Raw genomic sequence first — 113,779 nt, forward strand, 5'->3', positions numbered from 1 at the left:
GATGAGCTTCTCCATCCGGGCCTGGTCGACCCGGCTGACGATCTGGGTGACCTCCTGGCGGTCGCGCACCACCTTGGCGAGGGTGAAGGCCGAGGTCGTCAGGTACAGGACGGCGATCCCCAGGAAGGCGCGCACCCAGCCGGTCGCCTCCAGGTTGTAGATCCCCAGGGCCACCGCGCCGATGGCGATGCCGAAGGAGGCGACGGCCTGGCCGTAGTAGGCCCCCGTGTTCTGCTGCTTGACCGGTGTCTCGTTCATGGATCCAGAGTGGGCCCGGCGCGGCGGGCGCACATGGGCGCGGGTACCCATGTACGTACTCAACCCGTCGAAATGCCCGCGTGGCGTCCGGCCCTTCGGGCGTCTCAGAACGCGGAGACCCCGGTGCGGGCGCGGCCGATCAGCAGCTTCTGGATCTGACTGGTGCCCTCGTAGAGGGTCATCACGCGGGCGTCGCGCAGCAGCTTCCCGGCCGGGTACTCGTCGATGTAGCCGTAACCGCCGTGCACCTGGAGGGCGTTGCTCGCGGCGCGCACGGCGGCTTCGGAGGCGAAGAGCTTGGCGGTGGAGGACTCGGTGGCGAAGGGCTTCCCCCGGTCGATGAGGTCCGCGACCCGCCAGGTCAGGAGCCGGGCCGCGTCCACGTCCACCGAGATGTCGGCGATCAGCTCCTGGACGAGTTGGTGGTGGGCGATGGGCTTGCCGAACTGCTCGCGCTGGGCCGCGTAGGAGACCGCCGCGTCGAGCGCCGCCTGGGCGATGCCCACGCAGCCGGCGGCCACGGACATGCGTCCCTTGGCCAGGGCCGACATGGCCACGGAGAAGCCCTTCCCCTCGGGGCCGAGCATGGCGGAGGCGGGGACGCGGACCGCGTCGAGGGTGAGTTCGGCGGTGGCCTGGCCGCGCAGCCCGAGCTTGCCGTGGACCTCGCGGTGAGTGAGCCCGGGGCTGTCGGTGGGGACGAGGAAGGCGGAGATGCCCCGGTGGCCGGGCTCGTCGTTGGTCCGGGCGAAGAGGAGCACGACCTCGGCCCAGGTGCCGTTGGTGATGAACATCTTGCTTCCGCTGACGACGTACGCGTCCCCGTCGGGCGTGGCACGCGTGGTGAGGGCGCCGGCGTCGGAGCCGGTCTCGGGCTCGGTCAGACCGAAGCAGCCGAGCGCCTCCCCGGAGCACAGGCGGGGCAGCCAGGCGCGCTTCTGCTCCTCGGTCCCCCAGGCGGCGACGGTCTTGGCGACCAGGCCGAGGGAGACGGAGACGATGCCGCGCACCGCGGAGTCCCCGCGCCCGAGCTCCTCGGTGACCAGGACGTACGCGAGGTGGTCGCCCCCGGAGCCGCCGTACTCCTCGGAAACGGTGAGCCCGAGGAAGCCGACCTCGCCCAGCTTCTTCACGATGGACCGGTCCACGCTCTCGGCGCGGTCCCAGGCGGCGGCGTACGGGGTGATCTCACGCTCGGTGAAGGTACGAGCAAGGTCGCGGACGGCCTCCTGCTCCTCGCTGAGCTCCAGGTTCACGGGGTCCTCCGGTTTAACTAGCGTCGGTAGTTTATGGCGGGCGGGCCCTACTATGTGGCGCATGGCCAGACCGCGCAAGCCCCTCCTCAGCAGAGACCGCATCGTCGAGGCAGCGGGCACGCTGGTGGACGCGGAGGGCCTGGAGGCGGTGTCGACGCGGCGGCTGGCGGCCGCGCTGGGCGTGAGCGGGCCCTCGCTCTACAACCACTTCCGCACCAAGGACGCCATCCTGGAGGCGGTCGCGGACGCGGTGAGCGCGCGGGTCGACCTGTCGATGTTCGACGGGTCCCGGGACTGGCGGGCGGCCCTGCACGACTGGGCGCACTCCTACCGGGACGCCCTGGCCGACCACCCGAACATCGTCCCGCTCCTGGCCCGGGGCCCGGGTCGGCGCCCGGCGGGACTGCGACTGGCGGACGCGGTGTTCGGAGCCATGACGGCGGCGGGCTGGCCCCCGGCCCACGCGACCCGGATCGGCGCGCTGATGCGGTACTTCATCCTCGGCTCGGCGGTGGCGTCGTTCGCCGGAGGTTTCGTCGACGACGAGACCGCGTACGACCCGGCGGACTACCCGCACCTCGGCCAGGCCCACCTCTTGGCGGAGCGGCGCCGCGAGGTGGACGAGGGCGCCTTCGAAGCCGGGCTGACGGCCCTCCTGGACGGCCTGACCCTCCAGTTCGAGGGCGTCCAGGGGGCCGCCGGGGGCGTCGAGGACGGCCGGGGTGGCGAGGACGGCCGGGGTGGCAAGGACGTCCAGGGCGGGCTTCGCGGGTCCGCCTAGAACACGACCAGCGAACGGCCGCCCTTGCCCGCGAGCATCGCTTCGAACGCGGCGGGAATGCCGTCCAGGGTGATGCGGTCGGTGACGAGGGCCCCGAGGTCCAGTCGGCCGGCCCGGACGTGGTCGGCGATCACCGGGAGGTCGCGGGCCGGGTCACTGTTGCCGTAGACGCAGCCGGTGAGGGTGCGGGCGAAGTGGAAGATCTCCAGGGCGTGGAAGGTGATCTGCTGCTCCTTGCCGCCGATCCCGACCACCGTGGTGCGCCCGCCCCGACGGGTGGAGTCCCACGCAGCCCGGATGGTCTCCGCGCGGCCGACGCACTCGACGGCTACGTCCGCCCCCCGCCCCGAGGTCAGGGCGCGGACCTGCTTGGCCGTGCTCTCGGAGGCGAGGACGAACTCGTCGGCCCCGGCCGCGCGGGCCAGTTCCTCCTTGGCCGGTGAGGCGTCGACGGCGACGATCGGGCCGGCTCCGGCGATCCGCGCCGCCTGGAGGGCGGACAGGCCGACCCCGCCGACTCCGAACACCACCACCGACTCGCCGGGGCGGACCTGGGCGCTGTGGTGGACGGCCCCGTAGCCGGTGAGGACGGCGCAGCCGAGCAGCGCGGCCTCGGCGAGGGGGATCCCGTCGGGCGCGCGCAGCACGCAGTTCGCCGCGACGACGGTCTCCTCGGCGAACGCGGCCACGTTGAGCCCGGGGTGCAGTTCCGTGCCCTGGGCGTCATGGGCGTGGACGGCGCCCACCCCGGCCAGGGCCTTGGCGCAGAGCCACACCTCACCGATCCGGCAGTGGTGGCACTCCCCGCAGGAGGGCGCCCAGTTGAGCACCACCCCGTCTTCCGGGGCGACATGGGTGACGCCTTCGCCGACGGCCAGGACCGTGCCGGCGCCCTCGTGGCCCAAGACGGCGGGGACCGGCACCCGCATGGTGCCGTTGGTGAGGGAGAGGTCCGAGTGACAGACCCCGGCTGCGGCGAGCCGGACCCGGACCTGTCCGGGACCTGGTTCGGGGAGCACGATGTCCCGGATCTCCAGCGGGGCTCCGACGGCGGGCAGGATGGCGGCGCGGACCATGGTCGTCGTCTCCGTGTCTGAGGGGGCGGGGCGGGGGTGTGGGGGGGGTGGCGGGGTTGGGGTGGGGCGAGGTTGGGATGCGCCCGCTCAGAACTGCATGGACTTGGTCTGGAGGTACTCCCCCAGGCCGTGCGGACCCAACTCGCGACCCACGCCGGACTGCTTGTACCCACCGAAGGGCGCGAGCACGTTGAACCGGCCCCCGTTGATGTCCACCTGCCCGGTGTCCATGCGGCGGGCGAACGCCACGGCCGTCTCCTCGTCGGCGGCCCAGACCGCGCCGCCCAGGCCGTAGACGGTGCCGTTGGCGATGCGCAGGGCGTCGTCCTGGTCCTCGTAGGAAAGGATCGCCAGCACGGGGCCGAAGATCTCCTCTTGGGCGATGGTCATGTCGGGCGTGACGTCGGCGAAGACGGTCGGCGCGATGAAGTACCCGCGCTCACGCGGCGCTTCGATGCCACCCGCCACGAGGCGCGCGCCTTCCTCCACGCCCTTGGCGATGTACGCGCGCACCCGGTCGCGTTGGGTGGCGTTGACGACCGGTCCGAGGCGGGTCGCCGGGTCGAGGGGGTCGCCCGCCACGTACTTGGCCGCGGCGGCGGCCGCGAGGGTGACGGCCTCCTCGTACTGGTCACGCTGCACGAGCATGCGGGTGAGCGCGTTGCAGCTCTGACCGGTGTTGTTCATGACGTGTCCGACGCCCACCGCGACGGCCTTGGCCAGATCGGCGCCGGGGAGGATGACGTTCGCCGACTTGCCGCCCAGTTCGAGGGCGACGCGCTTGACGGCGGCGCCGGCGATGGCGCCGATCTTCCGGCCGACGGCGGTCGAGCCGGTGAAGGAGATCAGGTCGACCCCCTCGTGTTCGGCCAGCGCCTGGCCGGCGACGGGGCCGGTGCCGGTCACGAGGTTGAAGACCCCGGCCGGGATGCCCGCCTCGTGCACGGCTTCGGCGAAGAGCTGTGCGGTCAGCGGGGTGTCCTCGGCGGGCTTGAGGACGACGGTGCAGCCGGCGGTGAGAGCGGGTGCCACCTTGGCAACGACCTGGTGCAGCGGATAGTTCCAGGGGGTGATCGCCCCGACCACTCCGACGGGCTCCAGCAGCACGGTGGAATTCCCGATCCGCTCCTCGAAGGCGTACGTGGCCCCGAGTTCGGCGTACGAGGCGGACACCGCGATGGGCGAACCGACGTGGACCGCCTCCGCGAAGCCGAGCGGGGAGCCCAGTTCGGCGGTGACGGTCTCGGCGATCTCGCTCTTGCGGGCGGCCAGCACCGCGCTCAGGGCGCCGACCAGGGCGGCCCGCTCGGCCGGAGCCGTGGCCGCCCAGCCGGGGAAGGCCGCGCGGGCGGCCCGTACGGCCGTGTCCACGTCCTCGGCCGTACCGGCCGGGACCGAGGCGATGACCTGCTCGTCGGCCGGGTTGACCACCTCGATCCGGCCGGTCCCGGCGGCGGGCCGCCATTCCCCACCGATGTACATCCCGTCATGAGCCTTCATCGCATTCCTCCCGAGCACGTACGAGCACGTGGACCTGACCTCGCCGACACCCTACAAACTAGCGTCGGTAGTTTTATGTGCGCCAGGGGCCACGGGGATCAGATGATGCCGAAAAGCATCGCCGCCGCGAGTACCACGAGGGAGGTCAGGACCGCCCACTTCACGGTGAAACGGGTGTGGTCGCCGAACTCGACCTTGGCCATGCCGACGAGGACGTAGACGGCCGGAACGAGCGGGCTGGACATGTGCAGGGGCTGGCCGACCAGCGAGGCGCGCGCGATCTCCAACGGGGACACCCCGTGGGCCGCCCCTGCTTCTGCCAGCACGGGCAGGACGCCGAAGTAGAAGCCGTCGTTCGACATGAAGTACGTCAGGGGCAGGCTCAGCAGGCCCGTGACCAGGGCCATGTGGGGTCCCATGCCCTCGGGGATGGCGCCGACCAGCCAGTCGGCCATGTGCTTCACCATGCCGGTGCCGGTGAGGACACCGGTGAAGACGGCCGCGGCGAAGACCATGCCCGCGACGTTGAGGACGTTGTCCGCGTGGGCGGCGATGCGGGCCCTCTGATCGGGCATGTGGGGGAAGTTCACCGTGAGGGCGAGGGCCGCGCCCAGGAGGAAGAGGACCGGAATCGGCAGCAGCTCCATGATCATCGCGGTGAGCAGGGCGACGGTGAGGCCGGCGTTGAACCAGTAGAGGCGGGGGCGCAGGGTGGCGCGGTGCGGGTCGAGTCCCTGGAACCCGTCACCGTCGCCACCCTCGGAGCCGCCACCGACACTCCCGTCGGCCGCGCCGGGGGCCGGGGCCTTCCCGCCCTCGCCGACGGCCCCGTCGGGACCGAAATCGGATACGGAACCGGAACCGGCAACTGCTTCGACGCCGGCGCCGACCCCCGTACCGCTGCCGGATCCCGCACCGGCGACCGCGCCACCGCCGGCCGCGACCAGGGTCTCCTGCTCGATCCGCTCGCCGGGGACGACCAGGGAGCCGACCCGGCGGCGCTCCCTGATGCCGAGCACGTAGGCCAGGACGAAGACGCAGAGCAGGCCTGCGGCCAGGGCGGGGATCATCGGGACGAAGACATCGGCCGCGTCGAGCTTGAGGGCGGTCGCGGCGCGGGCCGTGGGACCGCCCCAGGGCAGGGTGTTCATGACGCCGTTGGCGGTCGCGGCGACGCCCGTCATCACCACCAGACTCAGGCCGAGCCGCTTGTACAGCGGGTACATGGCCGAGACGGTGATCATGAAGGTGGTCGAGCCGTCCCCGTCGAGGGAGACGATGGCGGCGAGGACGGCCGTGCCGACGACGATCCGCATGGGGTCGGCCTTGCAGAAGCGCAGGATGCCCCGGACGATCGGATCGAAGAGACCGACGTCGATCATCACGCCGAAGTAGACGATGGCGAACATCAGCATGGCGGCGGTCGGTGCGAGCTTGCCGACGCCGTCGATGACGTAGTCCCCCAGGTGCGCGCCCTTGCCGGCGAACACGCAGAAGAGCGCGGGGATGAGGACGAGCGCCGCGATGGGCGACATTTTCTTCAGCATGATCAGGACCAGGAAGGTCGCGATCATGGCGAAGCCGAGGAAGGTCAGCATGCAGGGAACGTAGGTGCCGTCTCCAGGGGCCAACAAGACGTCAACGCGTGAGCAATACGAGCAAAACCCCAGCTCAGGAGAGGGGTGCCAGTTCGACGGGGAAGCCGTTAAGCACCGCGGTGCCCGACAGCGGGTCGAGGCGGGTGCCGTCGAGGAGCTGGTTGACGTTCGCGCCGGGGTCCGTGGCGGCCACCGACAGTCGGGTGCCGGCCCGGTCGTGGCCCCAGCCGTGGGGGAGGCTGACGACGCCCGTACGAATGGTGTCGGTGACCTCCACCGGTACGTCGAGGCTGCCGCCGTCCGCGGTGATCCGGGCCCGCCCTCCGTCGGCGAGGCCGAGGCGCGCGGCGTCCTCGGGGTGGACCTGGAGCGTGCAGCGGTTGGAACCTCCGACCAGGGCGGGGACGTTGTGCAACCAGCTGTTGTTGGACCGCAGGTGGCGGCGGCCCACGAGCACCAGGGCGGCGGGGCGTTCGGCGAGCGCCGCGCGCAGCCTGGGGAGCTCGGCCGCGATCGGTTCCGGAAGCAGCTCGATCCTGCCGCTGCGGGTCCGCAGCACGCCCGGGAGCCGGGGCCGCAGCGGGCCCAGGTCGATGCCGTGCGGGTGCGCGAGGAGCCGTTCCAGGCCGAGGCCGGCTTCCACCCCTCCCCCGGCCGGGGCTTCGGCCTGTCCGAGCACGCCGAAGTGGTCGCCGTACGGACCGAGTCGGAGCATCAGGTCGAGGCGGCGCTCGGGGCCGTTCTCACCGAAGAGGAGCGACGCGAGACGGACCGGGTCGGCTCCGTGCAGCGGGGAGTTCCGATCGGCGGTCTCCTTGGCGAGGGTGGCGCGGATGGCCTTGTCGTCCACCGCGGGCGGCTCGGCGGTCGCATGCGCGGCGGAGACCGCGAGCACGAGACGGGCGTGGATCTCGCACTCGTCCATCCGACCCTCTTCCAGGGGGACGGCCGCGCGGGTGTAGCGGACCTGGTTGCGGACGGCCAGGCCGTTGAGGGCGAAGTCGTGGTGTGCGCTCTGGGAGGGCGGCGGCGGAGGCAGCACGACGTGCGCGTGGCGGGAGGTCTCGTTGAGGTAGGGGTCGACGCTGACCATGAAGTCGAGCCCGGCGAGCGCGGCGTCGAGCCGGCGGCCGTCGGGGGCGGAGAGCACGGGGTTGGCGGCGATGGCGATCAGGGCACGGACGCGCCCCTCGCCCGGGGTGTCGATCTCTTCGGCCAAGGAGACCATGGGCAGTTCGCTCTTGGCCTCGGGGTGTCCGCCGACCCGGCTGTGCCAGCGGCCCAGGGCGAATCCCTTTCCGGGCCCGGCGGGGCGAGGGCGCGGGCCGGCGGCCGGGAGCGGGAAGAGGGCCCCGCCGGGGCGGTCGAGGTTGCCGGTGAGGATGTTCAGTACGTCCACCAGCCAGCTGGCGAGCGTCCCGTACTCGACGGTGCAGCTGCCGATGCGCCCGTAGACGGCGGCCGTGGGCGCGGCCGCGAGTTCGCGGGCCAGGCTGCGGATCTCGGCGGCGGTGAGGTCGCAGGCGGGGGCGACGGCCTCAGGAGTGAAACGGGCGAGGGCCTCGGTGAGTTCCCCGAGTCCTTCGAGGTGTTCGGTGAGGGCTCCGGGGTCCGTGAGCCGCTCCGCGACCAGGGTGTGGGCGAGGGCGGCCAGCAGCAGGGCGTCACTGCCGGGGCGCGGGGCGAGGTGACGGTCCGCCAGGCGGGCGGTGCGCGTACGGCGCGGGTCGACGACGACGAGCGTGCCGCCCCTGGCCCGCAGGGCCTTGAGCCGGCCGGGGAAGTCGGGGGCGGTACAGAGGGAGCCGTTGGATTCCAACGGGTTGGCGCCGAGCAACAGCAGGAAGTCGGTGCGGTCCAGGTCCGGCACGGGGATGGCGAAGGGGTCGCCGAACAGCAGCCCGCTGGAGACGTGTTTGGGCATCTGGTCGAGGGTGCTGGCGGTGAAGAGGTTGCGGGTGCCGAGGGCCTGGACGAGCAGCGGCGGGTAGAGGGCGCCGGCCATGGTGTGGACGTTGGGGTTGCCGAGCACGACGGCGACGGACTGGGCTCCGTGCTCTTGGACGAGGGCGGGTACGGCGGCGGCGATGGTGTCGTAGGCCTCCTCCCAGCCGGCCTCCCGCAGACGCCCGTCGCGGCGGACGAGGGGGGCCCGCAGCCGGTCGGGATCGGAGTCGAGGGCTCCGAAGGCCGCGCCCTTGGGGCAGACGAAGCCGCGGCTGAACACGTCGTCGCGGTCGCCCCGGGCGCCGGTGACGGTGGTGCCCTCGATGGTGAGGGTGAGGCCACAGGTGGCTTCGCAGAGCGGGCAGATGCGCGGGGCGGTGCGGGGCATGGGCGCTCCTGGGGGGCGGCGGCGCGGACCTGACGGCCCGCTCGCGCGGGGTGGCGCGGCGCGGGCACGCGGGAGCGCCGAGCATACCGACCGGTAGGCACGTCGGGGAGGGGGCGGCGGGCCCGAATCCCCTTGCCGGTACGGGAGACCGGGCCGAAGCCGGGGGGAGGACGGGGCAGGGGCGGGTCCGGGGCAGGGGCGGGGACCGGCCCTCGGTAGGTCAGTCGAGCACGCGGGCGAGGTAGGCGTGCATCATGGCGCGGGTCTCGGCGACGATGTCCGGATCCCCGGCCGGCGCGGCCCGGAAGGCCAGCTGGATCAGGGCGTCGGTGGCCTCGACCGCGACCAGGACCGCCCTGCCCAGGGTGGGGTCGGGTTCGAGGCCGAGGTGGGTGCGGAGCAGCTCCGTCAGGCGTACGGCGACCAGGTGGTTGGGGTCGGCGGCGGGCCCCTCGGGGGGCGGGGCGGGGATGCCGAAGTCGACGAGGGCGAAGCCGGGGACGGTCCGCTTCATGGCCAGGTATTCGTCGAGGACCGCGTCCACCACGGGTCGCCAGTGGGTGGTGGGGAGACTAGCGAGCCGTTCCTCGATGCCGGCGGCGTACCGGTCGAGGTTGCGGTGGGCCAGGGCGACGGCCATGGCCCGCTTGTTGCCGAAGAAGCGGTACACCGAGCCGATGGGCACTTCGGCGCGCACGGCGACGGCGCGGGTGCTGAGGTTCTCGTAGCCGGTCTCGTCGAGGAGTTCGGCGCAGGCGTCGAGGATCCGGGCGAGGCGGTCGGCGCTGCGCTGCTGGACCGGCGTCCGGCGCATGGGGTGGGCGGGAGGCACGGGGTCCATCATGCCGCTCCTGGTGCTTCGGTCCAGCGGTGCGGTCCGAGGTTCCTCAGTTGAGGAGCAGGGTGAGCCCCCCGAGGGTGTACGTGATCATCAGCGCGAGCAGGGGGAGCTGTCCGGCGACGGCCTTCGCGGGCGGGAAAAGTCGTACGGAACGATCGTGGGCGGCGATCACTCCTAGTACGTGTCCGGCGACGACAGCGATCACTTGGAGAGCGGCGAGGCCACCGGGATCCAAGGGAGGGCTGGGCTCGGGGGCACTGTCAGCGCCGAGCGCCATGATTACTGTGCGTGGTCCTGTGGTGGCGAGGAGGGAGAAGTAGTGAGCGATGAGATAGCCGAGCGCGATCGGCACGAGTGAGTGCGCGAAGGCGGTCAACGGGCCGGGGTGCGGGCCGCTGACGAGGCGGGTGGCCGCCGCGCACAGGCAGTAGAGGGCGGCGACGAGGGCGATGGAAACAAGCAGTCCGAGGGTGGCCGTGGGGGTGCGGCCCAGGGGGGAGGTCTGAAGGGTGTTGATCCAGGCAGGGCTGTCGGAGTAGCCGTCGTAGGCGGTGGAGCCGAGCAGGACGCAGACGGTGGCGACGAGTCCGGGCCGCTCGGGCGTCGCGTCGAGTCCGTGGAGGGGGTTGCGGAGCACGAGCCGGCCGTCGTGGCGGCGACCGAGCGGGGAGAGCCGGGCCAGGAGGTCGGAGTAGGCCTCGAAGGCGTCGGCGTGGGAGAACCAGCTCTCGCCGTAGCGGGCGGCGAGCAGCAGGTGGACGGCGGCGTAGACGGTGAGGGCGATCAGGAGGGAGGTGCTGGACGCGGGATCGGGAGAGGCCAGTTCGAGCCAGGTGAAGCCGAACAACCCGGCGGCGGCGGGCCATTGGCCCATCCGGTTCGGCAGGGGGCGGCCGGTCCCTACCGGATCGGGTGGGCGGCGGCGAAGTCCGCGGAGCAGGCGGTGCAGGGCGCGCAGCGGGTTGAGGAGGCGCCAGACGGGGCCGAGGAGGAGGGAGGCGGGTACGAGTCCGACCCACAGCAGGACGTAGACGGCGCCGGGGGCGGGGTTGCGGGCCGGGTCGTCGGGACCGAGGAGGAGGTGGAGGAGTACGGCGAGGGCTGCGGCGAGACCGAGTCCGCGCAGGGCGGTGCGGGTGGCCGGCGCGTCGGCCACCCGCTGGATCCCGGCGGGCAGGGCGATGCCGGAGCGGTCGCCGCGGAAGCGGGAGGCCGACCAGAGCAGGCCGAGGGCGAGGAAGGAGACGAAGAGCGCGGTGAAGGCGCCGGCGAAGGCGTAGAAGGGAGAGATCGGCAGGTCGTGCTGGGATCCGATGCCGTGGGCGAGCAGGGTCGAGGGGTCGGCCGGGTGAAGGACCACGCCCTGGCCGGACCCCGACCCGGGGCCCGTTCCCGGCGGTGGGGTCGGCAGCCTCAGGGATACGGGCGCCTCTCCCGGCGCCGACCACGCGCTCGGGCCCGGCGCGGGGCGGCTTCCGGGGAGCGCCGGCCGGCTCAGGGCCGCCGCCACGAGGCCGGACGTCATCGGACGAGGAGTTGGGTCAGGACGAGGCCGGACTGGTGGGTCTCGACCTCGAAGAGGCCCGTGCGGTCGACCGTCAGGACCAGGGTGGCCTCCTGGCCCGCGGTGAGGGCGAGTCCCTTGTCGTAGCCGTGGACGTGCAGGGTGTCGGCGCGGTCACTGGTGACGCGCAGGGCCAGGCGCTCGCCGCGCTTGAGCTCGGTGCGGCCGACGGCGGGGACCACCTTGCCGTCCTTGACCGCGAGGGTGACGGTGCGGTCGGCCTGCGGGGTCCCGGTGGGTGCGGGAGATCCGCTCGCGGTGGGGGTGTCGTGGCTGTGGGTGGTCTGGCCGGCGGGCACCGCGGTCAGGGGGACGGCGGCTTCGACCGGCTTGCCGGCGACGGCCCAGGCGGTGTGGTCGTCGGCGTAGAGGCGGACGGTCAGGGTGTGGGTTCCTTCGGGGACCTGGGCGGCGGGCAGGTGGAACCAGGGGCCGTAGATCCGGGCCAGCTTGCGCCCGTCGAGGTACAGGTGTGCGTGGCCGGCGCCCGGGAGGGCGGCGCCGCCGGTGCTGTCGGGGGTGAAGCGGAAGGCGTTCACGGCCAGTTGGAGGTTCCAGCCGTCCTCGGAGTCGGGGCGGGCGGTCAGCTTCACCTCCGGCGCGCCTTTCGCCGAGACCTCGCGCAGGTGGTGGCCGCCGCCGTCCTGGGCGTCGAGCAGGGTGCCCACGTTGCCGGAGGCCTGCTCGTGGGTGGTGCCGGGTTTGTGGTGGGTGGTGGCCCGGCCGCCGCAGGCCGTCGCCGCACCGCCCACGAGGAGGAGCAGGAGGGCCACCAGCGCCGCCGTGCGGGTGGCACGGCGGACCTTGAGGGCGGGGGGCAGGCAGGCGTCGCACCGGACGCGGTCCTCCGGGGGGACGTTCACGACCGACCTCCGATGCGGGTGCGGGTGCGGGTGCGGGTGCCCATGCGAGTGCGGGTGCGGGTCGCCGCAGGGCGGGGACGGCCGGTCATGCGGCGTCGTCCGGACGGGCGGGCTCAGGAGTGGCGGCCGTCGCGCTCAGGGCCGGGGCGGGCCCTGCCGGGACGGGGGCCCGGTCGCCGGCCGGATCCCCGCCGGGGCCCGCCGAGCTCGCCGGGGCGCCGCCCGGCCGGGCGGAGGCGATGACCGCCCACAGCACCCACACCACCGCGACCAGGGCCCGCGCCCAGGCGGGGCTGAGCGGGATCCAGGGGACCATCAGCACGGCCTTGTCGAAGGCGTCCAGCAAGGTCAGCGCCCCCAGGAGCAGGGTCAGCCGGGCCAACCAGGGGCGTTGCGGTCGCAGGGCCACGCCGGTCCCCGTCCACCACAGCCCGAGCAGCAGCAGCGCGAGCGCCGGTACGAAGGTGTCCGTGAGCGGCATCGTGGATCCGGCCACGTCCAGGGCCAGACCCGCCAGGCCGAGCAGTGCGGCCACCGTGCCCAGCCGCGCCCCTCTCAGCCGGCGCGCCCACAGCACCCCGCCCACCAGCAGGAGCACGGCCGCCACCGCCAGCGCGGCCTGCGTCTCGACCCGCTCCAGGCCCCGCGCCCCGTACCAGTCACAGCCGGCCGGGAGTTTGCGGGCCTGCACGTTGTAGTCGGCGCAGACGAGGAGTTGGGCCAGCTTGACCGGTTCGCCGACCAGCCGGGCGGAAGCTCCGCTGATCTCGCCCCGCGCCTTCCCGCACTGGGGCAGGGTGCCGGGCGTGGACCCGTCGGGGCCGTCCTGCCAGCAGTTACCGCCGCCCTGGCCGTCCCACCACACGTCGGCGCCGTTGGGCCGGGAGGCCCCGGACCTGTCCTTGCCGAGGACGTTGCCGGCGTACCGGTTGTGGTGGGAGGTGTCGGTCTGCTTGGACCACGCCTCCTCGCCCCGGATGAAGGCGGGGACGGCGCTGAGGAAGAAGCCCGCGCGCTCGTGCCCGTAGACCCAGTTGTTCTCGTAGAGGTTCCAGTTGCCGCCGGCGGTGATGATCCCGGTGCCCGGGGGCATGGAGATCTGCGGGCAGACGACGCCCTGCTCGTAGCCGCGCTCCACGGACGGCTTGGCGCAGGTGCCGTCGGCGACGTTCGGGTAGTAGTCGGCGTTGTTGTCGTGGATCAGGTTCCGTTCGAACTTCGCGTGGTTCTGCGGGAGCCCGGGGTGGCCGGGGAAGGCGCTGTCCATCGAGGCGCCGCCCATGTTCTGGTCGAACTCGTTGTCGTGCACCCAGACCGAGTCCCCGGCGGTGCCGGAGTAGCCGACCATGTTGTGGTGGCTGCGGCAGCCGGTGACCTCGATGGAGTAGCGGGGCACGTCGTAGCCCCGCCCGTCGTTGATGTTGGAGGCACTGCCGGGGTAGATGCCGGAGTCCCCGTTGCCGTAGGACTCGCAGTTCTTGTACAGCCCGTGGTCGCTGGCGAAGGTCAGGAAGCCGTACTCGTCGTTCCAGCGGGTCAGGACGTCGTCGATCACGAAGCCGTCGCCGGCGAGGACGTACAGCGAGTTGAAGGTGGTGCGCTGGGCGGTGAAGTTGCGGAAGTAGATGCCGTCGGACTTGTCGGCACGGATGGCGTTCAGCTTCTGGTACTTGGCGTCGACGACCACGTCCAGGCGCGAGGCGCCGGTTCCCTCGATCTGTAGGTCCGTCTTGCCGAGGATCGCCACGAGGTTCTGGTTGTGGCGGCAGGCCACCTGCTGTTCGTAGGACAGGATCTGGTAGCCGAGCGCGGAGTCGGGGGCCTTGAGGCGGGCGCACTCCCCGGTGGGCTTGGGGAGGGAGGGCTCCTCCTCGTAGAGGCCGGGGAGGATCGCGATGTTCATGCCGGGGCGGTCCACGGCGTCCACGGCTTCCTGGAGATGGCGGTAGCCGCTCTTCTCACAGCGCTCGTAGAGGGCCAGGTTGCGCTGTCTCAGCTCGTCCGGGAAGGCGGATATCCGGCGTTCGAAGGCGGGTCGGTCCGTCTTGCAGACCAGCAGGTCGGGCTCGCCTGCCCGGTACCTCGGTACGGATCCGGAGCCGTCGGGGAGGGTGACGGGGCGCTCCTCGTGCGCGCGGGCGGCGGGCGCGGCGACGAGGAGGGACAGGAGGGCGAGAAGGGCGGCGAGGAGCGCCGCCGGCACGGCAGGGAACCTGCGGGTCCACGACATGCGCGAGAGAGTAGAGCAATGTTCATCTTTTGGGAGCCCCCCGTGCGTGAATCCGGCCGAGGGGCGGGGGTGAGGCCGAGGGGCCGAAGGGCTGCCCCGCCGGTCACATCGCCCGTCACACCAACGGCCGCGCCACGCCTCCGAGGAATCGGCCAGGCGGCCGTAAGCCGCCGTTGACGGGCGGGCTCCGGAATCCTACTGTCAACCATAGGATTCCATCGACGGAGCGGGAGCAGTCATGAGCGAGCAGGCCAGGAAGACGGCGGAGGCGCTGGAGTACCTCACCGGCTTCGGCAACGAGCACAGCTCGGAGGCCGTGCCCGGCGCTCTCCCCCACGGCCGCAACTCGCCCCAGCGCGCCCCCCTCGGCCTCTACGCGGAGCAGCTCAGCGGCAGCGCCTTCACCGAGCCCCGCCGTCACAACCACCGCTCCTGGCTCTACCGGATCCGGCCCTCGGCCGCCCACCCGGCCTTCACCCGCACCGAAAACGGCGCCCTGCGCACCGCACCGTTCACCGAGGCCGTCCCGGACCCCAACCGGCTCCGCTGGAACCCGCTGCCCGACCCGGCGCCCGGCACGGACTTCCTGGACAGCCTCTGGACCCTGGGCGGCAACGGCGACGCCGCCCAGCGCACCGGCATGGCCATCCACCTCTACGCCGCCAACGCACCCATGACGGACCGGGTGTTCAGCAGCTCGGACGGCGAGCTGCTGATCGTCCCCGAGCGCGGCCGGCTGCTGCTGCGCACCGAGCTCGGCCTGCTCTCCGCCGGCCCCGGCGAGGTGGCCCTGATCCCGCGCGGCGTCCGCTTCCGCGTCGAGCCGCTGGACGTCGACACGGACCCCGACACGGACCCCGGCACCGGCACCGGCACCGGCACCGGCACCAGGGCCGGGACCGGGGCCGCCGGCGTCGCCGCCCGTGGCTATGTCTGCGAGAACTACGGCCGCCCCTTCGAGCTGCCCGACCTCGGCCCCATCGGCGCCAACGGCCTCGCCGCCGCCCGCGACTTCCGGGCGCCCGTGGCCGCGTACGAGGACGTCGACCGCCCGACCGAGGTGATCAACAAGTTCTGCGGCAACCTCTGGACCGCGACCTACGACCACTCCCCGCTCGACGTCGTGGCCTGGCACGGCACGCACGTCCCGTACGTCTACGACCTGCGTCGCTTCAACGTCATCGGGTCCATCAGCCACGACCACCCCGACCCGTCGATCTTCACGGTGCTGACCTCGCCCTCCGACACCCCGGGGCTGGCCGGAGTGGACTTCGTGGTGTTCGCCCCGCGCTGGCTCGTCGGCGAGGACACCTTCCGCCCGCCCTACTTCCACCGCAACGTGATGAGCGAGTACATGGGCCTCATCGAGGGGGCCTACGACGCCAAGGCCGAGGGCTTCGTCCCCGGCGGCGGCTCGCTGCACAACATGATGTCGGCGCACGGCCCCGACCGCGAGACCTTCGACAAGGCGAGCGCCGCCGAGCTGAAGCCGCAGAAGATCGACGACGGTCTGGCCTTCATGTTCGAGACCCGTTGGCCGATCACCGCCACCCCCCAGGCGGCCGGAGCGGACCACCTCCAGAGCGGATACGACGACGTATGGAAGGGTCTCCAGCGCCACTTCCGTGCCTAACATGCGCTGGGCCGCGCCGCACCACCCGGACGGCGCGGCCCAGCGCCCGCGCGGGGGTGCGGCACCGCGCCGCTCCACCTGAAGTCCTGCCATCCGTACGGAGAACCACCCGTGACCGCCTTCGCTCCCGACTCCCTGGTACTGAACCGGAAGCTGCCCCTCTGGTACCAGGTGTCCCAGTCGCTGCGCGCCTCGATACTCGGGCGCACCCCCGACGCCTCGTTGCGGCTGCCGACCGAGGAGCAGCTCGCCGAGCACTACGGCGTCAGCGTGTTGACCATGCGCCAGGCCCTCAAGGAGCTGGAGACCGAGGGGCTGATCAGTCGGCACCGGCGGCGCGGCACCTTCATCGAGCCGGGGGCCCGGCGCGGCGCGCCCGTGCGGCTGCTGGGTTCGGTGGACGCGATCGTGGCGCAGCAGTCGGGCGAGCGCACGACGATCCTGGGCCGCGAGCGCACCCCCGTCTCCGGGGAGTTGCTGGAGCACTTCCCGGACGTCGCCGAGGTGGTCACCTACCGCAGGCTGCGTCACGACGAGGAGAGCGGCGAGCCCACCAACTGGGCGGAGAACGCGGTGCGCCCGGAGCTGGCCTGCTCCGTGGACCTTGCCGATCTGGTGCGCTGGCCGATGACGAAGGTGCTGCGGGACGTGGTCGGCGTCCGCATCAGCCGGATCACGGACACCGTCGAGGCGCGCCTCGCCGATCCGGTCACGGCGGAGCTGTTGCAGGTGCCGCTACTGAGCCCGATCCTGCACTACACGGGCGTGACGTACGACGAGGACGGGCGCGTGGTGGACGTGGCCCGGATCCGCTACCGGGGCGACCGGTTCTCCTTCACGGTGACCGTCGACGCGCCCTGAGCCCCGTCTCCGCCCCGGCGCCCCGCCCTCCTCCGCTACTTCCCGTCCTCCTCCGCCCCCCGCTCGCCCTCCGCCTGGGAGGGCGTGGTGCGCTGCGTCTGCGCGTGGCGCTGCTTCCTCTGGGCCTCGTCCATGTCCTCGTCGAGCCGCTCGCCCTCGGCCTGCGAGGGCGTCGAGTACTCGTCGTACTGGCTCATGGTCGGCTCCTCGTTCTCGACGACTCGGTCTCCGGCAAACCACCAGAGATCAGCTCATAAGGAGCGTAACGCTTCGGCCTGGACGCGGCCCGGCCGCAGCGGCCCGTCGCTACCATCTGCCGGGTGAGCGATGACGTACCGCTGCTGGACGATCTGATGCCCTGGGCCGTCGGCGGCCTGCGCCTGGGCCGGGACTGGGTGGCCGCTCCCGATCCGGCGACCCTGCGTACCCGCTGGACCGCCCTGACCGGCGCCGAAGGCCCCGAGCGGGAGCGCCTGTTCCGCCCGACCCGAACCCGTACGCCCTCCTCGGGGGCGGCCGCGCTGCCGGGGCAACGCTCGGTGACGGCCCGGTTCGCGGACGTGCCCGGCCCCTTCCCCGACCCCGTACGGGTGCTGCGCGCACCCTTCGACGAGCAGTGGCTGCTGCCCGACCAACGGCTCATCGACGCCGCCCGCCCCGAGCTGTGGCGGGTCCGCGACGCGCAGCAGCTGTTCCTGGTCGGGGTTCCGGAACCACTGGTCAGCGCCCACCTCCCGGCCGGGCGCCTGGGCCGGATCCGCCCGTTGCACCGCCGCCCCGGCGGGGCCGAGCCGAACCTCGCGCCGGGCCTGCTGCCGCTGCTGGGGGCCCGCTACGGGGGCTGGGTCACCCCGGAGGACGTCCTGTGCTGGATCCTCGCGGCCGGGCGGCCCGGACCCCGGGGGTACGAGGTCCCGCTGACGGCCGATCCGGAGCGCTGGCGGGCCGGGCTGGAGCTGGGTCACCGCCTGCTGACCGTCCAGCTGCGCGGGGCGCGCGGCGGGGAGCCTCCCCGGCTGCCGGGCGGGCGGCGACCGTACGTCCGGGCGGCCGTGACGGCCTGGCCCCAGGGGCTCGACCACGACGCGGAGACCGAGACGCTGACCTTGGGGGACGGGGTGATCTCCCCGGTCCCGACCGGGGCCTGGGAGTACGAGGCCCAGGGCGCCCGGGTGCTGGAGACCTGGTTCGCCGCCCGGAGCGCGCACCGGGATCCGGCCGCGCCGGGTTTGGCGGCCCTGGGGCCGGCGCGGTGGCCGCAGGCCTGGACCTCCGAGCTGCTCGCCCTGGTGACCACCCTGGCGTTGCTGGCCGATCTGGCCCCGGAGCGGGCCGCGTTCACCCCCGGACCGCTGCTCCCTGCGGCCGAACCGGCGGCTGCCGGGGTGCTCCCCCCGCCCCGCTGGTCCCGCCGGCCCGCCTCGGTGCTGGACCACCGGGAGGAGGGCCCGGGCGGCCAGTTCGCGCTGCTCTGACGGTGGTTGCGGAGGGGAGGCCGCTCACGTGGCCTCCCTCCCGGAAGCCCCACGCCTACGCCCCCGCACCTACGCCTACGCCTACGCCTACGCCTACGCCACCCAGGCTTACGTCCCCCAGGCCTACGTCCCCCACGCTCCGAGCAGGCGGGACAGCGACCGGTCGAACACCGCGTCCATGTCGACGGTCGGCGCCCCGTCCGCCCCCACCGGCGCCCCGTCCCCGCCCGCCGCCGGACCGTCCGCCGTGAGCGCCGCCGCGAGGTGCGGGTAGTGGCCCGTGGCGAGCCGGGAGCCCAGCCAGGCCGTCCGTGCGCGCCGCTCGTCGGCCTCGCTCCAGGGCAGGGAGCGGGCCCGCTCCGCCAGGGCCAGTTCGCTCGCCACGAAGGCACCGACCGTGCCGTTGACGGCGGCCACCAGCTCCAGCTTCTCGCCGCCGGTCGCGTCGAGGGGCTCCAGGCAGCCGAGGCTGTGCTCCAGGTAGGCCAGGGCGTGCGGGCTGAAACCGTGGACCGGGCTCAGCAGCCGGGGCAACCAGGGGTGCCGGTGCATCAGGGCCCGGGTCTGGCGGGCCAGTGCCAGCAGGTCGGCCCGCCAGTCACCCCCGGGCGGGGTCAGGTCGTACTCCGCGCTGACGGCGTCGACCATCAGCTCGTAGAGGTCCTCCTTGCGGGGGACGTAGTTGTAGAGGGACATCGTCCCCGACCCGATCCCCGAGGCGACGCGCCGCATGGAGACGGCCTCGATCCCCTCCGCGTCGGCGATGCGCACCGCTTCGGCCGCGATCGAGTCGCGGCTGTGCGCGGGGCGCGGCCCGCGCCCCGCGCGCGGCGGACGGCTCCAGATCACTTCGGGTTCAGCGGGGCGCCCGTCGGCTGCCATCGGCATCGGTCACATCACCTCGTCGTCTCGACACCATCTTAGTTACGTACGCCGTACGTAGTGCGATAGGGTGCGACACATGACAACTGCGTACGCCGTACTTAGTGAAGGTCTGGAGAAGCACTACGGGGAGGTGCGCGCCCTGCGCGGCCTCGATCTGGCCGTTCCCGAGGGGGCCGTCTGCGGGCTGCTCGGCCCCAACGGCGCGGGAAAGACGACCGCCGTGCGCATCCTCACCACGCTCACCACACCCACCGCCGGGCGCGCCCTGGTCGCCGGGATCGACGTCACCCGAAACCCGGCCGCCGTCCGCCGCGCCATCGGGGTCACCGGCCAGTACGCCCGCGTCGACGACGACCTGACGGGCCGGGAGAACCTGCGCCTCTTCGCCCGCCTCTGCGGACTGCGCGGTCGCGCGGGCCGCGCCCGCGCCGACGAACTGCTGGAGCGCTTCGGTCTCGACGAGGCCGCCGACCGGGTCGCCTCCACCTGGTCGGGCGGGATGCGGCGACGGCTCGACCTGGCCGCTGGGCTGCTCGCGCGCCCCCGGGTGCTGTTCCTCGACGAACCCACCACCGGCCTGGATCCGGCGGCCCGCGAGCAGATCTGGACGGCGGTACGCGCGCTCGCCGACGAGGGCACCACCGTGTTGCTCACCACCCAGTACCTGGAGGAGGCCGACCGGCTCGCCGAGGACGTCGTGGTCGTCGACCGGGGGCGGGCGGTCGCCGGGGGCAGCCCGACCGCGCTCAAGGCCCGCCTCGGCTCCCACGCCGAGGTCACCCTCGCCGCAGCCACCGACCTGCCCGGCGCGGCCGCCGTCCTGGACCGGCTGACCGGCGGCCGACCCCGGCCGGACGCGGAGCGGCTCACGGTCGGCGTAAGCGTCGCGGACGCCTCGATCACCCTGCCCGCCATCGTCCGCGCCCTCGACGCGGCCGGGATCGCGGTGACCGACGCGAGCCTGCGCCCGCCCACCCTCGACGAGGTGTTCCTGCGGCTGACCGGAAGCGGAGCCAACACCCTGCCCCACCCGAACACCGAGCCCCACCCGACCAATCCGACCCACCCGACCCACCCCACCGCCCCGCGGAGCCCCTCCGGGGGCCTCCCCGGCCCCGGCGCCACGAAGGAGAACGCCGCGTGACCTCCCTCCTCGCGGACGGCTCGGCCGTCCTCACCCGTCAGATGCAGAAGGCCCGCCACTCCCCGGGCCTGCTGATCCTGACCCAGACCATGCCGGTGACGATGCTGCTGTTCTTCGGCTACGTCTTCGGGAGCGCGCTCGCCGTGCCCGGCGCCGAGTACCGGGAGTTCCTGGTGCCCGGCCTGCTCGCCGCCACCGCCGCGAACGGGCTGATGGCCGGGATGTTCGCGGCCTCGCAGGACGCCCACCGCGGCGTGACGGATCGTTTCCGCACCCTGCCGATGAGCCGGGCCGCCGTCCCCCTGGGGCAGACGGCCGCCGATCTGCTGACCACGGCGGCGGCCATGGTGCCGCTGGTGCTGGTGGGGCTCGCGATGGGGTGGCGGGTCGAGAACGGACTGCCCGGCGCGCTCGGGGCCTTCGGGGTGCTGCTGTTGTTCCGCTTCGCCACCGCCTGGGTGGGCACGTACCTCGGCCTGCTGAGCGGCAGCGAGGAGGCCGCCGGCCAGGTGGCGGGCGCCACCTTCGTACTGCCGATGCTCTCCAGCGCCTACCTGCCGACGGACGGCCTGCCCGGGTGGCTGCGCGCCGTCGCCGAGTGGAACCCGATCAGCGCCGTCGCCGGGGCCGTACGCCGGCTGTTCGGCAACGCGGGCGGTACGGCCGCCCCGGACGCGGCCTGGCCGGCGGTCCATCCGGTGGCGGGAGCGGTGCTGTGGTCGCTGCTCCTCCTGGCCGTGTTCGCGCCGCTCGCCACCCGGCGCTTCGCGCGCGGCCGGGACTGATCCGGTCGCCGGCCTCGGGGCGGGTCACCGGGGGACGGAGAGGGGGGTGACAGACCGGGGTCCGGCGGGATAGGGATCGGTGTCATGGACAACCGCGCCCCCGGCACCCCCGAGACCCCCGACAGCGCGGACGGCCCGGGCGAGCCCGGCCGTTCGTACGCCGAGCCGCTGCCCCTCCCCCTCGCCGGTCTCACCGTCGTCGCCGTCGAACAGGCCGTCTCGGCCCCCTTCGCCACCCGTCAGCTCGCCGACCTCGGCGCCCGGGTGATCAAGGTCGAGCGGCCCGACGGCGGCGATTTCGCGCGCGGCTACGACACCGCCGCCGGGGGCATGGCCTCGCACTTCGTGTGGGCCAACCGGGGCAAGGAGTCCCTCGCCCTCGACCTGAAGGACCCGCGCGGGCGCGAGGTGCTGCACGGCCTCCTCGCGGACGCGGACGTCTTCGTGCAGAACCTCACCCAAGGGGCCGCCGCCCGGCTCGGGCTGGACGCGGCGGCGCTGTGCGCCCGCTACCCCCGGCTGGTCGCCGTGGACATCTCCGGCTACGGCCCCGAGGGCCCGTACGCCCACAAGCGCGCCTACGACATGCTCGTGCAGTGCGAGGCGGGCCTGGTCTCCGTCACCGGGACACCGGAGCGGCCGGTGAAGGCGGGCATTCCGGCCGCCGACATCGCCGCCGCCATGTACGCCTTCTCCGGGGTGCTCGCCGCCCTGCTGCGGCGCGGGACGACCGGGCGCGGCGGCCCGGTGGAGGTCTCGATGCTGGACGCGCTCGCCGAGTGGATGGGGCATCCCCTGCACCACACGATGCACGGCGGGGAGCAGCCCGTACGGACCGGCCTCGCGCACGCCGTGATCGCGCCGTACGACGCCTACGCGACGGCCGACGGGGACCGGGTGCTGCTGTCGGTGCAGAACGACCGGGAGTGGCGGCGCCTCGCGCTGATGGTGCTGGAGCGGCCCGACCTGGCCGAGGACCCGGCGTACGCGACGAACGCGGCCCGCACGCGGGGTCGGGAGAAGACGGACGCGGTGGTGGCCGAGGCACTGGGGCGGCTCGGCGCGGACGAGGCGATCGGGCGGTTGGAGGCGGCGGGGATCGCCTGCGCCCGGCTGAACTCGGTGGCGAGGCTGGCGGCGCACCCGCAGCTGGAGGCCCGCGACCGCTGGCGGGAGGTGGCTTCGCCCGTGGGACCGCTAAGGGCGCTGCTGCCGCCCATCGTCCTGCCGGGCGGCCCGCAGCCGTGCATGGGAGCGGTGCCGGGGCTCGGCGAGCACACCGATGCCCTGCTGCGAGCCCTGGGGATGACGGACGCGCAGGTCTCGGCACTGCGCCGGGACGGTGTGATCGCCTGAGGGCGGGGTGCCACGCGGGGTGCGTGAGCCAACGAGACGGGTGCGTGCGCTGACGCGAGGGCGGCGCGCGGTGGCGCCGTTCTCACGCCGCGCTCACGCCGTCGTGGCGCCGTCCAGGGCACCGCCGCGACGGGGGACGGCGGGCCTGGGGCGGCGGACCGGGAAGGGGTGCCGGGGTGCAGCCGGACCGGGCCGGCTGCGCTACGGATCGACGACGGGTACGGATCGGAGGTGGGAGAGGGGCAGTTACGAGCGGCGGCTGCCGAAGAGGGTGCGCCGCAGCCTGCGCAGCGGGGCGAAGAGGGCGACGCGCGCGCTCCGGCTCCGCTGGACGTGCGTGTGGTCGCGAGCGGTGAGTTCGCGCATCAGCAGGGTCGCCTCGGCCGACTCGTGGTGCGGGACGGCTGGGCCGCCCAACACGGCGAGATGGCGGTCGAGGCGCGAGCTGGTCGCGTTGCTACCGCAGGTGATGGCAGGCACGCGAGGCGGCCTGCTGCGCATTGCTATCTGTTCCATGATCTCTCCCCACCCGTACGAGGGCACCCGGCCCGGGCAGGTTAACCCTATCGCCCTCGCGTCACCCTCGGGTATCCCGGTGGCGTGAATTACCCCTATGGGTATGGATAGTTGACGATTACTCAGCGCAGTTGCCCATTACTCTCCGCACATCCGGGCCGACGTGGGAACCCCTCGGTGACGACTCCGTCACGACAGGGGTCACGGAGCACACCCTGCGCTAACTTGGAGTGATCACCCGGTGACGCATGGGGGGTTCGCGTGAGTGGGAACGACGACGGGCGACACGCCGGGGAAGTCGGTGACGCCGCGCGTGTCGTGGCGGGTCGTTACCGACTGCTCGGCCCGCTGGGCCGCGGCGGCATGGGCATCGTGTGGCGGGCCCGGGACGAAGTGCTGGGGCGCGAGGTGGCCGTCAAGGAGGTACGGGCTCCCGCCGGCATGGATACGGCCGAGATCGAACGCATGTACCGACGCCTGGAGCGGGAGGCATGGGCCGCGGCCCGGGTCTCGCACCGGGGGGTCGTGACCGTCTACGACGTGGCGAGCGAGGACGGCCGGCCCTGGATCGTGATGGAGCTGGTGCGCGGGCTCTCGCTGGCCGAGGTCCTGGAGGCCGAGGGCCCGATGAGCCCGCAGCGGGCCGCGCACATCGGCGAGCAGGTCCTCGCCGCACTGCGTTCCGCGCACGAGTCGGGGGTCCTGCACCGGGACGTGAAGCCCGCCAACGTGATGATCGCCAACGATGGGCGGGTGGTGCTGAGCGACTTCGGGATCGCGAGCCTGACCGGCTCCTCGTCGATCACCATGACGGGCGAGATGGTCGGCTCCCCCGAGTTCCTCGCTCCCGAGCGCGCGTTGGGACGTGAGCCCGGACCGGAGTCGGACCTGTGGTCGCTCGGGGTGCTGCTCTACGCCACCGTGGAGGGAGTCTCCCCCTTCCGTCGGGACAGCGCGCTGTCCACCCTGCAGGCCGTCGTGGAGCGGGAGTTGCCGCCGTCGGAGCGGGCGGGGCCGCTGACCCCGGTGCTGGAGGGGCTGCTGCGCAAGGATCCCGCGACCAGGCTGTCCGCCGCGGAGGCGACCCGGATGTTGCGGATCATCGGCGCGGGCGGGACCGTACGGGATCCGGACGGGCCGCTGTCGCAGGCCCGGGCGGGGGCGACGGCGACGGCGACGACGGTCCCGAACGGGGACCGGTACGGGGCGACCCCGCCGATGCCGATGCCCGTACCCGTACCGCCGCGCGACCCCGCGCCGGGTCCCTCCCTGGCCGCCGCCCAGGCGCAGGGGTCGGCCGGGGTCGTGCTGACCGTCGGGATCGTGTTGCTGCTGCTGGCGCTGGCCGCGCTGGGGTGGCTGCTGCTGCGGGACCGCCCGGCGGGCGGCCCGACGGGCCCGGCGCCCTCCGACTCCGCCCCGACGAGCCCGTCGCCCACCGCTTCGGCCTCGACCTCCGCGTCGGCGTCCGCCTCGTCGACCGCGGGCCCGGCACAGTCCGTCACCGTCTACGTCCACACCCTGCGCGGCGCGTACAGCGGGACCTGCCCGCCGCCCGAGTACGCGGCGCCGGCGTTCACCGGGACCCTGGAGGTGGCCCGCGTCCCGGCGTTGGTCGAGTACCGCTGGGTGGCGCGCGGCGGGAGCGCCGCAGACACCCCGTGGCAGAGCCTCGCGTACGAGGCGGACGGGGCCCGCACCCGCCAGCTCAACCACTCCGAGCCGGGCGGCCTGCCGGGGACGACGGTGAACGACGCGGTACGGCTGGAGGTGCGCGGGCCGGTCGAGGCGGCCTCGCCGTGGCTGGAGTACTCGGTGGCGTGCTCGGCGCCGACCCCGTCGGGCGGCGCCTCGTCCCCGGCCCCCTCGGACTCGACCGGGCCTGAGCCCACCCCGACGCCGACCCCCTCGGCGACCCCGAGCGCGACGCCGACGCCGTCGACGGAGACGGATACCGGTGCCTGACGGTCGGGCGCGGACACCGGTGCCTGAAGGTCGGGCCCGGACTCCGGTCCCTGACGTGCGGGACCGGCGCCCAGGTCCGACCGTTCTCAGGCCTTGCCGCTGAAGGCGGGGAGGTAGCCACCGGACTGTCCGGCGGCCGTGGGGTGGTAGGACTCGCCGATGTTGGTCCAGTTGACGCTGTGCAGCCAGGCGTCACCGGAGCAGATCTCGTGCCCGGTGAAGGTCCCGGCGACGGAGGCGAAGGCGTAGCCGTGGTCGGCGGCGCGCTTGGCGAGGGCCGTGTTCAGGTGGTCGGCGGCGCCGTTGATGGCGGAACGTTCTCCTTCGGTGAGTCCGGCGACGCAGTTCCCGCCCAGCTTGTAGAAGCGGGGGTAGCCGACGACGACCACCTTCGCGCCGGGGGCCCTGCTGTGAATGGCGTCGTAGACCTGGTCCAGTTGACCCGGAAGGGTGGAGTCCACGTACGCCTTGGCCTGGTTGACGCGGCTGACGCAGGTGGACTCCGACTGGAGCACACAGGTCGTCATGACGTCGGAGAATCCGGCGTCGTTGCCGCCGATGGTGATGCTGACGAGGTCGGTGCCCGAGTTGAGCGGGGCGAGCTGGTTGGCGAGCACGTCACCCGTACGGGCGCCCGAGCAGGCCGTGAAGGAGAAGGTCTGCGGGGAGTGCGCGGCGGCCCAGAGGGCGGGGTAGGCCCGGGTCGTGCGCTTGCAGTTGCCGCTCGCACCGTCGTAGTTCCCGGCGCCGACTCCGGAGGAGTAGGAGTCTCCGAGGGCGACGTAGCCGAAGTCGGCCTGGGCTGCGGTGGCCTGGCCGGCGCCGAACAGGGCGGCGCCGGTGGCGAGTACGAGGGAGGAGGTGAGGGCGGCGAAGCGCGACAGGGTCCTGCTCATGTGTGCGGCTCCTTGTGGGGAAAGGACCGGAGGGTTACTCCTGAGTCCGTGGTACAAGCAGCCGGGGCTTGTTGGAAGTGTCCATGCCAAGAATTTTCGGAGTGGACCTGTCACCCGAACCTTCACTCCCCTCGCGTTTGAAGAGGCGACCCGGACACCCGATCCGGCGAAACACGGGTGCGTGGGGCAGGTTCGTGCCGGATCATGGGCGCCATGCCTGCAGACCCGCATGACGTGCTGCCGATCCGGCTCAACGTGGACGACAGTGACTCACCGTCGGATGTCGTCGACGCGCTGTTCCTCGGGCGGTTCGCGACGGGGGAACAGCCGTACGCCCAGAGCGTGACGATCGAACGAGTGAAGGCGGAGGCGACGTTGTTGCCGCCGGCGGCGAAGGTTCTCCGCTCGGCGCGCGACACCGACCGCAGCGCGACCCTGGCCGAGGGCGAGGGGTGGACGGTCCTCGTCTCCCGCTGGAGCCGGGGCGCGGACGTGACCGTGACGGCGACCACCGAGGACCTCGCCACGACGGTGCTCGGGGCGGCCACGGAAGGGGCGCAGGACGAGCCCGAACCGCAGCCCGACAACGTCACGATGGGCTTCTGGTACGTCTCCCCGCGCCGCGGGCCCTACCGCACGACCCGTCAGATCTCGGCGGGCACCTGGCCGGAGGTGCGGCCGAACTACACGGCGCCGGTGGCGGAGGCCATGGACCGGCTGATGAAGGTGACCCCGGACGACATCGCGGGACGGCTGCTCCTGCTGCACGGGCCGCCCGGCACCGGGAAGACCTCGGCACTGCGCACGCTGGCCCGCTCGTGGCGGGACTGGTGCCAGGTGGACTGCGTTCTGGACCCGGAGCGGCTGTTCAACGACGTCGGCTACCTGATGGACATCGCCATCGGCGAGGACGAGGGCACCGCCAAGGGGCGTTGGCGGCTGCTCCTGCTGGAGGACTGCGACGAGCTGATCCGGGGCGAGGCCCGGCACACCGCCGGACAGGCGCTGTCACGGCTGCTGAACCTGACGGACGGTCTGCTGGGCCAGGGCCGCAACGTGTTGGTCGGCGTCACCACCAACGAGGACCTGGAGCGCCTGCACCCGGCCGTCGTGCGGCCGGGCCGCTGCCTGGCCCGCATCGAGGTGGGCAGGCTGACCCACCGGGAGTCCGTGGACTGGCTCGGCGCGAGCGAGGGCGTCCCCCGCGAGGGCGCGACCCTGGCCGAACTCTTCGCCCTGCGCCGCGGCACGGGCCCGGCGGCCGTGCTCCCGCTCCAGCCCCACACCTCCGAGGCCGGGCTCTACCTCTAGGGCGCCGCCGGCCTAGCGCGGACCGTAGCGGGCGCGGAGGGCGGTGGTGGCCGCCGAGAGGGCTTCGGCCTCCGTCAGGCCCAGGCGCTGCGCCCGTTCCGCGTACGCCTGCGCCGCCGCGGCGGCCTCCCGCGAGGAGCCTTCCGGGGCCGCGACGAAGGTCCCGTTGCGCCCCCGGGTCTCGATCACCCCGTCGGCCTCCAGGGCCCGGTACGCCTTGGCGACGGTGTTCGCGGCCAGCCCGAGTTCCTCCGCGAGCCCGCGCACGGTGGGGAGTTTGAAGCCCGCCGGCAGCTTCCCCGTCCGGGCCCGGTCCGCGATCCGCGCGCGCACCTGTTCGTACGGGGCGGCCGCGCCGGCAGATGCGTCGATGGCGATCTTCAGGGGTGTCGAGGTCACGTGGCCGATTCTCCCCCATGCCCGCTCAATGGGCGGCGCCGCCGGTTAATGGGAGGCGCCGCCGGGGGCCCAGCCCGTACGGTCGCGGACATGACCGGTACGAAGACGCTGATCCGCGACGTGCGCCCCGACGACCCGCGTGACGCGGGAGCCGTCGCACGGGTGCGGCGCGTCGCGCTCCCCTTCATGGTGAACACCCCGGCGGGCGTGGCGTACGAGGTCGCCCGCGCCCACCCCGGGAGCCACCTGCGGGTCCTGATCGCCGAGGACCGGGACGGACTCGCCCTCGGCACCGCCCGGGTGGGGATCGCCCACGACAGCCCCGAGCCCGGCCAGGGCTTCGTCAACGCCTACGTCGACCCCGCGCACCGCGGGCTCGGCGTGGGGACGGCCCTGCTGCGGGTGGCCGAGGAGCACCTCGTGGCGCGGGGCGCGGTGGACTCGTACGCCTGGGTCCTGGACGAGCCGGCCCACCGGGCCTTCGCCGAGCGCCACGGCTACCGGCCCAGCCGCTCCGCGCACTTCCTCGGCCTCGACCTGGCGTCGGCCGTCCTGCCGCCCCGCCCGGAGGCCGCGTCACTGCCGGCCGGGGTGGAGCTGCGTCCGGGCTCGGCCTTCGCCGCCGACCCGCGTCCGCTGTTCGAGGCGGACGCCGAGGTGAGCGCCGACGAGCCGAGCGACCTGCCGGTGGAGCTGGACGACTACGCGGACTGGTTGGACGGCGTCTGGAACGATCCGACCCTGGACCACGAACTGACCACGGTGGCCCTCGTGGACGGCGTCGTGGCCGCCTTCTCGGCGGCCCGCACCGACGGCGTCGACCGCTACTCCTCGGCGATGACCGGCACCCGGCGGGCCTTCCGGGGCCGCGGTCTGGCCAAGCTCGCCAAGACCGACTCGCTCCACCGGGCCCGCGAGGCCGGCTACACGCTGGCCTTCACCGGGAACGACACGGGCAACGGGCCGATGCTTGCGATCAACAGGTGGCTCGGGTACGAGATCCGCGCGACCGAGATCCGCCACGCCAAGACATCGGGAGCCGTGCGATGACCATCGGATGGACCGTCACCCTCACCAAGGCCGGACGCACCAAGATCAGCTATCCGGCGACTCCGGTCGCCGACGACGGCGACCGGATCACGGTGCGCGCACCCTGGGCGGCGGACGGCGTACGGGACTTCGGGTTCGTCCGCTTCGAGCCGGGCGACGTGTTCGTGGAGCACTTCTGGCGCACGCGCTGGTACGCGGTCAAGGAGGTGTGGAGCGGCGAGGGCGTCCTCAAGGGCTGGTACTGCGACATCACCCGACCGGTCGTGATCCGCGGCGCAGAGATCCTGGTCGACGACCTGGACCTGGACCTGTGGGTGTCGGCGGACGGCGCGTCCGTGCTGCGCCTGGACGAGGACGAGTTCGCGGCGAGCGGCCTGACGCGCACCGACCCCGAGGCGGCCGCCCGCGCGGTGCGCGCCCTGGACGACCTGGACGACCGGGCCCGCGCCCCGGGGGGCCTGCCGGCGCTGCTCGGCTGACGGCCGGGTCACCCGGCGGGGTCCGGGTCGCCGCGCTCGACGCCGGCGGGCCGCAACCGCAGCTCCTGGACCTGGTAGCAGTCCGAGTGGAGGGTGGCCACGACGGCGCCGCAGGCGCAGACCAGGTTGGGGCCCCATTCGCCGTCCATCCCGCAGCAGTGGCCGCGCCGCATCGCGGGGTCCGGGTGTTCCCGGAGGCCGGCGCCGTCGGCGGGGTTGAGGACGACCGTGCGGCGGGGTCCGGACTCCAGCAGCAGGCCGGACGCCTCGTCCCACGCGTAGGGCGGACCGGACGACTCGGGGTCGACGGCGAACGTCCCCGGGGCATCCGGACGATCGGTGCGTCGGTGTGCCCGCGCGCGTCCGCCGGCGCGGCCTGCGGCCGGTGCCACCCTTCGTCCGTGTCCGGGTCCGGCAGGGGCCGTTCGGTGACGGGCCGCGTCACCGGCAGCCGGCAGCCACGGCAGTGGAAGACCGTCATCGGGGCACCTGATGTCTCTGCTCGTGGGCCGTGCGGGGCCCGTTCCTGAGGGGCCTCTTACCCCGACCTTAACGGGACCCTAAGGATGCGGCCCAGGGCCCCGGACAAGGCCGGAGGGGGCTTCGGGCGGGCTAGCTTGGCGGTGCCAGGGAGGGCCGGCCGCGGCGCCGGGGCCCCGATTCGGGGAACGGCGCCGCACTGCCCGGACCCGTTCCACTGGCGCACCCCCGCCTTGCGCCCGAAGGAGATCCACCCATGCCCGCACCCCGTCGCCGTACCGCCCTTCGCATCGCCGCCGTCGGCTTCGCCCCGCTCGCGGTGGCCGCGTACGCCGCCGTTCCCGCGGCCGCCCACGGATCGATGACGGACCCGGTCAGCCGGGTGGCGGCGTGCTACGCGGAGGGTCCGGAGGCCCCGAAGTCGGCCGCCTGCAAGGCGGCCGTCGCGGCGAGCGGAGCCCAGGCCTTCTACGACTGGAACGCCGTGAACATCGCCAACGCGGCCGGCCAGAGCAAGAAGCTGATCCCGGACGGGCAGCTCTGCTCGGCGGGCAACAGCAAGTACAAGGGGCTGGACCTGGCCCGCGCCGACTGGCCGGCCGGCCCGATGACGTCCGGCGCCCACACCTTCCGCTACAAGGGCACGGCCCCGCACAAGGGGTCCTTCGAGCTGTACGTGACGAAGGACGGCTACGACCCGACGAAGCCCCTGAAGTGGTCCGACCTGGAGCCCGCGCCCTTCGCGAAGGCCACCGACCCGGGCATGCAGAACGGCGACTACGTCTTCTCCGGCACCGTCCCGAAGAAGAGCGGCCGCCACCTGATCTACAGCGTCTGGCAGCGCTCGGACAGCCCGGAGGCCTTCTACTCCTGCTCGGACGTGGTCTTCGGCGCCGACAACGGCGGCACGGGCGGCACCGGCACCGGCACCGGCGGTACGGGCACCACCCCGAGCGGGAAGCCCACCACCGGCCCCACGACCGGGGGGTCCGGCGGACGGCCGAGCGGGAAGCCCACCACGCAGCCCTCCGGCAAGCCCGGCACGGGAGTCCCCGGTACGGACGAGGACTGCCCGCTCGCCAAGCCGCCGACGGACCGGCAGATCGCCGACGGCGCCTCCAAGTCCTCGGTGGAGCACCACGGCCACGGGGACAACGACCCGAAGACCAACGGCGTGGCCGGTGCCTCCCCGATCGCCGTCGCCCCCGCCTCCGACTCCTCGCCCTCGCCGTTGGGCGGGCGCGACGAGAACCTCGCCGAGACGGGCGGCAGCAGCGCCACCCCGATGATCGCGATCTCCGGGGCCGGCGCCCTGGCCGCGGGCGCGGCCGTGCTGTTCGCGATGGCCCGCCGCCGGGCGACGACGGGCCGCCACGGCCGCTAGGTCGTCGCCTACGGGTTCTGGTTGGGCCCGGCCCGACCGATCGGACCGCCCGTGCCTCAGTCGAAGACCGAGGCGCAGGTGGTCCGTTCGGCGTGCGCGGGGTCGAGCGCGTTGAGCGCCTCGTGCCAGGCGATCCGGTCGGTCAGGCCGATGGCCACGTGCTCGGAGAGGTCGACCGCGCACAGGTCCTGGAGCAGGACGTTGCGGACGTTCGGCCCGTCGAGGAACTGGGTCCGGTACGGGGTGACCACCTCGTCGTAGCGGGTCGAGATGACGGTGTACTTCACCCCGGGGACGGTGTCGCCGCCCGCGTTGAGCTTGTTCTGGAAGGGGGAACCGGCGATCTGGTCCGCAAGGCCCGGGGTGGCGGTGCTGATCAGGTCCTCGGCGCCGGGGAAGTAGGGCAGCAGTTGGGTGAGGCCCAGCAGGGTGGTGCCGTGGTTGTCGGGGGCGAGGCCGACGAGGGCGTTGACCTTCCGGTCGCCGCCGAGGAACTTCAGGTAGTAGCGCGGCATCATGCCGCCCTGGGAGTGTCCGACGAGGTCGGCCTTGGGGGCGCCGGTGGAGGCCAGCACCCGGTCGACGAAGACGTCGAGCTGTCCGGCGGACTTGTCGATGGGTCCGAGGCCGTTGAAGAGGGGCACGCCCGGCAGTTGGCCGTAGTCGAGGGAGTAGACGCAGTACCCGCGGTGGACGAGGTACGGGGCGAAGCCGAGCCAGTTGTCCACGGAGTTCCCGAAGGTGCCGTGGACGAGGACGACCGGGCGGGGGTGCGCGGCGGAGGGCTTGCAGGACCAGTTGTTCCAGCCGCTGCTGGGAGCGGACGCGGCCTGCGCCGCGCCCGTGGGGGCGAGGAGTGCGGCGGCGGCGAGGGAAAGGACGACCAGCGGGCGGAGCAGGCGTCTCCAGGGCAGCATCGTGTGATCTCCTTGCGGGTCAAGGGGAATGGGTGGGGGGTGCGTCCCGTGATCCGGATCACAAGGGGAGCTGCTGCCGCCAAATTACGGGCGAGTAGCAAGACAGGGAAGTTACGCGTCGGTAAAAACTCGCGTGTCGAGCCCGGCTCCGGTCCCGCTCCGGCTCCGCTCCGCGACAATGGGCGGCCCCGGGAGGCGACTTGAGGTGATCACAGGCATGTGGAACGAGGCTCCCGGCGCCGGTACCGCGCTGGCCACCCCGTCGGCCCTGGCCGGGGACCCGTTGGTCGCCGCCGTCACCGAGACCGCCGTACGGATCCTGCGGCCCGAGGCGGAGCGCACCGCCGGGGCCGGGGTTCCCCGGTCGCACCTGGAGGCGCTCGCCCGCTGCGGCGCGTACGGGCTGACCGTGTACGAACCCGGTCCGGCGAGCGGGCTCACGGCCCGTCAGGTGGTACGGGAGGTGCACGAGGTGCTGGCGGCGGTGGACCCGTCGACCTGGTTCGTGTGGACGCAGCACGCCGCGTCGGTGAAGGCGGTCCTGAAGGCGGTCGGCCCCGAGGGGGACGCGCTGCGCACGCGGTGGCTGGCGGCGCTGACCGGCGGGGAGCACCTGGCCACGGCCGGGTTCGCCGTCCTGCGCCATCCGCGGCCGCCGGTCACCGCGGAGCGGGCGCCGGGCGGGTGGCGGCTGTCCGGGCGGCTGCCGTGGGTGACGGGCTGGGGCGCGGCCGACACGCTGTACGTGGGCGCGGTCACGGCGGCCGACGAGGCCCTCTTCGCCCTGGTCGACTGCGCCCCGGGCGGCGGGCTGGAGAGCGTGGCGTCGGATCCGTTGTGGGCGATGGCCGGTACGCACACGGCCGCCGTCGAACTGCGCGGGGTGTACGTGCCCGACGCGCGCGTGACGGGCCTGGAGCCGCGCGCCGACTGGATCCGGGCCTACGACCTGGACAACGCCGACGCCCAGCCGGCCGTCTTCGGGCAGCTGCGGGCCACCGTCGACTTCCTGCTCCGGTCGCCGCCGTTCGAGGAGCTGGGCCTGCGCCTCGCGCGGAAGGCGGCCGAGCTGCGGGCGCGGGCCTACGCCCTGCGGGACGAACTCCCGCCGGGCGAGGCCGCCGAGACCCGGCTGGCCCTGCGGGCCGCCGCCCTGGACCTGGCCGTACGGGCGGGCGCGGCCTGCGTGACGGTGGCGGGCGGGCGCGCGATCCAGTACGGCCACACGGCGGGCCGCCTCTCCCGGGAGGCCCAGTTCCACCTGATCCAGGCCCAGACGACCCCGCTGCGCGCGGAGACGGCCCACCGGATCCTGTCGGACGTCTGAGGGCTGTCCCGCGGGCCTTCTCTTTCGGGCCCCTCCGCCCCGGGTCAGCCCGTCGGCGCCCCGGCGGCGAGGCGGGCCTCGAAGAAGGCCGACGCCGGGGCGACCGTGCCCGGGCCGAAGCGGGCGTTCGCGCGGTCGACGGCGGCCTCGACCGTGAGGCGGGCCTCGCGGACCGGGTCGAGGGTGAGCTGGCGGGTGAGGCCGGCCGCGCCGGTGAGGTCCTCGGCGCGCAGCACCATGCCGGTGAGGCGGGCGCGTTGCAGGCCGGCGGCGTCCATGAGGCGGTAGGCAAGGGTGCGGAGGTCCTCCTCGTGGGCGGAGGCCTCGGTCAGGCGCCGGGTCTTCTCCCAGCGGGTGCCGCCGACGAACTGGAGGGTCAGCGAGAGGGCCCGGGCGGCCTGCCGACGGCCGCGCAGGCTCGCGCCGAGCCGGACGACGAGGCCGAGGAGGGCGGCCCGGGTGTGGGGGCCGTCGAGTTCCTGGCGGGTGAAGCGGGTCCGTACGGAGGCGGAGCCGGGCAGGTCGCGGGGGGTGACGGGGCGCGGGTCGATGCCTCGGGCGCGCTCGGCGGCGAGCCGGCCGGCCCGTTTGCCGAGGATCCGTTCCGGGATGCCGGGCGCGACTTCGGTGAGGGCTCCGATGGTGTGGAGCCCGTATCCGCGCAGGGCTTCGGCCTGGCGGGGGCCGAGTCCGTGGAGCGCTTCGACGGGGAGCGGGCCGAGGAACGCCGCGACGGATCCGGGGTCGGCGGGGACGGCGAGGATCCCGCCGGGGCCGGGGAGGTGCGCGGAGGCCGTGGCGGCCACCGCCCAGGTGGACGCGACCCCGATGCGGAGGTCGGTGCCGAGGCGGGCGACCGCGCGCAGCCGGACCACCTCGGCGATGCGCGCGGGGTCCGCGCCGAAGTAGCGCCGGGCGCCGCGCGCGTGGACGAGGGCGGCGCGCGGGGGCAGGGCCTGGACGAGCGGGGAGAACTCGCGCAGCAGCTCCAGCACTTCGCGGTAGCCCTCGGAGGTGAGGGTGGGGGCGCAGCGGACGTGCAGGATCGCGGCCGGCGCGGCATCGGCGGAGCCGGGGGTGTCGGAGGTCTCGGGGGTGTCGCGGGTGTCGGAGGTCTCGGGGGTGCTCATCCGGCGCTCCCGGGGCTGGAGTGCCACAGCTTGCGGCCGGTGGCGGCGCGGTCCCCGGGCGGTTGGAGGTCGGCCCAGGGGTTCATCTCGTAGCCGGTCGGGAGGTGGATGCGGCGGCCGGTGTCGCCGGGGCCCGTGGGGAGGGGCTCGGCGAGTCGGGCGGTGACGGCCTGGAGGCCTTCGCCCGCGCGGAGTTCGGCCAGTTCGGCGAGGTTCCAGGCGGCCGAGCCGACGATGCTGAGGCTCTGCGGGCCGCGCCGCTGGACGACTCCGCGCACGAGGAGGAGGAAGGAGTGGAAGACGGTGTGCGCGCAGGCTTCCTGGCTGTCGTCGAAGAAGGCGAGGTCGACGAGGCCGGTGCCGTCGTCGAGGGTGCTGAAGATGACCCGCTTGCCGGAGCGGATCGGCGGGGTCTGGGTGGCGGCCTTGGCTCCGGCGACGAGGACGGTCCGGCCGTGTTCGACGGCGCGCAGGCGTCGGGCCGGGGTGACGCCGAGTTCGGCGAGGAAGGCGTGGTGGTCCCCCATGAGGTGGCGGGAGGCGTCCATGCCGAGGACTCCGAGTTCGGCGCTGAGCCGTTCGGCGTCGGTGAGGTCGGGGAGTCCTACGGAGGCGGTGGAGCGGCCCCCGTCCAGGGGGAGTTGGGCTCCGCGCACCTTCGTCGCCCGTCCGGCGCCGTGGAGTTCGCTCACGTGCAGGAGCAGGTCGCGGCGGTTCGCGCCGAAGGCGTCCAACGCGCCGACCTGGGCGAGGCGTTCGGCGACGGGGCGGCCGGGGTGGGCGCGGTCCCAGAAGTCGCGCAGGGAGGCGTAGGGCTGTTCGGTCTCGATGCGCAGGGCTTCCGGTTCGCTGATGCCGTGGACGTCGGCGAGGGCGAGCCGCAGGCCCCACCGCTCCGGGTCATCGGACACCAGTTCGATACGATGGGCGACCGCCGAGCGGTTCACGTCCAGCGGGAGGACGGGCACGCCCCGCCGGCGGGCGTCGGCGAGCAGCAGCCGCTTGGGGTACATCCCGGGGTCGTGGGTGAGGAGTCCGGCGTAGAAGGCGGCCGGGTGGTGGGCCTTGAGCCAGGCCGACTGGTAGGTGGGCACGGCGAAGGCCACGGCGTGCGCCTTGCAGAAGCCGTAGCTGCCGAAGGCCTCGACGATCTCCCAGGTGCGGGCGATCACCTCCGGCGCGTAGCCGCGCCCGGCGGCCGTCGCCGCGAACCAGACCTTGATGCGGCCCTGGGAGTCCGGGTCGGAGAGTCCGCGCCGGACCCGGTCGGCCTCGTCGCGACCGCAGCCGGTCATGACGTGGACGATCTCGATGATCTGCTCGTGGAAGACGACCACCCCGTACGTCCCGCGCAGGGCCTCGGCCAGGTCGGGGTGCGGGAAGCGGACGGGGGCGCGGCCGTGCCGGGCCTCGATGAAGGGGCGGACCATGTCGGCGGCGACCGGGCCCGGCCGGAAGAGGGAGATGTCGACGACGAGGTCGTCGAAGACGGCGGGCAGGAGCCGCCCGACCAGGTCGCGCTGGCCCGGGGACTCGATCTGGAAGCAGCCCAACGTCTCGGTGGAGCGGATCAGTTCGTAGGTGGCGGGGTCGCCCGGCGGGACCTGCGCCGGGTCGTCGAGGTCGAGCTCCTCGCCCGTCGCCCGGCGCAGCTCGGCGACCGCGTGGGCCATCGCGGACTGCATGCGCACGCCGAGCACGTCGAGTTTGAGCAGGCCGAGGTCCTCCACGTCCTCCTTGTCGAACTGGGACATGGGGAAGCCCTCGCCACTGGTGGGCACCACGGGGGTGCGGGCGAGCAGCGAGGCGTCGGAGAGGAGTACTCCGCAGGGGTGCATGGCGGTTCCGCGCGGCAGCGCGTCCAGTGCCTCGACGAGGTCCCACAGCCTCCCGTACGCGTCCCCGCGCGCCTCGCGGACCTCGCGCAGCTCGGGCAGTTCCGCCAGGGCGGCGCGGGCGTCCCGGGCGCGGATGTGCGGGAAGGCCTTGGCGAGCCGGTCGACGGCGGCCGGGTCCATGGACAGGGCGGCTCCGACGTCGCGGATGGCGTGGCGGACCCGGTAGGTCTCGGGCATGGAGACGGTGGCGACGCGTTCGGCGCCGAAGCGGTCGAGGATGCGGCGGTAGACCTCCAACCGGCGGGCGGATTCCACGTCGATGTCGATGTCGGGCAGGACGCGGCGGCGCTTGGACAGGAAGCGTTCCATCAGCAGTCCGTGCGCGACGGGGTCGGCGTGCGCGATGCCGAGGAGGTGGTTGACGAGGGAGCCCGCGCCGGAGCCCCGGGCGGCCACGCGGATACCCATCTCCCTTACGTCGTCCACGACTTGGGCGACGGTGAGGAAGTACGAGGCGTAGCCGTGGTGGGCGATGATGTCGAGCTCCCGGTGCATCCGCTCCCAGTACGCGGGCTCGCCCGCGTAGCCGCGCAGCACCATGCCCGCCGAGGCGCGGGAGGTCAGCACCCGTTGGGCGGTGCGGTGGGCGGCGCCGACGAGGCGGGCCTCGGGGAAGTGCACGGAGCCCAGGCCCAGGTCGTCCTCGGGGTCGACGGAGCAGGCCTCGGCGGTCTCGCGGGTACGGGCGAGCAGGCGGCGGGCGTCGGCGGGGCGCAGCCCGGCGGCTTCGGCGATCCGCTCGGCGGCCCCGGCCATGGCGGCGGGGTCCTTGAGCCAGCGCTCGCCGGTGTCGAGGGGGCCCCGGGGGTCGACGGGGACCAGGCGCCGGGCGGCGTCGAGCACGTCGGCGACGGGGCCCTGGCCGGGGTCGGCGTACCGGGCGGCGTTGGTGAGCACGGCCGTCACGCCCTGCTCGGCGGCGAAGCCGACGGTGCGGGCGGCCAGCCGGAGCGAGCCGGGGCCGGTGCCGGTGCGGCCGTGGTGGACGGCCTCCAGGCGCAGGGCGTCCCCGTAGACCTCCCGCCAGGGCGCGAGCAGTCGGGCGGCGCGGTCGGGGCGGCCCGCGGCGAGCGCCCGGCCCACTTCGGAGCCGGGGCCGAGCAGGACGAACACCCCGTCGCCGCGCAGCGCCTCCCGGGGCAGCAGCGGCGCCCCGGCGGCGGATCCCGGGGCGGGTGCGGGAGCGCCGGGTCCCCCTGAACCGGCGCTCCCGTCGACCGGGCCGTCCCCCCGGGCGGCCCGGGCGTGGGCGGCGGTGACCATCCGGCACAGCTCCGCCCAGCCGGTGGCGCCGTCGCGGGCCAGGAACACGGCCCGCGGGGCGGATTCGTCGACGAAGGCCCCGCCCTTGACCGGGACGCGTCGCCGGTGGGAGGCCTCGCCGGGGCCGCTCGCCGCGGACGGCGCCGGGGCGGCGGGGGCGACCGCCAGGTCCACCCCGAACAGCGGCCGGATCCCGGCCGAGGCGGCGGCCTTCGCGAAGCGGACCGTGCCCGCGAGGGTGTCGCGGTCGGTCAGGGCGAGGGCGTCCATGCCGCGCTCGGCGGCGCGTACCGCCAACCGTTCCGGGTGGGAGGCTCCGTACCGCGCGGAGAACCCCGAAACGGTGTGCAGATGCGTAAAACCAGGCATCCGCGGCCTCCTGCTTCGCTCGAACCATCACCTCCCCCTCGCTCCACCATAGAGCAATTCGAATATCTGTGCGAAACGCTTGTTCGATCATCCATTCGGCCCTCCCCTGCTGCGGCGGGCCCCCGCCACGCCGAGCGTGAGGGACATGACCCAGCGCACAGCGAGCAGCGACCCAGGCCCCTCCGGCAGCTTCCTCGCCGAGATCAAGGACGCCGTGACCACCCGGGCGGCCCTGCTGGTCCTCGGGGTACTGGCCCTCCAGCTGGCCTTCATCACCTCCTACATCGGGGCCTTCCACCATCCGAAGCCGAGCGGGATCCCGATCGCGGTGGCCGCCCCGGTCGACCAGGTCGCCCGGCAGTCCGTCCAACGCCTCGACGCGCTGCCCGGCAAGCCCCTCGACCCCCGCGCGGCGGAGAACGAGGTGGCGGCCGTCACCCTGATCCAGAACCGGGACGTGGACGGCGCGCTGATCATCGACCCGGCCGGCACCACCGACCGGCTGCTCGTCGCCGGGGGCGCCGGGGCCTCCCTCGCCCAGGCCCTGGAAGAGGTGGTCGGCACGGTCGAGAAGGCGCAGGGTCGCACCGTCCGGGTCGTCGACGTGGCCCCCGTCGCGCAGGGCGACGGCCGCGGGCTCAGCTCCTTCTACCTGGTCGTCGGCTGGTGCGTGGGCGGCTACCTGTGCGCCGCGATCCTCGCGATCAGCGCCGGGGCCCGGCCCGCGAACTCCGCCCGCGCCGTCATCCGGCTCGGCGCGCTGCTGCTGTACTCGATCGTCGCCGGACTGCTCGGCGCCGTCATCGCCGGCCCGGTGCTGGACGCGCTGCCCGGCCCGCTCGTGGGCCTGTGGGGCCTGGGCACCCTCGTCGTCTTCGCCGTCGGCGCGATCACCCTGGCCTTCCAGGGGCTCGCGGGCGTGGTCGGCATCGGCCTGGCCATCCTGCTGGTCGTGGTGCTCGGCAACCCGAGCGCGGGCGGCGCCTACCCGTACCCGCTGCTGCCGCCCTTCTGGAAGGCCATCGGCCCGGCCCTGCCGCCGGGCGCGGGCACCTACGCCGCCCGCTCCATCGCGTACTTCAGGGGCAACGGCGCGGGCGGACCGATGTGGGTCCTGGCCGCCTGGGCGGTGGCCGGTTCCGCCGTCACCCTGGCCTGCGCGGTCCTGCGCCGGGGCAAACCCGGAGCCGCCGTGGGCAGCGGCCTGCCCGACGACTCCCCGTCCGTGCCCCGCTTCGCGGGCGGCGAAGGCGCTGAGGTCCGGTGAACAACCCCGTGCTCCGCAACCGCCAGGGGCCGGCCGAACAGGCCGTCTCCGTCAAGCGGATGGAGCCCAGCGCCCAGGCGCAGCTGGGCGCCCTCGGGCTGACCGGCTTCATCGTGGTCACCGTCATCGCCACCGGCATCGACGCGGGCGTCTTTCCCGAGAAGCTCGGGCACTCGGTGCTGCCGCTGGTCGGCTTCTTCATCGGCGGGCTGGCCCAGCTGTTGGCGGGGCTGTTCCAAGCCCAGCGCGGCGACACCTGGCACGCGACGGTGTTCGGCGGCTTCGGCCTGTTCTGGATGGCGAAGGCCTGCCTCCTGCAGTGGGTCCTGCCGGCCACCGATCCCTCGCTGCGCGGTGACGTCAGCGGGCTGTTCACCCTGCCCTGGGTGTTCGTGGTGTTCGTGCTGTGGATCGGCAGCTGGCGGATCCACCTGGTGCTGCTGTCCACCTTCACCTGCGTGCTGGTCGTCTTCGTCGCCATGACCGTCAGCGGTTTCACCGGCTCGGTCGTCTGGAACCGGATCACCGGCTGGAGCGGTCTGCTGGCCGCGCTGGGGGCGACGTACCTCCTGGCCGGCCAGATCATGGCCAGCACCTGGGGCCGCCAGGTCCTCCCGATGGGCCGCTTCCTCGCCCCCGAGGAGCACCCGGAGTCATGACCCGGCGAGGTGCGGCCCGGCACGGCGTGACCCGACGGGACGGGTCCCCACGGAGGCCGCCGGCCGCGAGGGCCCGCTGGTACCGGCCGCAACGCCGAGGCCCCGGCCCGACCGCACGGGCCGGGCCGGGTCGGGGCGGGCGCCCGGGGTCAGGCCGTGTGGACGATCTCGCCCGCCACCACCACCGTCTCGGCGACCGTGCCCGGGATCCGCTCGGCGGGAACGCGCAGGATGTCCCGGGACAGCACGACGAAGTCCGCCGCCTTGCCCACCGTGAGGGAGCCCCGCTCCGTGTCGAGGAAGTTCGCGTGGGCGGAGCCCATCGTGTAGCCGTACACCGCCGCCTCGACGTCGACCGTCTCCTCCGGCTGCCAGGCCTCCCCGCCCGCCAGGGGGCGGCGGGTCACGGCGGTGTAGATGCCGATCATCGGGTCCATCTCGGCCACGTTCCAGTCGCTGGAGAAGGCCAGCACCGCTCCCGCCTCGCTCAGGCTCCGCATCGGCCAGGCCTTGTGCCAGCGCCCCTCCCCCACGTTCTCGGCCCAGTCCTGGCCGGGCCCCGCGATCTCGGGCGCGCAGTGGCGCGGCTGCATGCAGGCGACCACGCCCAGCTCCGCGAAGCGCGGCACGTCGGCCGGGTCCAGGCACTCCACGTGCACGACCTGGTGGCGGGCGTCGCGCGGGCCGTTGACCGCACGGGCGTGCTCGACGGCATCCAGGACGGTGCGGATGCCCCGGTCCCCGGTGGCGTGGACGAAGCACTGGAAGCCCCGCGCGTCCAGCTTGGCCAGCAGGTCGGCGAACTCCTCCGCCGGGTAGAAGGTCTCGCCCCGGTGCTTGCCGCAGCCCGCGTACGGCTCCAACAGTGCGGCCGTACGGGGCTCCACCACGTCGTCGATGTACAGCTTGAGCGGGCCCACCCGCAGCCGGTCCCCGGCGAACCGGCGGGCGGCATCGGCGAATTCGTCCAGGTCGGCGTCACCGGTGCCGCGCGGGTGGAAGAGCGCGGCGACGATCCGCGAGCGCAACCGGCCCTCGGCGCGGGCCCGTTCGTAGAGTTCGAGGTCGTCCAGGGAGTTCTGCGGCTCCACGACGGTGGTGATGCCGAAGCCGATGGCGTCGTCGAGGCTCTTGGCGAGGCGCCCGTACTGCCGGTCGGGCGAGGCCCACGGCACGCCCAGCTCGCGCAGGGCCCGGTGGCCGTCCCGGGACAGGCCCTTGACGGCGAAGTCCTTGACGAAGCCGGTGGGCTCGCCGGTCTCCGGGTCGAGTTCGGCCGTGCCGAAGGGCAGGTCGACGCGGTCGCGGGAGATCCCGAGGCGGCGCACGGCGGCCGTGTTCAGCCAGGCCGTGTGGACGTCGTAGGACAGGACGAAGGCCGGTACGTCCCCGGTGACCGGGTCGAGGTCGGCGGCGCGCGGCATCCGGCCGCCCGGGACGGCGGAGTAGTCGAAGGCCTCGGCCTCGATCCACTCGGCGTCGGGGTGCTCGACCAGCCAGGCCCTCATCCGCTCCTGGATGCCCTCCAGGGTGCGCACCCCCGCCAGCTGGACGCAGTCGGCGTCGGAGCCGAGCCGGACGTGGTTGTGGGCGTCGATGAACCCGGGCAGCACCAGCCGGCCCCCTGCGTCGACGCGCTCGGTGTCCGGTCCGGCCCAGGCGTCGGCTTCCGTGTCGGGGCCGACCCAGACGATCACCCCGTCGCGGACGGCGAGGGCCTGCGCCTCGGGCAGGGCGGGGTCCACGGTGTGGATCCGCGCTCCGGTCAGCAGCAGGTCGGCGGGGAGGGGGCGGGACATGGGTGCTCCAGGGGGCTGGGAGGTGTGCGGTGGCACCGGCGGGGGGGCGGGAGGGGGGTCAGGCGGCGGGGGCGTACGCCGGGACGCGGCGCCGGGCGAGGGCCCAGTAGACGAGCCCGGAGACCACCGAGCCGAGCAGGGTGAGGTCGGCGCCGCCGAGCGGAGCCACGAGCGGGCCCGTCCACAGCTCGGAGTCGCAGGTCAGGGCGGCGAAGACCAGGCCGGAGAGCAGGGCGACCATGCCGGCGGGGTGGTAGCCGGCGCGGTACCAGTAGGCGCCGGCCTCTCCGGCGTGCAGGGCCTCGGCGTCGTAGCGACAGCGGCGCAGCAGCATGTCGGCGAGGAAGACACCGCCCCAGGGCGCGAACACGATGATCAGGAGAGAGAGGAAGGAGAGCAGGGAGGTGGTGAAGTCCGTGAGGAAGAGCGCGGCGAGCGAACCTACGGCGGTGACGGCGGCGCTGATGGCCAGGGCGCGGGCGCGGCTCCACGGAATGCCGAGGACCTGGAGGTTCAGGCTGGAGGAGTAGAGGGTGATGATCGAGTTGGTGACGGAGCCGCCGAGGACCAGGAACAGGAACAGCGGCTGGAACCAGCCGGGCAGCAGGCCCTCGGCTCCGGCGACGGCGTCGGTCATGTCGGTCTGGGTGGCGGCGGCCACTCCGGCGATGCCCAGGGCCACCGAGGAGACGATCCCGCCGAGGGCGCCGCTCCAGGTGATCGACTTCAGCGAGGTGGTGCGCGGCAGGTAGCGGGTGTAGTCGGCGGGCATCGGCAGGTACGAGAACGGCCCGGCGAGCATCACCACGAAGGCCAGGCTCCAGCCGGACAGCCCGGCCGCGGCGGTCGGGGCGGAGGTGTCGGCGCCGGGCAGGACGAAGACGAGGAGCGCGCCGAAGCCGGCGGCCAGGACGTACGCCGCCCAGCGCTCGGCGAACTGCACGGTGGCGTGGCCCCACAGGGTGACGGCGAAGGTCAGCGCCAGGGTGACGGCGAGCGCGAGGGCGCGGGCGGGCGTGCCGCCGACCAGCCCCGTCTCGGCGAGCAGCAGTTCCAGCGCCAGGGTGCCGACGACGGTGTTGACGATGGTGTAGCCGATGCTCACCACCCAGTTCAGGACCCCGGCGGGCCAGTTCCCGCGGACCCCGAAGGCGGCGCGGGAGATGACGAGGGTGGCGGTGCCGGTGCGGATGCCGCTGAGGCCGGCCGCGCTGATCGCGAAGAACGACAGGGCGCTGAGCACGACCACGGCGGTGGCCTGCCAGAAGGAGAGCCCGAAGGCGACGGCGAGGGCGCCGTTGATCACGTAGGTGAAGGTGAGGTTGGAGCCGAACCAGAGCCAGAAGAGGTCCTTGGCGCTGCCGTGGCGTTCGTCGTCGGGGATGGGGTCGATCCCGTGGGTCTCGACCCGGAACACCTCGTCGACGTCGGCTGTCTCCTGCTGCCCCATGGCGGACCCCTGACTCTGGCGGCAAACCTTGAACGACGTTCTAGGTTCTTGAATGGCATTCAAGATGCGATGCCGACCGGGGCCCCGTCAAGACCCTGTCCGGGATAAGGTCTGGCCAGGGAAGATCGGGAAGGCGGGACCGGTGGCGGGAGCGGCACGGCGGCGGGACGGGCAGATCGCCCAGGAACGCATGCTCGAAGAGGCCATGACGGCGATCGCCGAGGACGGGCTGGCCACGCTCACGATGTCCGCGCTGGCCGAGCGGCTGGGGACCAGCGGCGGCCACATCCTGTACTACTTCGGCAGCAAGGACCGGCTCCTCCTGGAGGCCCTGCGCTGGAGCGAGGAGCAACTGGCCGTCGAACGGCGCGCCCTGCTCGGTCGCCGACTCACCGCCCCGCGCAAGCTCGCGCTCTACCTGGAGCTCTACCTCCCCGAGGGCCCGCGCGACCCCCGCTGGACGCTGTGGATCGAGCTGTGGGCCCGCACCGCCTCCAATGAGCCGCTCAAGGCCGCCCAGGAGGAGATCGACGAGGGCTGGCAGCAGGACCTGGAGGCGCTCCTGACCCGGGGCGTGGAACAGGGCCGCTTCGCCCCGCTGGACGTACCCGCCCGCGCCTCGGAGCTGCTCGCGCTGCTGGACGGGCTGAGCACCCGGGTGGTCCTCGGCCAGCGCGGCGCGGACCGTGCCCGGGCCCTGACGCGGGCCCGCTCGGCGACCGCCCTGCTGATCCCGACCCCGCCGCGGGTCCCGGAGGCGTAGACCCCCGGGCACGCGCGAAGCCTCGTAGGCCTCACGCCCGGGCACGACGCGCGGGCCCCGCGCCACGTACGAAGGCTCGTAGGCCCCCGGGCACGCGCGAAGGGCCCGCCCCGGGCCTTGACGGCCGGGGCGGGCCCTTGTCCTTCCGCGTTCTCAGGTCACTTCTTCTTGGCGGCCTTCTTGGCCGGCGCGCCCTCGGGGTTGCCGTAGTAGGCCTGGCGCATCAGCTGCCGCATGTCGTCGATCATCGGCATCCGCGGGTTGGCGGGGGCGCACTGGTCGGCGTAGGCGTTCATGGCCTGGGTCGGCAGGGCCTCGACGAAGGCGGCCTCGTCCACACCCTCCTCGGCGAAGGAGGCGGGGATCCCGCACTTGGTGCGCAGCTCCTCGACGGCCTTGGCGTAGGACTCGACGCCCTCGGCGGCGGTGGCGGCCGGCAGGCCCAGCATCCGCGCGATCTCCTGGAAGCGCTCCGGCGCCCGGTAGACCTCGGCCTTCGGCCACGGGGTGGCCTTGTGCGAGACGGTGCCGTTGTGACGGATCACGTGCGGCAGCAGGATCGCGTTGGTCCGGCCGTGGGCCACCTTGAAGGTGTTGCCCAGGGTGTGGGCCATGGCGTGCACGAGGCCCAGGAAGGCGTTGGCGAAGGCCATGCCCGCCACCGTCGAGGCGTTGTGCATCTTCTCGCGGGCCTCGGGGTCGTTCGGACCGTCCACGACGCAGCGCTGGAGGTTCTCGAAGATCAGCTTGATCGCCTGGAGGCAGAGGCCGTCGGTGTAGTCGTTGGAGTACGCGGAGACGTACGCCTCGGTGGCGTGGGTCAGGGCGTCGAAGCCGGAGTCGGCGGTCACCGTGGCCGGCAGCCCCATCGGGAGGACCGGGTCGACGATGGCGACGTTCGGAGTCAGCGCGTAGTCGGCGAGCGGGTACTTCTGGGCGGCGGCCGGGTCGGAGATCACGGCGAAGGGGGTGACCTCGGAGCCGGTGCCCGAGGTGGTCGGGATGGCGACCATCTTGGCCTTCTCGCCGAGCGAGGGGAACTTGTAGGCGCGCTTGCGGACGTCGAAGAACTTCTCCTTCGTGTCCCCGAACTCCACCTCCGGGCGCTCGTACATCAGCCACATGATCTTCGCGGCGTCCATCGGGGAGCCGCCGCCGAGGCCGATGATCGTGTCGGGCCGGAACTCGCGCATCATCGCGGCGCCGGCCCGGACGGTGGACAGCTCCGGGTTGGGCTCGACGTTGTCGATGACCTGGATGGCGACCTTGCCGGGACGGGAGTTGAGGATGTCGGTGACCCTCTGGACGAAGCCGAGGGCGACCATCGTCTTGTCCGTGACGATCGAGACGCGGCCGATGCCCTCCATCTCGCCGAGGTAGCGGATGGAGTTGCGCTCGAAGTAGATCTTCGGCGGGACTTTGAACCACTGCATGTTGTTGTTGCGCCGTCCGATCCTCTTGACGTTGATCAGGTTGACCGCGGTGACGTTGTTGGACACCGAGTTGTGGCCGTAGGAGCCGCAGCCGAGCGTGAGGGAGGGCAGGAAGGCGTTGTAGACGTCGCCGATGCCGCCGAAGGTGGACGGCGAGTTGGCGATGACCCGGATCGCCTTGACCTTCCTGCCGAACTCCTCGACGAGGTCCTCGTCCTCGGCGTGGATGGCGGCGCTGTGCCCCAGGCCGTGGAACTCGACCATCGCGGCGGCCAGTTCGAGGCCGTGCTCGGTGTCGGAGGCCTTCAGGGCGGCCAGGACCGGGGAGAGCTTCTCGCGGGTCAGGGGCTCGCTGTCGCCGACCTCGTTGCACTCGGCGAGCAGGATGGAGGTGCCCTCGGGGACGGTGAACCCGGCCTGCTCGGCGATCCACTGCGGGGACTTGCCGACGACCGCCGGGTTCAGCTTGGCTCCGGCGCAGTCGGCGGCGTAGGCCGTCGTACCGAAGACGAACTGCTCCAGCTTGGTCTTCTCGGCGGCGGAGACGAGGTGGGCGCCGAGTCGCTTGAACTCGGCGATGCCCGGCTCGTAGACCTCTTGGTCGAGGATGACGGCCTGCTCGGAGGCGCAGATCATGCCGTTGTCGAAGGCCTTGGAGAGCACGATGTCGTGGATCGCGCGGCCCAGCTTGGCGCTCTTGTGGACGTACGCGGGGACGTTGCCCGCGCCGACGCCCAGGGCCGGCTTGCCGCACGAGTAGGCGGCCTTGACCATCGCGTTCCCGCCGGTGGCCAGGATGGTGGAGACGCCCGGGTGGTTCATGAGGGCGCCGGTGGCCTCCATGGAGGGGACGGTGACCCACTGGACGCAGTTCTCCGGGGCGCCGGCGGCGATCGCGGCGTCGCGCACGATGCGGGCGGCCTCGGCGGAGCAGTTCTGCGCGGAGGGGTGGAAGGCGAAGATGATCGGGTTGCGGGTCTTGAGGGCGATCAGGGCCTTGAAGATGGTGGTCGAGGTGGGGTTGGTGACCGGGGTCATCGCGCAGACCACGCCGACCGGCTCGGCGATCTCGGTGATGCCGTTCAGCTCGTCGCGACGGATGACACCGGCGGTCTTGAGCCCGCGCATCGAGTTCACGACGTGCTCGCAGGCGAAGAGGTTCTTGACGGCCTTGTCCTCGAACAGCCCGCGACCGGTTTCCTCGACGGCGAGCTTGGCCAGCTCACCGTGACGGCTCAGGGCGGCCAGCGAAGCCTTCTTGACGATGTGGTCGACCTGCTCCTGGTTGAACGACTCGAACCGGCCGAGCGCCGCGAGCGCTCCCTGGACCAGTCCGTCCACCATCTCGTTGGCCTGCATGGCAGGAACTCCTTCATTTCGAACCCGGCCCGAACAACCGGCGACCCGTTTTCCTGATGGCTCAATTCGACACCCAAAAGCGGAAGCCGCGCCGCCGAAAAAGCCCCTTTCCGTAGGGCCGAAGGTCCGTTCACACCGGTTCACCGCCTCGCGATCATGGCTCTGACCTGCGTGAACGTGGGGGGACTTTGGACCCCTGTGCGCTTGTGAAAACTTTCACAAGAATTTCGAGCGGAGTGCGCCCTACCGCATTCCACGAGCCGAGAGCACAATCGGCCTGACCGCCGTTGGCGTCGGAGACGAAGGAGGGAACGCGTGCGCAAAGAGGTGCGCACCCCGGACGGACGCACCCTCGTGGCGGAGCGCTGGGGAGACCCGGACGGCAAGCCCGTCTTCCTGCTCCACGGCATGCCCGGCAGCCGGCTGGGCCCGGCCCCCCGCGGGATGGTCCTCTACCAGCGGCGGACGCAGCTCATCGCCTACGACCGGCCCGGCTACGGCGACTCCGACCGCCACCCGGGCCGCACCGTCGCCGACGTGGCCCGGGAGGTGGCCGCCGTCGCCGACGCCTACGGCCTGGACACCTTCGCGGTCGCCGGCCGCTCCGGAGGCGGCCCGGGCGCCTTGGCCTGCGCGGCGCTGCTGCCCGACCGGGTGACCCGGACGGCCGCCCTGGTGCCCCTCGCCCCGCGCGACGCGGAGGACCTGGACTGGTTCGACGGGATGGCCGACTCGAACGTGCGCGAGTACACGTACGCCTCCGACGACCCCGACGAGCTGGTGGCCCGGCTGATCCCCCGCGCGGCCGGCATCCGCCGGGACCCGGGCCGCCTCCTGGAGGAGCTGCGCCGGGAGCTGACCGCCGACGACCGCATGATCGTCTCGGACGCGGGCCTGCGGGCGATGCTGCTGCGCAACTACCGCGAGGGGGTGCGGACCTCCGCGTGGGGTTGGATCGACGACATCCTGGCCTTCAGCCGCCCCTGGGGCTTCGACCCCGCCGACATCCGCTGCCCGGTGCTGATCTGGCACGGGGAGCTGGACGTCTTCTCCCCCGTGGGCCACTCCCGCTGGCTGGGCCGCCGCATCCCGGGAGCCACCACCACCATCGACCCGGCCGCCGCCCACTTCGCGGCCCTGCACGCCCTCCCGAACATCCTCACCTGGCTCCTGCGCGACCCCCTGATCGAACAGCAACCGGCGTAGTCCGTCCCGCCGGGGCGGGCGTTCACGGGGGACGGAGATCCCGGTCGACCTTCGGGAACCGGAGTCCGTGACGCTCCATCCGTCCGGCGGCGCGGAGAAGCTCGACCCGCGTGATCGAACCGGTCCTGGTGTCGTCGGCGACGGCCCGGCGGCGCCCGCCCTTCGCCGGGGCGGGAGGCAATCGCCCTTTCGGTCGTGGTCGGGAGCCCGTGGGCCCCGATCGCGCTCGGTCGCCCTCAGCCCCCTTCGGGGACGGTCATCGCCGTGGCCAGGGTGGTGAGGGCTGCCGTGAGGCGGGTGAGGGCGGTGGGTGCGGTGAGGAGACCGGCCGGGGAGAGAGGTTCCCCGGCCACCGGGATCCGGACGCAGGCCTCCTCCACGATCGCGGCGCCCGTGTACCCGAGCACCGTGCGCAGCGCGGCCTCCGCGCCGCCGCCCCGGCCGGGGGCGGCGGCGTTCACCCAGGCGACCGGCTTGTCGCAGATCTCGGTGCCGCCGACCGTCCAGTCGAGCAGGTTCTTGAAGGAGCCCGGCAGCGAGCCCGCGTACTCGGGGGTGCAGACCAGCACCCCCGAGGCCCCGGCGATGGCCGCGCGCAGGGCGGCGACCGGGGGCGGGAGGGGGTCGGTGTCCTCGTCGGGGTTGAAGTGCGGGAGGGCGCCGAGGCCTTCGTAACGCTGCGTGCGCACCGGGGCGGCGCCCTCGGCCGCAAGGGCCTGCGCCGTGCGCAGGACGGTTTCGTTGGAGGAACCGGCGCGCAGGCTTCCGGACAGCAGCAGGATCAGTGGGGTCGTGGGCATCCGCCCACCGTACCGACCTGCGCCGATGCCTTTCGTGGCCGTCTCCGGGGAATTCGATCTTGATGGTGCGCGAACGCCCGTATACGGGCCCGTGAGAATTGCGCCACGCTTTCGATAGAACGCTTGACCAGGCGTCATGTCTCGGTTGCCAATGGGGTGTGGGCGAGTAAAGTCCACGCTTGACGGCAGCGACGCGCTGGCGCCATTCCCCTCCATCCCTTCCCCCTTCGGATGGCCTCCCCCGAGGACGGTGTCGTGAACACTTCCGCAACCCCCCCGACCTGCACGAACAAGGGCCGTCGGGTTCCGCTCGCGCAGCTCGACGTCCGCAGTGCTTCCGCCGCCGCGACGCTCGGTCGGGTGCTTCCGTCGGAATCCGGTCGTCACGTTCAGGCACCGATCTTCAACTCCGCGCTCTGACGGAGCGTCACGAGCTCTAGACTGGAGCAATGACCGGCCTGATCGCATTCCGCGAGATCGTCCTGAAGGTTCACAGCAGATGCGATCTCGCTTGTGATCATTGCTACGTCTACGAACACGCAGATCAAAGCTGGCGGGCCCGACCGAAGGTGATCTCCCCCGAGGTCATTCACCAGACCGCGTCGCGACTCGCCGAACATGCCCGTGACCATGAACTCCCCTCCGTCACGGTGATCCTCCACGGAGGGGAACCCCTGTTGGCGGGCACGGCCCGGCTCCGCCTCGTGTGCGAGGAGTTCACCCGCGCCCTCGCCGGTACGGCCGCCCTGGACCTGCGGATCCACACCAACGGGCTCCAGCTCAGCCCCCGTTACCTGGACCTCTTCGCCGAGTACGGCGTCCGGGTGGGGATCTCCCTCGACGGGGACCGCGCGGCCAACGACCGTCACCGCCGCTTCGCGGACGGCCGTACGAGCCACCCCCTGGTGCTGGCCGCCGTCGAACTGCTCCGTTCGGAGTCCTACCGCCACCTCTACCAGGGCCTGCTGTGCACCGTCGACGTGGCGAACGACCCCGACGCCGTGCTCGACGCCCTGGCCGAACTGGAGCCTCCCCGGGTGGACTTCCTGCTCCCCCACGCCACCTGGGAGACCCCGCCCGCCCGGCCCGGGGACGCGCCCGACGCGTACGCCCGCTGGCTGCTGCGGATCTTCGACCGCTGGGAGCACCTCGAACGACCCTTCCCCGTACGGCTCTTCGAGTCCCTGCTGTCCACCCTGGGCGGCGGCCCCAGCCTCACCGAGGCCCTCGGGCTCGCGCCGACCGACCTGGTGGTCGTGGAGACCGACGGGCAACTGGAGCAGGTCGACTCCCTCAAGAGCGCCTACGAGGGGGCCGCGGCCACCGGCTTCAACGTCTTCGACCACACCCTGGACCAGGTCGCGGCCCATCCCGGGGTGCGGGCCCGGCAGCTGGGCCTGGCGGGTGTCAGCGGGGCGTGCCGCCGCTGCCCGGTCGTACGTTCGTGCGGCGGCGGGCTCTACACCCACCGCTACCGGCCGGACAGCGGCTTCGACAACCCCTCCGTGTACTGCACCGACCTGCGCGAACTGGTCGACGGGGTCGAGGCGCGCACCGCCTCCCGGCAGACCGCCCCCGAGCTGGCCGACCCCGCCGAACTGGCACGATCCCACGACGAGTTGACCCGGCTGCTGTTGGCCCGGCTGCACGGGGAGCTTGCCGCGGACCCGGACTGGGCCCGGTCCTGGGAACTGCTCGCCGAGGTGGAGCGGGCCGGGGTGGCCGGCGCCGACGCGCTGGACGCCGTACTGGGCCACCCCTTCACCCGGACCTGGGTCCTGGAGGCCCTCGAAGCCGCTCCCGGAGGCCGCTCGGACGCCCCCGGAGCGGCCCGCAGGCTGGCCGCGCTGGCGGCGGCGGCCGTGCTGCGGGGCGGGCTGGACCTGCCGGCCGAGGTGGCCTACCGGGACGGCGAGGTGTACCTGCCGACGTTGGGGCTGCTGCGCCTCGGGGAGCCCGGCACCGACGGCCGGGCCGCGCTGCGCGCCACCGACGAGGGGTACGCCGTGCGCGACGGGCGCGCCGAGCACCGCTTCGGCCCGGCGGCGGGGGACGCGCGCTGGCTGCCCGTACGGACCTGGTCGCCCGGACCGGACGCGGCTCCGGTGGCCCTGGAGGACCTGGACCCGTACCGCAACTGCTTCGCCCGCCCGCCCCGGCTCCGGCTGGGCGCGGGCGAGGCCGACGAGCTGCGGGGCCGCCTGGACACGGCCTGGGCCCTGCTGCACCGCACCGTCCCGGGGTTCGCCCGGGCGACCGCCGACGGACTGAGCACGCTGACCCCGCTGGCGGGCGGGCCGCGGGCCGGAGACTGGGGCGAGGCCGGGCGGCACGGGCCGGGGGCGCTCGGAGTGCCGTACGGGGCCGGCGCCGGCGAGACGGCCCTGGCACTGCTGACCGGGCGGCGCCGGGCCCGGCTGCGGGCGCTGACCGAGGTCACCGACCTGTACGCCCTGGACGGGGCCTGGCAGCACCCCTCGCCGTGGCGGGAGCGCCCGGTACCGGTGTCGCGGCTGCTGGCGGACGTGCACGAGCGGGTGGCCGTGGAGGCGTACCACCGGGCCACGGACGGGCACGAGCCGGACGGGGCCGACCGGATCCACCGGGCCCTGGACCGGTTGGCGGAGGCCGCCGAGCTGACGGTGACGGGCAAGCGGCTGGTGGAGGAACTGCGCTGGGAACTCAAGTCGGTGGACGCGTGAGCACCCCTCCCCCCGGCAGCCCGCCCCGCGCCGCCGCCACCCCTCCCCCCGGCAGCCCGCCCCGCGCCGCCGCCGCTCCCCCAAGCAGCACCCCCGCCATCCGCACGCCCCCCAGCCGGCTCGCGCTCGCCGCGCAGCTGCGCCTCCTCGGCGTCCGGCCCCGCGCCCGCCTGCTGGTCCACGCCTCCCTGAGCGGCACCGGGCTCCGCGCCGAGACCCTGCGCGACGCCCTCACCGGTACCCTCGGCCCCGCCGGGACCCTGGTGGTGCCGGCCTTCACCCCGGCGAACTCCCTGACCTCCGGCGCCCATCTGGCCCGGATCGCGGGCCTCGCCCCGCCGGAGGTCGCCGCCTTCCGGTCCCGGATGCCCCCCTTCGACCCGGACCTCACCCCGAGCCAGGGCATGGGCGCCCTCGCCGAGGCGGTCCGTACGGCTCCCGGCGCGGCCCGCAGCGCCCACCCGCAGACCTCCTTCGCGGCCCTCGGGGCCGACGCGCAGCGGCTGTGCGCGGGGCACCGGCTGGAATGCCATCTGGGCGAGGAGTCCCCGCTGGGAAAACTGTGCTGGGAGGGAGGGCAGGTACTCATGATCAATGTGGGATTTTCGGCCTGTTCCGCTTTCCACCTGGCGGAGTATCGAATTCCGAAGCCACCCTTGCGCATGTACGACTGTGTGGTGAAGGTGAACCTTCCGGGCCCGCGAGCAGAGGGAGAGTGGACCTCCTACGAGGACGTCGCGCTGGACGACGGAGATTTCGCGGAGATCGGCCGGGCATTCCCCGATTCCAGGGTGCGCGAGGGGCGGGTGGGGGGCGCGTCCGCCGTGCTCTTCTCGATTCCGGACGCCGTCGATCACGCCGTGGACTGGATGACCGAAAACAGACGCTGATTGACTGAACGATGAGGGGATGTCGCGAAGCAGCTCCGGAATGATGTTTCTTCGCTCGCATCTTCGGGACGGGGGTCGTGTGCCCGCATCAGTGCAGCCGTACTTCTTTCTCAGTTATGCGCATACACCGAGATTCGGGCCCGGAGGTCCCGACCCCGACATGTGGGTGGAGCGCCTCTTCCGCGACCTCTGCAGCCACGTCATGGCGCTGACCGACCTGCCGGCCGGGTCCGACGCGGGCTTCATGGACCGGGAGATACGCAGCGGCGAGGGCTGGTCGGAACGGCTCGGGGCGGCGCTCGCCACCTGCCGGGTCTTCGTCCCCCTGTTCTCGCCGCGCTACTTCGCCAGTGAGATGTGCGGGAAGGAGTGGTACGCCTTCGCGCAGCGCGCCATCCAGCACGGCGCGGTGAGCAACGAGCCGGCCGAGGCGATCGTGCCGGCCCTGTGGGTACCGGTGCCGCCCTCGCAGCTTCCGGGGCCGGCCGAGCGCTTGCAGTTCAACCACAACACCTTCGGCGAGCGCTACGTCACCGACGGGCTCTACGGGCTGATCAAGCTGCGCGGGTACGCCGAACAGTACGAGCGGGCCGTGTACGAGCTGGCCAAACGGATCGTGCGGGTGGCCGAGACGGTGCGCCTGGACTCCGTCCGTCCCCTCGACTACCGGGTGGTGCCCAGCGCCTTCGGTCCGGCGGGCGGCCAGGGCGCGGGCCACGCGGGGGGCCCCGCGGCCCCGGCCCGCACCCTCCACGTCACGGTGGCCGCCGCCTCCCGGCACGACCTGCCGGAGGGGCGCAGCCCCGAGTACTACGGGGAGAGCGCGCTGGAGTGGAACCCGTACCACCCCACCTCCCAGCGGCCCATCGCGTACGTGGCGGAGGACCTGGTGAAGAACCTCAACTACCAGACCACCGTGTCGTCCTTCGACGACGAGGCGGGCCACTTCGACAGCAAGCAGCCGCCGACCCGGCCGGAGATCCTGATCGTCGACCGGTGGGCGGTGGAGGACGAGCAGCGGCGCCGCCGGCTGGCCGCCTTCGACCAGGAGTCCCGCCCGTGGGTCAACGTCGTGGTGCCGTGGAACCGCTACGACCACCAGAGCCGGGCCAAGGAGGCCGAGCTGGTGCGGTTGTTGGAGGAGACCCTGCCGATCAAGATGGGCCAGGGGCGGGCGGCCTGTCGGGCGGCTGCCAACGGCGTGGCCAACATGGAGACCCTCGGACAGATCCTGCCCCAAGTGGTCGAGGCCGCCGCGCAGCAGTTCCTCAGACACGCGCAGGTGTACCTCCCGGCCGGGAACGCCCACATCGAACGCCCCCGCCTGCTGGGGCCGATGGGCATGGGCGGGCCTCCCGTCCGGCCGCGCGCGCCCTTCCCGCCGACGGCGCGGCACGGGGCGGACGGACCGGACGGGGCGGACGGACCGGACGGACCGGACGGCCACCGGGGGGCGGACGGGCACCAGGGAGCAGACGGACCGGACGGGCGGCACGGGCCGGACGGGCAGCACGACACCACGCACACCGACCGGGGGGACGCGGATGACAGCCAGTCGTGACAGCCGAGACGGACGCATCGTCACCTTCTACTCGTACAAGGGCGGGACCGGCCGCACCATGGCCCTCGCCAACACCGCCTGGATCCTCGCGGCCAACGGCAAGCGGGTCCTCGCGGTGGACTGGGACCTGGAGGCCCCGGGCCTGCACCGCTTCTTCCACCCCTTCCTGGACCCCTCCACCCTGGGGGCGACGACCGGGGTCATCGATCTGATCAGCGAGTACGCCTGGGCCGCGACCAGCCCGGTGCAGCGCGCCGACGACTGGCACAAGGACTACGCGCGGATCCAGCCGCACGCCGTCTCCCTCACCCCGGAGAACCTGGGGTGGGAGTTCCCCGACGGCGGGACCCTCGACTTCGTGTCGGCGGGCCGGCAGAACCGCGAGTACTCGGCGACGGTGTCCACCTTCGACTGGGACAACTTCTACGACCGGCTCGGAGGCGGCCTCTTCTTCGACGCCCTGCGGGCGGACATGAAGCGGAACTACGACTACGTGCTGATCGACAGCCGCACCGGGCTGTCCGACATCGCCGACATCTGCACCGTGCACCTCCCGGACGTCCTGGTGGACTGCTTCACCCTGTCCGACCAGTCCATCGACGGTGCCTCCTCGGTGGCCCGCCAGATCGACGAACGGTTCTCGGACCGGGGCATCAAGATCTTTCCGGTGCCGATGCGCATCGACGAGGGCGAGAAGGAGAAGGCGGACGCCGGCCGGGCCCTGGCCCGGATCAAGTTCGACCGGTTCCCGGGCGGCCTGGTCGGGGACGAACTGACCTCCTACTGGGGCGCGGTGGAGATCCCGTACCGCCCGTACTACGCCTACGAGGAGACCCTGGCCACCTTCGGGGACGAGGCCGGGCTGACCAACTCGCTGCTCTCCGCCTTCGAACGGCTCACCACCGTCGTCACCGAGGGCGAGGTCACCTCCATGCCCGCCATCGGCGAGGAGGTGCGGCTGCGGATCCGGGACGCCTTCACCCGCCGCCGGCCGGCGCTGCCCGCCGACCTCTTCCTCTCCTACGTCGCCGAGAACCGGATGTGGGCCGACTGGATCGAGTCGGTGCTCACCCGGGCCGGCTTCCGGGTCGTCCCCCGGGACGTGTCGGCGGAGCGGGCGCCGACCGCGTCCGGCGCGGGCGCCCCCGGGGACACGCTCGGCGCCGGCATCGGAATCGACACCGCCGCGCGGACGGTGGTGCTGCTGTCCAGCGCCTACCTCAAATCGGCCCGGGCCGTGGACGTGTGGAACCGGGCGGCCGCCGAGGACCCGACGGGCGGGCGCCGTCAGCTGGTGGCGCTGCGCGTGGGCGACGTACGGCTCGCGACCCCGTACATCGACCGCAACCCGGTGGACCTGTTCCGACTGGACGAGGTGCACGCGACCACCGCCCTGCTGCGGGCCGTGGAGCGCCCGATGGCCCTGCCGGACAGCGTCGCGGGCGTCTCCCAGCCCGGCCCACGCTTCCCGGGGACGGTCCCGAAGATCTGGAACGCCCCGCCCCGCAACTCCGGCTTCACCGGGCGCAGCATCGTCCTGGAGCGGATGCGCGACCAGCTCGGCGGGGGGATGGCCGTGGTGCTGCCGCAGCCGCAGACCCTGTACGGGCTGGGCGGGGTGGGCAAGACGCAGGTGGCGTTGGAGTACGTGCACCGGTTCATGGCCGACTACGACCTGGTGTGGTGGATCTCCTCGGAGCAGACCGACGACGTGGTCGCCGCGCTCGCGGAGCTGGCGGTGCGCCTGGGCGCGCAGACCGGCGAGGACATGTCGGCGGCCTCCCAGGAGGCGATCGACCTGCTGCGGCGCGGGGTGCCCTCCTCGCGCTGGCTGCTGGTCTTCGACAACGCCGACGATCCGGAGACCCTGAAGCGGTTCTTCCCGCCGGGCGGACCGGGCCACGTGCTGGTGACCTCCCGCAACCAGTCCTGGTCGCAGTACGGGGACGCGCTGCCGGTGGACGTCTTCCTGCGCGAGGAGTCCATCGAGCACCTCCAGCGGCGCGCGCCCGGGCTGACGAAGGAGGACGCCGAGCAGGTGGCCGTGGCGGTGGGCGACCTGCCGCTGGCCGTGGAGCAGGCGGGCGCCTGGATCGCGGAGACCGCGACCCCGGTGTCGGCGTACCTGGAGCAGCTGGCGCAGCAGGCCGCGCGGGTGCTGGGTCTGAACCAGCCGCCCGGGTACCCGGAGCCGGTGGCCGCCACCTGGAACGTGTCGATCGAGCGGCTCCAGTCCCGCTCCCCCGCCGCCGTGCGGCTGTTGCAGCTGTGTGCCTTCTTCGCGCCGGAGCCGATCTCGGCGAACCTCCTGTACAGCAAGGAGATGATCGACGCGCTGAAGCCGTACGACTCCTCCCTCCAGGAGAAGCTGGTGCTGGGCCGGGTGATCCGGGAGATCGGGCGCTTCGCCATGGCCAAGGTGGACCAGGTCAGCAACAGCATCCAGGTGCACCGCCTGGTGCAGGCGGTGATCCGGGCGCAGTTGTCGGAGGAGGAGCAGCGCGAGGCGCGGCACGCGGTGCACCGGATCCTGGCGGGCGCCCGGCCGGACGACGACGAGCCGATAGACAATCCTGCGACCTGGCCGCGCTTCAACACGATCTGGCCGCACCTGAGTCCGTCGGAGGCCCGGTTCTGCAAGGAGCCGGAGACGCGCCGGCTGCTGATCGACCGGGTGCGGTACCTGTGGAAGCGCGGTGACTTCAAGGCCGCGTACGCGCTGGGCGAGGAGCTGCGCGAGACCTGGCGCGAGACCCTGGGCGGCGACGACCTCCAGTACCTCTACCTGCGTTTCCACCTCTCCAACATTCTGCGTTCGCAGGGCCGGTTCATGGAGGCGATGGAGCTGGACGAGGGCACCTTGGAGCGGCAGCGGGCCGCGCTCGGCCCCTCGCACCCGCACACGTACATGACCACGAGCGGCCTGGCGATGGACCTGGGGGCGCTGGGCCGGTACGGGGAGGCGATGGAGCTGGCGACGGCGGCGCACGAGGGCTTCGGGCAGATCTTCCACGAGGCGCACCCGCGCACCCTGGCGGCGGCGAACAACCTGGCGCTGAACCTGCGCATGATCGGGCAGTACGCGCGGGCCCGGGAGATCGACCAAGAGGTCTTCGACCGGCGTACGGAGGTGCTGGGCCCGGACCACCCCTACACCCTGTCCTCGGCGCAGAACCTGGCCCGTGACCTGCGCGAGGTGGGCCGGTACGACGACTCGGTGCAACTGCTGGGCCGGACGTACGAGATCTACAAGCAGCAGCTGGGCCGGGCCTTCCCGGGGACGCTGTCGGCGGCGAAGAACCTGGCGGTGTCGCTGCGCAGGGCCGGGGAGCTGGAGGACGCGCTGCGGCTGACGACGGCGACCCGCAACCGCTACCGGGCCAAGTACACGTCGGTCAATCCGGACCTGCTGGCCTGTGAATTGAACCTGGCCTCCGACCTGTTCGCGACGGGCGAGCCGGGCGCGGCCCGGGACCTGGCGCAGGAGGTGGTGGACGAGTACATGAAGGTGCCGGGCGAGAGGCACCCGTACACCCTGGCGGCGCTGAACAACCTGGCGGTCTTCCACTGGGGCACGGGCGCGGCGGACACGGCGGACTCGATGTTGCGCCAGACGATCCGCAGCATGCGCGAGGTGTTGGGCGACAACCACCCGCACACCATCTTCGCGAACCTCAACCTCGCCAACGCCCGCGCGGACCTCGGTGATCCGGAGGGGGCGCTGGAGCTGGAGCGGACGGCGGTGCTGCGGCTGCGCGAGGCGCTCGGCGCGCACCATCCGGAGACCCTGGCGAGCGCCTCGAACATGGCGGTGAGCCTGGACATGATGGGCCGCAAGGAGGAGGCGACCCGGGTGCGGGCGGAGACGGTGGCGGAGCTGACGCGGCTGCTCGGGGAGGACCACGGTCTGACCCGGTACGCGCGTGACGAGCGGCGGGTCCACCGGGACCTGGAGCCGCTGGCGGTGTGATCCGACGGCGGGCGGCGGGGGCCTCGCGGCCGCGGGGCTCCCGCCGCCCGCCACCCGACAGCAGGGGGGCGCTGTGACCGACAGCATGACCTTTCGCAACGAGGACCTGCCGGTCCTCTTCCACCACACCGACCGGGCGGCGATCTCCCGGCAACGGGAGTCCACCCAGGCCACGCGGGCGCAGCTGTTGCTGCTGGTCGCGGCGGCGGCGGTGGCCGCGCTGCCGTCCGGGCCCTCGGTGGGTTCGCTGCACGTGTTCGGGGCGCTGAGCGCGCTGGCGTACGCGGGGGTGCTCGCCGTGGGCGTACGGGCGACCCGGCGCCGGGCCCGTCCGCAGTGGCAGCTCAACCGCAGCGCGGCGGAGTTCATCAAGTCCCTGGCGTGGCGGTACGCCGTACACGGGGCGCCCTTCGGCAGCGAGGTCACCGGGCCGGAGGGGGTGTACGGGGCGCGGCTGGAGAAGGGGCTCGACGAGCTGCGCAAGATGGGCTGGCGGGATCCGCGGGCGGACGGCCTGGTGCCGGAGGGCGCCGAGATCACCGGGGCGATGCACCGGCTGCGCGGGCTGGACTATCCGGTGCGCCGGGAGACGTACGTCCGGGACCGGCTGATCGAGCAGCGCAACTGGTACCAGCGCAAGACGGAGGGCTCGCGGCGGGCGACGGCGCTGTGGTCGTGGACGATCGTGCTGCTCACGTGCCTGGCGTTGCTGTTCGCGCTGTTGGGGGCGTTCGGGGAGGGGCCGGAGCCGAAGTCGGCGGGGCTGCTGAGCGCGGCCGCGGCCGCCGGCATCGCGTGGAACGAGGTGCGGCGCCACCACCCGCTGATCGAGGCGCACACGCTGATCGAGCAGGACCTGTCGGCGATGATGGTGGTGATGCAGACGACGATCACCGAACCGCAGTGGCCGACCGCGGTGTTCGAGACGGAGCGGTACGTGTCCCCGCAGCACACGGACTGGCTGGCCCGACACAGCAGTTGAGCGGGACCCGGGAGCCGGGGCGCGGGGGCGTGGTTCAGTCGCGGGCCACGCCCTCGCGCCAGATGACGGTGACGGGCTTGCCCAGCGAGCGGGCGTAGGCGACGATCTCGCCGGTCCCGCCGTGTCCGCGCGCGGGCTGTCCGTCCCAGACGGCGACGAGGCGGTCGCAGGAGTCGGCGATGTAGGTGCCGGCGGCGTAGTAGGCCTCGTCGGTGGAGCGGGCGAAGGCCATCCGCACCTCCTGCGCGGCGCGGCCGCGCAGGCGCCGGTAGCCGGCGAGGGCGTCCGGGTCCTCGAAGGTGTCCTCGTAGTCCCCGCTGGGGATCACGACGGTGAGGTCCGCCCCGCATTCGAGGGCGATGTCGGCGAAGAGCTGGTCGGCCCCGTCGGCGAGGCTGGAGAAGGCCTCCAACGGTCCCCGGTGACCGCCCAGGACGGCCCACAGGCCGTCACGGACGTGGCCCAGGGCCTCGTCGGGGATCGACCGGTGCCCGGTCACGCCGATGCGTTTCATGTGGCCACCTGCATGCGGAAACCTGCCTCCCCCAAGGACACACGGACACCCTGGACATCCTCCCAGAAGGCGGGAGGACGTCCAGGGGGCCGGACGAGGGGGCGCGGATCAGTAGACGCTCACGCCGTAGGCGTTGAGGGCTTCGACGACCGGCTGGAAGAAGGTGGTGCCGCCGGAGGAGCAGTTGCCGCTGCCGCCCGAGGTGAGACCGACGGCGCGGGAGCCGGAGTAGAGCGGGCCGCCGCTGTCGCCGGGTTCGGCGCAGACGTTGGTCTTGATCATCCCGTAGACGATGTCGCCGCCGCCGTAGTTCACGGTGGCGTTGAGGCCGGTGACGGTGCCGCCGTGGATGCCGGTGGTGGAGCCGCGCCGGGTGACGGACATGTTCACGGTGGCGTTGACGGCGCTGGTGATGTCCTGGCTGCCGACGGTGCCGGGCGGGACGGGGGAGTTGCTCGCGTACTTGATGAGGCCGTAGTCATTGGTGGGGAAACTGGATCCGGCGGTGGAGCCGACCACGCTGGTGTGCGAGGAGTTGGTCCACCAGGTGCCCGCGCCGTCGGTGCAGTGGCCGGCGGTCAGGACGTAGTAGGTGCTGCCGCTGCGCACGTTGAAGCCGAGCGAACAGCGCCAGCTGGTGGCGTAGATGGCGTCTCCGCCGGAGAGCAGTTTGCGGATCTTGCCGGGGGTGCGTTCGATGCGCAGCGCGGCGGCGTCGGCCCCGGCCTCGCGACGGATCCTCGCGAGGTCGGTGGCGGTGACGCCGGAGTCGGCGGTGACCACGAGGGTCCCGGTGGCGGGGTCGGTGTGCCAGGCGGTGCCGGCGACGTCGGCGCGCAGGACCGATGCGCCGGCGGCCGCGAGGCGGTCCGCGGTGAAGCCGGTGTCGCCGCTGTCGGCGTTCGCGGCGGTGGGGGCGGCGAGCGCGGCGACGGCGGCCAGGCCGGTGGCCGCGGCGAGCAGCCGCAGGCGGGTCATGTTGATCCTCACTTCACGTCCTCCCGGAAGGGGGTCGGGGGCCCGGCGACGTGGGGGTGCCGGAGCCCGTGAGCGGCGGTGGGGGCCGGGGCCGGCGTACGGGTGTGCCCGTGGGCACCTACCGGTACGCCCATGGGTATCGCCGTACGTTTCGCCGTGCCCCTGACAAGTCCGCCGGATGACGCTTTCGGGAGTGTCCCGACGTCAGTGGGCGGCTGCAAGGGCGCCTTTCAGCCGCCGCTCCCCCGCCTCGACCGCGAAGGGCAGGGTGTTCCCGGGCGGCGGGAAGGGGCAGATGAAGTGGTCCGCGAAGGCACAGGGCGGAAGCAGGGCCCGGTTGAGGTCCACCAGGATCGTGCCGTCGGCGGCGGGGGCCCCGGGGCGCAGGAAGCGGAAGCGGTAGCTGGAACGACCCCCGGTGGCGTCGCCGAGGACGGCCCAGAGGCTGCCGTCCCCCTCGTCCACGGCCACCTGAAGGGTGTGGACGGCGCCGTCGAAGGAGAAGGACAGCTCACCGCCGAGGCCGAGTCCGCGCGCGCGTCCGTCGACGTTCTCGACCTGGACGCTGCGCTCCTCATCGTAGGGACGGAAGGTCCCGGGGAGCGCGAAGGCCGGGTCGTAGGGAGTGGCCTCGATGCCCTCGAAGGACGTGCGGGCCGGGGAGGCCGGGTCGAAGTCGCGCACCGCCCACTCCCCTTCGCGCAGGAGCACCACGAGGCGCCGTTCGCCCACGGCGACCCGGGAGTGCGCGGGCGAGCCCTCGTCGGCGGTGAGGACGGTCTCCCCCTCGAAGGGCTTGGCGTCGATCTCGATGCCGTCCCCGGCGCCGGCGACGAGGACGATCCCGTCCGGGGTGGCGCGCCAGTGGCCCGGAACGGCCGGAAGTCGACCCTCCGGGTGGTCCGACAGCCAGTGGGTGCCCGTCAGGGCGAGGGGTCCGTAGGGGGCGGAGACGGTGGCGAGCCGGTGCTCGTGCCACTCCCGCCAGGCGTTGGTCTCTCGGTCGTCACTCATGCCGATCAACCCTTCCACGCCGACCCGGACGGGAACCACCCCGTACCCCGTCCGGGCCTGTGAAACTGATGTGAAATCAGCAGCCGCAGTCGCACCCGCAGTCGCAGCAATCGCACCCATCACAGCAATCGCCGCAGTCGCAGCAATCGCAGTCGTCGCACCACGCGTCCCGCTTCTGTCGGGACCACGGGCCTTCGTGGTCCGTGCAGCACAGTTGGCAGGTGCAGAAGAGGCCGATGGACACGGCGCAACCGGCCAGCAGCCCGCGCCGCGGCTTCTGCGGAGGCAGCCCGCCGAACCCGCCGCCACCGCCACCGCCCGGCCCGCCCGGCCCACCCGGCGGCGGCGTCCCGGGACCACCCGGCTGCGCCGGGGCTCCGGGCGCGTACGGGTTCCCGGGCGCGTACGGGTTCCCGGCGACGGGCCCGTACCCGGCCGCCCCGTAGCCCTGCGGGGGCGCCGGGTAGCCCTGCGGGGGCGCTCCGTGGCCCTGACCCGCCGAGGCGGTGGCGGTGTGGCCGCAGCTCGCGGTGCCGAAGGCCCGGTCGACGGAGGTGCGCAGCTCGTGCACCAGGAGCCGGTGGGCGAGCCCCGCGTCGACGAACTCGGCCTCGCGCAGGGCGAGCCGGATGCCGTGCAGCGCGTCCTCGCACAGCCGCCGGGCCTCGACGAGGGAGGTGCCGGTGGCGGTGAGCGGGTTCCAGGCGCCCGCGGCGGCGTCGGCCGCCTGGTCCTCGGCGGCGTCGAGGAGGTGCGCGAGCCGCCCGAAGTAGCGACCGGCCTCGGCGAGCGGGGCGGCGTTGCCTGGCCGTCCCGCGAGCACCGAGGTATGGGCGAAGGCGGCCGCCGTCGCGGTCTCGGTGGGCTCGGTCACCACCAGTACGGACGTGCCGGCGCCGGCCAAGGTCTCGATGCCGGCCTGCCGGTCGACGGCGTCCACGAGCACCGCGGTGTCGAAGCCGAGCGAGGCCCCGGTGCGGGCGCCTGCCCGGTCCCAGCCCCGGGCGACCGTGCGGGCGGCCCGGGCGATCGGGGCGCGGGCCAACAGGCCGTCCCGGTCGGCGACGTGGTCGCGGACCTTGGCCGAGGCCAGCACCAGCGAGACGGCGGCCGCGAGCCGGGCACCCTCGCCCTTGGCCACCGCCGCGGAGCGCATCCCGCGCAGCGGGCAGGGGCCCGCGGTGCGCCTCGCGCCCGGTAGCGGGCCCGACTGAGCCTCCGTCAGAACGGAGACCAGCAGCCCGTCGTAGTTGGTGACGACCCTCGCGAACTGACCGTGGTCACCGCGAAGTGCCAGGCACAGCCCACAGAGATGGGCCATCCACTCGGCTTTGAAGCGCTCTCCCAGACGGTGCGCGCAAGGTCTGACGATGCCGAACAATCCGGTTCCCCCGTGTGTCATACGCGTGTTTCGAGGGCATGGTATCCAGCCCGGTCGTTCACCCGTACGTCCCAGCGGCTCACCCGGTCGGCGGCGGCGGTCGTATTTTCACTCAGTCAGCAGCGGTAGGCACCAGGAACCTTGACCGTGCAACGGATGTTCTGCACCAGTCGCGTCACGAAACCCCTGCGCGGCGGCTATCCACTTGGCGCGTTGTCAGCATCATGGACCACCATAGGGGCAGCTGAGAAGAAGTCAGACTGGCCACGGTGAAAGGAGGCGTCCATGGGTTCGGTACGCAAGGCGAGTGCCTGGTTGGGTCTCGTGGAGGACAGCGACGACGAGCGGTACTACGACGACGACTACGCGGAGGCGGTGGAACGCCAGCAGGGCACGGTCTCGGGCCCGGGCGACCAGTGGGTCACCGACCCGCGCGTGAAGGTGGCCTCCGAGTCCGCGGTCGACCAGGGTCGGCGGATCGCGACCGTGACCCCCGACGGCTTCCGGGACGCCCGCGGCATCGGCGAGCTGTTCCGCGAGGGCGTCCCGGTGATCGTGAACCTCTCCTCGATGGATCCGGGCGACGCCAAGCGCGTGGTCGACTTCGCGGCCGGCCTGACCTTCGGCCTGCGCGGTTCGATCGAGCGGGTGGCGACCAGGGTCTTCCTCCTGACCCCGGCCGACACCCAGATCGTCAGCGGTGAGGCCGGCGGCCGTACCCGCGACTTCTTCAACCAGAGCTGAGCGGGGCCCTCACCGGAAGGCGTCGAGCCCGGTGAGTGCCTTGCCCAGGACCAGTTGGTGCATCTCGACGGTGCCCTCGTAGGTGAGGACCGATTCGAGGTTGGTGGCGTGCCGCATGACGGGGTACTCCAGGGAGATCCCGTTGGCCCCGAGTACGGTCCGCGCGGTGCGGCAGATGTCGATGGCCTCGCGGACGTTGTTCAACTTGCCGAAGCTGATCTGCTCCGGCCGCAGGGTGCCCGCGTCCATACGCCGGCCCAGGTGGTGGGCGAGCAGGATGCCCTTGTGGAGTTCCAGCGCCATGTCCGCGAGCTTGGCCTGGGTGAGTTGGAAGCCGCCGATCGGCTTGCCGAACTGCTCCCGCGTCCTCGCGTAGTCGAGCGCGGACTCGAAGCTGGCGCGCGCCGCGCCCATGGACCCCCAGATGATCCCGTACCGCGCGTGGCTGAGGCAGCCCAGCGGTCCCTTGAGCCCGGTGACGCCCGGCAGCACCGCGTCCGCCGGCAGCCGTACGTCGTCCATGACCAGCTCGCTGGTGACCGAGGCGCGCAGCGACCACTTGTGCTTGATCTCCGGCGCGGAGAATCCGGCGCTGTCGGTGGGGACGGCGAAACCGCGGATCCCCTCCTCCGTCTGCGCCCAGACCACGGCGACGGCGGCCACCGAACCGTTGGTGATCCACATCTTGCGGCCGTTGAGGATCCAGTCGGCGCCGTCACGCTTGGCGTACGTGCGCATCGCGGCCGGGTCGGAGCCCGCGTCGGGCTCGGTCAGACCGAAGCAGCCGATCAGCTCGCCGGCCGCCATGCCCGGCAGCCAGCGCTGCTTCTGCTCCTCGGAGCCGTACTTCCAGATCGCGTACATCGCGAGGGAGCCCTGTACGGAGACCAGTGAGCGGATCCCTGAGTCGGCGGCCTCCAGTTCCAGGCAGGCCAGTCCGTACTGGACGGCGCTGGCGCCCGCGCAGCCGTAGCCGGTCAGGGACATGCCCAGCGCTCCGATGGAGCCGAGTTCGCGGGCCAGCTCGCGGATGGCGGGCAGTTCGCCGTCCTCGTACCACTGGGCGATGTGCGGCAGGATCCGGTCGGCGGCCCAGGAGCGGACGGTGTCGCGGACGGCGAGGTCCTCGGGGCCGAGCAGTTCGTCGAGTCCGAGCGGATCGGTGGGGACGAAGGGCTTCTTCGGCGCGGACGACGGGGACGACGCGGACGGGGTGGACGACGCGGACAAGAGGGCCTCCCGGCAGGCACGTGGTGCGAAACCTAGCGGTGCAAGTTTGTCCTCGCGCCCGCTCCCGGTCCACCCCCGGTTTCCCGTGGCGGCCCGGAGCGTCAGTGGGTGCGGCCGGGACGTCCGCCGACGGCGGGGTCGCGGTCGGCGGCCTTGGGCTGCGCGGGCAGGCGTACGCCCGTCCCGGCGCCCTGATCGCGGGCGACCGGCTCGGCCTGCTCCATGGTGCGCGGGAGCTTGAGGGCCATGAGGGCGCCGGCCAGCAGCAGTCCGGCACTGACCAGCAGGGTCACGTGCAGCCCGTGGACGAAGGCCTGCCGGGCGGCGGAGTGGAGGGCGTCTCCGGCGGCGCCGCCGAGGTGGGCGGCGATCTGGTAGGCCTCGCCGAGGGAGTGGGAGGCGTCCCGGGCCTCCTCGGCGGACACGCCGGGGACGTCCGCGAGACCCGGCGCGTAGGCGGCGTTCATCACACTGCCGAGCAGCGCGATGCCGATGCCCGCACCGAGCTGGTATGAGGTCTCGCCTATGGAGGCCGCGCCGCCGGCGGTGTCCGCCGGGGCCTCGCTGAGCATGGACTCGTAGGCGGCGAAGAGGGTGGTCTGGAGGCCGAAGCCGAGCAGGACGAAGCCGACCGTGAGCAGCACGGGACGGTCCTGCTGGCCCATGAGCGTGAGCAGGAGCACCGCGCCGGCGGTCAGCACGAAGCCGAGGGAGACCATCCTGCGCGGGCCGACCCGCTGGAGGGTGTAGGAGCCGGTGGCGCCCGCGGCCATGGCGGCGAAGGTCAGCGGGAGCAGCCGCAGGCCGGTCTCCAGCGGGGTCAAGCGCAGCACCAGCTGGAGGTACTGGACGGCGATCAGTTCCAGGCCGACCAAGGCCAGCATGGCGAGCACGATGCAGCCCACGGAGGTGGAGAAGGCGGCCCGGGAGAACATCCGCATGTCGATCAGCGGGTGCTCGCGGCGCTTCTGGCGGCGTACGAAGAGGATCATCAGGGCCGCGCCGACCAGCAACGGGACGATCGCCTCGGCGTCGGCCAGGTGCCGCTCGGCGCCGAGCCGCTTGATGCCGAGGACCGCGGCGAGGATGCCGGCGGCGGCCATCAGGGCGCCGACCACGTCCCAGGGTCCGTCGACGCTCCCCTTGGACTCGGGCAGCAGCCAACGGCCGAGCGGCAGGAGCAGCGCCATCAGCGGGATGTTGATGAGGAAGACGGAGCCCCACCAGAAGTGCTGGACGAGGAAGCCGCCCAGCACGGGGCCGCTCGCCGCGCCGACCGCGGCGACGGCCGTCCATATGCCGATGGCGACCGCCCGCTCGCGCCGGTCGGGGAAGACCTGGCGCAGGATGGACAGGGTGGCGGGCATGATCATCGCTCCGCCGACGCCGAGCAGGGCGCGGGCGGCGATCAGGACCTGGGCGGTGTCGGCGAGGGCCGCGACGGCGGAGGCGACGCCGAAGAGGGCGTAGCCGAGGAGCAGCACGCGGCGGCGGCCGATCCGGTCGCCGAGGGTGCCGAAGAGGATGAGGAGCGCGGCGCAGACCAGCGGATAGGCGTCGACGATCCAGAGCAGCTCCTGCGCCCCGGGACGCAGGTCCTCGGTCACGGAGGGGACGGCCACGTGCAGGATCGTCGCGTCGAGGGCGACGAGCACCAGGCTGACGCAGAGGACCGCGAGCACGAACCAGCGGTTCGCCCCGTCGGAGGCCCCCGCCAGGCGCCGGCGGAGGGAAGGGTTCCTGTCGCCGGTCGTGTGCGTCCCCGACATGCATGTACCTCCAGGTGATCCCTCGCACTCGGCGGACCGGCTTCGTGGGGCGCGACCGGGGGGGTGGTGCGCTGTACGGCGTCCTGCGGGGTCCGGCATCGTCACGCGAGTGAACGGTCAGCGTACGCGAGTTCGCCTGTCCGACACGTGGTCCAGCTCTCATCCCCGCGACGGGCGCCGTGTGGTGTGTGCCACTCGTCCGGTCCGCCCCCGATCCTCGCGCCCGTGGCCCCCGCGTCGCCCCGCGACGTGCCCGGGGAAGATGGATCCGTGAAAGATCTCGCATGGCGCCGGGCGGCGCCCGCGCTCGGCGCCTACGCGGCGGTCCGGCTCCTCGGCCTGACGGTGCTCGCCGTGTGGTGCGCGGCCGCCGGAAGCAGCCCGCACACCCTGTTGTCGGCCCGCTGGGACTCGCTCTGGTACGCCCGGATCGCGGCCGGCGGGTACGGGTACGAGGTGGTCCTGCCCCACGGGGCCGTCCACTCCGACCTGGCGTTCTTCCCGCTGCTGCCGTGGCTGGAGCGGGTGGTGGCGGCGCCGACGGGGCTCTCGTACGGTTCCGCGGGCCTGGTGGTCTCGGTGGTGGCGGGGCTCGCCGCCGCCTGGGGGATCTTCGCGGTGGCGGACCTGGTGTGCGCCCCGCGGCACGGCGCCGCGTTCGGGCGCCGGGCCGGGATCCTGGCGGTGGCCCTGTGGGCGGCGCTGCCGGTCGGGATCGTGCAGTCCATGGCGTACAGCGAGGCCCTGTTCACCGCCCTGGCCGCCTGGGCCCTGTACGGGGCGCTGCGCGGGCGGTGGCTCACGGCGGGGCTGCTCGCGGCCGGGGCGGGGCTGACCCGGCCGGTCGGGGCCGCCGTGGTGGCGGCGGTGTGGGTGGCGGCCGTGCTCGCCCTGCGGCGCGGGGAGCGCTCCTGGCGCATGGCGGCCGGGGCGGTCCTGGCTCCGCTCGGGGCGGCGGCGTACGTCCTGTGGGTCGGCCGGCGGACCGGCGGCGGTCCGCTCGGCTACCTCGACGTGCAGGGGGGCTGGGGCAACGGCTTCGACGGGGGATGGGCCTTCGCCCGGTTCATCGGGGCGCGGCTGGCCTCCTCGACCTTCGCGGCCGGGATCGGGCTGATCGTCGGGGTGGCGCTGGTGCTGTGGCTGTACGGGTTGTGCGTGCGGCAGCGGCAGCCGGTCCCGCTGTTGGTGTACTGCGGGATCGTGGTGGCGCTGGCGCTGTGCGCGTCGGGGTACTTCGGATCCAAGCCCCGCCTGCTGCTGCCCGCCTTCCCCCTCGTGCTGCCGCCGGCGGTGGGGCTGGCCCGGTGGCGGACCGGACGGGCGACGGCCGTGGTGGGCGCGGTGGCGCTGGCGTCGGCGGTGTACGGGGCCTTCTGGTTGAACGGTTCGGGGCCGCCGTGACGTCCGTGACCGCCGTGATCACGGAATGGATCATTCCAATCCATGATTGCGCAAAGGAATTGACCTGCGTCCATAAGTCCTCCGTAAGTGTGTGGACAATTAAGAGGCCCGCACTCCCGGAGTTGAATCGACCGAGTTCCAACAAGCGTCGGAACAGCGGTAATTAGTACCGCGTGAGACGCACTCCACATCACATGGTCATCACAAAGCGCGCGATTCGACCGGGGTGCCCTTCGGCGCGCGGTAACGTCGATTGAGTGCGTACCGACCAATTGCTGACCCGTCTGGAGCCGGTCTTCGCCCGGCTGGACAGGGAACCAGAGCGACCGGCTCATCTGCAGACACCGCGGATGAGCCGGCACCGCGTCGTGCTCCTCTCCGCGATGCTCGCGTTCTACCTCGCGATCGTCGTGGCCGTGCTCACGACTTCCTGGCTCGTCCGGCTGGACTGGCAGATCATGTTCTTCCGGCCCTACGAGCAGTGGCCGCAGCTGCACGCCTTCCTGGACTACCTCGTCGTCCTGGGCCAGCGCGGGCCCACCGCGGTGATGGTCGCGGCCTGGCTCGGCTGGCGCTCCTGGCGCCAGCACACCCTGCGCCCGCTGATCACCCTCGGCGTGTCCCTGCTCCTCCTGAACATCACCGTGGGCGCCGTCAAGCTCGGCCTCGGCCGCCTCGGTCCGCACTACGCCACCGAGATCGGCTCCGCCGAGCTCTTCGCGGGCGGCGATATATTCCCTTCCGGCCACACCGCCAACGCCGTCGTGACCTGGGGAATCCTGGCCTACCTGGCCTCGACGACCGTCACCCGGCGGGTGCTGTCCCTCTTCTCCGCGGTGGTCTCGCTGAGCGTCGGCGCCACCACCGTCTACCTCGGCACCCACTGGGTCAGCGACGTCCTGCTCGGCTGGATCGCCGGACTGCTGATCATGCTGGCGCTGCCCTGGTTCGAGCCGCTCATCGCCCGCGTCGAGGCCTACGTCTTCGAGCTGCGCGAGCTGTGGCGCCGCCGCCTGGAGGAGGGCCGGGTCTCCGAGCCGGTCGCCGCCGCCCTCGGCCCCCTGCTCTCCGCGGGCGGGAAGTGGCGCCTCGAACGCCGCGCGCCCGAGCCCGAAGCCGCCCCCGAAGCCCCGGTCCCGGCCGCCGCGGGCGCCGCCGCCCACTCCCCGACGGTGCGCCCCGTGGTCCACGCGCCGGGCCGCCCGCACGTGATCCGCTCCGAGCGCACCCCGGTCACCCCGGCCGGCAGCCGCCGTCCGGCCCACGCCGAACGGGCCGCCGGCCGCAGCACCTCGGCCCGCCCGGCCACCGGCGGCTGAGCCCCTCGCGCGGGGAGCGGTACGCACATCCCCCACCCCGCGCGGCAACGGCGGGCCGGTTCACCGAACCGGCCCGCCGTTGCCGTTCATATGCACGAACCGTCAGCGCGACGCCCTGATGTTCGTCCGTACCGGGTCACGCTTGTGTCACGGGTTGTCGACGGCGGCGAGCCTCCCGGGCCCCGCCCGGACAGCCGCCGGAATCCCCGTTCCACACATTCTCGGCGGCCTGCGACACGCCCGGCCAGGATTCCTGTCGAATTCCGTTGGGAAAACGTCGAATTACCCTCGCCATTGCGAAAAGGTCACATGGCCGAGGACTCGGGAACGGCGTCCCGCGAGGAAGCCGGAACCGCCCCGATCGCCGCTCGCGCACCCTCCTGCGGTACGGCTTCCAGAGCGCGGCTCAGACGGTCCCGGGCCGCCCGGATCCGCTCCGTCAACTCCGGCGGCTCCACCACCTCGAACTCACAGCCGAGCAACATGACGTGAATGACCAGGACGTCCTGGTTCGTGGCCCCGGTCCGCAACAGGCAGCTGTGCGCGTCGATCGGCTCCAGCGCCCCGACCGACGGCCCGATGGTCCGCGCCGCCTCCTCGGCCGGGATCCGCAGCCGCAGCACGGCCCGGGCCGCGTAGACCTGCTGCGACACGCCCCGGGAGACGTAGGCGGCCAGGTCCTCGGCGGGCGGGGGACGCGGGGTGAAACGGGGGCCGTGCGGCGGGCGGGGCTCGATCCGGTCGGCCCGGAAGGTCCGCCAGTCCTGGCGGTCGAGGTCCCAGGCGACCAGGTACCAGCGGCGCTCGGTGCAGACCAGCCGGTGCGGTTCGACGGTACGGCGACTGAGGCCGCCCTGGTGGTCGCGGTAGCCGAAGCGCAGCCGCTCGGTGTCCCGGCAGGCGGCGGCGAGGTCGGTCAGCACGGAGGGGTCGACGCCGGCCGCCGCGGGGCCTCGCAGCATGGGCACGGTGAACTCGTTGAGCGCGGAGACCCGTCTGCGCAGCCGGGACGGCAGCACCTGCTCCAGCTTGGCCAGGGCCCGTACGGAGGCCTCCCCGATCCCCTCGACGCCGTTCCCGGCGGCGGTGCGCAGCCCCACCGCCACGGCGACGGCCTCGTCGTCGTCGAGGAGCAGCGGCGGCAGTTCGGCCCCGGCGCCGAGCTGGTAGCCGCCGCCGGTGCCGGGACTGGCGTTCACCGGGTAACCCAGCTCACGGAGCCGGTCCACGTCCCGGCGCACCGTGCGGGGGGTGACGCCGAGCCGGTCGGCGAGGTCGGGGCCGGTCCATTCACGGCGGGCCTGGAGGAGGGAGAGCAGGCGCAGCAGGCGCGCGGAGGTATCGAGCATGCCCGCAGTCTGCCGCCGGCAGGGGGCGGGTCGCGCCGCTACCGGCCCCGGGGAGCGGTCGACGCGTGGGCGGACGGTACGGGGGCGGGCACCACGGGGGCCGGCTTCGCGGGCACGGGCTTCGCGGGCACGGGCTTCGCGGGCACGGGCGCGGGCACGGGGGCGGGAACGGGCGCGGGCTTCGCGGGAGCCGGCGCGGGCTTCCCGGGCGCCGGCCGGTTCGGGGACGGTACCGGGGCCGGGCCCGAGGCCGGTGGGAGCGTCAGGAGGAGGCCCGGGCTCAGCCGCTCCGGGCGCGGCCCGATCGTCGCCCGGTTCGCCTCGTACAGCGCCCGCCAGCCGCCGGCCACCCGGTGCCTGAGCGCGATGGTGTTCAGGGTGTCCCCGCCCCGCACCACGTGCATCCGTCCGGCCAGCCCGTACCGCTTCGCGCAGACCGGCCACGCCTCCCAGCCCTGGCTGCCGAGCACGTCCTCCGCCACCCTGATCTGCTGGTCCCGGGTGGCCAGGTCCGCCCGCGCCGCGTAGCCGAGGCCCCCGTGCTCCTCCCAGGTCGGCTGCCAGAACTGCAGCCCCCCGTAAAAGCCATTGCCCGAGTTCACGGCCCACCGGCCGCCGCTCTCGCAGTCGGCGACGCAGTCCCACGGCCACTGCCCGCCGGGGCCGCAGTCCCCGGCCCGGTGTCCGGGCGAGCCGGGAGAGGGCGGTGGGGGCGCGGCGTGGGCGTTCGAGGGGAGGGCCAGTACCAGCGCGACGGCGGCCACCAAGGCGGCCCGCCGCAAGCAGAGATCGGGCATCGCGTCACGCTACGCCGGGGCCCGTGAGCCCCCCGGCCCGCCACGCGGCGCCCGGAACGGCCCCACCCGGACGGCCGACCCGGCAGCCCCCTCCGAAGCGACCGACAAGCGCCGCCAACTGGGCACAAGGAGCCAACAGTTGACACGAACCGGAAGCCCACACCGGCCCGTTCACTCTTCCGGGTGGTCGGTTCGATTCCGTTCCCTCAAACGGCGTGACCCCGGCCGCCGCTCGGGCGTTGAGCCCGGCGAGCCGGGAGCCTCCCGGCCTCCGCACGAATGAGGAGCACCCCGTGCCGCGCATGCTCGACGTCAGTGATGAGGTCCGCGCCGAGATCGGTGACGAAGAAGCCGACAGGCTGCTCGCCGGCCCGGACGCTCCGGGCAGTTACGACTGCACCTCCTGCCGCACCCCCGGGGACCCCGAGAGCGACCCGACCAGCACGGTGCTGTTCGTCGGCGACGAGACGGCCGTCCTGGCCTTCGCCCACGCCGGCTGCATTCCCTCCCAGGTCGTCTCGGTCTCCGAGGAGCAGCTCCAGGGCGCGGTCCGCAGCATCACCGGCGACAGCCCCGCCCCCGGCGCCGACGGCCTCTCCGGCGAAGGCCCGCAGGCCGTGCCGGGCGGTCAGGCCGTCCTCGGGATCACCAGCGGCCTCGTCCTGATCCAGGGCGACCTGCACCCGGCCCTGGTCGTCGAGCCGACCGCGCCGATCGCCCGCCCCGGCACCACGGGCCCCGGCGACGACTTCCTGCCGCTCCTCATCGAGCAGGGCTTCGTCCCCGTCACCGACACCGCCGAGGTCCCCTCCGCGCTCCCCGGCTGGTCGGTGCTCCTGGCCGGCGGCCAGCTGCACGCCGTGCTCCAGCCCGGCGTCGACGGCGGGCCCCAGGTGGCGTGGTGGCAGGCGCACCAGGCCCTCAGCGTCACCGACGGCTGGCGGGCCGCCGTCAACAAGACCCAGCGGGTCCTCATCTACGCCGCCCCGGTCGGCTCCATCGGCCAGCAGCCGCGCGAGGACCTGCTGCGCGACGCCCTCGACAAGGCCGCGATCAACGGCAAGCTGGTCGCCGCGTCGATGCCCCTGGCCGGTACGCCCGGCGCCTGATCCCCGGTTCGCCCCCGCTTCGACCCACCACCGCACACGGCCGCCCGCCCCTCACGAGGGGGCCGCGCGGCATGCGCCGGGGGTGCGCGGTCCGTCCCGCGCACCCCCGGCGATCTGCGTTTTCCGCCCCGTCACCCCGCAACCGCAGGGCGCCGGGTTCGTTGGCTGATACGTGCATTCATACGACCCCTCCCGCGCCCCGTCCTATCCGAGCAGCGCCCCCCCGATGCGCCCCGCACGGGACCGGGACATCGCTCCGGCCGCCTCGCACACCCCGATCTACGACACGCTGTACTCCGAATACCTGCGCGCCTTCCGGGCGTTGCCCGGCGACCGTACGGGCGAGGAGGACATCGGCTTCACCGCGTTCTCGCACGGCGGCTCCACCGGCACCTACGTCAGCCCCTACACGGGCCCGTACGGCAGCGGCTGGAACGCCTCCGCCTGGCAGCCGAGCGAGCCCTGGCAGCCCGCGTACGCGCCGGTGCCGGCCGCCGCCCCGCAGCCCTCGTACGCATACGTCGGCGGGCGGCAGTCCCAGACCGGAATGCAACACATCCCGGCGGCACTGCCGCCCGCTCCCCGTCGGGGCTACTGACCCCTTCGGCCGGCCCGTCCGGCCGGTGCCGCGTCCTGCCCGCGACTACTTCTTCTTGTGCTGCGCGCCGCGCTTCTCGCGCACCCGCACCGAGATGTGGATCGGGGTGCCCTCGAAGCCGAACTCCTCGCGCAGACGGCGCTCGATGAAGCGGCGGTAGCCGTGCTCCAGGAAGCCGGAGGCGAAGAGGACGAACCGCGGCGGCTTGCTGCCCGCCTGGGTGCCGAACAGGATGCGGGGCTGCTTGCCGCCGCGGATGGGGTGCGGGTGGGCCGCGACGACCTCGCCGAGGAAGGCGTTCAGACGGCCGGTCGGGATGCGCGTCTCCCAGCCCGCGATGGCGGTCTCGATCGCCGGGACCAGCTTCTCCATGTGGCGGCCGGTGAGCGCCGAGACGTTCACCCGGGGCGCCCAGGCGACCTGCTGCATCTCGGTCTCGATCTCGCGTTCGAGGTAGTAGCGGCGCTCCTCGTCCATCTCGTCCCACTTGTTGTAGGCGATGACGATGGCACGGCCGGCCTCGACGGCCATGGTGATGATGCGCTGGTCCTGGACGGAGATGTTCTCGGTCGTGTCGATCAGGATGACCGCGACCTCCGCCTTCTCCACGGCGGCGGCCGTACGCAGCGAGGCGTAGTAGTCCGAGCCCTGCTGGAGGTGGACCTTCTTGCGGATGCCCGCGGTGTCGACGAACTTCCAGGTGACGCCGCCGAGCTGGATCAGCTCGTCGACGGGGTCGCGGGTGGTGCCGGCCATCTCGTTGACGACGACGCGGTCCTCCTTCGCGACCTTGTTCAGCAGCGAGGACTTGCCGACGTTGGGGCGGCCGATCAGGGCGATGCGGCGGGGGCCGCCGATGGCGGTGCCGAAGCTCTGCTCGGGGGCCTCGGGCAGGGCTTCGAGGACGGCGTCGAGCATGTCGCCGGTGCCGCGGCCGTGCAGGGAGGAGACCGGGTGCGGCTGGCCGAGGCCCAGCGACCACAGGGAGGCCGCGTCGGCCTCGCCGCTCTGGCCGTCGACCTTGTTGGCGCAGAGCACGACGGGCTTGCCGGCCCGGCGCAGCAGCCGAACGACGGCCTCGTCGGTGTCGGTGGCGCCGACCTTGGCGTCCACGACGAAGACGACGGCGTCGGCGGCCTCGATGGCGTATTCGGCCTGGGCGGCGACGGAGGCGTCGAGGCCGAGGACGTCCTGCTCCCAGCCGCCGGTGTCGACGACCTTGAAGCGGCGCCCGGCCCATTCGGCCTCGTAGCTGACGCGGTCGCGGGTGACACCCGGCTTGTCCTCGACGACGGCCTCGCGGCGGCCGATGATGCGGTTCACCAGGGTCGACTTGCCGACGTTCGGTCGGCCGACGACGGCCAGGACGGGCAGCGGTGCCCCACTGGCCTCCCCGATCGCGCCTTCGACGTCCTCGACGTCGAAGCCTTCCTCCGCGGCGAGCTCCATGAACTCCGCGTACTCGGCGTCGCCAAGTGCTCCGTGGTCGTGCTGGTCGTTCATGAAGTCCGTTCCTCGTCGTTCGTGGTGATCGGTGGCACCGGCAGAGCGCGGTTCCACTACTAAGGTCAAGTCTCGCTCAGCGGCCGGTGAGGCGCTTGGCGTCGGTCAGGTGTGCGGTCAGGCGGTCCTGGATGCGTACGGTCGCCTCGTCCAGCGCGGTGCGCGTACGGCGGCCCGTGCCGTCCCCGGCCTCGAAGGCGGAGCCGAAGACGACGTCGACCCGGCCGCGCAGCGGCGGCAGGCCCTTGACGAGCCGCCCCTTGGCTTCGGTGCTGCCGAGGACCGCGACGGGCACCACGGGGGCGCCGCTGCGGACGGCGAAGTACGCCAGGCCCGCGCGCAGCGAGGCGAAGTCTCCCTCGCCCCGGCTGCCCTCGGGGAAGATCCCGAGCGCCCCGCCCTGGCCCAACACCCCGAGGGCGCGGGTGACGGCGGTGCGATCCGTGCCCGACCGGTCCACCTTCACCTGGCCGATCCGGTGCAGGAAGGGGCCGAGGGGGCCGACGTACGCTTCCTTCTTGATCAGGAAGTGCAGCGGTCGCGGGGAAGTGCCCATGACCATGGGGCCGTCTATGTTGTGCGCGTGGTTCACCGCCAGGATGACGGGGCCGGTGGCGGGGACCTTCCAGGCGCCGAGCACGCGGGGCTTCCACAGCCCGTACATGAGCCCGATGCCGATGCGCCTGCCGACCGCCGCCCCCTTGAGGGAGGGCGTTTCGCTCATCCGGTGCGCCGCTCTTCCACCAGGGTCACGACGCATTCGATGACCTGGTCGAGGGTGAGTTCGGTGGTGTCCACCTCGACGGCGTCGCCGGCCTTGGCGAGCGGGGACGTCTTGCGGCCGGAGTCGGCCGCGTCCCGCTTGATCAGGGCCGCCTTGGTGGCCGCGAGGTCCGCGACCTCCTTGCCGCGCAGCTCTCCGCTGCGTCGGGCGGCGCGCGCCTCGGGGGAAGCCGTCAGGAAGACCTTCAGGTCGGCGTCGGGCAGGACGGTGGTGCCGATGTCCCGGCCCTCGACGACGATGCCCTCGGCCTCGTCGGCCGCCGAGGCCGCGATGGAGCGCTGCAACTCGGTGATCAGGGCGCGCACCTCGGGGACGGCGCTGACGGCGCTGACCTTGGAGGTGACCTCCTGGGTGCGGATGGGGCCGGAGGCGTCCAGGCCGTCCACGGTGATGGTGGGGGCGGTCGGGTCGGTGCCGGAGACTATCGCGGGCTTGCCCGCGGCCAGCGCGATGGCCTGCGGGTCGTCGGTGTCGACGCCGTTGGTGATCATCCACCAGGTGATGGCCCGGTACTGGGCGCCGGTGTCCAGGTAGCGCAGCCCGAGCTTGGCGGCCACGGCCTTGGAGGTGCTGGACTTGCCCGTGCCGGAGGGACCGTCGATGGCGACGATCACGGCGGACGGAGCTGCGGTTTCCACGGTGCGGGCACCTTCCTGGTTGCGCGTACGTGTCCGGGCGCGCAAAAAGCGCCCCTCCCCAGGTTACCGGCCCGGGGAACCCGCCCGCTCCGCCGCCGTCCGCACCCCCGTCCGGGACGCCGGCGGGCCCCGGTCCGCCCCCGCTCGGCGGCGGGCGCGGGCCCCGGTCCGCCTACGGCCGGCGCAGGGCCCAGCCGCGTTCGCGCAGGTCGGCGGTGAGATCCGCCACGGCCCTCGGCTCCACCATGAGCTGTACGAGGCCGGCCTGCTGACCGGTGGCGTGCTCGATCCGGACGTCCTCGATGTTGACCCCGGCCCGACCGGCGTCGGCGAAGATGCGCGCCAGCTCGCCCGGCCGGTCGCTGATGAACACCCCGACCGTCTCGTAGGCGATGGGGGCCGCGCCGTGCTTGCCGGGGACCCTGACGCGGCCCGCGTTGCCGCGTCGCAGCACGTCCTCGATGCCCTCGGCGCCGCCCCGGCGCTTGGCCTCGTCGGCGGACTGGAGGCCGCGCAGGGCCTCGACGGTCTCCGCAAGGTCGGCGGCGATGCCGGCGAGGACGTCGGCGACCGGGCCGGGGTTGGCGGAGAGGATCTCCACCCACATCCGGGGGTCGGAGGCCGCGATCCGGGTCACGTCACGGATGCCCTGCCCGCACAGCCGCACGGCCGTCTCGTCGGCCTCCTCCAGGCGCGCCGCGACCATGCTGGAGACCAGCTGCGGGGTGTGGGAGACCAGCGCCACCGCCCGGTCGTGTGCGTCGGCGTCCATCACCACGGGGACCGCCCGGCAGAGCGCGACCAGCTCCAGGGCCAGGTTCAGCACCTCGTGGTCGGTGTCCCGGGCGGGGGTGAGGACCCACGGGCGGCCCTCGAAGAGGTCGGCGGTGGCGGCCAGCGGCCCCGAGCGCTCCTTGCCGGCCATGGGGTGCGTGCCGATGTACGCGCCCACGTCCACGCCCATGGCCTCCAGCTCCCGGCGGGGCCCGCCCTTGACACTGGCGACGTCCACGTAGGCGCGGGCCGTCCCGCGCGCCATCGCGTCGGCGAGGGCCGCGGCGACGTGGGCCGGGGGCACGGCGATGATCGCCAGGTCCACCTGGTTCTCGGGGGCCTCGTCGATGCCCGCGCCCAGGGCGGCCGCCGTACGGGCCTGCGCCTGGTCGTGGTCGACGAGGTGGACGGTGATCCCCCGGGCGGTCAGGGCGAGCGCCGCGGAGGTGCCGATCAGTCCGGTTCCGATGACGACGGCGGTTCTCACAGGGGCTCCAGGTGATCGCGTAAGGGGCGGTGCCGCCTCAGGGTAACCACCCGCGTACGGAACGGGGGCCCGGTGACCGCCCCGTGGGACGGTCACCGGGCCCGGGCCGCTGCGCGGCCCTTCCGACGCCCGTTCTAGAGGTTCTGCTGCTTGATGATGTCCTCCAGCGAACCGGACGGCAGCGAGCCGGTCGGGGTGAGCTTGTCGACGGCCTGGGGCAGCGCGTGCGCGATCTGGTCCGCGGCCTGCTCGGGGCTGACGCCCGCCTGCTGGGCGGCCTTCTGGAGGGCCTCGTCCGGCAGCGCCTCGGCGATCTGCGCCCCGCTGACGGCCTGGTTCTCGCCGGTGCCGACCCAGGACTTCGCCTGGTCGGCGAGGCCGGACTTGGTCAGCATGTCCATCAGACCGCCGAGGGGGTTGCTCCCTCCGCCTCCGGCGGCCTGGGCGCCGCCGGCGGCACCGCCGCCCGTGAGGGCGCCGAGCAGTGCGCCGAGGATGTTGCCCCCGCCGCCACCGGCGCTGCCGCCCTGCCCGCCGCCACCGAGGAGTCCGCCGAGCAGGGAGCCGAGGTCGTTACCCGCCATGGTGATGCCTTTCGAAGAGGGACCGGGCGGCACACACAGCGGTGCACCCGGCTTCGAGACACGGACAATGTCGCCCATAACGGGTCGCGTCGCCACTTGATGCAGGGCCGCGCACCCGGCCTCGGGGCGGGTTGCGGTAGAACCTCCCGCATGATCTTCCACATCGTCCCGCTCGCCGACTGGAGCGCCGCGCCCGCGATCCCGTACGCCCCCGCCTCCCTGGAGTCCGAGGGCTTCGTCCACTGTTCGGCGGACCGTCCGACCGTGCTCGCCATCGCCGACGCCCACTACCGGAGCGTGCCCGGCACCCTGTTGGCCGTGGAGCTGGACGAGACCGCCCTCGTTCCGGAGGTCAGCCGGGACGAGGCGTCCGGCGGCCGCTACCCGCACGTGCACGGGCCGTTGAACCGGGAAGCCGTGCGGCGCGTGTGGGAGGTCGTACGCACCCCCGGCGGGCCGACGGACCTGACCCCTTGGCCGCCGGGGGCATGAACCGGTGTGGCGTGCTTCTCCTGGAGCCCGCCACGCGCCAGGATGCTGCACGCCATCCGGGCCCAGCCAGCGAGGAGCCACCATGACCGAGTCGAGCCGTACCGACGAAGCACCCCGACACACCGCCCGCCGCCGGGTGCTGACGGTGGGAGCCGTCGCCCTGGCGGGCGGCACGCTCGCGGCCTGCGGAGGCGGCGGTGACGGCGCCGCGAAGACCACCCCCGAGCAGCCCGCCGACTCCCCCACCCCGGAGTCCTCCGCCGGCTCGGCGGCCCAGTCGCCGGCGACCGGCGGCAAGGCCCTGGTCAAGTCCTCGGAGGTGCCGGTCGGCGGCGGCAAGGTCCTCAAGGACCAGAAGCTCGTGGTGACGCAGCCCACGGCCGGATCCTTCCGCTGCTTCACCGCGGTCTGCCCGCACCAGGGGTGCCTGGTCAACAAGGTCGCCGACGGCACCATCGACTGCCCCTGCCACGGCAGCGAGTTCCAGGTCACCGACGGTGCGGTCGTCAAGGGTCCGGCCACCACCGGCCTCGCCGAGAAGAAGATCGCCGTGGCTCCCGACGGCGCCATCTCGCTCGCCTGAACGAGGGCCCGCCGCCTACCCTCCCCCCATGGACGACCTCACCCTGGTACGGGACCACACCATCTACGCCTGCGTGATGGGCTCCCGCGCCTTCGGCCTGGCGACGGAGGCGAGCGACACCGACCGGCGCGGTGTCTACCTCGCCCCGACGCCGCTGTTCTGGCGGTTCGACAAGCCGCCCGCGCACGTCGAGGGCCCCAGGGATGAGGAGTTCTCCTGGGAGCTGGAGCGCTTCTGCGAGCTGGCCCTGCGCGCCAACCCGAACGTCCTGGAGTGCCTGCACTCCCCGCTGGTGGAACGGGCCACCCCGCTCGGCGAGGAACTCCTCTCGCTGCGCGGCGCGTTCCTCTCCCGCCGGGCGCACACCTCCTTCAGCCGGTACGCGGCCTCCCAGCACGGCAAGCTCCTCGCGGACGTCCGCGTGCACGGCGCCCCGCGCTGGAAGCACGCCATGCACCTGCTGCGGCTGCTCGGCTCCGGCCGGGACCTGCTGCGCACGGGCCGTCTGACGATCGACGCGGGCCCGGACCGCGAGCGGCTCCTCGCGGTGCGCCGGGGCGAGCTGACCTGGGACGAGGTGAACGCCTGGATGGCCCGGCTCACGGAGCAGGCCGAAGCCGCCCTCTCCACCACCTCCCTCCCCGAGGACCCCGACCGCGCCCGCGTCGAGGACTTCCTCCTCAGGGCCCGGCGCACCTCGGCCCGTTAGCGCCCGGGTCCCGGTCCGGGGTCATCGCGCCGAGCACGGTTCACACGTCCCAGAGGGCCCCGAAGGCGAGGAGTTCCTCGCGGTACTCGATGCGGCCCTCCCAGTCGCGGGGCCAGACCTCGGCGCCGAGGTGGGCTCCGGCGAAGGCCCCGGCCAGGCAGGCGATCGAGTCGGAGTCCCCGGAGGTGCAGGCGGCCCGGCGCAGGGCGAGGAGGGGCTCGTCGGGGAAGAGCAGGAAGCAGAGCAGGCCGGTGGCCAGGGCCTCCTCGGCGATCCAGCCCTCGCCCGTGGCCAGGCAGGGGTCGGTCTCCGGAGAGGGGTCGCGCAGGGCGGCTGCGAGCCGGTCCAGGACGCCGAGGCACTCGTCCCAGCCCCGGGCCATGAAGCTTTCGGGGGTGGCGTCGGAGGCGGTGCGCTGCCAGAGGTCGCCGAGCCAGCGCTCGTGGTAGCGGGTGCGGTTCTCCAGGGCGTACGAGCGCAGTTGTCCGACCAGGCCCGTCACCTCGGTGCCCCGCGCGAGGAGGTGCACGGCCCGCGCCGTCAGGTCGGAGGCGGCCAGCGCGGTGGGGTGGCCGTGGGTGAGGGCGGACTGGAGCTGGGCGGCGCCGGCCCGCTCCTCGTCGGTCCAGCCCGGGACGAGCCCCACGGGCGCCACCCGCATGTTGGCCCCGCAGCCCTTGGAGCCGATCTGGCTGGCGTCGCGCCAGTCCCGCTCGGGTTCGTTCAGGAGCGAGCAGGCCCGCAGGCAGGTGCGGCCGGGGGCCCGGTTGTTCTCCGGGGAGTGGTACCAGTCGACGAACTCCTCGCGGACCGGGCGGGCCAGGCGCAGCGGGCCGACCCGGCCGCGCTCGGCGGCCGTGCGCATCCCGCGGGCCAAGGCCAGCGTCATCTGGGTGTCGTCGGTGACGATCGCCGGGCGCGGCAGCCCCATCTTCCGCCAGGGGCCGGTCTTGGCGAGGATCGACGGGACGTCGTTGAACTCGGTGGGGAAGCCGAGGGCGTCGCCCAGGGCCAGGCCGATCAGGGATCCGGTCGCCGCGCGCTTGGCGGTCGTGGTCATCGGGTGCTTCCTTCCGTGGAGCGGGCTTCCGTGGGCCCGACTTCCGTCGGGCGGGCTTCCGTCGGGCGGGCTTCCGTCGGGCGGAGCAGGGGCGGGTGCAGGGCGCCGGCCGGGCCGGCGCGGTAGAGGGCGGCGGGTTTGCCCCGGCCGCCGGTCAGTCGGGCGGCTCCGGGGACGGCCTCGACGAAGCCGGGGGTGGCGAGCACCTTGCGGCGGAAGTTGGGGCGGTCCAGGGCGGTGTCCCAGACGGTCTCGTAGACGGCCCGCAGCTCCCCGAGGGTGAACTCGGCCGGGCAGAAGGCGGTGGCCAGGCAGCTGTACTCCAGCTTCGCGCCGACCCGTTCCCGGGCGTCCGCGAGGATCACGGCGTGGTCGAAGGCCAGCGGCGCGGCCTCCCCGACCGGGACCCACCGGGCCCGGTCGGCGTCCCCGCCGCCGTCCCGGGCCGGTTCGGGCATGTCGGGGACGAGCGCGGTGAAGGCCACGGACACCACCCGCATCCGGGGGTCGCGGTCCGGTTCGCTGTAGGTGCGCAGTTGCTCCAGGTGCAGGGCGTCGACCAGCTCCGCCGGCAGGCCCGTCTCCTCGGCCAGCTCGCGGCGGGCCGCCGTCTCGGCGGACTCGCGGGGCAGCACGAAGCCGCCGGGCAGCGCCCAGGCGCCGACGTACGGGTCCTGTCCGCGCCGGATCAGCAGGACGTGCAGGGCGCCCGCGCGCACGGTGAGGACGGCGAGGTCGACGGTCACGGCGAACGGCTCGAAGGCGTACGGGTCGTAGCCCCGCGGCGCCCGGCTCACCGTCGCTCCGGGAGCGGGTCGGCGAACCGCCACCCCTCGGCGAGCAGGCCGTCGACGGCGGCGACCGCGGTCTCCAACCGGGTGCGCCGGTCCCCCGCGAGTACCAGGAAGCGCCGCCCGGTGCGCGTCAGTTCCTCGCGGAAGCGGCCCGTCATCCAGGGTCTGAGGTGCGGTCCGTCACGCAGTCCGTCGTCCTCGAAGGGGACGTCGGCGTCGTCGGTCAGCAGGTAGAGGTCCCGCCGGGTCAGCTCGGCGATCTTCTCGACCTCCCGGTTGCGCCCGCCCAGGTACCGCTCGTGCCAGATGCCGGTGGCGAAGGAGTCGGTGTCGCAGATCAGCACCGGCGAGCCCAGCCGGGCCGCCGACTCCTCCGCCGCGTCCTGCCGGCGGGCGATCACCGGGAACTCCCGCGAGGTGAAGGCGACGTCGCCCCAGCCGGCCGACGGATCGGCCGCCCGGGCCGCCGCGAGCTTCTCCTCGCTGTACTCCCGCCCGTACTCGGCGACCCAGCCCGTCTTCGCCCAGACGCCGCCGCGCCGCCGGTAGTGCGCGGCCAGGTCCCGCGAGAGGGTGGTGGTGCCGGTGGACTCGGCGCCCAGTACGACGACCCGCCGGGCGAGCGCGGCCCGTACGGCGGGGCCCAGGAACTCCCAGCAGGCGACCGGGTCCTCGCGCACGGCCGTCCCCGAGACCGGGAACAGGGTGCGGGCGGGGTCCACCCGGACCTCCTCGGCGTCGAAGCGGCGCGCGAGTTCGGCGCCGTACTCCTCGGAGGTGAAGACGGCGTCCACGCGGTGCCCGACGGCCCCCCGGAAGATCGCCATGTGGGCCTCCCAGACCGCCGGGTCGTGGAGATCCACGGGGATGTCGTCCACGGCCCCGACCACCTCGGCCCCGGGGTGCGCCTCGCGCATCCACGCGACCCGGTCGGCGAGCGGCACCGACTCCACGGACGCGGCGCACACCAGGACCGTCAGCCGCTCGCACTGGTCCTGGGCGGTGCGCACGAGGTGGTGGTGTCCGGCGTGCGGCGGATAGAACTTGCCCAGCACCAGCCCGTGGCCGTACCGCGCGCCGTCCCCAGCCCGGCTCACGCCGCCGCTCCCACGACCGTACGGGCGCCCGCGGCCGGCAGCGCGCGCCGCCAGCCGACGAGCCCGGCCACGCACAGGGCGAGGAAGCCGACGTAGAGCAGCGAGGTCAGGTACAGGCCCTTGTAGGCGTAGAGCGGGATGTAGACGAGGTCTGCGGCGATCCACAGCCACCAGGACTCCAGGAGCTTGCGGCACTGCCCGTAGGTGGCCATCAGCGAGAGTCCCGTGGTCAGCGCGTCCCAGAAGGGCACGGTGGAGTCGCTGACCGCGCCGAGCAGCAGGGTCAGCGCGGCGGTCCCCACCGCCCCCGCCACGAGCAGCCAGGTCCATTCGGTGCGCGTGGTGCGGCGCACCGGCAGGTCCCCGGTGGTTCCTGGTCCACCCCCGTGGGCCCAGGTCCACCACCCGTACGCGGCGAGGGCGATGAAGACGATCTGCAGGCCGGCGTCGGCGTACAGGCCGGCCTGGGTGAACAGCACGATGAAGAAGACGTTGTTGGCGATGCCCACCGGCCAGTTCGCGATGTGCCGGCGCGCCACGAGCCAGACGCACACGGCGCCCGTCACGAACCCGACGATCTCGGTCCAGCTCGTGGTCCACCCCATGACGCCCCGCCCTCTCCACTGTCTTAATGGTCAGAGTGACTATAAACAGCGGAGCGGGTCGGGGGCAAGGGAGAAGCCCGCGGCGCCGTGGGCGCCGCGGGCTTCTCGGGTGGAGATCCGCGAGGGGGCTCGCGGGGTGCTGAGGGTTACAGACCGACCTCGCGCATGAGCATGCCGACCTCGGTGTTGGTCAGGCGGCGCAGCCAGCCCGACTTCTGGTCGCCCAGCTCGATCGGACCGAAGGAGGTCCGTACGAGCTTCTCGACCGGGAAGCCGGCCTCGGCCAGCATCCGACGGACGATGTGCTTGCGGCCCTCGTGGAGGGTCACCTCGACCAGGTAGTTCTTGCCGAGCTGGTCGACGACGCGGAAGTGGTCGGCGCGGGCGTACCCGTCCTCCAGCTCGATGCCGTCCTTGAGGCGCTTGCCGATGTCGCGCGGCAGCGGGCCGGTGATGGCGGCGACGTAGGTCTTCTTCACGCCGTACTTCGGGTGCGTGAGGCGGTGGGCCAGCTCACCGTGGTTGGTGAGGAGGATGATGCCCTCGGTCTCGGTGTCGAGCCGGCCGACGTGGAAGAGACGCGTCTCACGGTTGGTGACGTAGTCGCCCAGGCACTGGCGGCCGTCCGGGTCCTCCATGGTGGAGACGACGCCGGCCGGCTTGTTCAGCGCGAAGAACAGGTGCGACTGGGTGGCGACGGTCAGACCGTCGACCTTGATCTCGTCCGACGGCTGGACGCGCTTGCCCTGCTCCAGCACGATCTGGCCGTTGACCTCGACGCGGGACTGCTCGATGAGCTCCTCGCACGCGCGGCGCGAGCCCATGCCGGCACGGGCCAGCACCTTCTGCAGGCGCTCGCCCTCCTCCTCGGCACCCGGGAAGGTCTTCGGGGTCTTGATCACGGGCTTGTCGGCGTACCGGTCGCGCACGCGCTCCTCGATGCGCGCCTCCAGCTCGCGCGGCTTGGACTGGCCGCTGCGGCTGCCGGGGCCGATGCGGGGGCCGCCCGCGCCGCCGATGCCGGGGGTCCTGGAGGTCTTGGGGCCGCCCTTGGCACCACCACGGGCCGCCGCGCCGCGCGCGCCGCCACCGCGGTTGCCGTCGGCCGCGCCGCGGGCACCGCCGCCGCCCGCCTTGGCTCCGCCGCGACCGTTGCGCTCGCCCTCGGCGCCCACGTCGTAGCGACGCTCCTCGGGTCGGGGGTTGCGGATGCGGGGCGCGGGCTCGCGGTCACGGTCGGAGCCGCCACCCTGGTAGCCGCCGCCGGAGCTGCCACCGCGAGAGCCACCGCCCTGGTAGCCGCCGCCGGAGCTGCCACCACGGGAGCCACCGGAGCCGCCACCCTGGTAACCGCCACCGGAGCTGCCACCACGAGAGCCGCCCGAGCCGCCACCCTGGTAGCCGCCGCCCGAGCTGCCACCACGAGAGCCGCCGGAGCCGCCACCCTGGTAGCCACCGCCCGAGCTGCCACCACGAGAGCCGCCACCCTGGTAACCGCCGCCCGAGCCGCCACCCTGGTAACCGCCACCGGAGCTGCCACCACGAGAGCCGCCGGAGCCGCCACCCTGGTAGCCACCGCCGGAGCTGCCACTGCGGGAGCCACCACCGCTGCCGGAGCTGCCGCCGCGGTAGCCACCGCTGCCGCCGGAGCTGCCGCCGCGGGCGTTACCACGCCCGCCGCCACCGCCGCCACCGCTGTTCCTGTTGCCGCCACCGTTGCCGTTACCGCTGCTTCGCATCAAAGTTCCGTCGTCTTGTCGTCTTCATCGGTATCCGGAGAGTCCGGATCGAACGACGGAACACCCTCTTGCGTCTCGGCTTCGATCGCGTCCGCCTCGGGGAGGAAGGGCGCGAGCTCCGGGAGCTCGTCCAGGCCGCGCAGGCCCATCCGCTCCAGAAAGTAGTTCGTCGTCCTGTACAGGATCGCACCTGTTTCGGGTTCCGTCCCCGCCTCGGTCACCAGACCCCGCTGGAGGAGGGTCCGCATGACCCCGTCGCAGTTGACGCCACGGACCGCCGAGACCCGTGAGCGACCGACCGGCTGGCGGTACGCGACGACCGCGAGGGTCTCCAGGGCCGCCTGGGTGAGACGGGCGTGCCGGCCGTCCAGGACGAAGGCCTCGACGGCCTTCGCGTACTCGGGCCGGGTGTAGTAGCGCCAGCCCCCGGCTACCGCCCGCAATTCGAATCCGCGCCGCTGGACCGCGTACTCGTCGGCCAGCGCGGCGAGCGCCCCGGCGATCTCGCGCGGGGTGCGTTCCAGCACCTTGGCGAGGTGGTCCACCGTCGCGGGCTCGTCCACGACCATCAGGACGGCCTCCAGGGCGCCCTTCAGCTCCGGCTCCGGCGCCTGCGTCGTCATTCCCGTACCTCCACGACCTGGTCGAACTCGTCCGTGACCCCCGGCATCCCGTCCCCGTCCCCGCCGGTCCACCGCACCGTCAGCGTGAGCAGCGCGTCCTCCTGGTCGAGGTGCACCGCCTTCTCCCGGTAGAGCTCCAGGAGGGCCAGGAACCGCGCGACGACGGTGAGGGTGTCCGGGGCGTCCTCGGTCAGCTCCTCGAAGGTGGCCTCCCCCCGGGTCTTGAGCACGCGTACGACGAGCGCCGCCTGCTCCCGCACGCTGACGAGCGGGGCGTGGATGTGGTCCACGTACACCTGCGGCGCGGCCCTGGGCCGCATCGCGCGCACCGCGAGGCGCGCGAAGCCCTCGGCGCCGATGGAGATGACGACGTCGGGCAGCAAAGCGGCGTGGTGGGGCTCCAGCCCGACGGTCCGGGGGTAGCGCCGGCCCTCGTCCTCGGAGCGGTGCTCGAAGATCGCCGCGATCTGTTTGTACGCCCGGTACTGGAGGAGTCGGGCGAAGAGCAGGTCCCGCGCTTCCAGGAGGGCGAGGTCGGCCTCGTCCTCCACCTCGGCGGAGGGCAGCAGCCGGGCGGCCTTGAGGTCGAGGAGGGTGGCGGCGACCACCAGGAACTCGGTGGTCTGGTCGAGGTCCCAGTCGGGGCCCATCGCACGGATGTGCGCCATGAACTCGTCGGTGACCTTGGACAGGGCGACCTCGGTCACGTCGAGCTTGTGCCGGGAGATCAGCTGGAGCAGCAGGTCGAAGGGGCCCTCGAAGTTCGCCAACTTCAGGGTGAACCGCCCGTCGCCCCCGCCCTCCGCGGCCGGCCGCGCACCGGGCTCCTCGCCCTCCGCGGGCTGCGGACGCCCCTCGCGGGCCCCTGAGGGGCCGTGTGGGGGCTCCGGGGGCGTCGCGGCCTCTCCCCCGGGTCCGACCGGTCCGCGCCCCTCAGGGGGCGCCTCGACGGTTCCCGGGCCACGACCCAGGCCGCGGCGGACCCTGCGGGGGGAGACGGCGTCGTCGTTCGGGGGCATCGGGGTCCAGGGTGGTGCGGAGAGGGGCCGGGTGGCCACGAGCAGCCTAGCCAGACCCCGCGCCCACGGTCGGGAGGGGCGCGTGCGGCCTCACCGGCTCCGGGCGCACCCCGACGTCCACGACCCCGGGGCCCGTGCGACACCGACACCGGCACCGCTCGCCGCGAGCGGTCAGCGTCCGCGCAGTCGGCGTACGAGGATGCTCGCGTCCCCGCGGGACTCCAGGTCCGCGAGGACCACCGCGACCGCCTCGCGGACGATGCGCCCGCGGTCGACCGCGAGCCCGTGCTCCCCGCGGAGCACCAGCCGGGCGTGCTCCAGGTCCATCAGCTCCTCGGCGGAGACGTAGACCGTGATCTTCTCGTCGTGCCGCTCGCGCCCGCTCGGCCGGCGGTTCGCGCCGCGGCCCTGGCCCTTGCCCGCCGGCCGGGGCGATGACGCCCCGGCGGCGGTGACAGAACCTTCCTGCGGCCTGCGCTGCGGTCCCACCCCGGGGTCCCCGGCCTCCCGGCCGCGTCCTCCCGTCGTGCCGTCCGCCGGGGCCGCCCCGTGCTCCGCCGCGCCGGTCGGCGCCTCTTCGGCGCCCCGCCGGGGCGAGGACGACTGCAGGGCCGTGCCCCCGGTCGTACGGAACAGTTCGTCGGCTCCGGGCAGACTCACTCGGCGGGACACCGGGCGAGCACCTCCCTGGCCAGCTGACGGTAGGCGGCGGCGCCCACGGAGTTGGACGCGTACGTGGTGATCGGCTCGCCGGCGACCGTGGTCTCCGGGAACCGCACCGTACGGCCGATGACCGTGTGGTAGACGTGGTCGTCGAAGGCCTCGACCACGCGCGCCAGCACCTCGCGGCTGTGCACCGTGCGGGAGTCGTACATCGTGGCGAGGATGCCGTCGAGCTCCAACTCGGGGTTGAGCCGCTCCTGGACCTTCTCGATCGTCTCGGTCAGCAGCGCCACACCACGCAGTGCGAAGAACTCGCACTCCAGCGGGACGATGACCTTGTGAGCCGCCGTCAGGGCGTTCACGGTCAGCAGACCGAGCGAGGGCTGACAGTCGATCACGATGTAGTCATAGTCGGCCATCAGGGGCTTGAGCGCACGCTGGAGCGTGGACTCGCGCGCGACCTCGCTGACGAGTTGGACCTCGGCGGCGGACAGGTCGATGTTGCTCGGCAGCAGGTCCATGTTGGGGACCGCCGTCTTGAGCAGCACCTCGTCCGCCGACATCCCCCGCTCCATGAGCAGGTTGTAGACCGTCAGGTCGAGTTCCATCGGGTTCACGCCGAGGCCCACGGACAGCGCGCCCTGCGGGTCGAAGTCGACGAGCAGCACGCGGCGCCCGTACTCGGCGAGGGCGGCACCCAGGTTGATGGTCGACGTGGTCTTGCCCACGCCGCCCTTCTGGTTGCACATCGCGATGATCTTCGCCGGCCCGTGGTCGGTCAGCGGACCGGGGATCGGGAAGTACGGGAGCGGGCGTCCGGTCGGGCCGATCCGCTCGCGACGCTGGCGTGCCGCGTCGGGGGCGAGAGTGGCCGCGTACTCGGGGTCCGGTTCGTACTCCGCGTCCGGGTCGTAGAAGTGCCCTTCGGGCACGTTGTCGTAGTCGGCGAAACCAGTGGGCTTTTCGCCGCTCAGGTCGCCGGCCCTGGAGTTCACGTCTAGGCCGTCCATGCTCTTTTGGGGCGTCGTCATGTGCTGGTGGTTTGCGAAGGTGCGGACTGCGACGGAGCCGACAGCTTCCAGCCCCGTAGACCCCTGGCCCCGCTCAGGCGTCCCCGCTCGACCACCCCCAGGAGCAAATGTCGACTCATTCACAAGTCGTCTTACCTCCTCGGACGCGGCCAGGACACTTATCGATAGGTCAGCGTTGCACCATGCCGACGGTTGGCGACTCTATGGCGTGTCACCGCCCAGCGGCAACACAATCCGCCGGACCCGACGCGTTGTGTCGGCAACCGAACACCACTCTGTCAAGGGCGTGCGAGCTGTCACTGCGAAGTTTCGCGGGTGTGCGAAAGGGTTAAAGGGTTACGTTCGAGGCGAGTTGAGCGGACTTCGCGAAGCCCCCGCAAACGCCTCCGGCCGGACCTCGCGAGCAAGGTCCGGCCGGATACGTGAGATTGACGTCAATCGTTGACGAAGGCGTCGACTCAGCCGAGCAGGGTGCTCAGCTCAAGGGTCTCCATGCCGTGCGCATCGGCGACCGGGCCGTAAACGACCTTGCCGTCATGGGTGTTGAGACCCAGCGCGAGCGCCGGGTCGCGACGCAGCGCCTCGGCCCAGCCGAGGTTCGCGAGCTGCACGATGTAGGGCAGCGTGGCGTTGGTCAGCGCGTAGGTGGAGGTGTTCGGCACCGCGCCGGGCATGTTGGCGACGCAGTAGAAGACCGAGTTGTGGACCATGAAGGTCGGCTCGGCGTGGGTGGTCGCGCGGGAGTCCTCGAAGCAGCCGCCCTGGTCGATCGCAATGTCGACAAGGACACTTCCGGGCTTCATCTTGGCGACGAGCTCGTTGGTGACCAGCTTCGGGGCCTTCGCACCCGGGATCAGCACCGCACCGATGACGAGGTCGGCCTCGACGACGGCCTTCTCCAGCTCGTAGGCGTTGGAGACGATCGTCTTGATCTTCGTGCCGAAGATCTTGTCGGCCTCGCGGAGCTTGTTGATGTCGCGGTCGAGCAGGGTCACGTGGAAGCCCATGCCGATGGCGATCTGCGCCGCGTTCCAGCCGGAGACGCCGCCGCCGATGACCACGCACTCGCCGGCGTGGGTGCCGGGCACGCCGCCGGGGAGCACGCCGCGGCCGCCGGCCGAGCGCATCAGGTGGTAGGCGCCGACCTGCGGGGCCAGCCGGCCCGCGACCTCGGACATCGGGGCCAGCAGCGGCAGCTGCCGGTTCGCGGTCTCGACCGTCTCGTACGCGATGGCGGTGGTGCCGGACTCCAGGAGCGCGTCCGTGCACTCGCGGGAGGCGGCGAGGTGCAGGTACGTGAAGAGCGTCTGGTCCTTGCGGAGGCGGTGGTACTCCTCGGCGATGGGCTCCTTGACCTTCAGCAGCAGGTCGGCGGTGGCCCAGACCTCGTCGGCGGTGCCGAGGATCTCCGCGCCGGCCGCGACGTACTCGGCGTCGGTGATCGAGGAACCCACACCGGCGTTCTGCTCGATGAAGACCTGGTGACCGCCACGGACCAGCTCATGCACGCCGGCGGGCGTGATGGCGACCCGGAACTCGTTGTTCTTGACCTCGCGGGGGATGCCGACCTTCATCGTCGATCACGGTCCTTGGCTCAGGGGATATTACGGGCTACTTCCATACATACCCGCCCACAAGAACGCGCAACGGGATGCACCACGGGATGCCGCGGTGAACCCAGTCTAATGAAGGATGAGTCGCTGTCTAGCCTTGCAAACGAATAATCTTAGTCGGAAGCACTGCGGATTTCGCAGGCTGCGGGGTCGTCTCCCAGCAATCTGTCGGCTGCGGAGCGGTGCAGTCTGGCAGCCGCGGGATCTCCCAGGCGGTCCAGCGTGTCGGCCAGCCGCACCTGCAACGCCGCCTGAAGTCGCTGGTCCCCGACCCGGCGGGCCAACTCGATCGCCTCACGGCAGGTGTGCAGGGATTCCTCGGGACGTCCGGCGTACTCCTGGACCCGGGCCATCTCGCTCAACGCCTTTGCCTGGCCCGGCACATCGGCCAGCCGCCGGTAGCCCGCGGCGGCGGCGCGCCAGTTGCGCAGGGCGTCCCCGTAGCGGCCCGCGTAGGTGTGCACGTTGCCCAGGCGTCCGTACAGCCTGGCCTCGTCCAGCCGCTCCCCGCGCGCGAGAGCCTGGGACAGGGCGCGACCGAACCAGTCGGAGGCCCGCGGCCAGTCCGCCAACTCCTGGTAGGCACCACCTACGGATTCCATCGCGCGGCCCGTCGCGTACGGGTCCTTCGCGGCCTTTCCCGCGACCAGAGCGGCCCGGTAGCGACCCAAAGCCTCCTGGGTGCGGCCGGTCTCGGCGTCCAGATCGGCCAGGTTCAGCAGCGCGGCGGCCTGCTCGCGGTGCAGCTCGCGCCGCTCGGCCACGTCCAGGACGAGGCGGTGCAGCCCGTAGAGCTCGGGGGCGGCGGCCTCGGTGCCGCGGTGCTCGGCCAGGGCCCTGACCAGGGCGGAGACCAGCCGGCGGGCCAGGGTGTCCAGCCCGCCGTCGGCCACGGCCACGGAGGCGGCGGCGGACAGCGCGGGCAGCCGCGTGTCCAGCCAGGTCGCGGCGGCGCGGCGGTCGGGGAAGCGCAGGGCGCGCGGGAGTCCGTCCAGGCGCTCGCGCAGCAGGTCCTCGTCCCCCTCGGCCATGGCCCGGCAGGAGGTGAGCAGCCGGACGGTGCGCTCCAGCATCCGGGCCCGCGCCAGCTGGACCTCGGCGGGCCGTTCCTTGGTCTCCAGCAGGGCCTGGATCAGCGGGGCGAGGCAGCCGGGCAATAGGAACAGTCCGTCGGGGGCGTGCCGGACGAGGCCGAGCCCGGAGAAGTCCTCCAGGGTGGACTGGGCGGCGGCCACCGAGCAGCCCGCGAGGGCCGAGGCGGTGTGCGAGTCGAGGATCCCGGCCGGCGCGAGGGGCAACAGCCGCAGGGTGCGCTGGGCGGGCTGCGGGAGGGACTCGTAGACGAGTCGGAAGGCGCGGGCCAGCGGGCCGCTGGTGCTCGGGGGCATGTCGTGGAGTTGCTTGGCCACGTCGGCGACGGCGGCCTTGGGGTGGGCGGCGAGCCAGCCCGCGACCAGGGCCAGGGCGGCGGGCTGTCCCCCGCACTCCTCGGCGATCTTCTCGGCGGCGCGCGGGTCCACCGTGACCCGGGTGTCCCCGATGATGCCGCCGATCAGTTCGACGGCGGAGGGGGTGTCCAGTCCGCCCAGGGTGCAGGGGCGGACGTCCGGGATCCCGGTGAGGGGCCCCTCGGCGGTGACCACGACCAGGCACTCGGGGGTGTCCGGCAGCAGGGCGTCGACCTGGTGCGGGTCGGCCGCGTCGTCGACGAGCAGGATCACCCGCCGGCCATCGAGCGCCTCCCGCAGGGCGGCGCTGAGGTCGTCCTCGCCGGCTCCGGGCGGGGTGAGGCGCCCGAGGCCCTCCAGGAGGGTGCGTACGGCACGCTCCGTGGCGACGACCTCACCGCCCGGGGTGGTGAGGCGGACCCGGAGCAGTCCGTCGGGGTACTGGGGGGCGACCTCGCGGACGAACGCCTCCGCCAGCGCGGTCCGGCCGGAACCGGGCCGCCCGGCGATCAACAGCACCCGTGCGCGGGGCGCCTTGGCCTTGCGGCCCGAGAGGGTGTCGAGCCCGGTCCGTGCGATGTCCTCGCGCAGCTCCTTGAGCTCACGCCGCCGCCCGACGAAATCCGCCACGGATCCGCTCCTCTCCCTGCCATCGGGTTGCGAGCGTAGTTCACGCAGAGCGACGACCCGGGTGGAGCGCGGCGGGTAGATCCCCCGATCGGATCAGCGGATGGTCACACCGGACCTCAAAACCGGCGCCCCGCCCCGACAAGATCCGCGGGCGAGGGCCTACGCCGTGAACGGCCGGGCCGGCCAGGGCGCCTCGGCGGGGCGCAGCGCGTCGATGCCGCCCTCGGCGGCGAGCGCGGCGGACAGGGCCAGCACGCCGGTCACCAGCCCCGGGTTGCCCAGTTCGCCCGCCAGGACGCCGGCCACGAGGTCCGCCAGGGCCACCCACTCCACCTGCATGTCGGCCTCCTCCGAGGAGATGTCGGAGTACTTCTCGCCCTCGGCCTCGGTGGCCCCCCTCGCCAGGAAGACGCGGATCGCCTCGTCGGAGCCGCCGGGCGAGGCGTAGAAGTCGACGAGCACCCGCCAGTCGGCGGCCTGGGTGTGGGTCTCCTCGAACAGCTCGCGCCGCGCCCCGACGAGCGGGTTCTCCCCCGGTACGTCCAGCAGCCCGGCCGGCAGCTCCCACAGGCGGTGCTGCACGGGGTGGCGGTACTGGCTGAGCACCAGGACCCGGCCCTCCTCGTCGTAGGCCAGCACGCACACCGAGCCGGGGTGCACCTGGTAGTCGCGGCGGGCCACGGAGCCGTCGGGCATCCGTACCTGGTCCGAGCGGACGGCCGTCTTCGCGCCCTCGAACGGGGTGCGCGTGGCGACGGTCTCCCACGACTCCTTCGTGTCTGCGATGCCCATGGCCAGAACCTTCCCCGAAAACGCGACGGCCGGGACACGGTCCGTGTCCCGGCTGTCTACGTTATGCGCTCAGAAGGTCACTTCGCCGACTGCTGGCGCTCCACCGCGGCCTTGACCAGCCCCGCGAACAGCGGGTGCGGCCGGGTCGGGCGGGAGCGGAGCTCCGGGTGCGCCTGCGTGGCCACCAGGTAGGGGTGGACCTCGCGCGGGTACTCGACGTACTCGACGAGCTTGTTGTCGGGGGACACGCCCGAGAAGACCAGACCGGCCTTCTTCTCCAGCTCGCCGCGGTAGGCGTTGTTCACCTCGTAGCGGTGGCGGTGGCGCTCGTCCACGTAGGCCTCGTCGCCGTAGACCTCACGGACGATGGAGCCCTCGGCGAGCTTCGCCGGGTACAGGCCGAGGCGCATGGTGCCGCCCAGGTCGCCCGCGCCCTCGACGAAGGCCAGCTGCTCCTCCATGGTCGAGATGACCGGGTGCGCGGTCGAGGCGTCGAACTCCGTGGAGTTGGCGTCCTCGATGCCGGCCAGGTTGCGCGCGGCCTCGATGACCACGCACTGCAGACCCAGGCACAGGCCCAGCAGCGGGATCTTGTTCTCGCGGGCGTAGGTGATCGCGCCGACCTTGCCGTTGACACCGCGGTCGCCGAAGCCGCCGGGCACGCAGATCGCGTCCACGTCGCCGAGCACCGCAGCGGCGCCGGCCGGGGTCTTGCAGTCGTCGGAGGCGACCCACTTGATCTGCACGCGGGCCTTGTTGGCGAACCCGCCGGCGCGCAGCGCCTCGGTCACCGAGAGGTAGGCGTCGGGCAGGTCGATGTACTTGCCGACGAGCGCGACCTTGACCTCGTGGTCGGGGTTGTGGACCCGGTCCAGCAGGTCCTCCCACACCGTCCAGTTGACGTCGCGGAAGGGCAGGTCGAGCTTGCGGACGACGTAGGCGTCCAGGCCCTCGGTGTGCAGGACCTTGGGGATGTCGTAGATCGACTTGGCGTCGATGGCCGCGACGACCGCGGCCTCGTCCACGTCGCACATCAGCGAGATCTTGCGCTTGATGGAGGTGGGGACCTCGCGGTCGGCGCGCAGCACGATCGCGTCGGGCTGGATGCCGATGTTGCGCAGGGCCGCGACGGAGTGCTGGGTGGGCTTGGTCTTCAGCTCGCCGGAGGGGCCGATGTAGGGCAGCAGCGAGATGTGCACGACGAAGACGTTGTCGCGGCCGACCTCGTGGCGGACCTGGCGGACGGTCTCCAGGAACGGCAGGGACTCGATGTCGCCGACGGTGCCGCCGACCTCGGTGATGACCACGTCGACGTCCGCGGTCGCCATGCGGCGGATGCGGTGCTTGATCTCGTTGGTGATGTGCGGGATGACCTGCACGGTGTCGCCGAGGTACTCGCCGCGCCGCTCCTTGGCGATGACCTGCGAGTAGACCTGGCCGGTGGTGACGTTGGCCGAGCCGTCGAGGTCGACGTCGAGGAAGCGCTCGTAGTGACCGATGTCCAGGTCGGTCTCGGCGCCGTCGTTGGTGACGAACACCTCACCGTGCTGGAAGGGGTTCATCGTGCCGGGGTCGACGTTCAGGTACGGGTCGAGCTTCTGCATCGTGACCCGCAGGCCGCGCGCCTTCAGCAGCGCACCCAGGCTGGAGGCCGTCAGGCCCTTGCCGAGGGACGAAGCGACACCCCCGGTGACGAAGATGTGCTTGGTCGTCATGGAGTTGGGCGGCATCGCCAAGAGGGGGCTCCCGTGGTCGCGAGGTGAGGTGCGTCCGGCGCCGTTCCACCGAGGATCCGAAGGGGTCCCAGGGGGCGCCGAAGCTGCGGTTTCGGGGTTCCTGATTCGCACAGGCAGACCACCGGTCCACGGGGTACCAGCCTATCAGCGCCTCGGACGGTCCGCCTCCGGGCTCGCGGCCGGCAGACTTACGAGCGCCCTCCCCCGGTCGCCCCCGCGGGGCCGCGGCAGGCTCCCCGCCCCCGCGACTCCACCATGAGGTATCGGACGAAGGGGGACATTTTCCCGGCTCACCCGTTTGGCACAGTCATATTCACCGCAGACTGACGGGGATCACTAGGGTGCCGTCATACGCTGCTCGAATACTGCTGCACATCACCATCGAGCAGTCCGGCAAACGGCGTAACCTCGCCACTTCCGGCACTCTGGGCTCATCGCGGTGATCCCTGCGCACAGGAGACCGCGCGACAGCGCAATGCAAGCGCCCTACGGGGCGGACGTGGCCGTTCGACTGGAGAGCAACGTGTCCGGGCGCATCGAGGATTACGCACTGATCGGGGACATGCAGACGGCGGCGCTCGTCTGCCGGGACGGCGCGGTGGACTGGTTGTGTCTGCCGCGCTTCGACTCCCATGCCGTCTTCGCGAGCCTGCTGGGCACCGAGGAACACGGGTTCTGGCGCGTCGGCCCGGCCTACGCCCCCGGCACGGAGGCCCCCCGGGCCGTCCGCCGCCGCTACCGGGGCGACTCGCTGGTGCTGGAGTCGGAATGGGACACCCCGCGCGGGACCGTCCGCGTCATCGACTTCATGCCGCCCCGCGAGGGGCACGCCCCCCAGCTGATCCGCATCGTGGAGGGGGTCAGCGGGCGCGTCCCGATGCGCTCGGCCCTGCGCATGCGCTTCAGCTACGGACGGGTCGTGCCGTGGGTGCACAAGGTCGACGGGCGCACCGTGGCCGTCGCCGGCCCCGACTCGGTCTGGCTGGACACCTCCGCCGAGACCTTCGGCAAGAACCTGACGACGTACTCGGACTTCACGGTGGCGCCCGGCGACCGGGTCGTATTCGCCATCAGCTGGCAGGCCTCCCACCTGGGCGCCCCGGAGACCCCCGACGCCGTCGCGGCGCTGGAGGCCACCACCGATTTCTGGCACGACTGGGTCGACCAGTGCACGTACCACGGGCCCTACCGGGAAGCCGTGATCCGCTCCCTGATCACCCTCAAGGCACTGACGTACGCCCCCACGGGCGGGATCGTCGCCGCGCCGACCACCTCGCTCCCCGAGGAGATCGGTGGCTCCCGCAACTGGGACTACCGCTACACCTGGCTGCGCGACGCCGCGATCACCCTGTCCTCGCTGCTGCGCACCGGCTACCGCGAGGAGGCCTCCGCCTGGCGGGACTGGCTGCTGCGGGCGGTCGCCGGCGACCCGGAGAACCTGCAGATCATGTACGGGATCGCGGGCGAGCGGGAACTCGGCGAGACGGAACTGGACTGGCTCCCCGGCTACGAGAACTCGGGCCCGGTCCGCGTCGGCAACGGCGCCGCCGGCCAGCTCCAGCTCGACGTGTACGGCGAGGTCACCGAGGCCCTGCACCTGGGCCACATGACGGGCCTGGCCCGCAACGACTACGCCTCCCTGCTCCAGCTCAAGCTGATCCGCTACCTGGAGACGCACTGGAACGAGCCCGACGAGGGCATCTGGGAGGTCCGCGGCCCGCGCCGGCACTTCGTGCACTCCAAGGTGATGGCCTGGGTGGCGGTGGACCGCACGATCAAGCTGATCGAGAGCGGGGACGCCGACGGCCCGCTGGAGCGCTGGCGCGAGCTGCGCGACGAGATCCACGCGGACGTCTGCGAGAAGGGCTACGACCCGGAGCGCAACACCTTCACGCAGTCCTACGGCTCCCGGGAGCTGGACGCCTCCCTGCTGCTGATCCCGCAGATGGGCTTCCTCCCACCGGACGACAAGCGCGTCATCGGCACCATCGAGGCGATCCAGCGCGAGCTGTCCACCCCGGACGGCTTCATCCTGCGCTACCCCACGTCCGGCGAGGAGGCCGGCGTCGACGGACTCGCGGGCGACGAGGGGGCCTTCCTGGCCTGCTCGTTCTGGATGGCCGACGACCTCGCGATGATCGGCCGGGTCGACGAGGCCCGCCGCCTGTTCGAGAGGCTCCTCGCCCTGCGCAACGACCTGGGCCTCCTCGCGGAGGAATGGGACCCCAAGCTCCAGCGCCAGGTCGGAAACTTCCCCCAGGCCTTCAGCCACGTCCCCCTGATCGACACGGCCCTCCGCCTCACCGCGAGCGGGGCGTACGGGGGTTAGCCCCCCAGCCCGCCCCGGCAGGCCCCGCCCGGCGCGCCGGGCGGGGCGGGGCCGGCTAGCCTGGAGGGGTCCTGTGTGCCCTCGTGGAAGGGGGCGGCCATGGCTCCGCTCTCGAAGGCGGGCGCGGCGCTCGCCGCGCTCCGCGAAGACCTGTCGGGCGAGGTCTTCGCCCCCGACGATCCGGGCTACGACGACGCCCGGACCGTCTTCAACTCCCTGGTCGACCGGCGCCCCGCCGTGATCGCCCGCTGCCGAAGCGAATCGGACGTGGTCACGGCCGTACGGTTCGCACGCCGCCTGGACCTGCCGATCGCGGTCCGCGGCGGCGGCCACAGCGTTGCCGGCTCGGCCCTCGGGGACGGCGCGCTCGTCGTGGACCTGCGCCTGATGAACGAGGTGACGGTGCATCCGGCGGCGAAGGCCGTCCGGGTCGGCGGCGGCGCCACCATGAGCGACATGGACCGCGCCTGCCAACCGTACGCCCTGGCCACCACCGGCGGCCGGGCCTCGACCACCGGCGTCGGCGGGTTCGTCCTGGGCGGCGGATCCGGCTGGCTCGACCGGAAGTTCGGCCTGGCCGTGGACAATCTCATCGGGGCCGACGTCGTCACCGCCGAGGGGAACTGTGTCAGCACGACCTCCGAGGACGAGCCGGATCTGTTCTGGGCGCTGCACGGCGGCGGGGGCAACTTCGGGATCGCCACCTCCCTGACGCTGCGCCTGCACGAGCTGCCCGCCATGTCGATCGCGATGCTCATGTACGCCCCCGAGCGCGGCCCCGAGGTCACCTCCCTGTACCGGGAGCTGATCGAGTCCGGGCCGCCCGAGGCGAGCGGAGCCGTGCTGTTCCTGACGGCGCCCCCGGAGCCGTTCGTCCCGCCCCACCTGGTCGGCACGCCGCTCTGCGTGGCCCTGCTGACCTACGCGGGCCCCGAAGGGGCGATGCGCAAGCCGGCCCAGCCGCTGCTGGCCGTGCCGCACGAGGTGGAGATCGTCACCGCCATCCCCTACGCCGACCTCCAGTGCATGATCGACGACCCCCCTGGTCTGCGGAACCACTGGTCCGCCGAGTACCTGACCGGGCTGCCCGACGAGGCCGTCGCCGCCTACTGCGCCCTCGCCGGCTCCATGCCGGTCCCCACCGGAACCCAACACATCCTGTTCCCGCTGGGCGGGGCCATCGCCGACGGCCCCGCGGAGTACCCCGTTCCGTACCGGGACTCGCCCTGGGCCGTGCACCCCTTCGGCATCTGGCAGGACCCGGCCGACGACGACCGGTGCCGGCGGTGGGTGAAGGACGTCCGGGCCGGGATGGAGCCGTGGAGCAGCGGCGCGGTGTACCTGAACTTCCTCGGCGACGAGGGCCGCGAGCGGGTGGCGGCCGGCCTCGGGGAGGAGAACCTGAGGCGGCTGGGCGTGGTGAAGCGCCGGTACGACCCCGACAACGTCTTCCGGTTCAACCACAACATCAAGCCGCTCTGACCCCCTGGTAGCGTCCGGTCATGGACAACCAGGGCGGGATCACGGTTCAGCGGGCACTGGAGCTCCCGGGGCTGCGCAGTGGCCTCCCCGAGGTCGTGGCCTGCGCCGACCGGCTGGGGCGGACCGTCCGGTGGGTGCACGCGGGCGAGGTCCCGAACATCGCCTCGCTGCTCAAGGGCGGCGAACTGCTCCTCACCACCGGGCTGGGTCTGGGCACCCGGCCCGCCGAGCAGCGCGCGTTCGTACGCCGTCTCGCGGACCGGGGCATCGCCGCGCTGGTCGTCGAGCTGGGGCCGCGGTTCACCCGGCTGCCCGCGACGATCGTGGAGACGGCGAAGGCGGCGGGCCTGCCGCTGGTGCAGCTGCACCGGGAGGTCCCCTTCGTCACCGTCACCGAAGAGGTCCACACCGAGATCGTCAACGGGCACTACGCGCTGCTCCAGCGGGCCGAGGAGGTCCACCGGCGATGTACGGAGGCCCTGTTGGGCGGCGGCGGGATCCCGCAGGTGCTACGCATCCTGGCCGACTTCACCGCGAACCCCGTCTTCCTGGAGACCCCCGACGGCCAGTTGCTGTACGCGGCCGGCCCCGTCTCGGGGGACGCGGCCGCGGACCCGCTCCAGGTGTGGGAGGGGCTGCGCGGGCAGCGCGACGCCGAGCCCGCCGGCAACGCCGTGGTGGTGGACGTGCCCGGCGGCGGCCACGGCACGGGATCGATCCGGGCCCGGGTCGTCCTGCTGGGCGTCTCAGCCCCCCTGCTCCCGGTCCACCGGATGGCCGCCGAGCGCACGGCCGGGGTGCTGGCCGTGGTCCTGATGCAGGCCCGGCAGGAGGACGAGCTGGCCGCGCGCGGCCGGGGCGACTTCCTCACCGACCTGGCGGAGGGCCGGATCTCCGCCGAGGACGCCCCCGCCCAGGCCCGCGTCCTCGGCTTCCGGCCCGGGACGGGCCCGCTGCTGCCGATCGTGATGCGGCTCTCCAGCGACCTCGGGGCCTCCGGGAACTGGGCGGTGCTGGCGCGCGCCGTCCTGGAGGAACTCTCCTCCGTCGGGGTGCCCGTCCTGCTGGGCGTGCGCCCGGTGGAGGGCCGGGTCCCGCTGTTGGTCTCCCTGCGCGCCGATTCCGAACGCGCCCCGGTCGCCGACCGCGTCGCCGCCGCGCTGCGGGCCGGCGTCGAACGGGCCGGGCTGGACCGCGCCGGGGCGCCGCCGGCGGTGGTCGTCGGCGTCTGTGGGAGTTGGGCGGCGGCCTCGGCGGGCCTGCGTCACGCCGCCGAGACGGCCACGGCCGCGCACGGCCTGCCGGCCCGACCCTGGTACGACGCGCGCCGCCTCGACATCGACCTGCTGCTGTGGCGGCTGCGGGAGCACCCCGACCTGGCGGCGTTCGTGGACCGCGCGATCGGGGCCCTGCGCGTCCACGACACGACCTCGCGGCCGCCGCTCCTGCCCACCCTGGAGACGTACCTGGCGCACGCGGGCCGCAAGGCGGAGACCGCCCGGGAACTCCACCTCAACCGCCAGACCCTGTACAACCGCCTGGCCCGCATCTCGGAGCTGCTGGGCGCGGACCTGGACGACCCCGAGACGGTCCTCTCCCTCAGCCTCGCCCTCCGCGCCCGCCGCCACGCCAGCCCCCCGGCCTCCTGACGGTCCTGCCGCCCTCCCGACCCTCCGCCCCGCCCGCGCCCGCCCCCGCGCTCAGGGCGCGTCCAGCACACCGGCGCGCGCGGCGGCCGGCGCGACGTCGACCGCCCGCTCCGCCGTCGACGCGTCGACCGGCTCGCCGGTGAACACCAGCCGGAAGTAGACGGGTGCGACGAGGGCCTTGAGGAACTCGGCCGGGTCGGTGCCCGCGGGCAGTTCCCCGCGCTCGACGGCGCGGGTGACGACGGGTTCCGCCCGCCGGAACCGGTCGTCGAAGAGGGCGTGCTTGAGCGCGGCGAGCCGGGGGATGCGCACGGCGTCCGAGAGGACCGTGGTCAGCAGGGCCCGGCCGGCCGGGATGCTCACCGGCGGCGCCAACAGCACCCGGGGACGCGCGTACGGGATCCTCACGCGCCTGCTCCTGCGCACCGCCTTCCGCCCCACGCCGGAGGGCGCCAAGACCTCGCTGTACGCCGCGACCCTCCCGCACCTGCCCGGGGGCAGCTACGTCGTGCCCGACGGGCCGTTCCAGCTCCGCGGCGAACCCGTCCCGCGCGGCGGGGAACGGGCCGTCCGGGACGCCGCCACGGCCCACCGGCTGTGGGTGCTCTCGGAACGGCTCACCGGCGTGCGCTACGAGCTGCCCGCGCAGCCGCCTCCCGAGCCGGCCTGAGCGGCCCGCCCAGGGCCGGGCGGGCCGGGCGGGCCGGCCCCCGCGGATCCGGTCGGGCCGGAGCGCCTACGGGCGGCTCCGTTCCATCAGTTCGTCGTACACCGACAGGACCTGCGCCACCGTGTCGTCCTCCGAGGGCCACGTCGCGGCCTGCGCCCGTCCCGCCGCGCCCAGTTCCGCCCGCCGCCCCGGATCGCCGAGCAACCCGGCCACCGCCCCGGCCAGGGCCCCCGCGTCCCCGTAGGGCACCAGCACCGCCGCGTCGCCGACCAGCTCCGGCACCCCGCCGACCTCGGTGGCCACCAGCGCCACCCCGGCCCGCAGAGCCTCCTGCGCCAGCAGGGACCGGCCCTCCCAGCGGCTCGGCAGCACCGCCACGTCCGCCGCGGCGAGCAGCCGGTCGGCGTCCGGGCGGCGCCCGAGCAGCCGTACGGGGAGGCCCTCCGCCTCGATGCGGCGGGCCAGCTCCGGCCGGAGCGGCCCCTCCCCCGCGATCACCAGCAGCGGGAGCGGGTCCAGGTCCCGCCAGCTCCGCGCCGCGTCCAACAGGACGGAGTACCCGCGCCGGGCCACCAGACTGCCGACCGCGATCACCAACGGGCGCCCCACGGCGCCCAGTTCGGCCCGGGTCTTGTCCGCCGCCTCGGGCGGCTCCGGCGCCCCGGGCGCCGGAGCGGCGGCCGGGGCGGCCACCGCCGCCAGCCGCGCGTCCCGCGCACCGCGCCGCCTCGCGAGGTCGACCTGGTCGGAGGAGGCTCCGAGCACCACGGCCGCGGCCCGCGCCACGCGCCGCTCCAGCAGCCGGCTCAACCGTCCCAGCGGGCCGTCCGGTTCGGGGCCGATGCCGTGCCAGCTCACCACCAGCGGCACCCGCCGCGCGGTCCCGCGCAGCGCCAGCGCGGCCCGCATCCCGGCCCGCACCCCGTGCGCGTGCACCAGGTCGGCCCCGACGCAGGCGGCCCGCAGAGCGCTCACCGCGTCGGGCGTGAAGTGGGCCCCGGCTCCGGTGAAGTCGTACTCCCCCTCGGCCGCGACGGGGGCGCAGACGGTCACGCGGACGCCCCGGGCGGCGAGCCCGGTGGCCAGGGAGCGCACGTGCGCGCTGCTGCCCGCGCCCGCGCCGCCGAGGACCTGGACGGTACGCAGCGGGGGGCGCCCGTACGGCTGTGCGGGGACCGGGGTGTGTACCGGGGAGCTGCTCACGGGCCGAGGCTCCAGGGTGAGGGGTCAGAGACGTCGCCCAGGATGCCATTCCGCACGCGCGTTCCGGGACCATACGGGTGCGGATCCCGTGCGGGATACCGCGGTACGCCCCCCAGGCTCACCCACACGGGCTATCCGCGCGTCAGCCCGACGCCCTTCCGAACGCGACGGGGCCCGGGGCGGCCGTCCGCCCCGGGCCCCGTCCGCACCGGCTCATGCGTCCGCGCGCGCCGCCGCCAGGAGCTCCTCGGCGTGCGCACGGGCGGTCTGGGAGTCCTCTTGGCCGGCCAGCATCCGCGACAGCTCGCGGATGCGGTCCTCACCCTCCAGGACGGTCACGCCCGAACGGGTGACCGACCCGTCAACGGTCTTCTCCACCAGCAGCTGCCGGTCCGCGAAGGCCGCCACCTGCGGCAGGTGCGTGACGACGACCACCTGGGCCGATTTGGCCAGCTTGGCCAGGCGCCGCCCGACCTCCACGGCCGCCTTGCCGCCGACTCCCGCGTCGACCTCGTCGAAGAGGTAGGTCGGGACCGGGTCGGACCCGGCGAACACCACCTCGACGGCCAGCATCACCCGTGACAGCTCACCGCCCGACGCGCCCTTGGCGATCGGCCTGGGCTGGGCGCCCGGGTGCGGGGCCAGCAGCAGTTCGACCTCGTCCGCGCCGGAGGGCCCGTACGCGACCGCGCGACCGTCGACCTCGACACCGTCGGCGGCGTCGGCGGCCTCGGTCTGGCGGATGTCGAAGGTCACCCGTGCGTGCGGCATGGCGAGCGAGGCCAGCTCGGCGGTGACGTCGGCCGCGAACCGGTGCGCGGCCTCCGCCCGGGCGTCGGTCAACGCCTGCGCCAGTTGGGAGAGTTCGGTGCGCAGCGCGTCCCGCTCGGCGGTGAGTTCGGCGATCCGCTCGTCGTCCCCGTCCAGTTCCAGGAGGCGCTTCGAGCCCTCCTCCGCCCAGGCCAGGACGGCGTCGACCCCGCCTCCCGCGTCCCCGTACTTGCGCGTCAACTGGGTCAGGGACGCCCGGCGTTCCTCCACCGTCGCCAGCCGCAGCGGGTCGGCGTCGAGGTCGTCGGCGTATCCGGCGAGTTCCCCGGCCACGTCGGCGAGCAGGATGCCCAGCTCCCCGATCCGGTCGGCGAGCCCACCGAGCGCCTGGTCGTGGGCGCGTACGGATTCCAGCGCGCGGTGCGCGCCCGCGACGAGCATGTTCGCGTCGACCCCCTCGGGGTCCTCCACGTTCCCGGCGAGGGCCGCGTGCGCGCTCTGCGCGGCGGAGGAGAGGGATTCGGCGTGTCCGAGCCGCTCGGCCTCGGCCGCCAGCTCGACGTCCTCGCCCGGCAGCGGTTCCACGGACGCGATCTCGTCCAGCCCGAAGCGCAGGAGGTCGGCCTCCTGGGCCCGCTCGCGGGCCCGGGTGGTGAGGGTGTCCAGCTCGACGGCGACGGCGCGCAGGCGCCGGTAGGCGCCCGCGTACTTCTCCAGGGGGACGGCGACGCCGTCGCCCGCGTACCGGTCGAGCGCCTGGCGCTGACGGGACGGCCGCAGCAGCCCCTGCTGGTCGGTCTGTCCGTGGACGGCGACGAGGTCCTCGCCGAGTTCGGCGAGGAGCCCGACGGGCACGGACCGGCCGCCGACGTGGGCGCGCGAACGTCCCTCGGCGGACACCGTCCGGCTGATCAGGAGGACGCCGTCGTCGAACTCGGCCCCGGCCTCCTCGGCGCGCAGGGCCGCTGGGGCGTCCGGGCGCATGACGATGCGGCCCTCGACCACCGCCGCCTTGGCCCCGATCCGCACCAGGGCGGGATCGGCGCGGCCGCCGAGCAGCAGCCCGAGGCTGGTGACGACCATCGTCTTGCCCGCGCCGGTCTCGCCGGTCACCGCGGTGAAACCGGGCGACAGCTCGACCACCGCGTCGTCGATGACCCCGAGCGACCGTATCCGCATCTCCTCAAGCACGGGACGACGATACCGAGGTTTCCCGGGTGCCATGTGACGTCACCCTCCCGAAGTTCTCCGAACGCATGTGCTATTAAGTGGTCTCGTGGGGCGCCCCGCGCCAACCCGACACCGGCAGCGCGAACTTGGCGACGAGCCGGTCCGTGAAGGACGCGTGGTGCAGTCGGGCCAGCCGTACCGGCACCGAACCGCGACGGACCTCGACCCGCGCGCCGGCCGGCAATTCCATCGTCCGGCGGCCGTCGCACCACAGCACCCCGTGCGGGGTCCCGGGCTGCACCTCCACCGCCAGCACCGAGTCGGGCGAGGTCACCAGCGGCTTCGCGAACAGCGCGTGCGCGCTGATCGGCACCATCAGCAGCGCCTCCACCTCCGGCCACACCACCGGCCCGCCCGCCGAGAAGGCGTACGCCGTCGAGCCGGTCGGCGTCGCGCAGACGATCCCGTCACAGCCGAAGCCGGTCACCGGGCGCCCGTCGATCTCCAGGACCACCTCCAGCATCCGCTCCGGGGACACCTTCTGGATGGCGGCCTCGTTGAGCGCCCAGTCCCGGTGGAGCACGTCCCCGTTGGTGCGCACGAGGACGTCGAGGGTCATCCGCTCCTCGACCTCGTACGCCTTGCGCACCACCCGGTCCACGACCTTGTCCAGGTCGTCCCGCTCGGCCTCGGCGAGGAAGCCGACCCGGCCCAGGTTCACGCCCAGCATCGGCACCCCGGAACCGCGCGCGAACTCCGCCCCGCGCAGCAGGGTCCCGTCGCCGCCCAGCACGATCAGCAGCTCACAGCCTTCGAGCACCTTCGGGGTGCACTCGGCGACCAGCTCCACCTCGGGCGGCAGCGGCAGGTCCACCGCCTCGTGCTCCACCACCCGCACCCCGAGCCCCGAGCGCAGCAGCCCCAACACCACCAGCTCGGCGCTGCGGATGGCGGCGGGACGTCCGGTGTGCGCGAGCAGGAACACGGTGCGCGGCCCCGCGGCCTCCCCCGGCCCCCCCGCCGACGCCGACCCTGATTCCGAATCCGACGAATCTGTCATTGCGGCCCCTCCGCCACTGCACGGTCGACATCCCCCGGGTCGAGCGCAGGTGCCCCCGCCCGCATCCACAGAAAGTACTCGACGTTGCCCGAGGGCCCGGGCAGCGGACTGGCGGTCACGCCGACCACGCCCAGCCCCAGCTTCCAGGCCTGCGCCGCGACCTCCCGTACGGCTCCGGCGCGCAGCTCGGCACTGCGCACCACTCCACCGCTGCCGAGGCGGTCCTTGCCCACCTCGAACTGCGGCTTCACCATCAGCACCAGGTCCGCGCCGGGCGCCGTGCAGCGCACCAGCGCGGGCAGCACCAGCCCGATGGAGATGAAGGACAGGTCGCCGACGACCAGGTCGACCGGGACCCCGTCGATCAGCTCGACGGTCAGCTCCCGCACGTTGGTGCGGTCCTTGACGGTGACCCGGTCGTCGCTCTGCAGCGACCAGGCGAGCTGCCCGTAGCCGACGTCCACGGCCATGACGTGGGCCACGCCCGCGCGCAGCAGGACGTCCGTGAACCCCCCGGTCGAGGCCCCCGCGTCCAGGGCCCGACGGCCCTCGACGACCAGCCCCAGCGGGCCGAAGGCGGCGAGCGCCCCGGCCAGCTTGTGACCTCCCCGGGACACGTAGTCCGGGTCGCCGTCGTCCGCACGGACGACCAGGGCCGCGCTCGTCTCGACCTGGGTGGCCGCCTTGGTGGCGGTGGTACCGCCCACGGTGACCCGGCCGGCGGCGATCAGCTGCGCCGCGTGCTCACGCGAGCGGGCCATGCTGCGGCGTACCAGTTCGGCGTCCAGGCGGCGGCGTGCCACTCCTGCCACGTTCGGTTCAGCTCCTGTTTTCGTAAGGTCCGGGGACGATCGGTGCGTCCAGCGCCGTCAGCGCCTCGCGCAGTCCCCTGTGCACATCCTCGTACACCTCGACGTGCCCGTCCGCCGCCAGGTGGTCGGCGTCGGCCAACCGCTCCAGGTGCGCGTCGACCCCGGCGTGGCCCGTGGGGGTCCGCACGAGGCCCAGTGGCGCGGGCTCGGCCCCGGCCCCGGAGTCCGCCGCCGGCCGCGCCTCGGGCCCCGTGGCCGGGTCCTCGGGAAGGTCCGAGGTGCTCCCGGACGCTGCGTCGCTCATGCCCCGACGCTACCGCGAAGCGGGTCCGCGACCACCCACGGCTCTGCGGTACGGTCGTGATCACCATGGCTACGATCCAGGAGTGCGCAGCGGCACTCGACCGACTCTCCGACAATCTGGCGCGGGCCGAGGGCGACGTCCGCGGGGCGACCGCCTTCGACCGGTCCCTCAGTTGCCACATCACCGACCTCGACCAGACCTTCGCCGGCCGCCTCGCGAACGGCCGGATCCGGGTGGACGCGGTGACGCCCGGCCCGCCCGGCGCGAAGGCCGAGATCCGCCTCGCGATGACCGGCGACGACCTGCTCGCCCTCGTCGGCGGCGAGCTGAAGTTCGCCAGGGCCTGGACCTCCGGCCGGGTCCGCCTGGAGGCGGGCTTCCGCGACCTCCTACGGCTCAAGAGCCTGCTCTAGGCCACGCCCCCGGGCCGGCCGCCGCTCGGGCCACGACCTTCGTACGGGCCTCGCGCCCGGCCGGGACCACCAGCGGTGTCCCGGTCTCCGGGTCGTCGATGATCCGGCACCGCACTCCGAACACCTCTTGCACCAGCTCGGCGGTGACCACCTCGGACGGCGGCCCCTGCGCCACGACCACGCCGTCGCGCAGGGCGATCAGGTGGGTGGCGTAGCGCGCCGCGTGGTTGAGGTCGTGCAGCACCGCCACCAGGGTCCGGCCCTGGGTCTCGTGCAGCTCCGCGCACAGGTCCAGCACGTCCAGCTGGTGCTGGATGTCCAGGTAGGTCGTCGGCTCGTCGAGCAGCAGCAGGGGGGTCTGCTGGGCCAGCGCCATCGCGATCCACACCCGCTGGCGCTGCCCGCCGGACAGCTCGTCCACGGCCCGGTCGGCGAGTTCGGCGATCCCGGTGGAGGCCATCGACTCGGCGACGATCCGCTCGTCCTGCGGCGACCACTGGCGCAGCAGCCCCTGGTGCGGGTAGCGGCCCCGGGAAACCAGGTCGGCGACGGTGATCCCGTCCGGCGCGATCGAGGACTGCGGGAGCAGCCCGAGGGTCCGCGCCACCTTCTTGGCCGGCATCGAGGAAATGGCCTGACCGTCCAGCAGCACCCGCCCGACGGAGGGCTTCAGCATCCGCGACAGGGCCCGCAGGAGCGTCGACTTGCCGCAGGCGTTGGGGCCGACGATCACCGTGAAGGAATGGTCGGGTATCTCCACCGACAGGTTTTCGGCGATGACCCGCCCGTCGTAGCCGAGGGTGACGTTCTCCGCGCTCAGCCGCTGCACCGGGTGCTCCTCATGTCTGCGTGTCCGTCGATCGTGCCGTCGTGGTCGTGGTCGTTGCCGTGGTCGTTCCGCGCCGGGTCCCGCGCGCTCATATCCGTCCCGCCCTGCGCTCCATGACGAGCAGCCACAGCAGATAGACGCCGCCGACGAGACCGGTGACGACTCCGACCGGGAGCTGGTCCGCGCCGAAGGCCCGCTGCGAGGCCAGGTCGGACGCGAGCAGCAGGACCGCTCCCATCAGGGCGCCGGTCAGCAGGTTCGAGCCGGGTGAGCGGGACAGCCGCCGGGCCAGTTGGGGCGCGGCCAGCGCCACGAAGCTGATCGGTCCGGCCGCGGCCGCCGCCGCCGTGGTCAGCAGCACCGCCGCCAGCATCAGCAGCATCCGGGTCCGCTCCACCGGCACGCCCAGGGCGTACGCGGCGTCGTCGCCCATCTCGATCATCCGCAGGGCCCGGCTCCGGCTGAGGACCAGCGGGAACAGCACCGCGCAGGTCGCCAACAGCGGCCACACCTGCGCCCAGTCCCGGCCGGCCAGCGAACCGGTCAGCCACACCATCGCCCGGGTCGCCTCGACGAGCTGCGCCTTGGAGATCAGGTACTGGATCAGGGCGACGAGCACGGCGGAGGCGCCGATGCCGACCAGCACGAGCCGGTAGCCGTTGATGCCCTGCTTGTAGGCGAGGAGGTAGACCAGGACGCCGGCGAGCAGACCGCCGATCACCGCGCCGACGGCGACGGCGTTCGCGTCGCCCTTGAACAGGATGATCACGACGAGCGCGCCCACCGCCGAGCCGTATCCGAAACCGAGCAGGTCCGGGGAGCCGAGGGGGTTGCGCGTGACGGACTGGAAGACCGCTCCCGCCATCCCGAGGGCCGCGCCGACCAGCAGTGCGACCAGGACGCGCGGCAGGCGCAGGTCGTTGACGATGAAGTCGTCGGCGGGGCTGCCGCTGCCGAGCAGGGTCTTCACGACGTCCCAGGGCGCGATGTCGAAGTCGCCGGTGCCGATCAGCACCACGGACAGCGCCACCGCGGCGACGGCCAGCAGCAGTCCGGCGACCAGGGCGCGTCCTTCGACGCGCAGCGATGTCCGCCCGGGTCCGCGCAGCGCGCGCGGTCCGGTCTTCGCCGGGGCGGCGGGGGTCGCGGTCACAGCTGGGCCATCCTCTTGCGGCGGACGAGGTGGATGAAGACGGGCCCGCCGACGAGCGCGGTGACGATCCCGACCTGGAGTTCGGCGGGGCGGGTGACGACCCGCCCGACCACGTCGGCGCCGAGCAGCAGCACGGGCGCCAGGACGGCCGAGTACACGAGCACCCAGCGCATGTCGGGCCCGGTGATGACGCGCACCAGGTGCGGGATCATCAGCCCGATGAAGACGATCGGCCCGCACGCGGCGGTCGCCGCCCCGCACAGCAGGGTGATGGCCACCATCGCTGCGACCCGGGTCCGCGTCAGGTTCGCGCCCAGGGACCGCGCGGAGTCGTCGCCCATGGCCATCGCGTTGAGCGGCCGGCCCAGCGCCAGCGCGAGGACGGCGCCGACCAGCAGGAAGGGCGCCACCTGGCGGACCGTGTCAATGGTGGCGGAGGAGAGCGAGCCCACCGTCCAGAAGCGCAGCTTGTCCAGCGCCTTGCTGTCCATCAGCTGCACGGCGTTGATGTAGCCGACCAGGGCCGCACTGGCCGCCGTACCCGCGAGGGCCAGGCGGACCGGGGTGGCGCTGCGGCTGCCGCCGAGCACGTAGACGAGGACGGAGACGACGGCGGCGCCGAGGAAGGCCCACCACACGAACTCGCTCAGGGAGGTGGCCCCGAAGAAGCTGATGGCGGAGACCACGGCGGCCGCGGCGCCCGCGTTGACCCCGAGGATGCCGGGCTCGGCGAGCGGGTTGCGGGTCAGGGCCTGCATCACGGCCCCGGACAGCCCGAGGCCGAGCCCGACCAGCACCCCGAGGACGGTGCGCGGGACCCGGAGGTCCCGTACGACGACGTCGTCCGGGGTGCCGGAGTAGTGGAACAGGCCGTGCCACACGTGGTCCAGGGGCATCGCCTTGGCTCCGACGGCGATGCTCGCCACCGCCACCAGGGCCAGTACCGCCAGGGCGATCAACAGACCGGCGGCGCGGGCGCCGTGGCGGGCGCGGGGGGCGGCGGCGGGCGCCGCTCTCTGTTCGGGGGGACTCGGGCTCTCGACCAACACGCAAGTTAGGTTAGCCTACCCTCGTAGGTGCCCGGTCACCCGAACACCGCAGCTCACGCACCGTGCGGCCCACCGCCACCGCCGCTCCGCGCCCCCGACCGCCCCGCCCCACGCCCTCCGCGCGCTACAGCCCCAGCAACGCCAGGGCCTTCCCCGCGTCCAGCGCGCAGGAACCCTCGCCCCCGCGGGTCCACGCCGCCGCGCACAGCGCCCGCAACCCGTCCAGCGGCTCGCCCTCGCCGCGCAGTTCGAGGGCGTCGGCGCCGGCGACCGCCGTCCAGCCCCCGCAGCGGAAGCCCTCCCCGGCCGGCTCCACCTCGGGCTGCCCGGTCAGCAGCCCGCGCAGGTCGCGGTCCACGTAGGTCGGCCGGTACTTCGGCTCGGCCCGCAGCAACGTCGCCGCGTCCGTCACCCCGGTCAGCACCAGCAGCGAGTCCACGTCCCCGTTGAACGCCCCCTCGATGTCGGTGTCCAGCCGGTCCCCGACCACCAACGGTCGCTTCGCCCCGGTCCGCAGCACCGTCTCCCGGTGCATCGGGGGCAGCGGCTTGCCCGCCACCTGCGGCTCGGCGCCCGTCGCGATCCGTACGACCTCCACGGCGGCCCCGTTGCCCGGCCCGATCCCGCGCGCCCCCGGAATCGTCAGGTCGGTGTTCGACGCGTACCACGGCACCCCGCGGTTGATCGCGTACGAGGCCTCCGCGAACCGCGACCACGGCAGGTCGGGCCCGCCGTAGCCCTGGACCACGGCGGCCAGCCCCTCCTCGTCGGCGGAGTCCACCGGCACCAGCCCGCGCTCGCGCAGCGCGACCCGCAGCCCCTCCCCGCCGATCACCAGCACCTTCGACCCGGACGCCACCTGCTCGGCGATCAGCCGGGCCACCGCCTGCGCCGAAGTGATCACCTCGTCCGCCTCCGTGGGGATCCCCAGCTCGCCCAGGTGTTCCGCGACCGCGTCGGGCGTGCGCAGGGCGTTGTTCGTCACGTACGCGAGGTGCATGCCCGACTCCCGGGCCTCGGCCAGGGAGTCCACGGCGTGCGCGATGGCCACCCCGCCCGCGTACACCACCCCGTCCAGATCCAGCAGGGCCGTGTCGTAGGCCTGGTGCAGGCTCCGCTCGCTGCCCGCCGGGCTCGTCCTGGTCTGCCGGTTCATCCGCACACTCCTCTTCCGTACCGACGCCGCGTCGACGCTCCGCCGACGTGTCCGCTCCGTCATCGATCTTGTCCGATTCTGCCCTGCCCCGTGACTCCCCCGCTCATCCCGCATGCCGAGACGGGTCTTACCATGCAGCAATGACCACACCTGGCAACGCGGAGCACGGGCTGCGCCTGATCCCCTTCCACGGACTGCGCTACGTCCCGGAACGCGTCGGCAGTCTGGCGGCCGTCACCTCGCCCCCGTACGACGTGGTCGTGCGCCCCGACGGAGTCGACTACCTCGAATCCGCCGACCCGCACAACATCGTCCGGCTGATCCTCCCGCAGGCCCAGACCCCCTCCGCCCGCAACGAGCAGGCGGCCCGCACCCTGCGGGACTGGCTGGCCGAGGGCATCCTGAGCGCCGACCCCGAGCCCGCGCTCTACGTCTACGAGCAGCGCAGGCCCGGCCTCGTCCAGCGCGGCATCATCGGCGCCCTCGCCCTCTCCACGGCCGAGGCGGGCATCGTCCTGCCCCACGAGGACGTCATGCCGGACGTGGTCACCGACCGGGCGGGGCTGATGCGCGCCACCTCGGCGAACCTCGAACCGCTCCTCCTCACCTACCGGGGCGACGGGCCGGGCAACGGGGCCGCGGCCGTCGTCGAGGCCACCGCGGCCCGGCCGCCCCTGCTGTCGACGGTGACCGAGGACGGTTTCCGCCACAGCCTCTGGGCCGTCACCGATCCGGCCGATTTGGCCACCGTCAGCGCCGACCTCGGCGAGCAGCAGGCCCTCATCGCCGACGGCCACCACCGCTGGGCGACGTATCTGCGCCTTCAGGAGGAGCACGGCTCCCCCACCCCGTGGGACTTCGGCCTGGTCCTCCTCGTCGACACCGCCCGCTACCCCCTCCAGGTCCGCGCCATCCACCGGATGCTGCGCCGCCTGCCCCTCGCCGACGCGCTGGCCGCCCTCGAAGGCTCCTTCCGCGTCCGCCCGGTCACCGGCCCGCTGCCGCTGGCCCTGGAGGCCCTCGGGGACGCCTCGGAACGGGGCAACGCCTTCCTCCTCACCGGCGACGGCACCTTCCACCTGGTCACCGATCCGGACCCGGCCCTCATCGAGCGCACCGTCCGCCACGACCGCCCGGAGGCCTGGCGCCGCCTGGACGCGACCGTGCTGCACGCGACCCTGCTCGACACCCTGTGGAACATCCCCGACGCCCCGGACCAGATCACGTACATCCACGACGGCCCCGCCACCGTGGCCCTGGCCGAACGGCACGGCGGCACGGCGGTCCTGCTGCACCCCGTACGCGAGGAGGTCGTCCGGGACCTGGCCCGCCAGGGCGTCACCATGCCCCGCAAGTCGACGTCCTTCGGCCCGAAACCGGCCACCGGCCTGGTCCTGCGCAGCCTGGCGGACTGACCTGCGGGCCGGCCTGCGGGCTCCGGCCCCGAACGCACGAAAGGGCGGTACCCCCGAGGGGGTACCGCCCTTTCGTCTACTCAGACCGCTCAGGTGCGGTCGCGCTCGTCACGCTCGTCGCGCTGGTCGCGCTCGTCGTCCTCGTCGCGCTCGTCGTCCTCGATGACCACGATCTCGTCGGTGACGTCGTTCTCGTCGTCCTCGGCGGCGACGGGCTCGTACTCGTCGTCGTCCTCGTCGTAGTACTCCGCCTGGTCGGTGGCGCGCTCGGCGGCGGCCACCTCGGCGTGGTCCTGGTCGTCGTCCTCGTCCTCGTCGTCCTCGTCACGGACGTCGTCGAAGTCGGCGTCGTCCCCGGTCACGGCGGCGTCGACGAACTCGACCCCGTCGATCTCCGCGAGCCGGTCGGAGGCGTCGGTCGCCCCGTCCTTGTCGGCTTCGAGGGTCTTCGCGAACCACTCGCGCGCCTCGTCCTCGCGACCGGCGGCCAGGAGGGCGTCGGCGTAGGCGTACCGCAGGCGCGCGGTCCACGGCTGGACGGAGCTGGAGGCCAGCTCCGGGCTCTGCAGGGTCACGATGGCGGCGTCGAGCTCGCCCATGTCCCGGCGGGCACCGGCGGCGACCAGACGCATCTCGACCTGGGCGGCCTTGTCCAGCTTCTGGACCTCGGGCTCACCGGCCATGGCCAGCGCCCGCTCCGGACGGCCGAGGCCGCGCTCGCAGTCGGCCATGACGGGCCACAGCTCGACGGAACCGGTCATGCGCTTGGCGGCGCGGAACTCGGCGAGCGCCTCGCTGTACTTCTGCGTGGCGTACGCGGCGAACCCGGCGGCCTCACGGACGGCGGCGACGCGGGAGGCCAGACGCAGGGCGATGCGGGCGTACGCGTACGACTGCTCGGGGTCCTCGTCGATCAGCCGGGCCACCATGACCAGGTTGCGCGCGACCTCCTCGGCCAGACCCTTCGGCAGGCTCAGGAGCTCCTGACGCACATCGGCGTCGATCTCGTGCCCGGTGATGTCGTCGTCGATCGGGAGCCGCTTGACCGGGTCCCGGTCGCGGTCCGCGCGGTAGTCGCGGTCGCCGCCACGGTCATCGCGGCCGCCACGGTAGCCACCGCGGTCGCCACCGCGATCATCACGGCCGCCACGGAACCCACCACGGTCGCCGCCCTGGTCGTCACGACGGGGGTACGAGGGGCGGTCGCCGCCACGGTCGTCACGACCGCCACGGAAGCCACCACCGCTGGGACGGTCGCCACCCTGCTCGTCACGACGCGGGAAGGACGGACGGTCCCCACCACGGTCGTCACGGCGCGGGTACGAGGGACGGTCGCCACCGCGGTCGTCACGACCGCCACGGAAGCCACCGCGGTCGCCACCACCCTGGTCGTCACGACGGGGGAAGGAGGGACGGTCGCCACCACCGGTGGGACGCCCACCACGGTCGTCACGACGGAAACCGCCGCCACCGCCACCGGTGGGACGGCCGCCACGGTCGTCGTCACGACGGGGGTACGAGGGACGGTCGCCACCACGGTCATCGCGACCGCCGCGGAAGCCACCGCGGTCGCCACCACCCTGGTCGTCACGACGGGGGTACGAGGGACGGTCGCCACCACGGTCGTCACGACGCGGGAAGGACGGACGGTCGCCACCGCGGTCGTCACGACCGCCGCGGAAGCCACCGCGGTCGCCACCACCCTGGTCGTCACGACGGGGGTAGGACGGACGGTCCCCACCACGGTCGTCACGACGCGGGAAGGACGGACGGTCGCCACCGCGGAAACCGCCGCCGGTGGGACGGTCGCCACCACGGTCGTCACGACGGGGGTAGGACGGACGGTCCCCACCACGGTCGTCACGACGCGGGAAGGACGGACGGTCGCCGCCGCCGGTCGGACGACCACCACGGTCGTCACGACGGAAGCTACCGCCGCCACCGGTGGGACGGTCGCCACCACGGTCGTCACGGCGGGGGTACGAGGGACGGTCGCCACCACGGTCGTCACGACCGCCGCGGAAGCCACCGCGGTCGC

General features: G+C 73.3%; 97 protein-coding genes and 1 pseudogene (2 of these 98 running past the window's edge). 37 read left to right on the forward strand and 61 right to left on the reverse strand.

The genetic code is table 11. The features are described 5' to 3' along the window. On the reverse strand, nt 1–258 hold the 5' portion of the coding sequence (locus tag ACIOD1_RS28745) for a YiaA/YiaB family inner membrane protein (protein WP_365623360.1). It extends 51 nt beyond the left edge of the window; only the first 258 of its 309 coding nucleotides appear in the window; its start codon is at nt 256–258; its stop codon lies off the left edge, out of view. Between the two features lie 104 nt (nt 259–362). After that, the gene (locus ACIOD1_RS28750; RefSeq protein ID WP_401905511.1) at nt 363–1,514 is read right to left on the reverse strand and encodes an acyl-CoA dehydrogenase family protein; all 1,152 of its coding nucleotides are present in this window, start codon (nt 1,512–1,514) and stop codon (nt 363–365) included. Nucleotides 1,515–1,575: 61 nt separating this feature from the next. Here ACIOD1_RS28750 and ACIOD1_RS28755 point away from each other — a divergent pair, with 61 nt between their 5' ends. Continuing rightward, complete coding sequence (locus tag ACIOD1_RS28755; protein ID WP_401905514.1) at nt 1,576–2,295, forward strand: TetR/AcrR family transcriptional regulator; 720 nt, start codon at nt 1,576–1,578, stop codon at nt 2,293–2,295. On the opposite strand, the gene ACIOD1_RS28760 is transcribed toward ACIOD1_RS28755, so the two are convergent. The 8 genes from ACIOD1_RS28760 to ACIOD1_RS28795 form a co-directional block, all read right to left on the reverse strand. Then, nucleotides 2,292–3,371 carry a zinc-binding dehydrogenase gene (locus tag ACIOD1_RS28760; RefSeq protein WP_401905517.1) on the reverse strand — a complete coding sequence of 360 codons (1,080 nt, stop codon included), beginning with the start codon at nt 3,369–3,371 and terminating at the stop codon, nt 2,292–2,294. The genes ACIOD1_RS28755 and ACIOD1_RS28760 overlap by 4 nt on opposite strands. Before the next feature lie 87 nt (nt 3,372–3,458). Beyond that, on the reverse strand, nt 3,459–4,871 hold the full coding sequence (locus ACIOD1_RS28765; protein ID WP_365623368.1) for an aldehyde dehydrogenase family protein: 1,413 nt from the start codon (nt 4,869–4,871) through the stop codon (nt 3,459–3,461). Between the two features lie 98 nt (nt 4,872–4,969). Next, on the reverse strand, nt 4,970–6,469 hold the full coding sequence (locus tag ACIOD1_RS28770; protein ID WP_401905520.1) for a CitMHS family transporter: 1,500 nt from the start codon (nt 6,467–6,469) through the stop codon (nt 4,970–4,972). Between the two features lie 73 nt (nt 6,470–6,542). Further along, nucleotides 6,543–8,804 (reverse strand): molybdopterin oxidoreductase family protein, encoded by a 2,262-nt coding sequence (locus ACIOD1_RS28775; protein ID WP_401905522.1) that lies wholly within the window; start codon nt 8,802–8,804, stop codon nt 6,543–6,545. A gap of 220 nt (nt 8,805–9,024) precedes the next feature. Beyond that, the gene (locus ACIOD1_RS28780; RefSeq protein ID WP_365623374.1) at nt 9,025–9,645 is read right to left on the reverse strand and encodes a TetR/AcrR family transcriptional regulator; all 621 of its coding nucleotides are present in this window, start codon (nt 9,643–9,645) and stop codon (nt 9,025–9,027) included. Nucleotides 9,646–9,691: 46 nt separating this feature from the next. Beyond that, entirely contained in the window at nt 9,692–11,005 is a 1,314-nt protein-coding gene (locus ACIOD1_RS28785) for a hypothetical protein (RefSeq protein WP_401905524.1), read from the reverse strand. Between the two features lie 161 nt (nt 11,006–11,166). Further along, entirely contained in the window at nt 11,167–12,072 is a 906-nt protein-coding gene (locus ACIOD1_RS28790; RefSeq protein WP_401905526.1) for a hypothetical protein, read from the reverse strand. Nucleotides 12,073–12,157: 85 nt separating this feature from the next. After that, nucleotides 12,158–14,302 (reverse strand): right-handed parallel beta-helix repeat-containing protein, encoded by a 2,145-nt coding sequence (locus ACIOD1_RS28795; RefSeq protein ID WP_365623378.1) that lies wholly within the window; start codon nt 14,300–14,302, stop codon nt 12,158–12,160. Between the two features lie 238 nt (nt 14,303–14,540). Between ACIOD1_RS28795 and ACIOD1_RS28800 the strand changes: the two genes are divergently transcribed. Together ACIOD1_RS28800 and ACIOD1_RS28805 are read left to right on the forward strand one after the other, a co-directional pair. After that, a complete protein-coding gene (locus tag ACIOD1_RS28800) occupies nt 14,541–15,935 on the forward strand; it encodes a homogentisate 1,2-dioxygenase (protein ID WP_401905528.1) in 1,395 nt (464 codons plus the stop codon). A gap of 111 nt (nt 15,936–16,046) precedes the next feature. After that, nucleotides 16,047–16,796 carry a GntR family transcriptional regulator gene (locus ACIOD1_RS28805; RefSeq protein ID WP_365623382.1) on the forward strand — a complete coding sequence of 250 codons (750 nt, stop codon included), beginning with the start codon at nt 16,047–16,049 and terminating at the stop codon, nt 16,794–16,796. A 35-nt stretch (nt 16,797–16,831) separates the two neighbouring features. Here ACIOD1_RS28805 and ACIOD1_RS28810 read toward each other — a convergent pair whose 3' ends face one another. Then, a complete protein-coding gene (locus ACIOD1_RS28810) occupies nt 16,832–16,993 on the reverse strand; it encodes a hypothetical protein (protein ID WP_365623384.1) in 162 nt (53 codons plus the stop codon). Nucleotides 16,994–17,149: 156 nt separating this feature from the next. On the opposite strand from ACIOD1_RS28810, the gene ACIOD1_RS28815 reads away from it, so the two are divergent. Continuing rightward, a complete protein-coding gene (locus ACIOD1_RS28815; RefSeq protein WP_365623535.1) occupies nt 17,150–18,271 on the forward strand; it encodes a type ISP restriction/modification enzyme in 1,122 nt (373 codons plus the stop codon). A 123-nt stretch (nt 18,272–18,394) separates the two neighbouring features. Here the strand turns inward: ACIOD1_RS28815 and ACIOD1_RS28820 are convergent, their stop codons facing one another. After that, on the reverse strand, nt 18,395–19,153 hold the full coding sequence (locus ACIOD1_RS28820; protein ID WP_401905622.1) for a TetR/AcrR family transcriptional regulator: 759 nt from the start codon (nt 19,151–19,153) through the stop codon (nt 18,395–18,397). 79 nt (nt 19,154–19,232) lie between these two features. Here ACIOD1_RS28820 and ACIOD1_RS28825 point away from each other — a divergent pair, with 79 nt between their 5' ends. The 3 genes from ACIOD1_RS28825 to ACIOD1_RS28835 all read left to right on the forward strand — a co-directional run bounded on the left by ACIOD1_RS28825 (nt 19,233) and on the right by ACIOD1_RS28835 (nt 22,441). After that, on the forward strand, nt 19,233–20,300 hold the full coding sequence (locus ACIOD1_RS28825) for an ATP-binding cassette domain-containing protein (RefSeq protein WP_401905531.1): 1,068 nt from the start codon (nt 19,233–19,235) through the stop codon (nt 20,298–20,300). After that, a complete protein-coding gene (locus ACIOD1_RS28830; protein WP_401905533.1) occupies nt 20,297–21,085 on the forward strand; it encodes an ABC transporter permease in 789 nt (262 codons plus the stop codon). Before ACIOD1_RS28825 ends, ACIOD1_RS28830 begins: the two co-directional genes overlap by 4 nt. A gap of 84 nt (nt 21,086–21,169) precedes the next feature. Further along, nucleotides 21,170–22,441, forward strand: coding sequence for a CaiB/BaiF CoA transferase family protein (locus ACIOD1_RS28835; protein WP_401905536.1), 1,272 nt, complete (start codon nt 21,170–21,172; stop codon nt 22,439–22,441). 246 nt (nt 22,442–22,687) lie between these two features. Here ACIOD1_RS28835 and ACIOD1_RS28840 read toward each other — a convergent pair whose 3' ends face one another. Beyond that, a complete protein-coding gene (locus ACIOD1_RS28840; RefSeq protein WP_365623392.1) occupies nt 22,688–22,957 on the reverse strand; it encodes a hypothetical protein in 270 nt (89 codons plus the stop codon). 363 nt (nt 22,958–23,320) lie between these two features. Between ACIOD1_RS28840 and ACIOD1_RS28845 the strand changes: the two genes are divergently transcribed. After that, nucleotides 23,321–24,922, forward strand: coding sequence for a serine/threonine-protein kinase (locus ACIOD1_RS28845; protein WP_401905624.1), 1,602 nt, complete (start codon nt 23,321–23,323; stop codon nt 24,920–24,922). Between the two features lie 86 nt (nt 24,923–25,008). On the opposite strand, the gene ACIOD1_RS28850 is transcribed toward ACIOD1_RS28845, so the two are convergent. After that, complete coding sequence (locus tag ACIOD1_RS28850; protein WP_365623396.1) at nt 25,009–25,818, reverse strand: SGNH/GDSL hydrolase family protein; 810 nt, start codon at nt 25,816–25,818, stop codon at nt 25,009–25,011. A gap of 213 nt (nt 25,819–26,031) precedes the next feature. On the opposite strand from ACIOD1_RS28850, the gene ACIOD1_RS28855 reads away from it, so the two are divergent. Continuing rightward, on the forward strand, nt 26,032–27,129 hold the full coding sequence (locus tag ACIOD1_RS28855; RefSeq protein ID WP_365623398.1) for a DUF5925 domain-containing protein: 1,098 nt from the start codon (nt 26,032–26,034) through the stop codon (nt 27,127–27,129). A gap of 12 nt (nt 27,130–27,141) precedes the next feature. On the opposite strand, the gene ACIOD1_RS28860 is transcribed toward ACIOD1_RS28855, so the two are convergent. Continuing rightward, on the reverse strand, nt 27,142–27,528 hold the full coding sequence (locus ACIOD1_RS28860) for a GntR family transcriptional regulator (RefSeq protein ID WP_365623400.1): 387 nt from the start codon (nt 27,526–27,528) through the stop codon (nt 27,142–27,144). 90 nt (nt 27,529–27,618) lie between these two features. Here ACIOD1_RS28860 and ACIOD1_RS28865 point away from each other — a divergent pair, with 90 nt between their 5' ends. Next, the gene (locus ACIOD1_RS28865) at nt 27,619–28,578 is read left to right on the forward strand and encodes a GNAT family N-acetyltransferase (protein ID WP_401905541.1); all 960 of its coding nucleotides are present in this window, start codon (nt 27,619–27,621) and stop codon (nt 28,576–28,578) included. Next, entirely contained in the window at nt 28,575–29,057 is a 483-nt protein-coding gene (locus tag ACIOD1_RS28870; RefSeq protein WP_365623404.1) for a DUF402 domain-containing protein, read from the forward strand. Before ACIOD1_RS28865 ends, ACIOD1_RS28870 begins: the two co-directional genes overlap by 4 nt. A gap of 8 nt (nt 29,058–29,065) precedes the next feature. Here the strand turns inward: ACIOD1_RS28870 and ACIOD1_RS28875 are convergent, their stop codons facing one another. Next, complete coding sequence (locus ACIOD1_RS28875) at nt 29,066–29,449, reverse strand: hypothetical protein (RefSeq protein ID WP_401905544.1); 384 nt, start codon at nt 29,447–29,449, stop codon at nt 29,066–29,068. A gap of 344 nt (nt 29,450–29,793) precedes the next feature. Here ACIOD1_RS28875 and ACIOD1_RS28880 point away from each other — a divergent pair, with 344 nt between their 5' ends. Next, nucleotides 29,794–30,921, forward strand: a complete 1,128-nt coding sequence (locus ACIOD1_RS28880; protein WP_365623408.1) for a lytic polysaccharide monooxygenase — start codon at nt 29,794–29,796, stop codon at nt 30,919–30,921. A 56-nt stretch (nt 30,922–30,977) separates the two neighbouring features. Here the strand turns inward: ACIOD1_RS28880 and ACIOD1_RS28885 are convergent, their stop codons facing one another. Then, entirely contained in the window at nt 30,978–31,838 is an 861-nt protein-coding gene (locus ACIOD1_RS28885; RefSeq protein WP_365623410.1) for an alpha/beta fold hydrolase, read from the reverse strand. Nucleotides 31,839–32,043: 205 nt separating this feature from the next. Between ACIOD1_RS28885 and ACIOD1_RS28890 the strand changes: the two genes are divergently transcribed. Further along, nucleotides 32,044–33,165, forward strand: a complete 1,122-nt coding sequence (locus ACIOD1_RS28890) for an acyl-CoA dehydrogenase (protein ID WP_401905547.1) — start codon at nt 32,044–32,046, stop codon at nt 33,163–33,165. A 44-nt stretch (nt 33,166–33,209) separates the two neighbouring features. Here the strand turns inward: ACIOD1_RS28890 and ACIOD1_RS28895 are convergent, their stop codons facing one another. After that, the gene (locus ACIOD1_RS28895) at nt 33,210–34,295 is read right to left on the reverse strand and encodes a hypothetical protein (protein WP_401905548.1); all 1,086 of its coding nucleotides are present in this window, start codon (nt 34,293–34,295) and stop codon (nt 33,210–33,212) included. Further along, a complete protein-coding gene (locus tag ACIOD1_RS28900) occupies nt 34,292–37,825 on the reverse strand; it encodes a DNA polymerase III subunit alpha (protein ID WP_401905549.1) in 3,534 nt (1,177 codons plus the stop codon). Before ACIOD1_RS28900 ends, ACIOD1_RS28895 begins: the two co-directional genes overlap by 4 nt. A 145-nt stretch (nt 37,826–37,970) precedes the next feature. Between ACIOD1_RS28900 and ACIOD1_RS28905 the strand changes: the two genes are divergently transcribed. Continuing rightward, nucleotides 37,971–39,092, forward strand: coding sequence for a DUF3533 domain-containing protein (locus ACIOD1_RS28905; protein WP_365623418.1), 1,122 nt, complete (start codon nt 37,971–37,973; stop codon nt 39,090–39,092). Further along, nucleotides 39,089–39,751, forward strand: coding sequence for an acetate uptake transporter (locus ACIOD1_RS28910; protein WP_365623420.1), 663 nt, complete (start codon nt 39,089–39,091; stop codon nt 39,749–39,751). The genes ACIOD1_RS28905 and ACIOD1_RS28910 overlap by 4 nt, the downstream gene beginning before the upstream one ends. A 149-nt stretch (nt 39,752–39,900) precedes the next feature. Here ACIOD1_RS28910 and ACIOD1_RS28915 read toward each other — a convergent pair whose 3' ends face one another. Both ACIOD1_RS28915 and ACIOD1_RS28920 read right to left on the reverse strand, forming a co-directional pair. After that, the gene (locus ACIOD1_RS28915; RefSeq protein WP_365623422.1) at nt 39,901–41,550 is read right to left on the reverse strand and encodes an amidohydrolase; all 1,650 of its coding nucleotides are present in this window, start codon (nt 41,548–41,550) and stop codon (nt 39,901–39,903) included. A gap of 58 nt (nt 41,551–41,608) precedes the next feature. Next, entirely contained in the window at nt 41,609–43,000 is a 1,392-nt protein-coding gene (locus tag ACIOD1_RS28920) for a purine-cytosine permease family protein (RefSeq protein ID WP_401905553.1), read from the reverse strand. 142 nt (nt 43,001–43,142) lie between these two features. On the opposite strand from ACIOD1_RS28920, the gene ACIOD1_RS28925 reads away from it, so the two are divergent. Next, on the forward strand, nt 43,143–43,763 hold the full coding sequence (locus ACIOD1_RS28925; RefSeq protein ID WP_365623426.1) for a TetR/AcrR family transcriptional regulator: 621 nt from the start codon (nt 43,143–43,145) through the stop codon (nt 43,761–43,763). A 158-nt stretch (nt 43,764–43,921) separates the two neighbouring features. Here the strand turns inward: ACIOD1_RS28925 and adhE are convergent, their stop codons facing one another. Beyond that, nucleotides 43,922–46,555 (reverse strand): bifunctional acetaldehyde-CoA/alcohol dehydrogenase, encoded by a 2,634-nt coding sequence (adhE, locus tag ACIOD1_RS28930; protein WP_401905555.1) that lies wholly within the window; start codon nt 46,553–46,555, stop codon nt 43,922–43,924. Between the two features lie 315 nt (nt 46,556–46,870). Between adhE and ACIOD1_RS28935 the strand changes: the two genes are divergently transcribed. Continuing rightward, on the forward strand, nt 46,871–47,761 hold the full coding sequence (locus ACIOD1_RS28935) for an alpha/beta fold hydrolase (protein ID WP_401905558.1): 891 nt from the start codon (nt 46,871–46,873) through the stop codon (nt 47,759–47,761). Between the two features lie 236 nt (nt 47,762–47,997). On the opposite strand, the gene ACIOD1_RS28940 is transcribed toward ACIOD1_RS28935, so the two are convergent. Further along, on the reverse strand, nt 47,998–48,561 hold the full coding sequence (locus ACIOD1_RS28940; protein ID WP_401905560.1) for an NADPH-dependent FMN reductase: 564 nt from the start codon (nt 48,559–48,561) through the stop codon (nt 47,998–48,000). Nucleotides 48,562–48,792: 231 nt separating this feature from the next. On the opposite strand from ACIOD1_RS28940, the gene fxsA reads away from it, so the two are divergent. From fxsA to ACIOD1_RS28970, 6 genes are all read left to right on the forward strand, one after another. Beyond that, entirely contained in the window at nt 48,793–48,981 is a 189-nt protein-coding gene (gene fxsA, locus ACIOD1_RS28945) for an FxSxx-COOH cyclophane-containing RiPP peptide (protein ID WP_365623434.1), read from the forward strand. A gap of 29 nt (nt 48,982–49,010) precedes the next feature. Next, nucleotides 49,011–51,263, forward strand: coding sequence for a radical SAM/SPASM protein FxsBH, inactivated beta-hydroxylase extension form (fxsBH, locus tag ACIOD1_RS28950; protein WP_401905562.1), 2,253 nt, complete (start codon nt 49,011–49,013; stop codon nt 51,261–51,263). After that, complete coding sequence (locus ACIOD1_RS28955) at nt 51,260–52,153, forward strand: aminoglycoside N(3)-acetyltransferase (RefSeq protein ID WP_401905564.1); 894 nt, start codon at nt 51,260–51,262, stop codon at nt 52,151–52,153. Before fxsBH ends, ACIOD1_RS28955 begins: the two co-directional genes overlap by 4 nt. Nucleotides 52,154–52,196: 43 nt before the next feature. After that, on the forward strand, nt 52,197–53,714 hold the full coding sequence (locus tag ACIOD1_RS28960; protein WP_401905627.1) for a TIR-like protein FxsC: 1,518 nt from the start codon (nt 52,197–52,199) through the stop codon (nt 53,712–53,714). Beyond that, complete coding sequence (gene fxsT / locus ACIOD1_RS28965) at nt 53,698–57,684, forward strand: FxSxx-COOH system tetratricopeptide repeat protein (RefSeq protein ID WP_401905566.1); 3,987 nt, start codon at nt 53,698–53,700, stop codon at nt 57,682–57,684. Before ACIOD1_RS28960 ends, fxsT begins: the two co-directional genes overlap by 17 nt. Nucleotides 57,685–57,769: 85 nt before the next feature. Then, on the forward strand, nt 57,770–58,666 hold the full coding sequence (locus tag ACIOD1_RS28970) for a DUF4231 domain-containing protein (RefSeq protein ID WP_365623442.1): 897 nt from the start codon (nt 57,770–57,772) through the stop codon (nt 58,664–58,666). Nucleotides 58,667–58,700: 34 nt separating this feature from the next. Here the strand turns inward: ACIOD1_RS28970 and ACIOD1_RS28975 are convergent, their stop codons facing one another. The 4 genes from ACIOD1_RS28975 to ACIOD1_RS28990 form a co-directional block, all read right to left on the reverse strand. Next, complete coding sequence (locus tag ACIOD1_RS28975; RefSeq protein WP_365623444.1) at nt 58,701–59,180, reverse strand: hypothetical protein; 480 nt, start codon at nt 59,178–59,180, stop codon at nt 58,701–58,703. Between the two features lie 108 nt (nt 59,181–59,288). After that, on the reverse strand, nt 59,289–60,158 hold the full coding sequence (locus ACIOD1_RS28980) for a S1 family peptidase (RefSeq protein ID WP_365623541.1): 870 nt from the start codon (nt 60,156–60,158) through the stop codon (nt 59,289–59,291). A 204-nt stretch (nt 60,159–60,362) separates the two neighbouring features. After that, on the reverse strand, nt 60,363–61,172 hold the full coding sequence (locus ACIOD1_RS28985; RefSeq protein WP_401905569.1) for a DUF1684 domain-containing protein: 810 nt from the start codon (nt 61,170–61,172) through the stop codon (nt 60,363–60,365). A gap of 76 nt (nt 61,173–61,248) precedes the next feature. Next, nucleotides 61,249–62,553 (reverse strand): DUF5685 family protein, encoded by a 1,305-nt coding sequence (locus ACIOD1_RS28990; RefSeq protein ID WP_401905630.1) that lies wholly within the window; start codon nt 62,551–62,553, stop codon nt 61,249–61,251. Nucleotides 62,554–62,838: 285 nt separating this feature from the next. Here ACIOD1_RS28990 and ACIOD1_RS28995 point away from each other — a divergent pair, with 285 nt between their 5' ends. Then, nucleotides 62,839–63,297 carry a cell division protein SepF gene (locus ACIOD1_RS28995; protein WP_365623448.1) on the forward strand — a complete coding sequence of 153 codons (459 nt, stop codon included), beginning with the start codon at nt 62,839–62,841 and terminating at the stop codon, nt 63,295–63,297. A gap of 9 nt (nt 63,298–63,306) precedes the next feature. Here ACIOD1_RS28995 and ACIOD1_RS29000 read toward each other — a convergent pair whose 3' ends face one another. Further along, nucleotides 63,307–64,527 (reverse strand): acyl-CoA dehydrogenase family protein, encoded by a 1,221-nt coding sequence (locus tag ACIOD1_RS29000; RefSeq protein WP_365623450.1) that lies wholly within the window; start codon nt 64,525–64,527, stop codon nt 63,307–63,309. Between the two features lie 101 nt (nt 64,528–64,628). Next, nucleotides 64,629–66,296 (reverse strand): MFS transporter, encoded by a 1,668-nt coding sequence (locus ACIOD1_RS29005; protein ID WP_365623452.1) that lies wholly within the window; start codon nt 66,294–66,296, stop codon nt 64,629–64,631. 270 nt (nt 66,297–66,566) lie between these two features. On the opposite strand from ACIOD1_RS29005, the gene ACIOD1_RS29010 reads away from it, so the two are divergent. Further along, entirely contained in the window at nt 66,567–67,700 is a 1,134-nt protein-coding gene (locus tag ACIOD1_RS29010) for a hypothetical protein (protein WP_401905574.1), read from the forward strand. A gap of 257 nt (nt 67,701–67,957) precedes the next feature. Then, the gene (locus tag ACIOD1_RS29015; RefSeq protein ID WP_365623456.1) at nt 67,958–69,019 is read left to right on the forward strand and encodes a phosphatase PAP2 family protein; all 1,062 of its coding nucleotides are present in this window, start codon (nt 67,958–67,960) and stop codon (nt 69,017–69,019) included. Between the two features lie 305 nt (nt 69,020–69,324). On the opposite strand, the gene ACIOD1_RS29020 is transcribed toward ACIOD1_RS29015, so the two are convergent. Both ACIOD1_RS29020 and ACIOD1_RS29025 read right to left on the reverse strand, forming a co-directional pair. Continuing rightward, complete coding sequence (locus ACIOD1_RS29020) at nt 69,325–70,368, reverse strand: helix-turn-helix transcriptional regulator (RefSeq protein ID WP_401905576.1); 1,044 nt, start codon at nt 70,366–70,368, stop codon at nt 69,325–69,327. A gap of 38 nt (nt 70,369–70,406) precedes the next feature. After that, a complete protein-coding gene (locus ACIOD1_RS29025) occupies nt 70,407–71,165 on the reverse strand; it encodes a transglycosylase family protein (RefSeq protein ID WP_401905579.1) in 759 nt (252 codons plus the stop codon). A gap of 302 nt (nt 71,166–71,467) precedes the next feature. Between ACIOD1_RS29025 and ACIOD1_RS29030 the strand changes: the two genes are divergently transcribed. Together ACIOD1_RS29030 and ACIOD1_RS29035 are read left to right on the forward strand one after the other, a co-directional pair. Further along, nucleotides 71,468–72,274, forward strand: a complete 807-nt coding sequence (locus ACIOD1_RS29030; RefSeq protein WP_401905632.1) for a hypothetical protein — start codon at nt 71,468–71,470, stop codon at nt 72,272–72,274. A 226-nt stretch (nt 72,275–72,500) separates the two neighbouring features. Then, on the forward strand, nt 72,501–72,872 hold the full coding sequence (locus ACIOD1_RS29035; protein ID WP_365623464.1) for a hypothetical protein: 372 nt from the start codon (nt 72,501–72,503) through the stop codon (nt 72,870–72,872). A 45-nt stretch (nt 72,873–72,917) separates the two neighbouring features. Here the strand turns inward: ACIOD1_RS29035 and der are convergent, their stop codons facing one another. From der to ACIOD1_RS29060, 5 genes are all read right to left on the reverse strand, one after another. After that, nucleotides 72,918–74,375, reverse strand: coding sequence for a ribosome biogenesis GTPase Der (gene der / locus ACIOD1_RS29040; RefSeq protein WP_365623466.1), 1,458 nt, complete (start codon nt 74,373–74,375; stop codon nt 72,918–72,920). A gap of 76 nt (nt 74,376–74,451) precedes the next feature. Continuing rightward, the gene (locus ACIOD1_RS29045) at nt 74,452–75,135 is read right to left on the reverse strand and encodes a lysophospholipid acyltransferase family protein (protein ID WP_401905582.1); all 684 of its coding nucleotides are present in this window, start codon (nt 75,133–75,135) and stop codon (nt 74,452–74,454) included. Then, entirely contained in the window at nt 75,096–75,797 is a 702-nt protein-coding gene (cmk, locus tag ACIOD1_RS29050) for a (d)CMP kinase (RefSeq protein WP_365623470.1), read from the reverse strand. The genes ACIOD1_RS29045 and cmk overlap by 40 nt, the downstream gene beginning before the upstream one ends. 172 nt (nt 75,798–75,969) lie before the next feature. After that, entirely contained in the window at nt 75,970–77,058 is a 1,089-nt protein-coding gene (locus ACIOD1_RS29055) for a prephenate dehydrogenase (RefSeq protein ID WP_365623472.1), read from the reverse strand. A gap of 134 nt (nt 77,059–77,192) precedes the next feature. Then, nucleotides 77,193–77,642, reverse strand: a complete 450-nt coding sequence (locus ACIOD1_RS29060; RefSeq protein WP_365623474.1) for a YidB family protein — start codon at nt 77,640–77,642, stop codon at nt 77,193–77,195. A 150-nt stretch (nt 77,643–77,792) separates the two neighbouring features. On the opposite strand from ACIOD1_RS29060, the gene ACIOD1_RS29065 reads away from it, so the two are divergent. The 3 genes from ACIOD1_RS29065 (at nt 77,793) to ACIOD1_RS29075 (ending at nt 79,426) form a co-directional block, all read left to right on the forward strand. Further along, entirely contained in the window at nt 77,793–78,134 is a 342-nt protein-coding gene (locus tag ACIOD1_RS29065; protein ID WP_365623476.1) for a DUF952 domain-containing protein, read from the forward strand. An 82-nt stretch (nt 78,135–78,216) separates the two neighbouring features. After that, nucleotides 78,217–78,717, forward strand: coding sequence for a Rieske (2Fe-2S) protein (locus ACIOD1_RS29070; RefSeq protein ID WP_401905586.1), 501 nt, complete (start codon nt 78,217–78,219; stop codon nt 78,715–78,717). A 28-nt stretch (nt 78,718–78,745) separates the two neighbouring features. Beyond that, nucleotides 78,746–79,426 (forward strand): DNA polymerase beta superfamily protein, encoded by a 681-nt coding sequence (locus tag ACIOD1_RS29075; protein ID WP_401905589.1) that lies wholly within the window; start codon nt 78,746–78,748, stop codon nt 79,424–79,426. Between the two features lie 40 nt (nt 79,427–79,466). Here the strand turns inward: ACIOD1_RS29075 and ACIOD1_RS29080 are convergent, their stop codons facing one another. The 13 genes from ACIOD1_RS29080 to ACIOD1_RS29140 all read right to left on the reverse strand — a co-directional run bounded on the left by ACIOD1_RS29080 (nt 79,467) and on the right by ACIOD1_RS29140 (nt 94,270). Continuing rightward, nucleotides 79,467–80,486, reverse strand: a complete 1,020-nt coding sequence (locus ACIOD1_RS29080) for an ADP-ribosylglycohydrolase family protein (protein ID WP_365623482.1) — start codon at nt 80,484–80,486, stop codon at nt 79,467–79,469. Next, the gene (locus tag ACIOD1_RS29085; RefSeq protein ID WP_401905592.1) at nt 80,483–81,283 is read right to left on the reverse strand and encodes an NUDIX hydrolase; all 801 of its coding nucleotides are present in this window, start codon (nt 81,281–81,283) and stop codon (nt 80,483–80,485) included. Before ACIOD1_RS29085 ends, ACIOD1_RS29080 begins: the two co-directional genes overlap by 4 nt. Continuing rightward, nucleotides 81,280–82,377: an AAA family ATPase gene (locus tag ACIOD1_RS29090; RefSeq protein WP_365623486.1), complete on the reverse strand. Its 1,098-nt coding sequence runs from the start codon at nt 82,375–82,377 to the stop codon at nt 81,280–81,282. The genes ACIOD1_RS29085 and ACIOD1_RS29090 overlap by 4 nt, the downstream gene beginning before the upstream one ends. Continuing rightward, entirely contained in the window at nt 82,374–82,982 is a 609-nt protein-coding gene (gene pnuC, locus ACIOD1_RS29095) for a nicotinamide riboside transporter PnuC (protein WP_365623488.1), read from the reverse strand. The genes ACIOD1_RS29090 and pnuC overlap by 4 nt, the downstream gene beginning before the upstream one ends. A 146-nt stretch (nt 82,983–83,128) precedes the next feature. After that, nucleotides 83,129–84,721 (reverse strand): pseudouridine synthase, encoded by a 1,593-nt coding sequence (locus ACIOD1_RS29100; protein WP_401905595.1) that lies wholly within the window; start codon nt 84,719–84,721, stop codon nt 83,129–83,131. Next, nucleotides 84,721–85,344: an SMC-Scp complex subunit ScpB gene (scpB, locus tag ACIOD1_RS29105; protein ID WP_365623491.1), complete on the reverse strand. Its 624-nt coding sequence runs from the start codon at nt 85,342–85,344 to the stop codon at nt 84,721–84,723. The genes ACIOD1_RS29100 and scpB overlap by 1 nt, the downstream gene beginning before the upstream one ends. Then, a complete protein-coding gene (locus tag ACIOD1_RS29110) occupies nt 85,341–86,363 on the reverse strand; it encodes a segregation/condensation protein A (RefSeq protein ID WP_365623493.1) in 1,023 nt (340 codons plus the stop codon). Before ACIOD1_RS29110 ends, scpB begins: the two co-directional genes overlap by 4 nt. Nucleotides 86,364–86,534: 171 nt before the next feature. Beyond that, nucleotides 86,535–87,035, reverse strand: a complete 501-nt coding sequence (locus ACIOD1_RS29115) for a hypothetical protein (RefSeq protein WP_365623495.1) — start codon at nt 87,033–87,035, stop codon at nt 86,535–86,537. Next, a complete protein-coding gene (locus tag ACIOD1_RS29120) occupies nt 87,020–88,057 on the reverse strand; it encodes a ParA family protein (RefSeq protein WP_267090049.1) in 1,038 nt (345 codons plus the stop codon). Before ACIOD1_RS29120 ends, ACIOD1_RS29115 begins: the two co-directional genes overlap by 16 nt. Before the next feature lie 458 nt (nt 88,058–88,515). Then, complete coding sequence (ald, locus tag ACIOD1_RS29125; RefSeq protein WP_365623497.1) at nt 88,516–89,631, reverse strand: alanine dehydrogenase; 1,116 nt, start codon at nt 89,629–89,631, stop codon at nt 88,516–88,518. Nucleotides 89,632–89,783: 152 nt separating this feature from the next. Then, nucleotides 89,784–91,796 (reverse strand): tetratricopeptide repeat protein, encoded by a 2,013-nt coding sequence (locus tag ACIOD1_RS29130; RefSeq protein WP_401905635.1) that lies wholly within the window; start codon nt 91,794–91,796, stop codon nt 89,784–89,786. Nucleotides 91,797–91,907: 111 nt separating this feature from the next. After that, the gene (locus ACIOD1_RS29135) at nt 91,908–92,540 is read right to left on the reverse strand and encodes an NUDIX domain-containing protein (protein WP_401905600.1); all 633 of its coding nucleotides are present in this window, start codon (nt 92,538–92,540) and stop codon (nt 91,908–91,910) included. 77 nt (nt 92,541–92,617) lie between these two features. Then, on the reverse strand, nt 92,618–94,270 hold the full coding sequence (locus tag ACIOD1_RS29140; protein WP_365623545.1) for a CTP synthase: 1,653 nt from the start codon (nt 94,268–94,270) through the stop codon (nt 92,618–92,620). A 529-nt stretch (nt 94,271–94,799) separates the two neighbouring features. On the opposite strand from ACIOD1_RS29140, the gene ACIOD1_RS29145 reads away from it, so the two are divergent. The 3 genes from ACIOD1_RS29145 (at nt 94,800) to ACIOD1_RS29155 (ending at nt 99,736) form a co-directional block, all read left to right on the forward strand. Beyond that, complete coding sequence (locus tag ACIOD1_RS29145) at nt 94,800–96,605, forward strand: glycoside hydrolase family 15 protein (protein ID WP_401905638.1); 1,806 nt, start codon at nt 94,800–94,802, stop codon at nt 96,603–96,605. A gap of 99 nt (nt 96,606–96,704) precedes the next feature. Continuing rightward, nucleotides 96,705–98,087, forward strand: coding sequence for an FAD-binding protein (locus ACIOD1_RS29150; protein WP_401905603.1), 1,383 nt, complete (start codon nt 96,705–96,707; stop codon nt 98,085–98,087). Nucleotides 98,088–98,107: 20 nt separating this feature from the next. Then, nucleotides 98,108–99,736, forward strand: a complete 1,629-nt coding sequence (locus ACIOD1_RS29155) for a PucR family transcriptional regulator (protein ID WP_365623505.1) — start codon at nt 98,108–98,110, stop codon at nt 99,734–99,736. 51 nt (nt 99,737–99,787) lie between these two features. Here ACIOD1_RS29155 and ACIOD1_RS29160 read toward each other — a convergent pair whose 3' ends face one another. Next, on the reverse strand, nt 99,788–100,099 hold the full coding sequence (locus ACIOD1_RS29160) for a TetR-like C-terminal domain-containing protein (RefSeq protein WP_401905606.1): 312 nt from the start codon (nt 100,097–100,099) through the stop codon (nt 99,788–99,790). Here ACIOD1_RS29160 and ACIOD1_RS29165 point away from each other — a divergent pair. Further along, the gene (locus tag ACIOD1_RS29165) at nt 100,092–100,406 is read left to right on the forward strand and encodes a hypothetical protein (RefSeq protein WP_365623509.1); all 315 of its coding nucleotides are present in this window, start codon (nt 100,092–100,094) and stop codon (nt 100,404–100,406) included. The genes ACIOD1_RS29160 and ACIOD1_RS29165 overlap by 8 nt on opposite strands. A 66-nt stretch (nt 100,407–100,472) precedes the next feature. Here ACIOD1_RS29165 and ACIOD1_RS29170 read toward each other — a convergent pair whose 3' ends face one another. From ACIOD1_RS29170 to ACIOD1_RS29190, 5 genes are all read right to left on the reverse strand, one after another. After that, nucleotides 100,473–101,609: a glycosyltransferase family 4 protein gene (locus ACIOD1_RS29170; protein ID WP_401905609.1), complete on the reverse strand. Its 1,137-nt coding sequence runs from the start codon at nt 101,607–101,609 to the stop codon at nt 100,473–100,475. Nucleotides 101,610–101,822: 213 nt separating this feature from the next. Continuing rightward, nucleotides 101,823–103,559 (reverse strand): DNA repair protein RecN, encoded by a 1,737-nt coding sequence (gene recN, locus ACIOD1_RS29175; RefSeq protein ID WP_365623549.1) that lies wholly within the window; start codon nt 103,557–103,559, stop codon nt 101,823–101,825. An 85-nt stretch (nt 103,560–103,644) separates the two neighbouring features. Continuing rightward, nucleotides 103,645–104,610, reverse strand: a complete 966-nt coding sequence (locus ACIOD1_RS29180; protein WP_401905611.1) for an NAD kinase — start codon at nt 104,608–104,610, stop codon at nt 103,645–103,647. Then, complete coding sequence (locus tag ACIOD1_RS29185) at nt 104,607–105,422, reverse strand: TlyA family RNA methyltransferase (RefSeq protein WP_365623515.1); 816 nt, start codon at nt 105,420–105,422, stop codon at nt 104,607–104,609. The genes ACIOD1_RS29180 and ACIOD1_RS29185 overlap by 4 nt, the downstream gene beginning before the upstream one ends. A 7-nt stretch (nt 105,423–105,429) precedes the next feature. Next, complete coding sequence (locus ACIOD1_RS29190; protein WP_365623517.1) at nt 105,430–105,726, reverse strand: hypothetical protein; 297 nt, start codon at nt 105,724–105,726, stop codon at nt 105,430–105,432. 65 nt (nt 105,727–105,791) lie between these two features. Between ACIOD1_RS29190 and ACIOD1_RS29195 the strand changes: the two genes are divergently transcribed. Then, nucleotides 105,792–106,139, forward strand: coding sequence for an SCP2 sterol-binding domain-containing protein (locus tag ACIOD1_RS29195; RefSeq protein WP_365623519.1), 348 nt, complete (start codon nt 105,792–105,794; stop codon nt 106,137–106,139). Here ACIOD1_RS29195 and ACIOD1_RS29200 read toward each other — a convergent pair. The 4 genes from ACIOD1_RS29200 to ACIOD1_RS29215 form a co-directional block, all read right to left on the reverse strand. After that, a complete protein-coding gene (locus ACIOD1_RS29200) occupies nt 106,123–106,968 on the reverse strand; it encodes an ABC transporter ATP-binding protein (protein WP_365623521.1) in 846 nt (281 codons plus the stop codon). The two genes, ACIOD1_RS29195 and ACIOD1_RS29200, sit on opposite strands and share 17 nt — an antisense overlap. 88 nt (nt 106,969–107,056) lie before the next feature. After that, nucleotides 107,057–108,121 (reverse strand): FecCD family ABC transporter permease, encoded by a 1,065-nt coding sequence (locus ACIOD1_RS29205; RefSeq protein ID WP_401905615.1) that lies wholly within the window; start codon nt 108,119–108,121, stop codon nt 107,057–107,059. After that, entirely contained in the window at nt 108,118–109,170 is a 1,053-nt protein-coding gene (locus tag ACIOD1_RS29210) for a FecCD family ABC transporter permease (RefSeq protein ID WP_401905617.1), read from the reverse strand. Before ACIOD1_RS29210 ends, ACIOD1_RS29205 begins: the two co-directional genes overlap by 4 nt. A 124-nt stretch (nt 109,171–109,294) precedes the next feature. Continuing rightward, a complete protein-coding gene (locus tag ACIOD1_RS29215) occupies nt 109,295–110,326 on the reverse strand; it encodes an HAD-IIA family hydrolase (protein WP_365623527.1) in 1,032 nt (343 codons plus the stop codon). 140 nt (nt 110,327–110,466) lie between these two features. Here ACIOD1_RS29215 and ACIOD1_RS29220 point away from each other — a divergent pair, with 140 nt between their 5' ends. Then, nucleotides 110,467–111,741, forward strand: coding sequence for a DUF1015 family protein (locus ACIOD1_RS29220; protein WP_401905619.1), 1,275 nt, complete (start codon nt 110,467–110,469; stop codon nt 111,739–111,741). An 89-nt stretch (nt 111,742–111,830) separates the two neighbouring features. Here the strand turns inward: ACIOD1_RS29220 and ACIOD1_RS29225 are convergent, their stop codons facing one another. Further along, a complete protein-coding gene (locus tag ACIOD1_RS29225) occupies nt 111,831–112,733 on the reverse strand; it encodes a hypothetical protein (protein ID WP_401905640.1) in 903 nt (300 codons plus the stop codon). Between the two features lie 567 nt (nt 112,734–113,300). Continuing rightward, nucleotides 113,301–113,779, reverse strand: a pseudogene (locus tag ACIOD1_RS29230) (hypothetical protein); its annotated part runs 646 nt beyond the window's last position; the annotation flags it as partial.

Source organism: Streptomyces sp. NPDC088097 (assembly GCF_044741845.1).
Lineage (GTDB): Bacteria > Actinomycetota > Actinomycetes > Streptomycetales > Streptomycetaceae > Streptomyces.

Excerpts from the sequence above, each read along its gene's own strand:
- ACIOD1_RS28755 (WP_401905514.1), top strand. The coding sequence starts at position 1,576 with ATGGCCAGACCGCGCAAGCCCCTCCTCAGCAGAGACCGCATCGTCGAG.
- ACIOD1_RS28760 (WP_401905517.1), bottom strand. The coding sequence starts at position 3,371 with ATGGTCCGCGCCGCCATCCTGCCCGCCGTCGGAGCCCCGCTGGAGATC.
- ACIOD1_RS28765 (WP_365623368.1), bottom strand. The coding sequence starts at position 4,871 with ATGAAGGCTCATGACGGGATGTACATCGGTGGGGAATGGCGGCCCGCC.
- ACIOD1_RS28770 (WP_401905520.1), bottom strand. The coding sequence starts at position 6,469 with ATGCTGACCTTCCTCGGCTTCGCCATGATCGCGACCTTCCTGGTCCTG.
- ACIOD1_RS28775 (WP_401905522.1), bottom strand. The coding sequence starts at position 8,804 with ATGCCCCGCACCGCCCCGCGCATCTGCCCGCTCTGCGAAGCCACCTGT.
- ACIOD1_RS28780 (WP_365623374.1), bottom strand. The coding sequence starts at position 9,645 with ATGGACCCCGTGCCTCCCGCCCACCCCATGCGCCGGACGCCGGTCCAG.
- ACIOD1_RS28795 (WP_365623378.1), bottom strand. The coding sequence starts at position 14,302 with ATGTCGTGGACCCGCAGGTTCCCTGCCGTGCCGGCGGCGCTCCTCGCC.
- ACIOD1_RS28800 (WP_401905528.1), top strand. The coding sequence starts at position 14,541 with ATGAGCGAGCAGGCCAGGAAGACGGCGGAGGCGCTGGAGTACCTCACC.
- ACIOD1_RS28810 (WP_365623384.1), bottom strand. The coding sequence starts at position 16,993 with ATGAGCCAGTACGACGAGTACTCGACGCCCTCGCAGGCCGAGGGCGAG.
- ACIOD1_RS28815 (WP_365623535.1), top strand. The coding sequence starts at position 17,150 with ATGCCCTGGGCCGTCGGCGGCCTGCGCCTGGGCCGGGACTGGGTGGCC.
- ACIOD1_RS28820 (WP_401905622.1), bottom strand. The coding sequence starts at position 19,153 with ATGGCAGCCGACGGGCGCCCCGCTGAACCCGAAGTGATCTGGAGCCGT.
- ACIOD1_RS28825 (WP_401905531.1), top strand. The coding sequence starts at position 19,233 with ATGACAACTGCGTACGCCGTACTTAGTGAAGGTCTGGAGAAGCACTAC.
- ACIOD1_RS28835 (WP_401905536.1), top strand. The coding sequence starts at position 21,170 with ATGGACAACCGCGCCCCCGGCACCCCCGAGACCCCCGACAGCGCGGAC.
- ACIOD1_RS28840 (WP_365623392.1), bottom strand. The coding sequence starts at position 22,957 with ATGGAACAGATAGCAATGCGCAGCAGGCCGCCTCGCGTGCCTGCCATC.
- ACIOD1_RS28845 (WP_401905624.1), top strand. The coding sequence starts at position 23,321 with ATGGGCATCGTGTGGCGGGCCCGGGACGAAGTGCTGGGGCGCGAGGTG.
- ACIOD1_RS28850 (WP_365623396.1), bottom strand. The coding sequence starts at position 25,818 with ATGAGCAGGACCCTGTCGCGCTTCGCCGCCCTCACCTCCTCCCTCGTA.
- ACIOD1_RS28855 (WP_365623398.1), top strand. The coding sequence starts at position 26,032 with ATGCCTGCAGACCCGCATGACGTGCTGCCGATCCGGCTCAACGTGGAC.
- ACIOD1_RS28865 (WP_401905541.1), top strand. The coding sequence starts at position 27,619 with ATGACCGGTACGAAGACGCTGATCCGCGACGTGCGCCCCGACGACCCG.
- ACIOD1_RS28870 (WP_365623404.1), top strand. The coding sequence starts at position 28,575 with ATGACCATCGGATGGACCGTCACCCTCACCAAGGCCGGACGCACCAAG.
- ACIOD1_RS28880 (WP_365623408.1), top strand. The coding sequence starts at position 29,794 with ATGCCCGCACCCCGTCGCCGTACCGCCCTTCGCATCGCCGCCGTCGGC.
- ACIOD1_RS28885 (WP_365623410.1), bottom strand. The coding sequence starts at position 31,838 with ATGCTGCCCTGGAGACGCCTGCTCCGCCCGCTGGTCGTCCTTTCCCTC.
- ACIOD1_RS28895 (WP_401905548.1), bottom strand. The coding sequence starts at position 34,295 with ATGAGCACCCCCGAGACCTCCGACACCCGCGACACCCCCGAGACCTCC.
- ACIOD1_RS28900 (WP_401905549.1), bottom strand. The coding sequence starts at position 37,825 with ATGCCTGGTTTTACGCATCTGCACACCGTTTCGGGGTTCTCCGCGCGG.
- ACIOD1_RS28905 (WP_365623418.1), top strand. The coding sequence starts at position 37,971 with ATGACCCAGCGCACAGCGAGCAGCGACCCAGGCCCCTCCGGCAGCTTC.
- ACIOD1_RS28915 (WP_365623422.1), bottom strand. The coding sequence starts at position 41,550 with ATGTCCCGCCCCCTCCCCGCCGACCTGCTGCTGACCGGAGCGCGGATC.
- ACIOD1_RS28920 (WP_401905553.1), bottom strand. The coding sequence starts at position 43,000 with ATGGGGCAGCAGGAGACAGCCGACGTCGACGAGGTGTTCCGGGTCGAG.
- adhE (WP_401905555.1), bottom strand. The coding sequence starts at position 46,555 with ATGCAGGCCAACGAGATGGTGGACGGACTGGTCCAGGGAGCGCTCGCG.
- ACIOD1_RS28940 (WP_401905560.1), bottom strand. The coding sequence starts at position 48,561 with ATGCCCACGACCCCACTGATCCTGCTGCTGTCCGGAAGCCTGCGCGCC.
- fxsA (WP_365623434.1), top strand. The coding sequence starts at position 48,793 with ATGGCCTCCCCCGAGGACGGTGTCGTGAACACTTCCGCAACCCCCCCG.
- fxsBH (WP_401905562.1), top strand. The coding sequence starts at position 49,011 with ATGACCGGCCTGATCGCATTCCGCGAGATCGTCCTGAAGGTTCACAGC.
- ACIOD1_RS28960 (WP_401905627.1), top strand. The coding sequence starts at position 52,197 with ATGTTTCTTCGCTCGCATCTTCGGGACGGGGGTCGTGTGCCCGCATCA.
- fxsT (WP_401905566.1), top strand. The coding sequence starts at position 53,698 with ATGACAGCCAGTCGTGACAGCCGAGACGGACGCATCGTCACCTTCTAC.
- ACIOD1_RS28970 (WP_365623442.1), top strand. The coding sequence starts at position 57,770 with ATGACCTTTCGCAACGAGGACCTGCCGGTCCTCTTCCACCACACCGAC.
- ACIOD1_RS28975 (WP_365623444.1), bottom strand. The coding sequence starts at position 59,180 with ATGAAACGCATCGGCGTGACCGGGCACCGGTCGATCCCCGACGAGGCC.
- ACIOD1_RS28980 (WP_365623541.1), bottom strand. The coding sequence starts at position 60,158 with ATGACCCGCCTGCGGCTGCTCGCCGCGGCCACCGGCCTGGCCGCCGTC.
- ACIOD1_RS28985 (WP_401905569.1), bottom strand. The coding sequence starts at position 61,172 with ATGAGTGACGACCGAGAGACCAACGCCTGGCGGGAGTGGCACGAGCAC.
- ACIOD1_RS28995 (WP_365623448.1), top strand. The coding sequence starts at position 62,839 with ATGGGTTCGGTACGCAAGGCGAGTGCCTGGTTGGGTCTCGTGGAGGAC.
- ACIOD1_RS29005 (WP_365623452.1), bottom strand. The coding sequence starts at position 66,296 with ATGTCGGGGACGCACACGACCGGCGACAGGAACCCTTCCCTCCGCCGG.
- ACIOD1_RS29020 (WP_401905576.1), bottom strand. The coding sequence starts at position 70,368 with ATGCTCGATACCTCCGCGCGCCTGCTGCGCCTGCTCTCCCTCCTCCAG.
- ACIOD1_RS29025 (WP_401905579.1), bottom strand. The coding sequence starts at position 71,165 with ATGCCCGATCTCTGCTTGCGGCGGGCCGCCTTGGTGGCCGCCGTCGCG.
- ACIOD1_RS29030 (WP_401905632.1), top strand. The coding sequence starts at position 71,468 with ATGCTCGACGTCAGTGATGAGGTCCGCGCCGAGATCGGTGACGAAGAA.
- ACIOD1_RS29035 (WP_365623464.1), top strand. The coding sequence starts at position 72,501 with ATGCGCCCCGCACGGGACCGGGACATCGCTCCGGCCGCCTCGCACACC.
- der (WP_365623466.1), bottom strand. The coding sequence starts at position 74,375 with ATGAACGACCAGCACGACCACGGAGCACTTGGCGACGCCGAGTACGCG.
- ACIOD1_RS29045 (WP_401905582.1), bottom strand. The coding sequence starts at position 75,135 with ATGCGTCGTGACCCTGGTGGAAGAGCGGCGCACCGGATGAGCGAAACG.
- ACIOD1_RS29060 (WP_365623474.1), bottom strand. The coding sequence starts at position 77,642 with ATGGCGGGTAACGACCTCGGCTCCCTGCTCGGCGGACTCCTCGGTGGC.
- ACIOD1_RS29065 (WP_365623476.1), top strand. The coding sequence starts at position 77,793 with ATGATCTTCCACATCGTCCCGCTCGCCGACTGGAGCGCCGCGCCCGCG.
- ACIOD1_RS29070 (WP_401905586.1), top strand. The coding sequence starts at position 78,217 with ATGACCGAGTCGAGCCGTACCGACGAAGCACCCCGACACACCGCCCGC.
- ACIOD1_RS29075 (WP_401905589.1), top strand. The coding sequence starts at position 78,746 with ATGGACGACCTCACCCTGGTACGGGACCACACCATCTACGCCTGCGTG.
- ACIOD1_RS29080 (WP_365623482.1), bottom strand. The coding sequence starts at position 80,486 with ATGACCACGACCGCCAAGCGCGCGGCGACCGGATCCCTGATCGGCCTG.
- pnuC (WP_365623488.1), bottom strand. The coding sequence starts at position 82,982 with ATGGGGTGGACCACGAGCTGGACCGAGATCGTCGGGTTCGTGACGGGC.
- ACIOD1_RS29100 (WP_401905595.1), bottom strand. The coding sequence starts at position 84,721 with ATGCGAAGCAGCGGTAACGGCAACGGTGGCGGCAACAGGAACAGCGGT.
- scpB (WP_365623491.1), bottom strand. The coding sequence starts at position 85,344 with ATGACGACGCAGGCGCCGGAGCCGGAGCTGAAGGGCGCCCTGGAGGCC.
- ACIOD1_RS29110 (WP_365623493.1), bottom strand. The coding sequence starts at position 86,363 with ATGCCCCCGAACGACGACGCCGTCTCCCCCCGCAGGGTCCGCCGCGGC.
- ACIOD1_RS29120 (WP_267090049.1), bottom strand. The coding sequence starts at position 88,057 with ATGACGACGCCCCAAAAGAGCATGGACGGCCTAGACGTGAACTCCAGG.
- ald (WP_365623497.1), bottom strand. The coding sequence starts at position 89,631 with ATGAAGGTCGGCATCCCCCGCGAGGTCAAGAACAACGAGTTCCGGGTC.
- ACIOD1_RS29135 (WP_401905600.1), bottom strand. The coding sequence starts at position 92,540 with ATGGGCATCGCAGACACGAAGGAGTCGTGGGAGACCGTCGCCACGCGC.
- ACIOD1_RS29140 (WP_365623545.1), bottom strand. The coding sequence starts at position 94,270 with ATGCCGCCCAACTCCATGACGACCAAGCACATCTTCGTCACCGGGGGT.
- ACIOD1_RS29150 (WP_401905603.1), top strand. The coding sequence starts at position 96,705 with ATGGCTCCGCTCTCGAAGGCGGGCGCGGCGCTCGCCGCGCTCCGCGAA.
- ACIOD1_RS29155 (WP_365623505.1), top strand. The coding sequence starts at position 98,108 with ATGGACAACCAGGGCGGGATCACGGTTCAGCGGGCACTGGAGCTCCCG.
- ACIOD1_RS29165 (WP_365623509.1), top strand. The coding sequence starts at position 100,092 with ATGCTCACCGGCGGCGCCAACAGCACCCGGGGACGCGCGTACGGGATC.
- recN (WP_365623549.1), bottom strand. The coding sequence starts at position 103,559 with ATGCGGATACGGTCGCTCGGGGTCATCGACGACGCGGTGGTCGAGCTG.
- ACIOD1_RS29180 (WP_401905611.1), bottom strand. The coding sequence starts at position 104,610 with ATGACAGATTCGTCGGATTCGGAATCAGGGTCGGCGTCGGCGGGGGGG.
- ACIOD1_RS29190 (WP_365623517.1), bottom strand. The coding sequence starts at position 105,726 with ATGAGCGACGCAGCGTCCGGGAGCACCTCGGACCTTCCCGAGGACCCG.
- ACIOD1_RS29195 (WP_365623519.1), top strand. The coding sequence starts at position 105,792 with ATGGCTACGATCCAGGAGTGCGCAGCGGCACTCGACCGACTCTCCGAC.
- ACIOD1_RS29215 (WP_365623527.1), bottom strand. The coding sequence starts at position 110,326 with ATGAACCGGCAGACCAGGACGAGCCCGGCGGGCAGCGAGCGGAGCCTG.
- ACIOD1_RS29220 (WP_401905619.1), top strand. The coding sequence starts at position 110,467 with ATGACCACACCTGGCAACGCGGAGCACGGGCTGCGCCTGATCCCCTTC.